This window comes from Flavobacterium psychrotrophum (assembly GCF_003403075.1).
GTDB classification, from domain to species: domain Bacteria; phylum Bacteroidota; class Bacteroidia; order Flavobacteriales; family Flavobacteriaceae; genus Flavobacterium; species Flavobacterium psychrotrophum.
In genome coordinates, this window is record NZ_CP031557.1 from 2,305,927 (window position 1) to 2,421,269 (window position 115,343).

The window sequence follows — 115,343 nt, forward strand, 5'->3', positions numbered from 1 at the left end:
CTGACCATCGGCCTTGAGTACAGTTTTGTCGGCAGATAGTTTTATTTTGGCAGTCGCACCAGCACTTTTTAATAGTTTGGGGCCTAACTCCTTACCATTAAGTACTCCTACTGCTTTTAACTCTCCGGGCTGGTAAGAAAGCGTAAATACAGCTTTAAATTCTTCAGCTCTTGTAGTTGATTTTTCGCCTACCAGTTTACCATCACGGTAAAGCCTTACAGATGGGTAGTTAGAATACACCTCTACTTCTATATTCTTACCTTCATGCCCCGGCCAGTTCCAGCTTTCCCATGTAGGCCAGACAGACCATAATGTTTCTTTAATTTCGCCATAATATTTATTAGGTTCCTTAACTGCCAGGTGCGTCATCTTTTTATTGCTATAAAGTATTTCTCTGTAGTAAGAAATTGGCTTGCGCCATCCTATTAAATCAATATCTCCACAATAAGCTCCATGCCAAGGGTATAGATCGCGTTCATAATGTTCTCCTTTAACATCGCCATCATAATAGTACCGTCCTATTCCTGACTCTCCTAGATAATCCATAGCGGTCCAGACAAAATCTCCAATGATATATGAATGATCATTTACACCTTTCCAGTTTTTAAATGCATCCCTTGGATACGATTCTGTTTGTAACATTACACGCGTGGGCACTCTTTCATGATCTGATTCTGCCTTATGTATCATATAATTGTAACCTCCTATATCGTGCATTTCAAACAAAGGATCAAATATGTCCCAATCATTATCCCACGACGCCAGCGCCGATGTAACTGGTCTGGTAGGATCAAGTTTACGTATTAATGTTGCCTGTTTATGTGCCGATCTAACAGCATCAAGAGTTTTACGTTCTATAATTTCGTTACCTATACTCCATATGATTATCGAAGGATGGTTGCGGTCGCGCAGTACTAATGCTTCAGTATCTTTACTCCACCACTTATCAAAATATAAAGAATAATCGTATGTGTTTTTTTTCTCTTTCCATCCGTCAAAAGTTTCATCTATAACTAATAATCCAATTGAATCGCATGCGTGTAAAAATACTTCTGATGGTGGATTATGGCTTGTTCTGACAGCATTAAAACCGGCAGCTTTTAATAATTCAACTTTTTTAATTTCGGCACGGTCATATGCAGCGGCACCAAGAGGGCCATTATCATGATGCACACAACCTCCGTTAAGATGTATGTGCTTATCATTTAAAACAAAACCTTTTTCTGCACTGTATGCTATCTTACGAATTCCAAATGGTAATGGATACTCATCCTGTATAATGTCATTTTGTATAACACTTATTTCTGCGCGGTACATATCCGGATTTTCTGGCGACCATAAATCAGGTGTTTTAACAACTACTTCAAGAACTGCTTGTTTAGTTGAGTTTGAATTAATTGTTACAGGAACACGGGCACTGCCTGTTTTTTTATTTTTCTTGTCAAAAAGAGATACAGCAACTAATACGTTTTGAACTGTATTATTTTCATTTTGTACATTAACTGCTACCTTTACCGTTGCCTGTTTTGCGCTTACCTGGGGTGTTGTTATTGCAGCCCCCCATTGCTCAATATGTACAAGATTAGTTTCTGTTAACCAAACGTGCCTGTATATACCAGAACCGCTATACCAGCGGCAATTTTTTTGTTGCGAATTGTCTACTTTAACGGCAATATTATTTTTTCCTGCTTTTAAGTAAGGACTTATATCATAAAAGAAAGATGAATACCCATAAGGACGAATACCTAATGATGTGCCATTTACAAATACCTCAGCATTCATGTAAACGCCTTCAAAATAGATCGTGAATTTTTTATTCTTAAAATCATTATTTATATCAAAATCCTTTCTGTACCAGCCAATACCTGCAGGCAGGTATCCTCCATCATTACCCATTGGGTTTTTTGGATCAAAATTCCCCTCAATGCTCCAGTCGTGTGGCAGGTCGAGTTTGCGCCATGCAGCATCGTTATAATCCTGTTTTCCGGCTTCCGGATAGTCTCCTAGTTTAAATTTCCAGTCGTAATCAAACTTTATGGTTCTTTCAGGTGTTTTGTTTTGGGCATGTATCAACCCACACAATAGTGTAAAGGTTAATAGTAAAAGGCGTTTAATTGTAGTCATTGTGTAAAAATATAATAAATAAGAACGGATACAACTTAATTATAAGTTGTATCCGTATTAATAATGTTTAATAACCGGGATTTTGCACCAGTAACGAATTTCTGTTAATCTCATCCAGGAGAATGGGCATAAAATAGGTTTTATTGTTCGCGTTCCACTTCCTGTTTTGCACGTCAATTACGTTATATCTTGTTGGGCCACCGTTAAAAGGATGCCTGATATCTATACCGCCTACATTTTTAATAACCTCCGGAGCAATCATCCACCTTCTGATATCAAAATATCGGTGCTGTTCCCAGGCCAGTTCTATTTTTCTCTCATTACGATAACGCGCTTTTAAATCAGCTCCTGTTACGCTAGCTGCAATAGCAGGCATTCCTGCCCTGCCACGAATCATATTTAAATATGTTCTTGCCTCATCATACTGACCCAGTTCTATACAAGCCTCGGCATAATTTAAAAGTACTTCGGCATATCTTATTTGTCGCCATGGGTATTTTTGCCTTTCGTACTGATGATTAATTGCGGGATCTATAAATTTACGTATATAATAACCTGTGTAAGAACCATTCCAGTCTTCAATAGGCCCCTGGCGGGTATCAAGTCCGGCACGGTAAGTTCCGTCGGCATTTTCATAATACCCGGTTTGCACAATGCCTGCAGGATCTGAAGCAATAATATCATCCGGCCTTTGTCTCCAGTGGGCACCATCATAGAGTGTGTTTGCATAAAAGCGCGGATCCCTGTTTTGATAAGGTGCCGCAGCCTGGGCAGGATTAGCCCAGCTAAAACTACTGCCGTCTGCCATTTCATAAGAATCTATAAATTGTTGCGTAGGTGTATTACCTCCCCAACCATGGTAGCCATTAGGCCCGTTAAACAAGCCCGGGCTGGGAGATGCCCATCCATTGTCATTTACATTATCGTAGTACGAATAAAAAATATCTTCGTTAGTACCATGATTTAGAAATATACTCACATAGTTATTTATGGCCTGCTCTCCAGGTGCCTGCGCAGTACCACCATGAAGGCTATAGCCGTTCATATCAATAACTGCTTTCGCAGCATCTTTTGCCGCCTGCCAGCGTACAGTCCTGTCGCCTCCCATATAACTTAGTAACTCCGGTTTACTATACCCACTGGCCCATGATGCCTGAGAGTTAAATAAATCGCTGGCAGCATAAAGCAGTACTCTCGATTTAAGCGCCATGGCTGCACCTTTACTGGCACGTGCCTTATCTCCGGATTCCGGTAAGAGTGCAGCTGCCTGGTCCAGGTTTTCTACAATAAAGTTTACCGTTTCTTCCAGAGTATTGCGCTGTATAAGCATATCATCAGTAGGTTGATAAGCCGTATCTATTACAGGAACACCGCCATACAGGCTCATAAGCCAATAGTAGTAGTACCCACGCAAAAAGTATACTTCACCTTTCATGCGTTCAACTTCTGCGCCGCTAAGGCCATATAAATCTATGTTCTTAAGAAACACATTACAGTTTCTAACATTTTTATATAAAGACCACCATGATAACCGGTTGTAAGAACCAGAAAAATGGGTAAATACGCCCAGGTAACTGTTACTTATGTCGCCATTTATAACAGCTTGCGTTTCCCATCCCCAAACATCCATTGCCTCGTCTGATATTGAGGCAAACATTTCTGCATTAAAGCCATAGTGCATGCCTTCATATATGCCATTTACATAGTTCTTTACCAGAGCCTGGTCTGACCATACCGCGGCATCCGAATATCTGTCGAGGGGTTTAACATCAAGAAAATCATCGCTACACCCAGTGGTAAACGCCATTGCTATAAGACCAAATAGTAGTATTCGTTTTTTCATTTGCTTTTGTTTAGAAGGTTACATTAATTCCAAAGTTTATAACTTTGCTTTGTGGATAATTATAACCTGAACCATTATTGTTTTCAGGATTTTCAGGATCAAAATCTTTCATATCAGGGCTATAGGTAAATAAGTTGAAACCGCTTACATACATCCTGAAATTTTGTACTGCAAATTTTTGTGTAAAAGAAACCGGTAATGTATAACCCAGTTCTAACGTTTTTAAACGTATGTAATCTGTTTTACGCAACCAATATGTGTTTCGCTGGCTTACCCAATATTCATTTGTACGATTGTAAGTGCGCGGGTTGGTAGTGCTTGGATTTTCTTCTGTCCATCTTCCGTCATAAAATCGTTGTAAGTAGTTACCAAAATCTCCCGACTCCGTTGTCTGGTAAAATACGCCTCCGGCTGCACCCTGAAATAGTAAACTTAAATCAAAACCTTTATAGGCTGCATTAAGATTAAGCCCTCCTGTAAATCGTGGCGCTCCTGTTTTTTCGCTTCTCGTACGGTCTTTTCCGTCAATAACTCCATCGCCATTAACATCTTCAAAAATAATGTCTCCGGGCCTGGCTCCAGACCAGTGCGCTGAATTGTCTATCTCCTGCTGGTTTTGGTATATACCTACGGCATTATAATACAGTGCAGATCCATAAGGGAAACCCGTGGTTTGCTGATAATCTGGCGCTCCGGGAGACTCATCCCAATACAATATTTTGTTTTTAGCATACGTTCCGTTTACACTAACACTATATGTAAAATCATTTACAGCACCGTTATAGCCCAGGTTAAACTCCATACCCCTGTTTACAAACCTGCCTATGTTTTCGGCTGGTAATGATAAGCCCGCAGTATTGGGTACAGAGGCATTTCGTGTCCATAAAATTTCGTTACGCTTGTTGTTAAAATACTCCGCGGTGAAAAATAATTTCCCTTCAAGAAATTGTAAATCTAAAGCAAGGTTGCGCTGAATTGCCTTTTCCCAGGTTACACCTGTATTAGGTACAACACCTTCGTAAAGCGTTTGATTGCGCACATTGCCCTGTCCGTTAATATGTGCTAAACCACCAAGGGTGTAAGAAGCTAAATATTGATATGGTGCTATAAGGTCATTACCGGTTTGCCCGGCAGATGCCCTTAACTTAGCAAAGTTGATGAATGGCACATTTTTTTTCCAGAAATTTTCTTCAGAAATTACGTATCCAAGAGATACACCGGGAAAGAAACCAAACCTGCTTCCTTGCTCAAAAATATAAGATCCCTGATACCTCCACACAAATTCTGCAAGGTATTTATCTTTATATGCGTAATTTACCCTTCCAAAATAATTAAGCCTTGCATTTTCAAAAGCAGAGCCGTTATTATTTATTTCTGCCTGCCCACCGGCAAACATCTGGTCTATAGCTGTTGATTGAAAGTATCTCCTGAAAGCGCTGAAATTATCCCCCTTACCTGTTATCCTTTCTACACCGGCAAGTACATTTACAGCATGGTCTGTTGCAAAAGTGTTCGTATAATCAATTACACCCCTTGTTAGAATGTTCTGATTATCTTCCATATACTCATTTAATCTGGCATCATCATATCCTTTTTTTCCTTCAACTAATAGCGGCTGGCCATTGGCGTCCAGAGTGCTGCCGTCCCACGAGTACAAATACCACGGGGTTCTCCATGTTTTATTAAACCTGAAGCTTTTATCAATAGATGCGTTAGCTTTTATAGTAAGCCCATTAATTCCCGGGATTTTAAAATCGATTCCGAAATCAGAGTTCAGTATATATCTTTTATCACGGTCATAACCGGTTGCATCACTGGCTATAACAACCGGATTGTTACCAAACTCTATATCGGGTCCGGGCTTTCCGTTAGGCCAATAAGCAGGCATGTTTGGTTTTCCGCGCATTAAAAAGGTAAAAATATCACCGGCAGATCGTGTACCATACTGCCTGTCTTCCATACGCCCGGATATGTTAGAATATACTTTTATGTAATCATTCAGGGTTATATCAAGATTAGAACGCAACGCGTATTCATCATATCTTGATGCGCTTTTTTTATAAAATCCATCCTGTTCTTTTTTTGATATACTTAAAAAATATCGGGTATTTTCGCTGCCTCCCTCTATAGAGACATTAGTATAAGTTTGTTCTGACCATGGTTTAAGCGTTTCTTTAAACCAATTTGTATTAGGGTGCGTCCATGGGTTTGATCCATCACTAAACATTTGAATGTCCTCATCTGTATACCTTGAAGGATTACCGGAATAAGCATCAATTTCATTTAGCATAGTGGCATACTGTGCAGCATTTGCCATTTTAGGTAACGATGTGGGGCGTGCATACCCCTGGTTATGAGATAATCGTACTGTAGGTTTACCACTTTTACCACGCTTGGTAGTTATCAAAATTACACCGTTTGCTGCCTGCGCTCCATAAATAGCCGCAGAAGCATCTTTAAGTACAGATATAGTCTCAATGGTACTGGGATCAATCCTGTCTAACGATCGTCCCGGTACACCATCTACAACAACTAGTGGAGAAGAATCGCCAAAAGTATTTACTCCGCGTATCCTAAGTGTTGCACCATCATACCCGGGCTCGCCACCCTGAGATGTTGCAAAGACACCAGGCAGGCGCCCCGCTATGCTCTGGCTTACATTTGTAGTTGGCGATTTAAGTATTTCAGATCCCTTTACCACACTTACCGCACCTGTTAAAGTTGCCTTTTTTTGTGTTCCGTAGCCCACTACAACAACCTCTTCGAGCTGGCTTATATCTTCTTCGAGCGATATATTGAATATTGTAGTGTCTTTTACAGAAATTTCCTGAGATTTAAAGCCCATGTAAGAAATTACCAATATAGCATCTGTAGGTGCTACTATTGAAAACTTACCATTTTCATCGGCATTTGCCGCTATCAGGGTTCCCTTAACAAGGATAGAAGCCCCAATTAATGGCATATTATCAGTCTTAGAAACAATTGTTCCTGTAATTGGCTCCTGAAAATAAGCTTTAGATTCGATAGTTGTTGCTGAATATACTTTTAAAGGAATATTGCTTAAAAGCACTATAAGTAAGAAGACGTTCTTACGATTTCCTCTAAAGATAAATTTGTAAAATTTATTCATGTAATTATGCGTTATGTTAAATTGTTTTCTCAACGGGATACTTAAAGTTTCTCCCTCACACTTCCGTAGGATGTACCACGTAATTTGGTTGCTTCTTGTGTCTATTCTTATAATTAATATTTTTTTGTTACTCTAATTTTGATACACTATCAGGCATTATATTTATTGTTATTGTAGCAGGTTTTAGTGAAAACATAGCCTGCGGTTTTAACTAAAATTCCGCAGGCATGTGTGTAAAAAAATATCAACCAAATTTTACTTTCTCCATAGGCACTTATATATATAATTAGTATTATTTGCGATTTCAATTCCTTAAAAGTGCCATGCTATAGTCCTTTTAAAAAGGCAACTTTTAATATTTTTTTAATTGGGCTACATGAATTAGCCCAACACTACAACGTTATAGATTGGTGCAAATTAATTGAAGATTTGAGGTTGTGGCAGGGGGTAAAATTTAAATAATAGGGGGATATTATTTACGAAACTTAAAATAACAGACGTATTTACTGGGATAAAGAGCATTTAAGTGTAAAACAGACACATTTAATTTGAGGTTGTGGTAAGTTTAGGATATTTGTTAAATAAAAAAGTCTGCCGGCATAGTTGCCGGCAGACTTCATTATAAACTATCATTTTTGATATTAAATATTCTGGTCTTTTATAATCTTTAAATCTTTATTAAAAGAGCTTCTGTACTTTTTTATATATACAGATGGCGTCATTCCAAAAAGTGCTACAAATTGCTGCCTGAAATATTTTTGGTCTTCGAGGCCCACACGGGTGCTTGCCTGGGCTATGGTAATATTAGATTCGGTAAGCATTAAGTAAGCGGCCCTTCTTAAACGTACTGCACGTATAAAGGCATTTAAAGACTGCCCTGAAATCATGTTTATTTTATCATAAAGCATACGATAACTTAAACCCATTAGTTTAGAAAACTCCTGAGCTGTAAAATCATTATTCTCTATGTTTTTTTCAATAATCTCGATACAATCCTGAAGGAATTTTTGATATTCAAGCGGAACTTTAAGCTTATTTTCCTGTAATGTTATATTGTTAAGAAAATATGCCCTTAAATCGTCTCTTCTTTTTATTAAGCGTGCGGCCTTAGCCAGTAAAATGTCACTATCAAACGGTTTGGTAATATAATCATCTGCTCCTTCAATAATACCTTCAACCTGAGTTTGGTTATTAGTAGTTCCTGTTAGCAAAATTATAGGGATGTGGCTTAGCTCCTTATCATTTTTAACTGCCTTGCAAAGTTCCAGCCCCGAAAGGCCATCCATTTGAATATCCGATATTATAAGGTCTGGCAATTGTTTGCGAGCAATTTCTAAGCCATCTTCACCATTCATGGCGCTATATAAAATATACCTGTTAGAGAAAAGTTGTTTAAGGTAATCTAATAGTTCTGTATCATCATCAATTAATAACACAGACTTTTTATCACTTAACAGCATTGATTCTGATTGTGGGTTGTCATTAACATCTTCAAGATCAATATCTGATTTATTTTCTAACTCATGAGGCATAAGTTCAATTAAAAGCTCAGACATTTTGTTAGGACCCGGGTGGGTAATAACTTCATTATCGACTTGTATAGATTTATTAAGTAATACAGTAAAGGTTGTACCCTTGTTTGCTATACTGCTAAATACAACATTACCCTTGTGTTGTTCCACAAAATACTTTACTACATACAGCCCCACGCCAAAGCCTGTACCCATTGTAGAAAAACGGTCTCTCCTAAATTTATCAAACACAAAAGGTTTTTCACTCTCGGTTATACCTACACCGGTATCTTTAACATTAATTAGTACCTTATCGTCTGATTCTTCCAGAGATAATGTGACTGCCCCATCCTTTGGCGTATATTTAATAGCATTTGAAACTAAATTAAATATTACGATTTCTATTTTTTCGTAGTCAGCATATATCTCTATATTATTTTCGGAGTTTGTGAAGTGATAGTTAAGCCTTTTTTCTTTTGCTAAATTTACAAAACATAAAAACACTTCGTTAAGCAGTATGTTTATGCTAAATTTAGATAGTTTAGGTTCGTAAGCATCACTTTCAGCTTTTTTAAATAACAAAAGCTGGTCTACCAGGCTTAGTAGCCTTTTAGCATTCCTGTAGGCTACATGCATCTCTGACGATAAACTGTCATCATTTTTGATTACAGCATTTTTAAGTAATATTTTTTTTAGAGGATTTACAATTAAAGACAAGGGAGTTCTAAATTCATGAGTAATATATGTAAACATAGCGCGTTGCCTTTCAGAAAGTTCTTTTTCTCGGTCGCGCTCCATATTTGCTTTGTTAATCTTTAATTTTATTTGGTGCCTGTTCTTACTGTATCTTATATAGCCTGTAATTATGCCTGCTCCAACAAATATATATATTAAATATGCCCACCATGTTCTATACCAAGGTGGTAAAATTTTAATTTCTATTAAATCGTATGCTTTATCCCAGCCTCCTCTAAGGTTAGTGCCTTTTACACTAAAAATGTAATCGCCTTCCGGAAGTTTAGTATAATTTGCTGTTTTTGATTTGCCGGAATAATACCAGCTTTTATCTCTGCCTTTAATTTGATAAGCATAACTAATTTTATCTCCATCGTTATAATCTAATGTTAAAAACTCAAGTGAAAATGTATTATACTCATAAGGTAGTGTTACCTGTTTTGTTTTGAATTTATTTGATGACACAGCAATTTCATCAAAATTTTCGACAGGCTTATTATTAATTTTAAAGCCCGATAGTACTATAGGTTTATTTTTATGCGCATCTTTAATATCGTTAGGATAAAATATATTAAATCCGCTTAACCCACCAAAAACAAACTCGCCACTAGACAGCTTTAACGACGCATTGTAACTAAACTGGCTGCTTTGAAGTCCGTCACGTATAGAAAAATTCCTGAAATGTTCACGTTTTGAATTAAACTGCGATAGCCCGTTAAATGTACTCATCCATAACGTACCCTGATCATCTTCTAAAATTCTGAGTATGGTGTTGCTTGGCAAACCATCCTTAAGAGTAAAACGCTTGTATTTTCCATTTTCAGGATTAAATTTTAATAATCCGCCCTCTTGTATTCCAATCCATAATTGCTTGTCTCTATCTTCATAGATACAACGAATAATGTATCCAATATTATAAATCTTATGCTTGTTTAACTTTACATCAATTTCAATAAGTTCAGTATAATTTCCGCCCCACAATTTGCCATTGGATGCAGATGTTATGCTTTGTAAATTTGCGATTGCTTTATTATAAACTTCAAACTTTTGAAGTTGTTGATTAAACAAGTATAGATAACCTGTGTTAGTAGCACATGCCCATATATTTAAAAACTTATCTTGATATACGCACCAAACGTTTTCTTCGTTACGCCCGGTATCCTCGTTATAACACGAAAAGCGCTCTGCATTTTTATGGCCAGCCTTAATTCTGCCAACACCTCCGCCCCATGTAGAAAACCAAATATTGTTATTGCTGTCTTTAATTAAACTGGTTATGCAATTGCTAAAAATCTTTTTAAAATCGGTTTGCTCAGTGTTATATAAGGTATAAGAATTATTTTTTCGGTTCCAAACCCGTAATCCTCCACCATCTGTACCTATCCAAAGGTTCTTATCATTGTCTTCACAAAACGAGAATATAAAGTCTTGTTCGGGTTTTTCCTTATCATTATCGTAACGAATAGTTTTAAAATCCTGAGTAATATTACCTTCCATCATTATCCCTCCCCGCAGTGTGGCATACCATTTGTTTCCTGACGAATCTTCAAATATATCCCATACTACATTACTCATCATATTTTTTGGATTTCCACCAGGATAATATGGATAAACAGCGTTGTTTTTCAATTCATAAATTCCATGTTTACCGCCGTCTGTTGCTAAAAGTATACGTTCATTCTTATCTTTCATTATGTTAGATATGGTAACTTTACTTTTAAAATAATTCTGCGATAATTTTTTGATTTTAGTATCAAATAAAAAAAGTCCATTATCAGTACCTAACAACAATTGTCCGTCTTTAAAACTTTGCAGGCACTTTACTTCCATACTGCATTTATATACTAATTGCAGTTTATTTGTTGCAATGTTCAATTTACAAATGCCATAATCCCTTACATATATGTACCTGTTGCCATTAGTAATTTCAGAAATAGCACTAACATTGTAAGACTCTTTTTTGCTATTGCCAAGCGGTATTATAGAACCTGTAAATGACCCGTTTTTAAAGAGAATTAAACCGTGCATTTGTGTAGCAACCAGTACAGACTTACCTGAAGATTCTATTTGATGAGTAACATTATTAAGAAGCTGTAACCCGCCTCTGTTCAAAAAATGAACTGATTTAAATTTTAGCTTGTTTTTGTTAAAAACACTAACACCTTTAGGACCTCCGGCCCAAATGTAACCATTACTGTCACTGGCAACACAATAGACTGTACTACTGGCTAATGAGTTGTGAGGTTGCAGAGAATTATTGTAAACAGTAAAAGAATAGCCATCATACATATTTAATCCGTCAAACGTACCAAACCACATAAATCCATCTTTGTCTTCACATATATTGGTAACAAGGTTGTTTGACAGCCCATTAAAAATGTTCAAAACCTGAACGGGCTGATTTTGAGAAAATGCAGAAAAATATATAAATAGTGAAAATAAACTTAAACCAAATTTTCTATTGAAAAAAAACATCATACAAAATATTTGTATTTATAATTATAAATAACACAAATTTATAACTAAAAAACTACAAACCTGTTATTTTCAGATTACATATAAAAATCTGCATGCAGCTGTAGTTTAAACTTATTTCTTGTTGAATTTTATTGTAATAATCCTGTCGGTCGCAAACTGAGGGCTTATGTTCAGGGCATAGGCATAGCACTATATTACTGTATTTTAATAAGTAGCCCCGGAAAAAAAATCCCCGGGGCACTATTTGCTATTTTACATCTTCTATTGCTGCGCCATAGTTAATGTGCAGCACATTGCCATTAGCAAGTACCAGAGCCGGCACCGATTTAACCCCGACAGCTTTAGCATCAGAAATCTTTGAGGTGTCATTTCCAAGATGAATAACTTCTACATTTTCTGAAGGGATTAAGGTAAGGATATCCTCTTCTGCACTAACACATACAGGACAGCCTGCATGATAAAAAATTGCTTTCGCCATGATTATTTAATTTAATTGTTTTTACGTTTTAAAAATAATTCCAAACTGTACGCATATACCGGTACAGAATTTAAAATAGTAACTAGTCCAGCCCTGCGGGATGAAATACCCTGCCCAGGATAGCTTCTAACTCAGTCAATTCAACAAGTGCCAGTGGCTGCAGAGGGCTTCTAAGGCCTCCGCCTTCCCTCCCAAGTATATTCAGGCCGGCCTTGATTGCCCTTGGCAGTCCTTTAGCTACAATGAACTGCAGCAACTCAACCTGCTGGTAGAACAGTTTTCGTGCGTTATCCATATTATTATCCTGAACGGCATCATACAGGGCAAGGTTAAGGCCGGGAATCAGGTTAGGTGCAGCTGTACACCATCCGGTGGCGCCCGCTGCAAGGGCAGCAAGAGCCAAAGGGTTGGAGCCATTGTAAAAAGCCACATCCTCTCCTATTTCCCTACGCAGGGTATGCATACGCTGTATGTCTCCCGTGCTCTCCTTGATCATTGTTACATTCGGAATTTCCAAGAGCCGCTTTAGTAATGCGGGAGACATATCAATACCGCCCGTGGCAGGGTTATTATAAGCCATAATTGGTATTCCTACAGTAGAGGCCACACGGTCATAATGTTTTACAATTTCATCATCGGTAAGCTTCCAATAGCTCATTGGCAGTATCATTATCGCATCTGCGCCTGCTTTTTCTGCAAAACGGGCGTGGTAAATGGTTTTCTCTGTGGTAAGATTAGAAACCCCTATAAGAGTGGGAATACGCCCGGCAACCTGCCCTATAGCCGCTTCGGTTACCGCCTCTTTTTCCGCGTCTGATAAATAGGGTAAGACTCCGGTACTGCCTAAGGGTGCAATGCCGTGGCTTCCTGACGTAACCAGTGCCTCTACCTGTTCTTTAAACAACTTAATATTTACTTTCTCATTTTCATCGAAAGGCGTAATGGGATAAGCGATGACGCCTTTTAAGGGTACTTTTTTCATGATTATAATTATTATTAGGCTTTAGGCTCGTTTGCCTGTTAATTAAGAATCCCTTCCCTCTTCCTCCCGCAGTGCAACGCCAAGGTTTTGAAGTTGTGGCGCGTTTTCACAGGCAAGGTATTTTGCATTTTCACTGTCACTAAGGTTTTGGTGCCTGTGCCATGCCCATGACGGGATGTATACAGCATCACCTGCTTGCCATTCTATTCGCTCATCTTCAATTTCCGTCCAGCCCTTTCCTTCAATCACATACAGTACTGTCTCATAAGTGTGTCGGTGTCGATTAGTCATTTGCCCAGGTAATAAACCACCAATGGTCATACTGACGTTTTTGCTTGGGAGGTCTACGAAAAATACAGGATGTTTCCTTTCGGTAGAGAATTGATTGTGTACACCTGCATTTTCCACATTTTTATGTATCATATGTGTGGGTTTTACATATGTGGGCCTTGCAAAAGTTTGGTGAAAGTCCTTTGAACTGAATTGTTTTTGTTCATCCTTTTGCGCTATCGCTTTTTTTGTATCTACTGTACCGGTTTCTGCCATAATTTCAAAAAATTAAATTTTGTGTTTTATTACAGTACAAAAGTATTGTAACTTTGGACTACACAAAAGATACAGTTTTTATAAAAACAGATAGTCCAGATGTTAAGAGCTTGGAAATTAGAATTTGAGATAGATGCAAAGTCCGGTAAGGCTATATACCTGCAAATAGCCGATGCTGTGATTAGAGACATACAAACAGGCCGATTAAAACCTGGAGAGGCATTGCCTGGGAGTCGAAATCTGGCGCAATTACTTAAAGTTAACCGTAATACGGTTATTGAGGCCCTAAATGTACTTTTGCTTGAAGGATGGCTAGTTTCGAGAGAACGGTCGGGCACTTTTGTATCTGATGAGCTCCCAAAGGCCGGTGCTAAAGATAACAGGCCGCAGGACACATACAAAAGTGCTGAACATACAAAAGTATATCGTATAAAGTTTGATGACGGGCATCCCGACACCGGAATTGCACCTATTACAGAACTGGCAAGGGCATACCGACAGATATTTAATCAAAAAGGAAAATGGCGAATGATGGGTTATAGCAGCGAACTGGGTAACCGCGATTTTAGGGAGGCAGTCGCCCAAATGCTTAGCCACCAAAGGGCAATGCAGGTAAACTATAAAAACATATGCATAACACGGGGTAGCCAAATGGCAATGTATCTTACCGCCCAAACCCTTATAGACGAAGGAGACTGCGTAATTGTTGAAAATCCGGGATATCAGCCTGCATGGGAAGCTTTGCAGCATGCCGGCGCAAAATTACTGCCTGCCGCCGTAGACAAAGAGGGTATAGTACTGACAGACATACTTACCTATCTCAACTCAAATGTAATAAAAGCAGTATACGTAACGCCTCACAGGCAATATCCTACAACAGTATCACTAAGCCTGAGAAGAAGGCTGGAGCTGGTTGCACTGTCAAATAAATATGGCTTTACAATAATTGAGGATGACTATGATAATGAATTTCATTTTGGATACCGCCCTATTTTGCCATTAGCCAGCTTTGCTGAACTGGATAATTATGTGTATATAGGTACCATGAGCAAAGTTGTGGCTCCCGCCTTGCGTATTGGCTTTCTTGTAAGCAGTAATCCTGCATTTATTGAAAGAGTTGCAGGACTACGCAGAATTATAGATGTGCAGGGAGATAACATAATGGAACAGGCAGTTTTACAGCTGATTAAAGACGGTACGATAAAAAAACATATAAAGAAAGCCACGGCACACTACAGGGTCAAAAGAGACAATGTTGCCATTTTGCTTAACAAACATCTTGGGCAGTACGTAGATTACACTATACCAGACGGTGGCCTGGCATTCTGGGTTGTACCTAAAACCGCCGTAAACTGGGAAGAACTCACAGAAAACCTGAAAGGACATGGCATAAAAATAATTTCGCCAACAATTTATGGCTTTAATCAGCAAGCCTTTGGGTTGCGGTTGGGTTATGGGTCACTCCCGGAATCTGAACTTGAAGAAGCTTTAATGAAAATGGCTAAATATTTTGAGAAAACATAAGATAAAAACCCTGACCACATCAAAGCCAGGGTTTTAAAAAATATACTTTTTAATTATTTTTGTGCAGGGCTGCTGCGTTGTTCTGGAACTGTATCATTCTACTTTAAAATACTCTCCTGACTACAAATAGCTAAGTTTTAGCAGTTCCGCTTTCAATTACAATAATTTTCTGATAAGTAAGGTTCAGAAAGTCCATTCTTTGCCTGCTTAACTATGATACCTGCTACAGTAAGCATATTTAAAATTTCTATTAGTTTAAGCGATACCGTAAGGCTATTATAAAGAGCAAAAGCCTGTTTTTTTAATTCGGCTATGATTTCTGTTACGTGCGATTCCGGCAGGCCTTCCAGATAAAATTTCTGAAGCGTTTCCTGTAATTTCTTCTTCAGTATACTAATTTGGTTCTCATGTAACTTGCCGGGAATTATACCGTACTTGTTTATATATCCATTAGTACACAGGCAAGTACCATCTATACTGTTACAAACGGCTTGTGCTGCCTGGTGCGCATATACAACAGCTTCTAACAAAGAGTTAGATGCCAGCCTGTTTTTGCCATGAAGCCCGGTACGGGCACATTCGCCAATGGCATATAAACCGTTTACTGAGCTTTGTGCGTTTTTATTTACCACAATACCACCACACTGGTAATGGGCTACCGGTGTAATAGGTAACAAATCTGTAAAAGGATCAAGCTTAATACTCTTACAATAAGCAAGTATAGCAGGAAAATGTACCGCAAAAGTTTCTTTATCTAAATGGCGGCAATCCAGGAAAACACAATTTTTCCCGCTTTTGCGAAACTCCTCTCCAATTGCTCCTGATACAATGTCGCGTGTGGCAAGCTCACCCCTTGAGTCTGTTTGAAAAAGAAAACGTTTACCCTCATGGTTTACTATATGCGCCCCATATCCGCGCAAGGCCTCTGTAAGTAAAAAGCTTGGGTTTTTACCTGGTTCATACAACGCTGTAGGATGAAACTGTATGTATTGCATATCGGCTATTTCTGCACCTGCCCTGTAAGCAATAGCTATACCATCGGCAGTAGCAATAGCAGGGTTAGTAGTGTGTTTAAATAATTGTCCGCATCCGCCGGTACTCAGCACAAGTGTTCTAAAACGTGTATAATGTATCCTGTTATCAGGAGTAAAGTAAAAAGCGCCTACACAGGTTTTGTTTTCTACCACAAGATCTATAACCGTATGTTTTTCGAGTATCGTAATGTTACTTAATGACATGACCGTTGCGAGTAGCGCTCGCTCTACCTCTTCTCCCGTAGTGTCGCCATGATGCAATATTCTCTTGTGCGAATGTCCGCCTTCAAGGGCAAGGTCATATCCTTTATTAACGGTGTCAAAATGTACGCCCAGGCCTATAAGTTCATAAAGCCTTTCAGGAGCCTGTTCTACTACCATCCTTACCACTTCTTTATCACTGCAACCTCCACCGGCTCTAATAGTATCATCTATGTGCTGTTCAAAACTGTCTTCAAGGGTGTTTAATACAGCAGCTATACCTCCCTGGGCAAACTGTGTGTTAGAAACTTCAGCAAAATCTTTTGTCATTATGGTTATAGATAGATCTTTGCGTTTCATAGCCGTTTTAATGGCAAAAAATAATCCGGCTATGCCTGTGCCTACTACTAATATATCTGTTTTTAACATGATTATTTTATTTTAAGAAAGTTCGAGCATACGCTGTATTGGTTTTAAGGCCTCAAGCCTTAATGGCTCGTTAATAGTTATTTCCGGATAACCATTTTTAATACACCGGTACAGCTTTTCCAGCGTATTTAGTTTCATAAAGGCACACTCGCTACATGCGCAGGCATTGTCTTCATAAGACGGTGCGGGTATGAGTGTTTTGCCCTTCGCGGCTTCGGCTAACTGGTACAATATTCCTGCCTCTGTAGCTACAATAAACGTTTCGGCATTACTTTTCACTATATAATCTAACATTCCTGATGTAGATCCTATATAGTGTGCCACTTGCAATATCTGCGCTTCAGATTCAGGATGCGCTACAATTTTAGCACCGGGATATTCCTTGTAAAGAGCAATAAGCTTATCAAATGAAAAGGCTTCGTGAACTACACAGGAACCATCCCATAGTATAAGATTGCGTCCTGTAGTTTTTTTTAGGTAATTGCCCAGGTTCCTGTCTGGCGCAAATAAAATAGGCTCATCTCCAGGAAAAGATTCAATGATCTTTTTTGCGTTAGATGAAGTACAAACCACATCGCTAAGTGTCTTGATACTGGCAGAACAGTTTATATAAGTAACAACTTTATGTCCTGGATACTGATCTTTCCATTTTTTAAAATCGCTGGCATTGCAACCATCAGCAAGCGAACATCCGGCGTTCATATCCGGCAATACAACCTTTTTTTCTGGATTAAGAATTTTAGCCGTTTCTGCCATAAAGTGTACTCCGGCAAAAACAATCATCTCGGCATCGGTTGTAGCGGCTTTTTTAGACAGTTCCAGGCTATCGCCTACAAAATCTGCAATATCCTGTATGTCTTTCTCCTGATAATAATGTGCAAGTATTACAGCTTTCTTTTCTTTTTTGAGCTGTAAAATCTCATCTATAAGGGCTTGTTTATTCATGTCTTGTAAGTAAGCCTTTTCATTGTGGTTTACTTTCGTAAACTTAGTACCTGTTTACTTACTTTTTCATGATATAAATCATATCATTACTCATATTTTACACTTTCAAAATACTGTATAACAAATATTTGACTTTAAAAAAACTACTCATCATATTTTTTATATCATATGATAATAGTCATGCTTTCCGCAAATTATCAGACATAATTTTACTCTGTAATCAGGAGAATTTTAAGCTATTCAGCTCTCTGATAAATATCATTTTTTACAGAAAAACGCCGGTATAATTTTACCGATGTAAACAGGATCAGAACACCGGTTACAATACAAAATTCGCACACAATTATTTAATAAATACCAATTAGTTATGACACCCAAAACAATGAAAACAACTTTTCCTTACAAGCTGGGGAGTGAGTTGCATATTAAAAAGCGCTTGCCTGCAATACTACAGAAAACTAAAAATTAACCTTTTATAAAAACACCATGAAAATTAATTCAATCACTCAATGCATTAGCTTACTGTTACTATTATTTGTTGTAACAACAGCCAGTGCCCAGGAAACACTTACTATAGAACCTAAACCAACACTAAAAATATCAGGCACGTCGTCTCTTCATGACTGGGAGATGATATCTAACACCGCTACCGGAAAGCTGGTTGCTGTAATGGATGGAGCCAAAATAGAAAAGATTAACTCCCTGATTATTGAAATGCCTGCCGAATCTATTAAAAGCGGAAAAAGCGGTATGGATAAAAATGCTTACAAAGCACTTAATACAAGCCAATACAAAACGGTAAAGTTTGAACTAAAACTGGCTACCAAAACAACAACCGGATGGACGCTTAAAGGAAACTTTACTATAGCCGGAGTTACAAAAGAGGCAAACATTGCTGTAAAAGAAACAGCTACAGCAGGTAAAAATACCCTGAGCGGCGATTATAGCTTTAAGCTTACCGATTATAAAATTACACCGCCTACAGCACTTTTGGGTACCGTTAAAACAGGAGACGCTGTAAAAATTTCTTTTGTAATAAACTTCAAATAAACACTTTGGCAATTTAAAATATAAGCCTTATGAGAACTAAATTCTTCTTATTCATTTTCGTAATGATAGCAACGCTGGGTTATGCACAGGAGCAAGCCTATAAAATGAACAATTTTTATATACAAAATAAAGATGCCAGGAACAGCTTTGAGCCTAAAAAGGATACAGCTACAACTTTTGATAAAGTACGTGTAAACGTAGGTGGTGCATTTGCACTGCAATTTCAGGCCGTTACACACGAAAATACTGCTACACCCGTTATGGTAAATGATGTTAATACAAACCAATTGTATGACATAGGAAATAACTTTAATCTTGCAACAGCAAACCTCGATCTTAATGTAGCCTTATACGATGGTGTTAACCTGCACTTAAGAACTTTCCTTTCATCACGCCACCACAACGAAACCTATGTAAAAGGTGGGTACTTGCAAATTGATAAACTGGACTTTATTAAGAAAGACTTTTTAAAGGATGTAATGAAGTATGCATCAATAAAAATAGGCCATAACGAAATAAACTACGGAGATGCACATTTTAGAAGAAGCGACAACGCCAGTACATTAATGAACCCGTTTGTGGGCAACTGGCTTATGGATGCTTATGCAACAATGGTTTTTGCAGAAGTATACTACCAGAGAGATGGCTGGCTGGCTATGGCAGGTGTTACAAACGGCCGACTTAACCAAACTGCTAACGGAGGTACAAGCCCATCTATATATGGTAAAGTAGGTTTTGACAAACAAATTACAGATAGCTTTAGATTTCGCCTTACAGGATCTGCTTACAATGCTGCAGAAACAAAAAGGACAGATTTTTATGATGGCGACAGGGCCGGGTCCAGATATTACTTTGTAATGGAAAACACAGCAGCCACATCTTCTGCAAATTTCAGGTCGGGTCAGGTTGTTCCGGGCTTTACTAACAAGCTTACTTCATTTATGGTTAACCCGTTTATTAAATATCAGGGACTTGAACTTTTTGGGGTGTATGAAAATGCAAGCGGAAGAAGCCTGGCAGAAACAGACAGGAGAACATATCAGCAGTATGCCGCTGAGCTGCTATACCGTTTTGGTAAAGATGAAAACCTTTATTTGGGTGGCCGTTATAATGGTGTTTCTGGCAAAACAGCTGCCGGAGAAGATATTGATGTTACACGTTTTAATATTGGCGGTGGCTGGTTTATGACAAAAAACATACTTGTAAAAGTAGAATATGTAAACCAAAAATATGACGGTTTTGCACCAACAAACATTCTTAACGGCGGTAAATTTAATGGCTTTGTTGCAGAGGCTGCAATAGCTTTCTAAAATCAATTCATCATGTGGAAGTATATCTGTATCATGCTAATGGGGTTGGTAACGTTTCCTGAAAACCCGGCAGAAAGCATTATTGTAGTAAGGCAGGCCTTTACCATTGAAGGCGATACTTCTGTAGGCGATTTTTCCTGTACATATGAGCTGGATCAAAGAGATACTGTAAAAATAAACGGGCTGCTTGCAGAAAATACCACGGTACAATACATCATACCTTCATCTGCTTTTGAATGTCATAATTTTTTACTGAATCGCGACTTTAAAAAAACAATAAAGGCTAAAGAATATAAAGATATAAGAGTTGGTATATCAGGTTTCAGAAAAAGCGGCAACCACTATGTGTGTAATCTAAGGCTGCGGCTTGCAGGTAAAGAAAAACTTTATGAAGATACAGTATTAAAAACTACAAGAGATGATTTAAACGGATCGTTAACCGTAAAATTTCCTGAGTTTGACCTTACTCCTCCCAAAAAACTTGGAGGGCTGGTAAAAGTAAAAGAGGATATTAAAATATCAATAGCACTTACTGTATTACAGTAAAGTAAATAGTATAGGTTAGTCATTTTATGTAAGAGGTTGCTTAAACAAATAAGCAGCCTCTTTGCTTTAGTAGAATTAGTCATTTTTGAATATCTTTCCGGTGCAATTTAAATTTAATGACAATTTACATATTACCAACTCTCCTGGAAACCATTTTCTAAAGCTTTAGCATATTCATCGCCATTAAATACATATAAGTCAGGCGATTTATGAGCACCTCCTTTACGTTTTTCATCAAGCTTTTTTAGTATGTTATATCGCTTCATTTTACGATAAAAGTTTCCTCTGTTAAGTTCTTTATCTAAAATAACTTCATACAGTTTTTGCAATTCCGGCAGGGTAAACTTTTCAGGCAACAGGTTATAGCCTATGGGCTTGTAATTAAGGTCGCGCCTTAGCTGCAAGAGTGCTTCATTATATATTTCGCCGTGATCCATAGTAAATCCGGGCAATGCCTGTATATCGTGCCATGCACAGGCATCAGAAAACATATCAATTTTTGGATCAAGTGTAGTAAAGTCTATCAGGGCATAGTAGCCAATAGATATAAAGCGGTCTGCCTGCCACAGCCCTTTAGGATAATTGTCGAAAAAACCTTCTGACCTCCCCGTTTTACCAAAAGTTTTAAACTGGTTCAGGTAAACATCGGTAGCGCCTGTGCGCCTAAATAGTATATTTTTGGCAGCTTCTATTATATCTTCGTTCTTATCAACATAGCCACCGGGTAGTGCCCAGGTATTTTCACCTTCAAAACGGGTGAGCAGCACCTTAAGACAATCGTTATGAAAGCCAAATACCACACAATCAATAGAAATATGCGCCAGGTATTTTTCTTTATAGATTGCAGAGCTTGTTTGAAGTTTATCGCTAAAACTGCCTGACATAATCTTTTTTTCCAAAAATACAGCTATGATTTTTTTTCTGCAAATTTTAGTATTTTTTTAATGTTTTATTATGAAGCATTAATTTTAATCTTAAGCCCAGAAAATACTGCTACTTCCTAATAAATGAATGGTTTAAAATAATAGGCCTCTATGTTAATTTACCCCTACAACGTTGTAAAATTTTTATGCTTCATTTGGAAACATTAAAAAAATGTTATAATATTGCTTCATGTAGAAGCATAAAAACACTAGCTTCTCGAAAACGATGTAAGAAGTGTATATTAAACATATAACTATAAACAACAACATAACTAAACAACAAAAGAAAAGCTATAATACAGCCTGCGCAATTGTATTGATGGTACGCTCTTAAATACTCACAACAATATTTATAATTCAAAAGGTTAGGAAACCCAAACTCCTGACCCGGAATTCTTATACCCAAACCTAAATAATTAATACAAATGAAAAACAACTACTTTAAACTCCTTGCAGGTGGCTTTTTTTTAATGGCAGCCGCCGGCGTAAGCGCACAGGAGGAAAAGAAACTTACCGTTCAGGATTCGGTTGCCCTGAGCCAAAAAATCAAATCAGATAACGGCGGCGACCGTAATGTGATGCTAAACGCATCGAGCAATTCAGGCCCCAGAGATGTAAACATCGGGTTACCGGCCTCTGTAGGTGGTATAACCATTTTAGAGAACGACCTGCCGGTAGTGTACTTTTTTTGGCCGGAACTCCCTAACAAAACCTGGAGGCAAAGCGTAAGCCTTAAAAATACAGGGCTTTTAAAAATGGAAGACCTGGCAAGCAATATGGGCGATCTTGGCTTTGCGGTAAACTCTTATACACAAAACGGTACTAAAGATTTCCACGCAAAAGGTAACCTTCAGGGCAGCCACTTTGGATGGCTACAGGGCGATGTAAACGTATCTGGGCCAATAACTAAAAATGGCTGGACGTATTCAATAGGAGCATTCTTAAACTTCGACCCATCTACTTACGATGTTGGCTTTAACAAATATGAAGACCAGACCAAAATTTACAGGGCGGGTGTAACCAAGTATTTTAAAGACGATAAAGGAGAGTTTAATGTATTTTATAAATATGCCGATTCTTATGTAAACACTAACTATGCAGTTTTTCAGTACGGACCAAACGGCAAGACATCTGAAATTCCCGGTTTTGAGATAGGCAACAGCTCTTACTATGTAAGGGATGGCAAAATGAGGTTTAAAGATGCTGTTACAGGCGACTATTACTGGGGAGAATTTGATGGAAAAGATAACAGGAACCGCAGCCATACAGTCGATGTTTTTGGTAACTACAAACTAAACAACGGTTGGAACTTTAAATATACCACACGTTTGCACCTTGCAAAATCATCATTACTATACAGCATTCCTCTAAGTATTTTCCAGGCATCGGCTACAGATGGTTATACCATAGCAGGTACCGGCCAGGCTTATGAGGGTAATGTGGGTACACAGCTTGCCATGAACAGCCCGAGCATTCCTACTACTTCTATAATGGGGCGTTTCTCTTTAAACAAGCAAATAAAGAACCACGACCTTAGCATAGGTGTTTTAGAGCAATACTATAATGTAGATAAATACCACTCTAACCGTTCGCTATTTTTCCAGACGGTAGAAGACCAGCCACAGCGCCTTATAGGCCCGGGTACAGATGAGTATGGTTTTTACGGTTATAACTCCAGCGCAGAATATTTTGATGGTTCAGAGAACAAGCTTTCTGTTTACGGTACAGACAACTGGAAGGTATCTGAAAGGTTTAACCTTAAAGCAGGACTTATGCTAAGAAGCCAGCTGCTAAACGGAAGCTATAGCCAGACCGCACGTACCGAAGGATTTACCATGCAGGATGCTGTGCTTACTAACATTAAAGACAGCTATTTTCACGTAGCGGGTAATCTTAACCTTAACTATAACATTACTAAAAACTTTGGTGCCTTGGCAAACTTCCTGTATACCGAAGAAAACGGGCGTTTAGAGAGTTTCTCGACAGCTATAGCGCCAAGTGTGGTTAAGAGCAGAAGCCCGCTTGCTGGTTTAGGGATATTCTGGAATACAAAGTACTTCAGCCTTGTATCTCAGGGTACATATCTTAAGAAGAATAATTACCTGACGCGTTTTAATCTTGTAAACCCCGAAGATGATACCGAAACACAACAGGCTACGGTTTTCTATGACATACAAACCCTGGGCTGGACTACCGATATGATGGTTACTCCATTTAAAGGCTTTAATCTTCATTACCTGATTACACTACAAGATCCGGTATATAAAAACTTTACGTTTTCAGCCTTTGGTAACAACTACGATTATAACAACAAAACCGTACTGGAAATTTCTAATGTACTAATGGAAATAGACCCAAGCTACTCTGTTGAAAAATGGAAGTTCTGGGCAAGTTTCAGGTATTTCAGCAAGCAGTACGCTAACATTACAAACGCACTGTACTTTGCGCCAAGGTGGGAAAACTTTGGAGGTATAAACTACCAGTACAATAAAAACTTAGGCTTTGGTGCCACAGTGGTAAACTTCCTGAACCAAACCGGTGCAAAAGGAACCATAAACGGTGCTGAGCTTATTAGCGATGCAAGCCCATATTACGGGCAGTTGCTTACAGGGTCTTACATAAGGCCATTTACAGTACAGTTGTCAGTAAACTTTAATTTCTAAGATTATAAAAAGCAGGCTGTGCTGTGTGCAGCCTGCTTAAAATGTTTAAATTATGAAATACAAACATATATTTTCTGCACTGCTACTGGGCTGCTCACTAGCTGCCACAGCGCAAAATACTACAGATGCAGGTATAAAGCCACGCATGCGCGTAATACTGGACAATGACTATGCCGGCGACCCCGATGGCTTGTTCCAACTCGTACATCATGTACTGTCGCCATCGGTAGAAATAAGGGGCATAATAGGTTCGCATCTTCGCCCCGGAGATGGTTTTGACAACTCAAACGAAACGGCTACCCACGCTGTAGATAATGTTAGAGAGGTACTGAGCCTTTTAAAACTACAACAAAAGTTTACCGTATATCAGGGCAGTAATGCACCGCTAAAGGATAATAAAACCGCTATAGCATCTGACGGGGCTAAAGCTATTGTACAGGAAGCCATGCGTACCGATGTAAACACTCCTCTGTATATAGTATGCGGCGGCGGACTTACCGAAATAGCAAGCGCCTATCTCATTGAACCCAAGATTGCCGATAAAATTATACTGGTTTGGATTGGTGGTACAGAATATACAGATATCGCCACTCCCCCACCGGGCTATACCTCTATGGAGTACAACACGGGTATAGATGTAGCTGCGGTAAAGGTAATTTTTAACCAAAGTAACATTACACTTTGGCAGGTGCCCCGCAATGCCTACCGCGAAACATTGATGTCGTATTCTGAATTACTTACCAAAGTAAAGCCACACGGAAAAATAGGCGCATACTTAACCAGGAAAATAGACCACGTTAGAGAAATGACCAACAAGTATAAAATCTACACGGGCGAAACTTACATTATGGGCGATTCACCATTAGTGCTGCTTACTGCTTTGCAGTCATCTTTTGAAGCAGACCCTTCTTCGAGCTTTTATTCTGTTAAGCAGGCTCCTAAAGTAAACGATGCAGGTTTGTATGAGGTACATAATAACGGCAGGAACATACGTGTATACCACCATCTTGATAACCGATTGATGTTTGAAGATTTCTATGCGAAGCTTCAAATCTTAAACAAAAAGTAATAGCATGAAAAAATCAGTAATTACAGGCCTGTATCTGGCTTTTGCCCTGCAAATAGCTACCGCACAGCAAACCGATGTAAAAACCGTAAAGTCTAAATCAGGCACCATGTTGGGTTACAGCGCTACAAGCGGTATAAAAATACTTACCATAAAAGGTGAAAAATTTAAAGACCTCAACAAAAACGGTAAGCTCGATAAGTATGAAGACTGGCGCCTGCCGGCAGAGGAACGTGCAAAAGACCTGGCGTCGCAAATGACGGTAGCGCAAATTGCAGGGCTTATGCTTTACAGCCAGCACCAAAAGCTGCCAAGCAATTCTGAAGGTTTCGGGGCAGGAACATACAATGGCAAGCCATTTTCTGAAAGCGGTATGCAGGCGTACGAACTAAGCGACCAACAAAAGCAATTTCTTAAAGATGATAACCTGCGCCATGTACTGCTAACGGCTTTAGAGTCGCCGGAGGTGGCCGCAAAATGGAACAATAATGCACAGGCATTTGTAGAAGGTCTGGGCATGGGCATACCTGCAAACAATAGTTCAGACCCAAGAAATACAGCTACAGTAACCTCTGAGTTTAATGCGGGCGCAGGCGGTACTATTTCGCTTTGGCCGGATGGGCTGGCACTGGGTGCTACTTTTGATCCTGAACTAGTAAAACAATTTGGGCGTATAGCTGCGCAGGAGTACCGTGCACTGGGTATAGCTACGGCACTATCGCCACAGGTAGATTTGGGTACAGAGCCACGATGGTACCGTATAGGGTATGTATTTAGCGAATCGCCTCAGTTAGTTACTGATATGGGCAAAGCATATATAGAGGGTTTCCAGACATCTGATAAGGCTACAGAAATTAAAAATGGCTGGGGTTACAGCAGCGTTAATGCCATGGTAAAGCACTGGCCGGGCGGAGGACCCGAAGAAGGTGGCCGCGATGGGCACTGGGCTATGGGCAAGTATGCCGTGTATCCGGGTAATAATTTTGCCAGCCATACCAAGCCTTTCCTCGAAGGCGCATTTAAGCTTGATGGCGGCACTAAGTCGGCTTCGGCGGTAATGCCCTACTATACAATTAGTTTTGACCGAGATTCTAAATACAAAGAAAATGTAGGTAACGGTTTCAGTAAATATATGATTACTGAACTGCTTCGTGATACCTATGGTTACGACGGTGTTGTATGTACCGACTGGCTTATTACGGCTGACGAAGGTAAGACCCCGGGAACATTTGCCGGTAAGCCCTGGGGTACAGAAGCACTTAACATAGCAGAGCGCCACTACAAAGTGCTTATGGCGGGTGTAGACCAGTTTGGGGGCAATAACGACAAAGGCCCTGTTCTAGAAGCGTACCAAATGGGTGTTAAGGAGCATGGCGAAAAGTACATGCGTCAGCGTTTTGAGCGCAGTGCTGTGCGCCTTCTAAAAAACATATTCCGCACAGGATTATTTGAAAATCCATACCTGGATGTAGAAAAAACCAAAGCAACAGTAGGTAAACCCGAGTTTATGAAAGCCGGTTACGATGCCCAGGTAAAATCAGTTGTGCTGTTAAAAAACAAACAACAGGCACTTCCTGTTAAGGAAAAGAAAACAGTGTACATCCCTAAAATATACACTCCGGTTAAGACGGACTGGTGGGGCATTGCCACCCCGGCGACGTTTGATTATCCTGTAGATATTAACCTGGTTAAAAAATACTACAACGTAACCGAAGACGCTACAAAAGCAGATTTTGCTATTGTGTTTGTAAAGAACCCGCAAAGCAAAGAAGGTGGCTATAGCGAAGCAGAGCGTGCACAGGGTGGTAATGGCTATGTACCAATTTCTCTTCAGTATGGTACTTATACCGCTAATACAGCCCGCGAGCACAGCATAGCAGCAGGCGACCCCGTGGTAGACCCTACGATTAAAAACCGTAGCTACAAAGGTAAAACTACTACATCGTCTAACATTATGGATTTGAGAACCATTGAAGACACCAAGATGCTTATGGGCGATAAGCCGGTTATTGTATCGGTTACTGCCGATAAGCCTATGATATTCGCGGAGTTTGAAAAACAGGTAGATGGTATTGTACTAAACTTTGGCGTATCTACCCAGGCGGTACTCGATATTATTTCGGGCAAGGCAGCACCATCAGGCTTATTGCCGCTGCAAATGCCAGCCAATATGGAAACGGTTGAAGCACAAAAAGAAGACGTTCCGTTTGACATGGAACCACATACAGACAGTGAAGGTAACAAATATGATTTTGGCTTTGGCCTTAACTGGAAGGGAGTAATAAAAGACAGCAGGACTGCTAAGTATAATAATAGTAAATAATTTAAAAATGAAAAAAAACATATTATCAGTAAAAACACTGGCCGTTGTTGTGTTGTTTTCGATACAATATGCCAATGCCCAAAAGAAAGCACCGCAATTAGGAAAAGCATCATTGGATGAGGTGATAAATGCGATGACTCCCGAGGAAAAAGCAACCCTTTTAGTAGGCCCGGGTATGCCTGGTTATGCAGGACTTGTGCCTCTTGAGGGCGAACCTGATGTACGCGTTTTAGGCCAGGCAGGCGGCACAAGAGCCATACCGCGCCTGGGAATACCTGAAACTGTAGTTGCCGATGGCCCAGCCGGGCTTCGTATTCAGCCAAAGCGTAAAAACAATCCAAATACCTTTTATGCTACGGCGTTCCCTGTAGGTACATTGCTGGCCTCTACCTGGAATCCTGAACTTATAGAAGCTGTAGGTAAAGCAATGGGCGAAGAAGTAAAAGAATATGGTGTAGACGTGCTGCTTGCTCCTGCACTGAACATTCATCGTAACCCGTTAAATGGCCGTAACTTTGAATATTATTCTGAAGACCCGCTTGTAGCCGGTAAGATAGCTTCGGCCTATATCAAAGGCATACAGGCAAACGGTGTAGGTACTTCTATTAAGCATTTTTCCGCTAACAACCAGGAAACAAACCGACTTACCATTAACGCACATATTAGCGAGCGTGCCATGCGCGAAATTTACCTGCGCGGTTTTGAAATTGCTATTAAAGAGTCATCTCCCTGGACAGTAATGTCGTCTTATAACAAGGTAGACGGCATTTATACTTCTGCCAGTAAAGACCTGCTTACAACAGTGCTTAGAGACGAGTGGGGCTATAAAGGTTATGTAATGACTGACTGGTTTGGAGGTTACCCGGGCTTTGAAAACATTTTGAAAGACGGTGTGGTTAGCGATGTAACAGCTCAGGTAAATGCGGGTAACGACCTGCTTATGCCCGGTATGGAGCCTCAGTATAATGCACTTGTAGCTGCCATTAAAAACGGTAAGGCAGATAAAACAGCTGTTAATGCCAGCCTGAAGCGCATTTTAAGTTATGTATTGCAATCGCCTACATTCAAAAAATACAAATACAGTAACAAGCCCGACCTGAAAGCGCATGCCCAGGTAACACGTACAGCGGGCGCTGAGGGTATGGTGTTGCTTAAAAATGAGTCGAACGTGCTTCCGTACACAAATACTACAGGAACATTAGCGGTGTTTGGAGATACATCATACAATTTTATTGCAGGCGGTACCGGTAGTGGCGATGTAAATGAAGCTTACTCTGTTTCGCTTATAGAAGGCCTTACAAACGCCGGCTATAAAATAGACAACGACCTTAAAACAGCTTATACACCATTTGTTGAAGCTGTTGTAGCTAAAGAAATGAAGCGCCGAGAAGAAAACGGCGGGCTACTGGCTGTGCCGCAACGCCTGCCCGAAATGCCATTGGATAAAAATATGGTCGCGCAAAAAGCAAAATCAGATGCAGCTGCTGTTATAACAATTGGCAGGGCATCTGGAGAGAATGAAGACCGCCATATAGACAACGATTTTTACCTTGGCCAGGATGAAATAAAAATGATAAATACTGTTGCCGATGCTTTTCATGCCGAGGGCAAAAAGGTAATTGTAATATTGAATATTGGTGGGGTTATTGAAACGTACAGCTGGAAAGACAAGGTAGATGCCATACTACTTGCATGGCAGGCTGGCCAGGAAGGCGGTAACGCTGTTGCCGATGTTCTTAACGGTAAAGTGAATCCTTCGGGCAAACTTACCATGACATTCCCTGTTTCGTATAATGATCATGCTTCTGCATCTAACTGGCTGGGCGCACCTGCAAACAACCCTACCGATGTATATTACAGAGAAGGCATTTATGTGGGTTACCGTTACTTCAATACTTTTGACGTAAAACCATCGTATGATTTTGGTTACGGCAGTTCTTACACTACGTTTGAATACAGCAACCTTAACCTAAGCAACACTTCATTCACTAATGAAATTAAAGTTACGGTTACCGTTAAAAATACAGGTAAAACAGCAGGTAAAGAAGTAGCACAGCTATACCTTGCCGCACCGGCTAAACTTACCGACAAGCCTACTGAAGAACTTAAGGGCTTTGCCAAAACCAAAACACTAAAACCGGGAGAATCTGAAACACTTAGCTTTACGCTTAAAGCAAAAGACCTTGCTTCTTTTATAGACGCGCAAAGTGCATGGGTAGCTGAAAAAGGTACTTATACTGTAAAATTAGGTGCATCGTCTAAAGATATAAAACTGAAAAAGGAGTTTACGGTAAGCAGCGATATTACTGCAGAAAAAGTACACGATACCTTTAAAACTGAAGACAGTTTTAAAGACCTTGAAAATAAATAATTTCGGGGCTATTATGCCCTTGAAACTATGTTGATTTTTTTATAATATTCCTGTTGGAGATAAATTTGTTGTGATACTGAACTACAGTTGCAACCATCATCTTCAACAGGATTTTTGTTTTTCATACCTTTAGAGAAGTTAAAGCCCGAAGCCCTTTTACTACATTAAAAATTCCTTTAGAAACCTAAAAAAATATTTTATAGCTATAATTTTAAAGTTTTTGAAAGCACACGAATCATCTCATTTTTCAACCAAACATTTCAAGCCATTTTTAAAAGGGCTGAAATTTGAGCATTGAAACAATTTGAATGAAAATTGACACACTCCTATAGAAATACATCAAATGATAAAAGGCTACTTTAGCAAAGGAAATGAGATTTTAAACAAAAACAGCATGAAATTTAAACAGGTAGCTTTATTTATTTTAACAATACTTTCATTAAAAACAGTAAGCGCCCAAGGTGCTAAAACCTTTAAGACATCTTATTACGAGGGAGAAAACTTTACCAGTAAATCATCTGATTGTACAGTTGGCACATCAAATTTTCCATATGTTGGGTCTGGTTATCTTGATATGGGAGGAAAAGGCTCTTATGCCGAATGGAATAATATATATAGTGCAACAGCAGGAGATTATACATTATTAATTAAATATGCGAATGCAGGTGGAACGAATCGCCCTTGCAAATTAACCGTAAATGGTAAGGCATTAAAAGACTTAGAGTTTCCATCACGTTTTGATGACTGGAACTATTACTGGATTGACAGAGTTACTGTGCATCTTAATGCAGGGAATAATATTATACGACTTGTAGCCAACACCTCAAATGGTGGTCCTAATATAGACAATATAGCTCTTTCAAGCGATGATGGGCTTTGCAGTCCAACAGGAACTAAATATAATGTAAAAAATTATGGAGCAAAAGGTGACGGAAAAACAAACGATACAAAAGCCATACAGGCAGCTATAGACGCTTGTTCTAATGGCGGTTCTGTAATTGTGTCAAACGGAACATATATGTCCGGTCAAATAAGGTTAAAATCAAATATGACCTTATGGATTGACCGTACCGCAATACTGAAAGGCATACAGGATAATTCGCTATACCCAGCCATAGCGCGGCATGCGGATAATGCTAATGTATGGTTACCCGACGTTCTTGGCGGCGGCGGTTGGGAACTCAAGGAAGCCTTTGTATATGCAGAGGGAGTAAACAACCTAACAATTGCAGGTGGTGGTATAATTGATGGTAATGGAGATTGTACTATATGGGATCATACCAAAGATGAAATACTGCGACCAATGGCATTATATGTTGCTTACTCCAACAATGTAAGGGTTGCGAATATAGACATTAAGAACAGTGCCATGTGGGACTTTGTTATTTTAGAATGTGATGACGTAATAGTAGACGGAATCAACATTAACACGTCTGCATACGGCGTTAATAAAGATGGTATTGATATTTGTGATTCTCATGAAGTAAGCATTACCAATAGTACTATTTTATGCCAGGACGATGCGATTTGTCCTAAAAGCGGTTCGGCAAAAGGTGTAAATAATATGACTATTAAAAATGTTACTATAAATGGTACCACAGGCAATAAAATAAAATTCGGCACTTTAACTTATGGCGCTTTTACGAACTGTTTACTTCAGGATATAGCCATTAATGGATCTGGGAGAGGTGGTTTATGCGCCATTTCACTACAAGGACTGGATGGTGCCGACTTTTCGAATATTACCTTCGATAAGATAAATTTGAAGACCTCAGCAAACGCTTTTTTCTTACTACATGCAGCCGGAAAACGGGGTCATAGGCCTGCGGGAGCTTCGGCAAAAACCGGCAGCATAAGCGATATAACATTTTCTAATTTAGATTTCAGAAATATTAGTGACAATATAGGCAGTTGTATCAGCGGTATTAATTTGGACGGAACTGTTTATAAAGTGAAGGATGTTACCTTTAATAATGTAAAGGTTGACTCGTTTAAAGGTGGTGCAACTTCTATCCCCAAACGCCCGGTGAATATAAAGGAAACTATCCCGAATACAGTGTTTTTGGCATGCTTCCGGCATGGGGATATTACATTAGATATGCAACGGATATTAATTTTACAAATTGCAGCCAGACAGTAGCACCGGCAGATAAAAGGCAGGCGATAGTTAGAGAAGAATAATTTTTCAAAATTGGAAATTATGATGAGAGAGATATCCACCCAAAGCTCTTATATTTTTGGCGTCTACTTTTTGATATGAACTCCAAGAAATCTACCTGCACCATTGTAGACTGCTTTTAATATCAGGGCCAATCAATACGCTTTGGAAACACCATGTCTCTAAGACCAAAAAATTCCTGCTGACAAGGATTAACTTTACATTGAGGATGGTAAAAAAAAATTAATGATCACATCCTACCCAAATCCTTATGCCTGATCCATTGGCACAATTTCCTGGGCATATCTTTTTTTAAGTTCAGTAATGAAAAACGTCGGTGAAATACCCGCATATTTACTAAAAGCAGTAGTAAAATGCTGCGTGGTACTAAAACCGGCTTCCTCTGCCAACGCTTTATTCGTGTAATTTCTGTATTTCCCTTCTGTCTTTACTAACTCAATAATATAATCTATCTTGAGGTCATTAATATAATATACGAACTTTTTACCGCGGTATGCAGCTATTACCTTCGAAAGATACTTTGGATTCGTTCCAATAGAATCCGCCAGCTTGCCAACGGTAAGATCGCTTTGCAAATATTTATGCTGTGATTCAAATTTTACCAAACCATTTAGGATGTACTCCACAACTTCAGGCTTTATGATAAGTGTTGCCAGTTCTTCTTTCAAAGGTAATGGCTCTTGCTCCTCGGCACCGCTGGGAGCCTGATCAAATAACGCCTCAAAACGGATTTTATAGTGGTGACGGATTTTAAAATAACGATAGGCCAGGTACAGCAGGCTCGTAAAAAGCACTGCTACAATAAAAATAAAAAAATACTCATGAGTTTTTCTTTCGGAAAGTTGCCCCTCCAGGGAGTCCTTGGCTTTTAACAATAGTGCCGTGTCATAATCCCGGTATATCTTTTTTGATAGGTCAATATAGTCGCTGTGTAAGAGGCTGTCCGCTTTCAAAAGCTGGTTAACATAGTAAAGCTCTCCACGGATATTGTTTTGCGCCCTGCTATTTTTAATGAGCAATTCATAACCCTCACGCAAGTCCGGACGTAAATACCCCTTACTTTTAAAAAGCTGGTCGACTTTGCGGAAATAATTCATCGCGGTATCTTCCTTGCCTAACGCCAGGTAATTTTTTCCAAGATAGAAATAAGCAACCGATTCATTAGCAAAGTCATGTTCATTACAGATTGCAGCTAACGTATTTTTAATTTTCACAATGGCTTTGGAATAGTCCCTTAGAAAATAAAGGTTGATACCCTGTGAAAGCTTGAACAAGGCATCCATATCCGGTACCTCCAGGCGGGCACTTTCCTGTAACGCATATTCATTAGTAGCACTGCAAAGAACATAATCGCCCATCCTGTTATAGCACAGCCCTAAAGAATGCAGACAGCTTAAATAAGCTAAGGTATTTTCATCCTTAAAGTATGCAATACATTCCTTATAAAGATTAATGGCATCGCTATAATAACCAAGATAATACTTAATACTTGCTATATTATACTTCACTTTATTCTTTAAATAAGCATCGTTACTTTTTGCCAGGTATTTGTTAGCTATCAAATAATGGTCAAGGGCTTTGCTATGCCGCTTTTGCGAAAAGTAGACAATACCTTTGGTTAGGTAGGCCGACCCTAACAGATTATTGTCTTTAGAGCGCTCTGCCACGCCAATCATACTGTCAGCATACGTGAGCCTTAGATTATTCGGAGAAGCATGCAGGTAGTTTTTATATCCATTTAAGATCTCGCCATAATTTCTTTCCTTTTTAGCCTTTTGTAAATACGCATCCAAAAATGGAATAGCGCGCGCATCTTTACCAAATTCTTCAATCTTTTCATCAAGTTTGCTATAAGGCTGTAATAGTAGTGCATCATTTACAGCCGGCATCCGCTGCGACCTGGCTGTAACAACAGCCAGTAAGATAAACAGTAAGAGATATTTTTTCAAAAGATTTTGTATTACAGGTATGGTTAATTACATGCTAAAGTATCTATTTTTCCGATATTAACATCAATGATTTTCACCAATTAATAATAATATGACACAACAAAAAAAGCACCCATAAACAATTAACTATCAACAAACTGAACAAACAAAAAGTAGTGTAAAATTCCGGAATTACGCATACCGAATTCGGGAATTACACACCAATGCATTTGCTGTATAAGTTTTGTGCTTATAGATTTGTGTATGAATTCAGGCAGCAGTCAGAACTGTTGTTCATCAACCCGGGCGAAATGAAACTGAACCAATCCTTTCAGTAATTAAAACATTTTGCAACATGATTAAAAATACTTTGGGGCTGGCAGTTCTGGCCCTATGCATGTTTTCATGCAGCCCTGACACAACCGAGATAAGTAATGAAACGCAAACTAAGGGTATTTCGAAACTGCTAAAAACAGAAATTAACCCCGAAAACCCTGCCAATCCGTACGACAGTACAGGCAAAGTCTACTACCAGTTATTATTAGAGATGAACTATGGTTCGGCATGGTCTAACATCCACGACGTAGTATCTGCTGTAGAATCGCACGCACTATTAAATGATGAATTTAAAATCCTGGCAGGCAAAAGTTACTTCGCTATATCACAGGGTCAGGAAGAATTTATAGCAGGAGTCGATAGCAACGTTGTACTGGGTAATCCTCAGCTCTCGGTTGTTGCCAGGGAACATTTGAGATTCCTGTTTTCAAAATTTTCAGCACCAGATTATACGCAGCAAGAATTTGATCTCTTTTGCAATTCCCTCAAAGGTTTCGAGCATAACGTATTGCTGGATGTAAAGTTAAACAGTTACGATAAAAAAGTTGTCTTAACCACGGCAACCATAGCGCGCTATGCCGCCGCCCGCGATAAAGGAAAAGGTAAGGATAAGGACTGGCGGCTGTCAACAAACAATATTGTAGCGGCAGCAGTGGGTGCCATGGAAAGCGAAGCCAAGGCGGTTACTATGGCAATGGCTGAAGGTATCTATAATGCAGGAGGAATTTGATATGGTAACCTGGATATACCAAAGGGAACTATTGATCAAATTTGCATTTGGGAGCATAGTGCTTATTCTCGACATTCTGGGCATCTACTGTATCGTAGGCCTCAACGCATATGATGTAGCCGTTAAATACCTGGCCAACGGGATGGAACACCTCGAAACACTGCAACTATCGTTAGGAATATTATTCCTGGTAATGATGGCGAACTTAGCATTTGTAAGTACCTATCTGATGAAGCTCTATTTTAAATCATGATCCGGCACCTAACCAATCTAAAAAACCAAACCGTCCAAACTGACGGGTTCGGCGCAGCGAAATATACAATTAAAAGTATTGAGGATGGCGTGTTCAGCCAGGAAGTATTTTCAATTATGCTGGTCGTTGCAGGTCAGTTGAGGTTAAAAGTTCACGGGGCGGAGTATCATCTCTCGACAGGGCATTTACTATACCTACCTGCAGGTTCTCACGGGCAAATATTCCGGTCCGTGTCATGCCTGGTTATTTATAACTATTCCTTTACAGAGCAATATTGTCGGGAGAACATATTTGATACGGAAAAGGCCTTGCTATTTGAACATCAGATTCGTGACTATGCAAAATTGCTGCAACTCAACACAAGGACTTACGCACGCTTTGAAGCGCTATACAGCCTGCTTTGTGAAACGCGATCTTATACAGACAACACTTTTAAAGACGATAATAAAAAACTCTACTTTAACCTGGTTATTTGTGAATTTACGGGGGTTTTTATGGAAGGAAACCAATATAATGCCAGGGAAGTCTCTAAAAACAAAAGAATGTTAGGCAGGTTCTTACACCTGGTAAAGGAAAATGTCAGGCGGCAGCACAGTGTGCAATTTTATGCTGAGGCGCTCTTTGTTTCTCCAGGGCACCTCACTAAAATTGTAAAGCAGGCAGGAAGTAAAACCGTAAAGCAATTTATAGAAGAAGCCCTTGTTGCAGAGGCAAAGAAACTGCTAAATACGCAAGACTTGTCCTTATTGTTTATAACCGAAGAACTTCGATTTAGTACTGTCTCGGTATTTTGTAAGTTTTTTAAAAAACATACGAAGATAACACCAACGGCATTTCGTAATTCAAGGGCTCATTTATCACATCAATAGATTAACAATTAATATAGACTTTTGTTTTACAATGAATTATGACGGTTTTTGCACATTTTTGGCAGGAATTTGATAACGGTCGTACCTTTTAAAAAAGGTAAGTTTGATACATCCTGAGCAATACATCAGATTGGCTTATATGGCTATTGGATAAAAGGTTCAGGTAAAGTACCAATCATTTAATTTCAATCAATATCTATTTATGAAAAATTTTACTTTATTAAAAAAGAGTATGCCGGGCAGGATTGCCTTTGCCATACTCATGTTAACAGGAGCCCTTACATGGGCGCAAACGGTAACCGTGCCTTCGGGCTGCACCGTGGTAGTGGCAGGTACAGGTGGTACATTAGGTGCAAGCGGCACAGTGGGTGATGGCGGTGTAGTTATCATGGCTGACCCAGGCGGGGGCGGTATTTTCACTTTTAATCCACCTTCAGGCGTAACTTCGGCTAACTGGTTTCTGAATGGTGACCTTTCAAATTCTACGGCTTCACCATTTTACAATGCGCCTACGCAACCAAGTGCAGGGCTGACAGCCAATATTATAACTTATAATAAAAACTTTCGTTCAGCTTCTTCAGAAGGCCTAAACCCTAGCTGGGCTCGCAGTAAAGGTCAGGTTAGAGTAAGCTATAGCGTTCCTGGCTGCGGCTCTTCAATAGCTTTTGAAATTTATAAAACCTTTGGTAATATTCCGGCAATAGTAGGCCCAACCTGCCTTGAGCCCAATAAGACCTATACCTATTCAATAGATCAAGTAGCCAGTGATAATGCTAATGATAACATTGGATTTGACAAATACTATTGGAGTGGATTACCTGTTGGAGCTATTAATTCATATTTTTCAGCTGATAATAGTTCTATTACATTTACTACACCGGCATCCTTTCCACCTTTTACACTAAAATGTTGCGTAGGTAGATATAATACCAGTTCAAATGTTGATGGAGGAAATGGGCCTATACCTAGTGGAAGTGTTACCTATACAACGTGTACAACAGCCCCGGTTTATTTAGGGCCAACCGCACCGGCCTATACTACTGCACCACCAACTTGCCATCCCACAGGTGCCTCATTATTCACTATCGTATATCCTAATCCTACTTCAGGCATCTATACCTGGACCGCTCCAAATACCGGTTGGGTAATTAGCAGCAGCAGCACCGCTACAACTACTACAATAACCGTAGCTACTCCAAATAACAACCCCGGCGGGCTTGTACTTACCATTACCGGAACGCCGTGTAATAGTACAGTTACTATTCCGTACCAGGTAAATCGCAGTTTAACAGGATCAATAATTATACCTGGAACAACATCACCCGGAAGCATTTGTATGTTAGCCGGAAGCTCTAACAATCAATTTAACCTGGGCGCTGCCTCGGCAAACTCCACAGTTTGGACACTTAGCTCTACGCCAGCAGGTGCAACAGGCGTATCCCTTAGTAGTGTTGCAGGGCAACCTAGCAGTACGGTTGCTGTAAACATTGCATCAAATGCGACAATTAATGCTACCTATACATTAACAGCTACCGCCAGTACTTCTCCGGCATGTAATGCCACCAGTGCAACGTATACTTTTAATGTGAGGCCATTAACCCCCACAATTACCGGAACAGCCTGTGTGGTTAAAGGCGCTTTGACACCTCGAACCTATACTTGTACTGCAAGCAATGGTGCAAGCTACAACTGGGTATTCCCAAGCGGTTGGACAGCAGGCAGCTTTACAACTACTACAAACTCTATTACTGTAACCCCGGCTAGTGCTACAGCAGTATTAAATGGTAATGCAACCGTTACGGCAACAGGTTTAAGTGGGTGCAACAGTGCTACTTCTGCTCCTTTCGCAATAAACTATTCGCCGGTTGCCCCTATTTTAGGTGCTACCACGTGTATGAATGTTGGCGCAACGACAGCTTCTGTGGCAATCTCAAACGCTCAAACTTTCGGTAATTATACCGTTACAAGTTCTCCTGTAGGAATAACTTCATCAGGGGTAATTACATCAGGAAGCTTAGCGTTGACTATCCCTCCAACATTGGCAGCCGGTACTTACAGCATTACTGTATTTCATAATGCAGTTGGTGCTTGTGGCAGCGCATCTACTGTACTTTCAAATATAACCGTAGGAGCAAGCGGTGCTGCATGGGCAACTGGTTTTCCTAGTTATGACCCAACTGTAGGGGGAAGTGACGTATATAGAGTAAATGCACAACCAGCGGGAACTACCTATCAATGGTATAGTGGTCCATCAGTTTATACCAGCATCGCTACACTTACACTGATCCCTTCTCCCGGGTCAAATCCTTATGCTTCATTTAGCCCTAGTGGTAATCAAATGACACTTTATGGTGATACGGCATTAACAAATCCTCAAGTGTATTGTGTAGTAATTCCACCAAGTGGCTGCAGAACTATAATTAGCGCACCTAAAGGAGCACACGGTACATCATCAAGACTTGCAAATCCTAATGCGAAAAATCTAAGTAAAGGAGAAGGCGTAATTATATATCCTAATCCTAATGATGGAAACTTCTATATTCAAGTAGACAATGTTAAAGAAAAGGCTAATGCCAGATTAACAGACATGACAGGTAAAGTGTTAGCTACTTACATACTGAATAAAGGCGAAAATAAAATTGAAAATAAAAATCTTGCTGCCGGAACTTATAATATTATTTTACAAATTGACGGTAAAACAGAAAACCGGCAATTGATTGTGAAGTAAAATATTTGAATAAAATTAAATGGGAAGTTTTGGCCTTACTGGTCAAAACTTCCTTATTTTTATTTATTAAATTACCCAAACCACCAAACCAATGAAAAAATTATTTTTCTTCTTTTTTTTAGCATGGATTACCGCCAATGCCCAAAAGGAACTTTGGGGCGTTTCGGAATATACTAATTTTTCAGATGTACAGGGAAATATTATAAAATTTGACATGAACGGTGAGAATGCAATCACAATGCACCATTTTAATTACCCTACCGGCAAATTACCGCGAAGCAAGCTGTTTTTAGCCAGCAATGGCAAACTCTACGGCACAGCTGCTTTTGGTGGCATTGGAAGTACAACCAGTACTAATGAACAAGATGGGTATGGTATACTTTATGAATATGATTTAACATTTGATACCTATAAAGTCGTTCATTATTTCAATTTACCACCTACGCCAAATGGAAATAGTGCTACTAATCCTTTTACCAGTGTAATTGAGCCTGTTGTGGGTAAATTATATGGTGGTGCAGCTAATCGTTTTTATGTATATGACATTGCTACTCAAACGGTCTCTTTTCTTAGTCATAATTATTCATTTGAAGCCATGGGGCCAATTAACGATTTGATAAAAGCGTCTGACGGCTTCTTATATGCTGTTTCCAATCAGGCTTTTCCCTGCACAAGCCCGGCTCCCAACCAATCTAATCAAGGTTCCATATTAAAAGTAAATACCAGCAACAATACGGTTCAAAAAGTTGCTTATTTTAACTGTGATGGCTCAACGGGAATTGGAGGTAAAAGTATGACAGAAGCCTTACCTAATAAAATATTTTTCTTAAGTAGCGGAGGTTACATATTTTTTCCTGATGAAGGGTATGCATTACCTGCCGGTACAATAATTGAGTTTGACATGCTTACCAATACGCTTACTCCTAAGATAACATTCGATTTTTTCAGTTCTTTAGGCTATGAACCATCGGGATTCGCCCTTTTTAATGGATATTTATATGGCGTTTGTGCCGGAGGTGGCGATACTTATAAGAATGGTTACACATCAGGCATTTTTAACAAAACAGGGACTGTTTTTAAGTATAATCCCAATGATAATACAATTGTGAAGTTAGCAGATTTAGATCTTAACAGATTTGGTCCATCGAATATAATGGCATCAAGTGATGGCCATTTAGCCGGAAATCTTAGTAATTCTGGTGTATTTAAGTATAATGTGGATGATAACAGCTTACAATTTTCTGATCTTAATACCTACAGTGATCCGGGGAATCAGTTTTACACCCGAAACCTGATCGAAATTTGCCGCAAGCCTTCCTACAACTATGTCGAAAATGATAGCTATACAATATGCGAAGGAGAATCGTTTACTTTTGACATCCATAACACTAATGCTACAGGATATATCTGGAAAAGAGATGATCAAGTACTGGCCCCCCAAACAACAGCCATACTCAGCCTAAGCGGCCTTGCAATCGGGGATAGCGGCGATTATACCTGCGAGATGCTGAATGAATGTGGGACAACTGTTTCTATGCCCATCCATCTAACGGTAGAAGCCTGCATGGGGCTGGATGAGGAAATAGGCTATAAAAATGCCATATCTCTTTATCCCAATCCGGCACAAAGTTCCATCAATATCAAGTTACCCCAAAGTATTAAAGCATTAATTACCGGTATCAGCATTGTCAATATGCTGGGGCAGGAAGTATACCTAAGCAATCAACAAACGGCCGGAATCGATATAACTTCCTTAAGTGTGGGTATATACATTGTAAAAATCAAGACCCAAAAAGGAAGCTGGGAAGGGAAGTTTATCAAGCAGTAACAGCACCTCCCTCCTTCCCCTACCCGCGTGTATTCCCTTTATCAGTAAAGATAACGTTGAATTGAGATTGCGGCAATCCGGCCAAATAGTGTACCTTTGGCAATCATTTTAAATTTAAGCACCATGAACGAACTAAACGAAAAGATCAGCGCAGGTATCGAAGCATTCCAGAAAGAATCAGAAGCCTTCGCTCAAGGCAACAAAGCGGCAGGCGCTCGTGCCCGTAAAGCTACCCTGGAACTGGAGAAATTATTTAAGGAGTATCGTAAATCATCTATCGAGGAAGGAAAGAAATAATCCTTTTGAAAGCCCTTTGATTCGATCACTTCCATAGCTTCCAATACTCCAATAAAAGTTAATTAATGCTGTATTTGCTTATCCAATGACGCTTTATGATATGATAGAGTCCACCTCAAAACCCTCTTGAACACGAGGTACAAATGAGGTACAAAAACCGGCAAAAAATCATAACAAAGCTAAAGTTACAGGAAACAAAAACCCAGTTAAAACGCTATTTTATAACATTTTAACTAGGTTTCTTTGTTTTGTCTTGTGATATTTTGCGTCCTCTATTTACCGATACAGAAATTAGCAAAAATATTACCTAACAATTCATCATTAGTAACCTGACCGGTAATTTCACCAAAATAATATAGTGCCTGGCGGATATCAATCGCAATTAGGTCGGCAGGAACACCCGAGGTTAAACCAAAAGTCACTTTCTGTATTTCTTCAAGAGCTTTTATCAATGCATCATAATGGCGGCTGTTAGTTACAATCGTTTCATTATTATGGAGTGCCCCGGTATTTACAAAAGAAAGTAATTTGTCTTTTAAGCGTTCTACACCTGCATTTTCTTTGGCAGATATAAGCATTACATCCTCAATATCAGTCAGTATATTTTCACTTTGTTCAGCAGTAAGCTTATCGGCTTTGTTTGCTATAATAATTAACGGCTTAAGCGGAAACTGATTTTTTATCTTCCCTATCTCATTTTTGAGACGGGCTATTTCGCCATCTGTTGCTGAAAGCTGGTAACTATCTACCAGATAAACCACTACCTGCGCCTGGTTTATCTTTTCAAAAGTTTTCTTTATGCCAATGCTCTCTACAACATCTTCTGTCTCTCTAATACCCGCAGTATCAATAAACCTAAAACCTATTCCGCTTATAACAAGCTCATCTTCAATAGTATCTCTTGTAGTACCGGCAATGTCGCTTACAATAGCACGTTCTTCATTTAATAACGCATTTAGAAGCGTACTTTTACCCACATTAGGCTCGCCTACAATCGCAACCGGAATACCATTTTTAATAACGTTACCCACAGCAAATGAATCGATAAGACGCTTTAGCACAAACTCAATTCGGTTTAGCAATTCAAAAAACTGGGTACGATCTGCAAACTCTACATCTTCTTCAGCAAAATCAAGTTCAAGTTCTATTAGCGAAGCAAAATTAAGCAGCTCTTCTCTTAACCGTGCAATCTCATTACTAAAGCCCCCGCGCATCTGCTGCATAGCCACCTGATGACTTGCCTCGTTATCGCTGGCTATTAAATCGGCCACAGCCTCTGCCTGGCTAAGGTCTAACTTACCATTAATAAATGCACGCAGCGTAAACTCGCCAGCCTGGGCCATTTTAGCACCCTTACGAAGCAATAGCTGAATAATTTGCTGCTGTATGTAAGCCGACCCATGACAGGAAATCTCTACCACATTTTCACCAGTATAAGAATTTGGCCCTTTAAATATTGATAGCAATACCTGGTCATATACTTTTCCTTCATCTTCTACATACCCAAGGTGTAGTGTATGCGATTTTTGCTTTGTAATGTCTTTGCCCGATGCACTGCGAAAAACATTTGCTGCAAGGCTTAAAGCATTAGCACCGCTTAGGCGTATAACAGCTATAGCACCAGAGCCCGGAGCAGTAGCAAGTGCCACAATTGTATCCTGAAAAACCATAATTAAAGTCTGTAATATTACCGCAAAGATACGTTTTTTAAGCATGCCTTAATGCTCTCTTCTTTAGCTGTACAAAGGTTATCTAACTGTTAATATGTGTATAAATAGTAAGAAAATGCCGAGAAAAATGCTATCTTTATAAAAGTAAAACCAATGCAATTTAACCATGAAACGCATACTTTTTCCAACAGATTTTAGCGAGGCCGCAAAAAGTGCTTTTGTGTATGCCCTGAATTTTGCAGATGCTCTAGACGCAGAAATTATCATTCTTCACGTTTATGACCTGCCAATAGTAGATATGCCTCCAATGCCCGAAACTACACAAGAAGTTTTTGATATTGTAGAGATGCACCAGTTTGAAAGCTTTAGGGAAGAATTACCTGAATTGCATAAAATTGCAGAGCATCATAATCTTGGCCATATAAAAATGAGGAACGTATTATTGTATGGGGACCTGGTGTATAACATTAACAAAGTATGCGAAGATGAACAGGCTGAAATGATTGTAATGGGAACAAAAGGTGCTACTGGCCTTAAAGAAACTTTTTTAGGAAGTACTACAGCGAGCGTTATTGCAAATACCAAAGTACCGGTACTGGGTATACCTGCCGATGCCAAATATGCGCCGGTAAAAAGTATAGCTTTTACAACACAATATAGAGACAGGGATAATGATGCCATGCTAAGGACAATAGAAATCAGCAAAATATTTAATGCAAAACTTTTATGTCTTTACATTAAAAACGACGACGATCCGGAAGATATTGAGGAAAGAATAAATGAGTGGAAAATATATTACCGTGATGAAAATATTGATTTCTTCAATATAAGCGGAGACCATATAGAACAGACCATACTGGATTTTATAGATAATCAAAAAGCCAATTTACTGGTAATGCGCACGCACAAACGTGGATTTTTTGAAAGTCTTTTCCACCGAAGCCTTACCAAGAAAATGGCTTATCATACAAATGTACCGTTATTAATATATCACGAATAATAAAATGTAGCCCGCACCTTAAATGCGGGGCTACATTTTAATAAAAATAATTTGGTAGTAAAAAAATGACATTTATCGGGTATTATTTTATTTAGAATTAATAAAAATAATTTGTTTAAGACACTATCCTTTTTTAAATTTGCGCAATTCTATTTAGAATTATTCTAACTACTGGGAAATGCACATTTTAAAATATAAACCGATACTGTTTTTTTCATTCCTTACATGTTCATTATATGCACAGGAAACTCCAAAAACAAGTATTGATACTACAAAACTTAGCGAAGTTGTAATTACCGGCCAGTTTGAGCCGCAATCTCTTAAAAAATCTGTTTTTAATGTAAGAGTAATTAAGCGTGAAGATATTGAACGCAGAGCCGCTAATAATCTTGCAGACGTACTAAATCAATACCTTAACATTACTGTACGCCCCAGTGGCACAGACGGACGATCTACAGTATCGATGTTTGGGCTTGACGGACAGTATTTTAAAATATTAATGGATAATGTACCCATTGTAAGCGATTCAGGACTGGGTAATAATATAGACCTTACACAAATAAACCTTGATGATGTAGAGCGTATAGAAATTATAGAAGGCTCTATGGGCGTTACACATGGCGCAAACGCAGTTACCGGTATTCTTAATATTATAACCAAAAAAGGCAGTAAAAAGAGGTATGAGGTTTCTGCAACAGTACAGGAAGAAACTGTGGGTAATGAGTATGCTATTTTTAATAAGGGCAGGCACATACAGGCCTTTAAGGCTTCTTATAATATTAACAACAACTTATATGTATCTGTAGGAGCTAACAGGAACGATTTTGCAGGTTTTTTTGATAACAAGAGAGGAAAAAATTATAGTGTTAACGATAGCCTTAGAGGGTATAGCTGGCTGCCTAAGCAACAAATAATTACTAATGCTTTAGTTAGTTATACAAAAGGTACATTCAGGGCATTTTATAAGTTTGATTATTTTAATGAGAATGTAGATTATTACAATTCTATTGTAATACCTATTGACAATTATCCTTTTGAACCTACTTATTACAGCAGGGACATTAGGTATAAAACAAACCGTAATTTTCATCTCCTTAACGCATCCGGTCATCTGTTTTCGCAACTGGCCTATACGGTATCTGCATCGTACCAAAAGCAGAAACGCGACCAGGAACGTTTTAATTACTACATTCTTTCTTCGCAGGAAAAAGAAAACAACACCATTACCTACCTTTCCAGAGAAGTATTATACTCTACAGGAAGCGTAAGTAATTTTTTTAAAGACAAGCGCTACGACCTGCAACTGGGTTATGAAGCAGTAACCGAAAAAGGCTTTGCATCTCCGGCTTCAGGAACTTTCAGGGATGAAGAACAAGTGGGTGGTGTAAACAGAACACTGGGCAATTATGACTTTTATGCTTCTGCAGAAATAAAGTGTACTGACCGTTTTTCACTTCGCCCGGGCTATCGCCATTCTTTTCAGTCTGTATTTGAAGACCAAAATGCAATGTCGCTTGGTGCACGTTACCTTTTTGGAAAAGGACTGGAAGCAAGGGCATCTGTAGGGAAATCATACCGTACGCCAAATTTTGACGAATTGTACAGTTACTTTGTAGACTCAAACCACAATGTACAGGGTAATGAAAACCTTACTCCTGAAAGCAGCCTTTCTTATGAAGGGAGTATTAAAAAAGAAACCTTTTTTAGTTCAGGCCTTAAGTTAAACAATAACCTTATTGCCAGCTACATTGAAGTAGATGACAGAATAAGCCTTATACTAACCAGTGTTACTCCATCATTTGCCTACCGCTATATGAATGTAGACAAATATAAAATTGTAAACGTTGCAACTTCGCATCAGTTGGCATATAAAAATTTTGAAGCAGCTGCCGGACTATCTTTAGTAGGTGTTTCTCAGTTATTAGATGCAGGTGCACTAGATTCTATTTCTAACAGCGATTTTCTTTATGTATTAAATGGTAATGCCAGCGTGGGTTATAACGTTCCTAAATGGAATACTTTATTCTCGCTATATTACAAATACACCGGCCGCGAGCAGCTTTATCAGCAAAATACAGATGTAAGTAATAATATTACCTATAGCAAAGCAATAATAGACGGTTACAGCATGCTAGACGCTTCAGTTAAAACATCGTTTCTTGAAAAAAAACTGGACCTTACCTTTGGCGCCCGAAACCTGTTGAATATGAAAAACATCAATTCTACAGCAGGCGGCAGCGTGGGTGGTGTACACGGCGGTGGTAGCGGTAATATGCTATTAGCTTATGGTACTTCATTTTTTGCAAAACTTACATATAATATAAATTTCAATTAATACAATCAAATATCCATGAAAAAGTTTTTCCTTTTTTTACTTGGCTTTGTGTTACTTGCTTTTACAGCATGTAACAATGACGATGATAGTAATAACACACCCATAAGTGTTTCGTTCGCAAATCCATCACAAAACATTCCTGAAGGCGCAACTACGGTTCAGATACTTTTTTCTAATGCAGCTTCGGGTGCAGGTAGTGTTACGCTAAGCCTTAATCCTAATGCTGTTTCATACGGAACAGACTTTACCACACTACCGGCTTCTTCTAACAATGTAATAGTTGTACCGTTTGAAGCAGGTGCAAAATTTGCCAGCTTTACCTTCAATAAGATAATAGAAGGTGTTCAGGGTGAACCACAAAGAGTAATTTTTACGATTACTGATGTTTCTTTAAATGCAACGATTGCAGGAAACAAAACAACACAGCTTAACTTTAGCGAAACGGCATCTCTTGGTACTGCACTTGCTGCACTTACAGGTGGTGCTACACAGCCTAACCAGGTATATGTAGACCTTAGCAGCGGTGGCCTTGCTACTGTGCCACGTGTATCCTGGGATCTTGGTTTTTATGGCGGAGACGAATTCCGTATCGTTCTTAACAGCTCACTTAAAATGGCTGCAAAAGCACTTAATACTACAGATATTGACTTAGTTGCTTCAGAAGACAGCAGCCTGAATATTGGACAGGGCCAGGGTAACCTTGCCTATATAGATAATCCGGTAGGTAATATTGATGGTACTGCTATAGCAGCTGTATCTGATAATGATGCAAACAACAAAGTATATCTTGTAAATTTAGGTAATGGCCCGGCTGCTACACAACCCGCTGTAGGATCTGAAGGGTCTGCCGGTGGTGCACACAGAGGCTGGAAAAAAATAAGGATACTAAAAAGTGGCAGCGACTACAAACTGCAGTATGCCGATATTAATGCTACCACACACCAGGAAGTTACTATTACAAAAAACAACGCATACAACTTTACCTTCTTTAGTTTTACAACAAACAATACTGTAAATGTAGAGCCGCAAAAAGTAAGCTGGGATATTAACTTTACCACATTTACTAATGTAGTTGGCCCTACTACTCCATACTATTTTGCAGATTTTATTGTAACCAATACTAAAGGTGGCGCACACTCTTACCAGGTTCTAAATTCAGCAACTGTAAACTACGATAACTTTACATTAGCTAATGTAAACGAAAGCCTGTTGACAGAAGACCAGCGTAACATTGGCTCTAACTGGAGAACTACAACAGCAAACCCGGATGCAGAAGTGCCTACATCTGCATTCTCATTATTTACAAACCGTTTTTATGTGATAAAAGATCCTGCAGGAAACGTATATAAACTAAAATTAACAGGTGCTACAAGCGAATCTGGCGAAAGGGGTTACCCTAAATTCCAGTATGCACTACTGCAATAAGACTTTATGTAACTTAGTAAGTTAGTTTTTTTTCTCGATCCCGGCCGGTTATGTGTGTACCTGCCGGGATCTTTTTATATTTTAAGATTGTAATATTTATGGACAAGTTTATTAAAATTCTTTTCACACAAAAAATTTCAGACCTGGAGTTTGAGACAGAGTCAATATGGTGCCAACACCTACACGACAATAAATTTTTGATTGATACCATTTGTAGCTAAAAACATTGCATTTGGAGACATTATTTTAGCTGAATTTGATAAAGATGATAACCAATATCATTTTGAAGATTTCAATACTAACTCTGGAAATACAACTGTACGAATATTTGTGTATGATGATAATATAATTGAAGAGACAAGAAAATGGTTACACATAAAATCATGTGAATCTGAAGTACTATTAGTCCGGAATATAATTGCTGTAAATATTCCTAAGAATATTTTGTATGGCCCTATAAAGCTTTTTCTTGATCAGGGAGAAAGAGAAAATAAGTGGACATATGAAGAATCTTGCCTGGAACATAGCTACTAATCTCAGAAAATATTATAAAACAAAAGCACCTCTTTCGGGGTGCTTTGTTTTATTTAATCAAGGCTAAGTGTTATCTGCCCATCATCCTCTAATGTTATTGGGGCATCATCGCTTAGGTCAAGCTCCCCTCTTACTTCAATTTCTTCAGGTTCCGGTTCCGGCTCATCATAAGGTAAGGGTTCTAACAGGCTTATTTGTTTTATTTTATCAGCTGTTAACTGGTTACCAAGAGCTTTAATACCTTTTACAGCTATAAACTGCTCCAGGTCTACTGTTTGTGTTTCTTTTTGTACACCTTTTATTTTGGGAAATACAACCTCTGCAACCGGCCTGTAATCAGTACTCACAATTTCGAGTACCGACTTTTCGTGTTCGGTTATAAAAGTTTCTTCCTTATTTTCATTTTCTACTAAAAAGCGTTTTACATAGTAACGCTCTTTTTCGCCATCATAATAAATGGCCGAAATAGGCTTTTTAGGATTCCATTTCTCCAGCACTATCATGCCCTCATCAAAGTGCGTAGTGAGTTCAGGAATAATAGTTTTTAGCTTTCCGTTTTGGTTTACAATAAGCAGCCTGTCATTCGGGCGGAATTCACCCAACAGCTCTCCCCTTGCATCTACATTAAGCCTGTGCACGGTATCATCAAACCATATCCTGCGTGGCTTAAGGGTAGAAATACCTTTTTCTTTAAGCTCAATTTTCTTGATAGGATATTTAGAAACCGTATTACCACGCGATGCCCTGCCTTTAATGGCAATAGCGGCAAAATCAAGGTCGTATTTAAGTTTCTTAACGCTGCCAACCTGGCGCAGCAGTATTGTAACTACTTCTGCCTCACCATTAGGGTTATCAGAAAAATAAAGCACCATAGAATCTTTTGTACCCGCAGAAAGGTCGTACGGCTTATCTCGCGTAACACCTGACACGTTAAAGCGTTTTACATAGCTCGATCCGTTTTTACCATCGCGGTAAATCATGTTATAAATAGTACGCTTGTCATTCCTGTCAAATACTGCTACATGTATAATGTCTTTACCTACAAAGGTTTTTACATCTACCTTGGTAATAATCATGCTGCCATCGCGAAGAAATACAATAACATCATCAATATCAGAACACTCTGCAACATACTCATCCTTTTTAAGGCCGGTACCTACAAAGCCTTCCTCACGGTTTACATAAAGTTTGGTATTACGCAATACCACTTTTGTAGCCTCAATATTATCAAAGCTGCGTAACTCTGTTTTACGCTCACGACCTTTACCATAACGGTCTTTAAGGCTTTGGAAATAATTTACGGTAAAATCAATAATATTAGCAAGGTGGTGCTTAATCTGCTCTATCTCTCCCTCCAGCGCTTCTATCTTTTCCTGCGCTTTATCAATATCAAATTTAGAAATACGCTTAATGCGGATTTCGGTAAGACGCACTATGTCATCTTCTGTAACAGCTCTTCTCAGGTGGGTAACAAAAGGTTTAAGCCCCTCGTCTATCGCACGGATAACGCCCTCCCAGGTTTCCTCCTCTTCAATGGCGCGGTAAATCCTGTTTTCAATAAATATACGTTCCAGCGACTGAAAGTGCCAGCTCTCTTCAAGCTCGTTAAGCTGTATTTCAAGTTCACGTTTAAGTAAATCTACCGTACGATGGGTAGAGATACGCAGCATTTCGCTTACGCCTACAAAATAAGGTTTATGGTCTTCGATAACACAGCCAAGTGGCGCTACAGATGTTTCGCAGGCCGTAAAGGCAAACAGCGCATCTATAGTTTTATCTGGCGATACGCCCGGCGGAAGATGGATGAGTATCTCTACATCGGCTGCCGTATTATCTTCAATTTTCTTAACTTTTATCTTACCCTTTTCGTTGGCTTTAAGAATGCTGTCTATTAAACTACCGGTATTAGTACTAAACGGTATCTGTGTAATAACCAGCGTACTTTTGTCTAACTGAGATATCTTAGCACGCACACGCACACGGCCACCGCGCATACCGTCGTTATAATTAGATACATCTGCAATACCGGCCGTAGGAAAATCAGGATATATGGTAAACGGCTTATTTTTTAAGATTTTTATTGAAGCATCTATAAGCTCGTTAAAGTTATGCGGAAGCACCTTGGTACTTAAGCCCACAGCAATACCTTCTGCCCCCTGTGCTAACAGCAACGGGAATTTTACCGGAAGGTTAACCGGTTCGTTACGCCTGCCATCATAACTTGACTGCCATGGCGTAATTTTAGGGTTATATAATACCTCCAGGGCAAACTTACTAAGGCGCGCCTCTATATAACGCGATGCCGCAGCACCATCGCCGGTAAGTATGTTACCCCAGTTACCCTGTGTGTCTATAAGTAAATCTTTTTGGCCTATCTGTACCATGGCATCGCCTATACTCGCGTCGCCGTGTGGGTGGTACTGCATGGTATGCCCTACCACGTTAGCCACCTTGTTATAACGGCCGTCATCAAGCTCTTTAAGCGAGTGCATAATACGGCGCTGCACGGGCTTAAATCCGTCTTCAATAGCGGGTACAGCACGTTCCAGGATTACATAAGAAGCGTAATCCAGAAACCAGTCCTTATACATGCCGGTTACCTTAGTAATGGTATCCTGGTTATCAGGGTCTTCTTTTCTGTCGTAAAAATGTCCGCCGTCTAAAGGCTCTAAATTTTCTTCTTCACTCATTTATAAAAAATGATTTTAAAACTCCGAATAATGGGTTATTCCTGCCGATTTAAACAGGCGTTCTAAACTATCTGCCTTAGCCTTGCAAAAGCCGTATGGCAATGCAACATTAGCCGACAAACGGTAATCTATACAACTCAGGCAAATCTCCATATAAGCAAATACCTTAGCTTTATTATTATAAAACACAAGCCGGTGAGCCGGGTAATAACAATCTGCTTTTAAATGCTCTTTACAACTATCTGTATAAAGAATATCAAATAACTCAGTTACCTGTTCTTTATTCAACTGTATCTTTTCAATTATTTTTTCATCCGCAATAGCAAGCCTGCCATTTGCAATCTTATAATTATCCGGATTCTCTGTATCTTCCTGTGTAAAGGCATAAGATATGACTTCTACTTTTGAGGCACTATTAAAAGGATATGTTTCCTGCAAAAGCTTCCCTTCTGAGGCTTTCTTACAACCAACAGATAAAAAAACAAGTAAAATCAGGATAAAACATCTCATTCTGTTATGCAAATACAGCTTTCTACAAATCTATTAAAAAAACTTTGAAATCCATAATATTGTAACGTGTGCCCTTCTATAAATACTGAATAAAAAACATAAAAAAATCCCGAACTTTCGTCCGGGATCGTACAGGAAAATAAAACAACATTTATTCTGCATATTTATTAATAAGGCGTACCATAAGGTTGTTTAAAAATTCTACCTCATATTCGCCTACCGATGGCTCCAGATGCTGGTTGCCCACGCCGCTGTCATTAGTTATAAACACATAAGAACCGTTTGTAACAATAGAAAAGAAACGCATTAAAAACTCGGTTTCCTTATTAATGCCACTGGCTGTAACAGGAATAACCTTGATGCCTTTTTCAGCAGCCTTAAGTATTGACTTATGTATATCACTAATTACCTGTGGATCATAATGAGGTGGCGCATCGAGCATTAAAAAAAGAATCCTTGTTTTAGCATTCGACGACCATTGCAGCTCATTAACGCCTTTATCCAGCGCGGTATGTACTGCTTCAGGAAAGTCGCCTCCACCATCAGCACTCTGTTCTTTTATAAAATTAAGCGTGGTAGAAACATTATCTGTAAAGTTAGAAACACGCGTTACATAATTATCGCCTTCATCTCTGTAAAATAAAGACGATGTAGCAACAGATGCCTGTGGGTTATCGGTTTTAACCCTGCTTATAACATCATACAACTCAGTTTTTAAATATTCTAACTCATCGCCCATAGAACCTGTGGCATCTACTACAAAGGCAACTTCTACCCTGTTATCTACACCCGAAAGCTGAGTCAGGGTTACCTCATTAACACCTTCAGAAAAATATTTTACATCGTTTACAACAACACCGCCGTTATTAATATTCAGGGTAATTCCTTCAATCGCATTAGCCTGATTAATACTAAAGAGGTTTTGCCAAAGTTCAGCTTTACCTTTATTATCAGTACGCACAGCATATACTACATCTTGCCCCTTTTGCAACACTACCGGTACATTTATTGCCGGGACTCCACCGGGACCAGTAACATGCACAGATATTCTTGAAGTTGTGTAGAACGACCAGTATGTTTCCATACTACCATATTCCTGCCCTTGTTTAAGGTTTTTCCAGAAATCCCAATTATCAAGGTCATTCCATTCGCCGGCAGTTATAACACCCGGCTCATTTTGACCGGGCTCCTGTCCGTTACCCGGAAGCGCTCCTTCGCTTGATGGCCCTCCGTCGCCGGAAAATCCATCACCATCGCCACTACACCCTACAAGGCTAAACATCATTACAATAAACAGGATAGAAATCTTTTTCATAGATTTTAATTGTTTGGTTTCTATAAAGATACAAAACCGGCAAAAGGTTGCGTTGGAGTGCTGAAAAACCCTTTTAACAAAAACCACGGGTTTAAAATCATCTTCAATAATTTCATCGCCAAAGCATAGCCTCGTTGTATTTTATTGGATCTTAAAATTGCAGTTTTTCAACAAAAAAACTACTTCTATAAGTATATTAAAAAAGGTGTTGAATACGAAAATACGGTTACTCTAACTTTGGAAATAATTGGGAAATTTTTATTGCTAACAGCGCTATTATAGCATAGGGAACCAAAAGAATGTACAAACTTATGTTATTAGTTAAATAAGAAGTACCATAATACAATCCCGGCAACAGGTAACTTATGATTATTACTAAGGCAAAAAACCGTATTGAAACAGCCAGCAATTGCCTTTTATTTATATCCTGATGCGATAGTCTTAGCAATCTCAATAACCAGTCAGGATTAAGCAGTATAGCAGCAATAACTGTTATCTCTACAAGGTGCTTAAGGTATTCTTTCGGGTTATCAAGCAGGATATAAAAGTATGAATTGACATGATTGATGATAACATAGAAGCCTAAGATTTTCATCAATAACTTTATAACGCTGTATAATGTTGTATGTGAAAAATTAATTTTTACAGGATATTTATTTACCATATAATATAAGCTACCAAGTATAAAAAATTCAGCAACGCTAAGTATGATATACGTATTAAACTTATCCGGTACCGCTACATAATAATTTGAAGGGTATACAAAATAAGCGATAAACGATATGGCGTTTGACACTACCGAAGATAAAAGCAAAGCTTTTACAAAGGCATTTGCAAAAACATCCATACTTAAGTCATGCGATTGTTGTGCAGCGTCATGATGCAGTATACCTAAAACGCGGCTGTAAAACCATGGTGCGGTAACGAATAGCAGGTATAGTATAATGCAAATTATAGAAAAAAATACTATCGTGTAATCCTGCCTAAAACCTGAATTTAAAAAAATCACATTAAAAGGCAACGGCAACAGCAACAACCCTGGCAATGGCAAAATCATTAAGTGAATCAGTGGAATGGAAAATCTTATAGTTTTAATTTGTAATGGTTTTAGTAAAAGTAGCACTGTTAGCAACACTAATGCAATAGCTGCAAAAAGAACGACGTGTTTCATCTCAGTTCCTGCACTAAAACCTTGTATAATAGATAAATATATATCCATCGCGCGTAAAAATTCGCGTAAGCAAAGTATTGAGATGCCAGTATGGAGTATGAGTTTGTTTGTAATGTTTTTTTCCATAGAAGATTAAGGTTGAAAGGCATACCCATCAAATGTAAGGAAACTCAGTAAAATAAAAAAATCCCAAACATTTCTGTTTGGGATTTGATATTTAGATTGCAACCCCTCGCGGAATGCGCAATTTATATATTTATTAAGCAAGGGCAGCCTTAACCTGGTCTGCTGCTTCCTGAAACTGCACTGCAGAAAGGATAGGCATACCAGAGTTATCGATAAGCTCTTTTGCAATATCAGCGTTAGTACCCTGAAGACGTACAATGATAGGCACTTTAATAGCGTCGCCCATGTTTTGGTACGCATCTACAACACCTTGTGCTACACGGTCGCAACGAACGATACCACCAAAGATGTTGATAAGGATAGCTTTAACGTTAGGATCTTTAAGGATGATACGGAAAGCCGTTTCTACCCTCTTAGCATCTGCAGTACCACCCACATCAAGGAAGTTAGCCGGCTCAAAGCCTGCATATTTAATAAGGTCCATAGTTGCCATAGCAAGTCCTGCACCGTTTACCATACAGCCTACAGTACCATCAAGGTCTACATAGTTAAGGCCAACTTCTTTAGCTTCAACTTCTATAGGGTTCTCCTCAAGTACGTCGCGCATTTCTGCATATTTCTTCTGGCGGTAAAGTGCGTTGTCGTCAAGTACAACTTTAGCATCTACAGCAAGTATTTTATTGTCTGATGTTTTAAGAACCGGGTTGATCTCAAACATAGAAGCATCACTTGTAATATAAGCTTTGTAAAGAGAACCTATAAAGGCAACCATTTCTTTGTGTGCGTTACCGCTAAGGCCAAGGTTAAAAGCAATTCTTCTTGCCTGGAAGCCCTGAAGGCCTACAGCCGGGTCTACCTCTTCTGTAAAAATACGATCCGGAGTGTGCTCTGCAACTTCTTCGATATCCATACCACCTTCGGTAGAATACATGATCATGTTACGGCCGGCACCCCTGTTTAGAAGTACAGATACATAAAATTCTGAAGTTTCACTTTCTCCCGGGTAGTAAACATCCTCAGCAATAAGTACTTTATGTACCCTTTTACCTGCAGGAGGTGTTTGTGGAGTTACAAGGTCCATACCAATAATTTGTCCGGCAATTTCCTCTACCTGTTGCAGGTTTTTAGCAAGCTTTACGCCACCACCTTTACCGCGGCCTCCGGCATGTACCTGTGCTTTAACAACATACCAACTTGTACCTGTTTCAGCAGTAAGCTCTTTAGCCGCAGCAACAGCTTCAGCGGGGCTGTTTGCTACAATACCGCGCTGCACGCGTACACCGTGGCTGGCAAGTATTTCTTTTCCCTGATATTCGTGTAAATTCATATTAAATGCGTTTATCTTATTTAAAGTGCAACAAAAATAGTAAATAACATCAAACCGCCGAAAGTAATTTTAAACTTTTTCCTGCTAAAAACTATAGTTTACAAACAGCAATTTTTTTTGGGCCGGTACGCAACCTTTTTTAAACTTTTCCGTCTAAAATATATAACCCACTGTAATAAGAATGTTTTTTAGCCTTTACCAATTGCCATAATTATGACCACAAATTTGTATGCACATCATAATATTTACACCAATTTATAATACCTATATTCAATAGGTTATATACTTTAAAATAATAATTAGATATATATTAACGTTTTAACATAATGTTTTACCAATTTTATTTGTACATTGATAACAATAAAATCTGACTGGTAAACATAATCAAACTAATTCAATACAAGCATTTTATGAAAAACTTTACCAAATTATGTTGTGCCATTATTGCGGTTCTCATTGTAGGCTGCGGTAGTGATGATGACGAAAGCCCGTATTTAAGCAAAAAAAGTAACGTTTCTGCTTAAACACCTGCTCCTTACTTTAAAACCCAACTTCAAAGTATATAAGCCCTGTATTTACAGGGCTTTTTTTGTTATTGCATATGCCTGTAATCAAATGTATTATCATTGTAAATGGTTAAAAGGAAATTAAAATTCACTCTTTTAACACTCCTTTTCTCTACTTTTGACCTGTAAACCAATAAATACGTATGAATAAATTTTTACTTACAGTGGCCGCACTTATTTGCGGTATTACTATGCAGGCGCAGTTTGGCGTAAAGGGAGGATTAAATTTTTCAAACTTCCGAGGAGATGCGTCTGATGATTTTAATGTAGTTACCAACTGGCACCTTGGTGTAGTTTATGAAAGTGAAATTACAAACTTTTTGAGTGTACAACCCGAACTACTATATAGCGTGATGGGTGCCGAAATTAATGACAATAAAGTAAAGCTGGGCTATTTTAGTGTACCGGTTATGCTTAAGATATACCCTACCGAAGGATTTAATATTCAGCTGGGGCCACAATTTGGGATGCTGATTAATGAAAGTGATAACTTTAAGAGCTTTGAAAGTAATACATTCGACTTTGGGCTTGCCGCCGGGCTTGAGTTCTTTCTGACAAACAACCTGTTTATACAGGCAAGATACTATAGCGGAAGCAAAAAGGTATCTGATAACGTAGATATTAAAAATACAGCCGTAACGGCCTCTATAGGATTAATGTTCTAATTATTTAACCAACACTTAAAAAAAATGAAAAAGATCTTTTTAGCAGCAGCAATGCTTTTGGGCGTCATGACAACACAGGCGCAGGGTATTGATTTTGGTATCAAAGCAGGTGCCAACTTCGCAAATTTTAACGGTAACGACGTAGATACCGAAGGCATAACAAGCTGGCATGCCGGTGCAGTGCTTGAACTTAACATCGTACCTACATTCTCTGTACAGGCTGAGGCGCTTTACTCTTCAATTGGAGCTAAGGTAAAAGGTGGAGATGATATTAACCTTGATTATGTTAGTGTACCGGTACTGGCTAAGTTTTATATACTGCCAGAGAAAGTAAGTATTGTAGCTGGTCCACAATTCTCATTTCTTACTAAGGATACAGAAGATCTTAAAGCTAAAAGTACTGATATAGGGCTTGCCGGTGGTCTTGAAGCAAAAATTATAGCAGGGCTTTTTGTACAGGCACGTTATGTAATTGGCCTTACTAAAGTAGCCGATGGTGCTTATGCCAGCGATGCTAAGAACGGAGTGTTCCAACTGTCTGTTGGGTACAACATATTCTAAAAAATTAAAAATATTCTAAAAACCGGTTGGCTTTAGTTAGTCTAACCGGTTTTTTTATTTTGATACTTGTTAAATTTTTCATTATACCACATACATTCAGTAAGGCTAATGCCTATTTTTACTTTTATAATACAAACACTAAATGAAGATCATTATTATTAACGGCCCTAACCTTAACCTGCTGGGTAAAAGAGAACCGGAAGTATATGGCGGCCGCAGCTTTGAAGACTATTTTGCCGAATTACAGCAAAAATTTCCGGGTGTAAAACTGTCGTACTATCAAAGCAATATTGAGGGCGAAATTATTACTAAAATACAGGACACCGGTTTTGACCACGATGGCATCATACTAAATGCCGGTGCTTATACACATACCTCTATCGGCATAGCCGATGCCGTAAAAGCAGTAACCACACCGGTTATTGAAGTACACATATCAAATACGTTTTCTCGCGAAAGCTTTAGGCACCAGTCTTACCTATCGCCTGTTTGTGCGGGGGTTATTATTGGATTTGGACTAAAAAGCTATGAGTTAGCTTTACAATCATTTATATACGAAACATGAAAAAAATAGCCGCTATAATAATTTTCCTGGTTACCCTGCCTGCCCTGGCACAGGTGCGTGGTACCGTTACCGATAAGGCCGGCAAACCCGTTCCCTTTGTATCGATAGCGGTAGAAGGTACATATAGCGGCACATCATCTAACGAAGATGGGCAATATACCCTTAGCCTCAATAAAAAAGGGAAATTCACATTTATATTCAGGAGCATTGGCTTTAAGACCAAAGAAGTAAGCCAAAGCATTACAAGCTTTCCGCATATGCTGAATATTACCTTAGAAGATGAAAGTTACCAACTTAACGAGGTAGTTATTGGTAATAAAAAAGTAAGTGCAGACAGCCTTATTGCATTCGCTATTAAAAACAGGAAGATTAACGCTGCAAGGACAGCTGCTTTTGAAGCCGATTTTTATAGCCGTGGTACAGTACGCCTGCATAATGTTCCGCAAAAAGTGCTGGGGCAAAGCATAGGCGACCTGGGCGCATCTATAGATACCAGTGGCAACGGCATTATTTACCTAAGCGAAACGGTAAGCAAAATAGAGTACCGGGCACCGGATAAGCTAAACGAAACCGTAATTGCAAGCCGTGTAAGTGGGGAGGATAACGATTTTAGTTACAACAATGCCGATGCGGCACAATTTGATTTTTACCAAAACTATCTGCCCTTTCAGGTAAATGTGGTTTCTCCGCTAGCTAATGATGCCTTTGCCTATTATAAGTACAATCTGGAAAGCACTTTTAGCGATACCGGCGGGCAAATAATCAATAAAATAAAAGTAACACCAAAAACAGATACCGAAGCCACGATGGATGGCTACCTGTATCTTGTAGATAAAACAGCCGAAATTTATGCCACAGATCTTTCTGTAAAAGGCAGCACCATAAAACAGCCATTGCTTAACAGTCTTACCATAAAACAAAACTTTGGCTACAACAGGCAAGAGCACTTGTGGAGTAAAAATGTACAGCTTATAACTTTTGACCTTAGCCTGCTGGGCGTTCATGCCGAAGGTACTTTTAGCTATGTGTATAGCAATTATAACTTTAAGCCCACTTTTACAGATAAAAGCCTTACAGCAGAAATTCAGTATTTTGAGCCCGACAGCAATAAAAAAACTGCTGCATACTGGAATGGTATACGCCCTATACCCCTTACCCCTGCTGAGCGCAACGACTACATTGTAAAAGACCGCCTTGAAACCCTGCGCCAGACAAAAGCATATACAGATAGTACTGACCGCGAGCGCAACCGCTTTAAGTGGACATCGGTACCCGTAGGTTATAATTATTATAATACGGCAGAACAATGGCAGTTTAGCTACACCGGCATCATCCGCAGGTTGGCATTTAATACTGTACAGGCCTATTGGCTGGGGCCAGGATTTGAGTTTACAAAGTTTCATGATGAGTATAATAAGACGTATACTAAAATAGGTACCGACTTAAACTATGGTTTTGCAGAACAGCGCTTTAGGATGACTGGCCATATAGAGCATAAATTCAATAATTTCAGTAAACGGAAAATTACCCTTAGCGGTGGTAGCAGCATAGAGCAATACAACCCTGAAAAACCAATCAATAAGATTGTGAACAGTATAAGCACCCTGTTCTTTAGGGATAATTACATGAAGCTGTATGACAATGCTTTCGCGAGGATTAATTATGAAGAAGAGGTTACAAACGGACTGTTTCTGTATGGGAGTGTAGAGTACACGCGCCGCCATGCCCTGCGAAACAATACCAATTTTAGTACATTAAAAGATATATATCACGACTATACATCAAACAACCCATTGTTGCCGTTTGATTATGACACGCCTGCTTTTTTAAAGCACAACATGATGAAGGCATCGGTTATGGCGCGCATAAGCTTTGGTCAAACCTACCGCACCCGTCCTGATGGCCGCGAAACCATTACTAATGATAAGTATCCGCTTTTATATTTAAAATATGAAAAAGGATTTGCGTCAAGCATTAAAGATTATGAGTTTAACCATGTATCTGCACGTGTATTATATGATCTTACCATAGGCAATGCCGGTACACTGGGTACAGCGTTCAGGGCTGGTAAGTTTTTTGATAGTGGCAGTGTAGCCTTCCCGGACTGGAAACATTTTAATGGTAACGAAACCCACGTGGGCCGTTCAGAACGTTATCTTAATGTTTTTAACCTCCTGCCCTATTATACCCACAGTACAAACGACCAGTATTTTGAAGCCCATATGGAGCATCATTTTAATGGCTATCTTACTAACTCAGTACCGTTATTCAACAAGCTTCAATATTACCTTGTAGCCGGGGCGCACTACCTTGCCACACCACAAAACAATCCGTATATGGAATTTACCATAGGGTTAGACAATGTAGGCTGGGGTAAGTTCAGGCTACTGCGCTTTGACTATGTACGCTCTTACGAAGGGGGCTTTAGGGGCGATGGTGTTGTATTTGGCTTAACTTTTATAGATTTCCTGGAGTAGGTAATTTAATGCGTTTGCACTAAGCATTCTATGGGTTTCATACTACAATAAAGCTAAATAAGCTTATATTCGCAAGTAGAAACCAGTAACCGCATGAAACAAAAATCTCTTTTTTTATTACTATTTATTGCACTATTACTTACGTCCTGTATGTCTATGGCACTAAGGTCTGTGGGTGCTTACCGGGAGCATAATTCGGTATCCTTTTTTAGTAACGGAAATAAAACGGTTGCTTATATCCCTATGGTTCATGTGGGCAAAAAAGAGTTTTATGCCGATACAAAAAGCAAGGTAGATTCATTACAACGCAATGGCTACATTGTTTTTATGGAAAGCGTGCGTGTTAAAGATTCACTCACAGCTCCTCAAAAAGACACACTGCGCCGAAAAATACGCTACCTGCTGGGTGTAGACCTTAACCGTAACGGTTACCTGGATTCTGTAAACGGTACCTTTATGGGTCGTAAATTTAAAAACAAAGAAGGCCTTACCAACCAGCCCAAATATCATAAAATGGGTGTAGATACCATTAAAGGACGGATTGAAGATGTACCAATGAATGTTTTGCTTAAAGCATATGAAGACCAATATGGCAAAATTGCACTTAGCAATTGCGACTTCGAAACCTCATTTGACCAAAAATATTCATGCCCGAGGCAGGTTAATAACTGGATGAAAGAATTTGTACTGGGCTACCGTAACAGGTACCTTGCTGCTGCCATTATAGATGAAAATAACCAAAAAATAGCCGTAATGTATGGTGCCATGCACTATGGCGGGCTGTTAGAAGAACTCACAAAAACAGACAGTACCTGGACCGAAAGAAAAGACCTGTACCGTAAGCAGTAACTATGCACAAACATTTTATAATATATAAGCCCTGGGGGTTCCTGAGCCAGTTTATTTACAACCTTAAACGCAATAAGAAATTACTGGGCGAATTGCATGATTTTCCTGAAGGCACTATGGCCATAGGCCGCCTGGACGAAGACAGCGAGGGATTGCTGCTGCTTACTACAGATGGCATGATGAGCGAAATTGTGCGGGGCAAAAATGTAGAAAAAGAGTACTATGCCCAGGTAGACGGTATTATAACGCCCGATGCGGTTGAACAGTTACAAAATGGTGTAAAAATAGGCTTTAAGGGTACTAAATATATTACTGCACCGTGCAAAGCATTTATACTAGATGCCACTCCTGCACTGCCGGAGCGATCGCGCAGGGTACGCGATGGCCACCGGCCTACCAGCTGGGTTAGCATTACAGTTACAGAGGGCAAATTCAGGCAGGTGCGCAAAATGGCTTCGGCTGTGGGTTTTCCTGTACTAAGGCTGGTACGCGTTCGTGTCGGCAATATACATTTACACGATTTACAACCGGGAGAGGTTAGAGAGGTAACCGTGTTTGACATTTAAAAGGCGCTAATATATTAGTTTTGAGTTAAAACCCTAAACCCGGAAGAGCCTAAAAACGTACAATGCATACTTAATATTGTAAGATTTTTTAGCAAAATTTTAAACATCCCCTACGGTAATTTCGAGTATTTTTAGCAGTAATGAACAAGAAGAATACCAAGCTAAAAAAATACCTGAGAAAAGGACTGAAGATACTGCTCTGGACGGTAGGCTCCGTTATTGCGTTATTCCTGCTAATAGTACTGCTGTTACAGGTGCCCTATGTACAAAACTTTGTAAAAGACAAAGCCGTTACCTATCTTGAAAAAAAGATTGGCACCGATGTAAAAATTGGCCGTATAGAAATTGGCCTGCCTAAAACCGTAATCATAGAAGATGTTTATTTTGAAAGCCAACAGCATGATACGCTGCTTGCCGGAGAAAAACTTGCGGTAGACATAAGCCTGTTTAAACTGCTGAGTAGTGAGGTAGAAATAAACAGCATCTCCCTTACAGGAATTAACGGCCGTGTTGCCCGTAATAAACAAGGTGTTTTTAATTTTGATTATATTATAAAAGCATTTGATAGCGGCAAGCCAAAAGATACTACCGGCACGCCCATGAAATTCTCTATCAATAAGGTAAATCTTGACCGCGTTAAGGTAAAGTATGACGACGACATTACTGGCAATTACCTAACGGCGGGCATAAAGCATTTTGATACGCGATTTAAAGATTTTGACCTTGATAACCTGGCGTTTAACATCCCTAAAATAAACCTTGATGGTGTAACCGTACGTTTTAAGCAAAGTATGGTTGATGAAATAGCACAAACCACTCAAAAAGCTGCTGAAGAAGCCAGTAAACAACCTGACCTTTCTTTAAAACTGGGCGAAATAAACCTTACCAATGTAGATGTAGGCTATGATAATGAAGGCAGCAGCCTGGACACCGGCCTGAAACTTAAAAGACTGTTTGCTAAAGTAAACGAAGTAAACCTGAAAACCCAACTTATCGACCTTGATAACCTTGAAATAGAAAATCTTAAAGGCGGATTAGCTTTTGGCAAAGCCGAAAAACAGGCACAGGAAGAACTTCCAAAAGAAAGTACTGCGGTGCAAAAAGCCCAATGGAAATTTAAGCTGAATAATACTGATATTAAAGATGTTGCTTTTAAATTTGATGACCAAAATGCAGCCCCTGTTACTAAAGGAATCGACTTTAAACACCTTGATATTACTAACCTTAACCTTAAGGCAAAAGACTTTAGCTATGGCCCTGATGCTATTTCTGGTACTATAGAGCGCTTTACGGTTAAAGATAAGAGCGGTGTTGATATTCAGGAACTACGTACCGAATTTTTATACGGTACACGTGGTGCAGAACTTAAAGGCCTGTATCTTGAAACACCACAAACATTACTAAAAGACCATATTGCCGTTGCTTACCCATCTTTAGAAGCAGTGCAAAAAGACATCGCCTCGCTTAGTGTAGATGCTAATTTAGATAACAGCCAGATAGGTTTTAAAGATGTGTTGCTTTTTGCTCCGCAGCTTGCCAATACTGCGCCGTTTAAAGGCAACCCTAATAGTAGCCTGTTCATTAACAGTAATGTAAAAGGCCAGCTTGCAGACCTGTACATTGGTAACCTCGAAGTGCGTGGTATAGGCCGTACCGTAATTGCCGCGAGCGGCCGTATCAAAGGGCTGCCTGATGTAAAAACCGCTAATTTTGACCTGAATATTAAAGACTTTAAGTCTACCGCTAAAGATATAAACAGCCTTTTACCGGCAGGCACATTGCCAGCAAATATTCAGCTGCCTGCAAATATTGCCGTTAAAGGCACGTTTAAAGGCGGCATTAATAATTTTGCAACTAATCTTACCCTGGGCAGCAGCTTTGGTAATGCAAAAGTAAAAGCCACGTTTGACCAAAGGCGTAAAGGTGCAGAAAAATATGATGCTGATGTAGATATTGCCAACTTTGATGTGGGCAGCCTTATAAAAAATGATTCCATTGGGCGCATTACCATCAAGGCAAAAGTAAAAGGCTCGGGGCTTGATCCGCAAACGGCAAATGCATCATTAAAAGGAACAGTTATTAAAGCCGAATATAACAGCTACACCTACCGCGACCTGTTTATAGACGGTTCTATAAATAACGGCACGTTTAAGGCAATTGCTAACATGAACGACCCTAATCTTGATTTTGACCTGGATGCCTCGGGTGGATTTAAAGGGAAATATCCGAAAGGAAAAGTGCACCTCAATATTGATATTGCCGATCTTGACAAGTTAAACCTGCATGCGGGGCCATTAAAACTGCGTGGCAATGTAGACGCTGATATTGACGATGCCAATCCTGATAACCTTAACGGGCGCATAGCAATTCATAACTTTTTATTTGCCAATGCAGAAGAACAATTTGCGATGGACTCTATTAATATAGCAGCGGTAACCACACCCGATACTACCAATATTACTGTGGTATCGCAGTTTATAAAAGCCCGTGCAAAAGGCCATTACAAAATAAGCCAGTTGCCGGCAGCGATTAAAAACACCATTTCTAAATACTATGAAATTCCGGGGCAAAAGGTTGAAAAGCCTGAAGACCCGCAACAAATAGCATTCTTCCTTAATATTGATAATGATCCTATTATTACTAAACTGGTTCCCCAAATTACCCGCCTGGAGCCTATAAAAATTAAAGGGGCTTACAACAGCGCTACAGACAGCCTTGTAGTAAACGGGCTTATTCCGCGTGTCGTATTTGGCAGCAATACCATTTCTGGCGGAGCGTTAAACATTACTACACGAGATACTGCCCTTGTGTACAGTGTACAGGTTGAGGGGCTTGAAAACAGTTCGTTTAAACTGGGGCAAACCAGCATTACCGGAGATGTAAAAGATAATACACTAAACTACAGGCTGGAAATAGACGACCAGAAAAAGAAGCAGCAATATATGCTGGCGGGTAACCTTAAACAGGTTGACGGAAATACAGAAATTGCACTTAACCCAAATGGGCTAATGCTTAATTATGATGAGTGGGCTATTGCACAGGATAACCTTATCCGTTTTGGGCAACAGGGCATTTATGCCAATAACTTTGAGCTGAGTAACGATGGTGGTTCTATAAAAATACAATCGGAGTCAGAAACCGCTAATGCGCCGCTAAATGTAACGCTGAATAACTTCCAGATTGAAACGCTTACCAATGCCGTTCAGAAAGATGAAGTAAAAATTAAAGGAATCATAAATGGCGATGCAAAAGTGCGCGACCTTGCCAATACCCCGGTATTTGAATCGCATCTTGACATTACAGACCTTGCCGTAGCAAAAGATACCGTGGGCAATGTAAAAATTTATGTAGACAACGCGACAGCTAATACCTTTAAAGCCGACGTAGCTATTACAGGCAACGGTAACCAGGTAAACCTTAAAGGCAACTACAATACTACATCGAGCAGTTTTGATATGAACCTTGATATGCAAAAACTGAACATGGCAAGCATACAGGCGCTTAGCTTTGGTGCCTTGAAAGACAGCGACGGTTACCTTTCAGGGAAATTTGATGTTACAGGCACAGCTACAGATCCTAACATACTGGGAGACCTGAAATTTAACGATGTAAGTTTCCGGGTTACGCAGCTTAACTCGCTGTATAAAGGTGTAAATAATAACATCCGCTTTACCGATGCCGGTATAGAGATGAACAACTTTAAAATAGAAGACGAAAAAAACAACATCCTTACGATAGATGGTAACATAGCCACTACAGATTATCGTGCCTTTGGTTTTAACATGACCGTAAAGGCTGAGAACTTCAGGGCAATAAACAGTAAGGCAAAGGATAATGATTTTTATTATGGCGACCTGTACCTTGATGCTGACCTTAGCATAAAAGGAACAATGACCGCACCTATAGTAGATGGCGACCTTAAAATAAACGAAGACACTAAGTTTACCGTAGTGCTGCCACAACAGGATCCTTCAATCGCAGACCGCGAAGGCGTGGTAGAGTTTGTAGACGAAGATAATATAGAAATGATGCAGCGCCTCAAAATTGAGGAAGCCGTAAATAAAACCGGATTTGAGGGGATGGATGTTTCTGTAAATATCGAGATCGTTAAAGAAGCTACCTTAAACCTCATTATAGATAAAGGTAATGGCGACTTCCTGGAGCTTAAAGGCGAGGCCCAGCTTACAGGCGGTATAGACCCATCGGGTAAGACCACCCTTACCGGACGATATGAGTTTACAGAAGGTGCTTACCAAATGTCGTTTAACTTTATAAAAAGGAAATTCGATATAAAATCGGGCAGCTCAATAATCTGGACCGGCGAGCCTACAGCGGCAAATATTGATATTACTGCTGTATACACAACAGAGACAGCGCCTATAGACCTTGTAAGTAATGAGATAAGCGGCAGGACATCTGTAAATACCTTTAAACAGCGTATCCCTTTTGATACCGAGCTTAAAATTGGTGGCGAGTTGCTAAAGCCCGAACTGTCTTTTGATATTGTGATTCCGGAAGGTAATCATGGTGTATCGAGCGAAGTAATAAATACTACAGAGTCTAAGCTAGCCCAGATACGCCAGGAACCATCAGAAATGAATAAGCAGGTATTTGCCCTATTGTTATTAAACAGGTTTATTGGCGATAACCCTTTTTCAAGCGAAGCCGGAGGAACCAGTGCAGAGTCGCTTGCCCGCCAGAGTGTAAGTAAGATACTTTCGCAACAGCTTAATAATATTGCGGCAAATCTTGTAAGTGGTGTAGAACTTAATTTTGACCTTGAATCTACTGATGATTATACTACGGGTACACAGGCTAACCGAACTGATCTTAATGTGGGTGTATCTAAAAACCTGTTTAACGACCGCCTAAAGGTTACTGTAGGTAGTAGCTTTGGACTTGAAGGCCCGCAGCAGGCCAATGAGGAAACAACAAACATTGCAGGAGACGTTTCGCTTGACTACCAGCTAACACAGGATGGCCGATATATGGTGCGTGCTTATCGCAAAAATGAATATCAGGTGGCACTGCAAGGGCAGATTGTTGAAACCGGGGTTTCATTTGTTATAACAATGGATTATAATAAATTCCGTGAACTTTTTCATCGTACACAAGAGGAAAGAGAAATGAGGAAGCAGGAAAACGAACGCAAAGCACGAGCCCGCCAGGAAAAAAGGAACAAGAAAGCTAAAGCCGCAGAAAAAGAAGTACAGGACAAATTACAGCCAAACAGCACTAATGATGAAGATAAATAAATTTATATACCTACTATTTTTAATCCTCTTTGCTTACGGCTGTAGTAATACCAAGTACCTGCCCGAAGGCGATATGCTATATGTGGGCGGCAAGGTAACGGTTAAAGATACAGTGATGACTAAAAAGCAGCGCAAGGTATTAGAGAAAGAGCTACAGCCCTTGCTGCGCCCTAAACCTAACAGTAATTTTTTAGGATTGCGCTTTAAGCTATATATGTATAACCTTGCCGGCGAACCTAAAAAAGAAAGCGGCCTGCGCCATTGGATGCGTACAAAACTGGGCGAACCACCTGTACTGTTTAGCCAGGTAGACCTTGATTATAATGCTGACATTTTACAAAACTATAGTGAGAATAAAGGTTTTTTCAAGACCCGCACTTCGGCAGATTCGGTTTCAAAAAGTCGACGTGCTACGGCATTGTATACAGTTACTACCAATAAGCAGTTTAAGATACGTAACGTAACTTTCCCTGATACGGCAGGATCAAAACTGGAAAAAGATATTGCCCGCACGGCACGCCGCAGCCTTTTAAAAACAGGCGACCCTTATGACCTTGCTACCATCAAGGCAGAGCGCGACCGTATAGATAACCGTCTTAAAAACAGGGGGTATTATTACTTTAATGCCGATTATATATTGGCTCGTGTAGATAGTACTGCCGGTAATTACCAGGTAGATATAAAACTTATAGTTAAGGATGAAACACCAGAAAAAGCACGGCAGGTATACAAAATAAACGATATCATTATTTTTCCTAACCACTCTCTTACAAATAATCAGGACAGTATCCGTGTGGCTAAAGGTGCTGTAGAAAAGTATAAAGATTTTACGATCATAGATTCGGCGCACACCTTTCGCCCCATTATTTACGATAAGACGTTGTTTTTCCATAAAGGAGATACATACAGCAGGCGCGACCATAACCTGTCGCTTAACAGGCTGGTAAACCTGGGCACGTTTAAGTTTGTAAAGAATGAGTTTCATCCATCGGCTTCAGACTCGGTTAAGAATATGCTCGATGTATACTATTACTTTACACCCCTGCCTAAAAAATCAATACGTATAGAAACTACAGGTAAGACCAACTCTGCTAACTATAATGGTGCAGAAGTTACCGTAAACTGGAGTAACCGCAATACATTTAGAGCCGCAGAATTATTAAACATTGCCGTAAACGGTGGTATGGATGTACAGGTAGCCGGTCAAAACAAAGGGTATAATGTGTACCATATAGGTGGAGAAACCAGTCTGGTGTGGCCCCGTTTTATAACACCAATTAAGGTAAAAGACAGCAGTGCCTTTGTACCACGTACCAAGGCATCATTAAGTTATGACTATCAAAAGAGGATGAAACTTTATGCGCTTAATACCTTTAGGGCGCAGTTTGGTTACTTATGGAAAGATAACGTGCGTACAGAGCACCAGCTTTATGTATCAGACATTACCTATGTAAACCCGGCTAATGTAACAGCAGAGTACCAGCGATTGATAATAGGAGAAAATGGCACCCCAGAAAACCCCGAAAATCCATCATTACAGCGAGTTATAGACAAGCAGCTTATTTTTGGCCCTACCTATTCGTTTAATTATACGAATACCATGCAAAAAAATAAAAAGCATACCATTTATTACAAAGGCTCGCTGGAGCTTGCAGGTACTATAGCAGGTTTAGCAACAGGGGCTAAAGCAAGCGACCAGAAAACAGTACTACAAGTGCCGTTTAGTCAGTTTGTAAAAACCGAGCAGGATTTTAGGCACTATCTTAAGCTGGGAGAAAATTCGCAGTTGGCAAGCCGTGTTATTGTAGGTGTAGGATATCCTTATGGTAACTCTACTGCATTGCCCTACATCAGGCAGTTTTTTATAGGCGGAACTAACAGTATCAGGGCATTTCGTGCCAGGAGCCTTGGCCCCGGGTCTTACGATTACAGAACCCAAAATGAAGGTAACACAAACCAAAGCAGCTTTTTGCCTGACCAGAGTGGCGACCTAAAACTGGAACTGAATACAGAATATCGTGCACAATTGTATAAATTTATTCATGGTGCCGTGTTTGTAGATGCCGGTAACATCTGGCTTTGGAACAAAGACGACAGCCGCCCCGGTGCTGAATTTAGCAGTAAATTTGCCAGCGAAATAGCCGTGGGTACAGGAGCCGGTTTACGTTTAGACCTTTCGTTTATTGTATTGAGGCTGGACCTTGCCTTTCCGTTGCGCAAACCATGGCTACCGGAAAACAACCGTTGGGTGTTAGATGAAATCAACTTTGGCAGCGGCTCGTGGAGAAAAGATAACCTGGTATTTAACCTGGCTATAGGGTATCCTTTTTAAAGCATCAATATTTAATAGAGCATAAAAAAACCGGAGCAATTAAAGTTGCTCCGGTTTTTTTTATGAATTAGAACTCATCTTGACTTTTTTCAATTGGCTGCAAACTGGTCTTTTCGCTCCATATTTTGCCTGTTTATTACTCCGTAGCGCTGCTATGCAGTGCAAAAAAGTCAAAGTCTGAATCAAAAATCCCTATTTTTCGCTTCAATCAAAAAAGTCAAGACGAGTTCTTAGTTTAGCGGCTTACTTGCCTCCGGTAGTTGCCTGTTTCGTTTTTCAGGACGGATTATCATACGCAGTGGCTGATCCATTGAGAAATAAGAAACCATCCAGTTCCAGAACGTTACAAACCTGTTGCGATACGTAAGCAATGACAGTAAGTGAATAAACAGCCACATCATCCAGGCCAGTAATCCCTTAAAGTGCATTTTAGGTTTTGGCAGGTCTACTACGGCCTTATTTTTACCTATGATTGCCATAGACCCTTTGTCCTTATATTTAAACGGTACAAGGGCTTCGTTCTTAACCAACTTTTTAAAATTGTTTGCAAGGTGCTTGCCCTGCTGTATGGCTACCTGTGCTACCTGTGGGTGCCCCTGCGGAAAAGCCACATCAGTATCCTGATAACAGGTATCACCAATAGAATATATGTTAGTGGTATTAATTACCTTGTTGTGCGCATCTACTATCATACGCTTTGCACGGCCATAGCTTTCCTGCGGTATGCCATCAAAAGCACGGCACGCTACACCGGCAGCCCATATAAGATTTTTAGACTGTATGGTTTCTCCATTACTAAGGTGTACGGTATCATTTACAAAATCAGTAACACGGGCATTGAGCTTTACAATAACACCCAGCTTGGTAAGGGCGTCATAAGTATCTTTCTGGCTCGCTTTGCTCATGGGTGCAAGCAGCGCATCGCCACCATCTACAAGGTACACATTACTTACACTGGTAGCCAGTTCAGGATATTCTTTGCGCAGCACGCCTTTACGCATTTCGGCAAACATACCGGATACCTCAACACCTGTAGGGCCGCCACCGGCAACAACAATGTTCATATACTTGCGGCGCTCGCGGCTGTTTTTATGCAGGGTAGCTTTCTCCATACGCTGTAAAAGCTTGTTACGCATTTCGAGCGCATCATTTAGCGTTTTCATCGGGATGGAATTTTTCTTTACGTTTTCCATACCAAAGTAATTGGTTTCAGCACCCGTTGCAAACACAAGCGCATCATATTCAAGCTCGCCGTTATGCAGTACAGCAATATTTTCATTGGGCTTAACCATCATAAACTCGCCCATGCGGAAGGTAACATTATCTTTTCCCCTAAAATATTTCCTGAAAGGATAGCTGATACTGGAAGGCTCAAGATAAGCGGTGGCTACCTGGTAAATAAGTGGCGGAAAAAAATTATAATTGTTTTTATCGACCAGCGTTATCTCAAAATTCTTGTTATCTGAGAGCTCATTTGCCAGGTTTAGTCCGGCAAAGCCCCCTCCTATTATTACTATTTTCATTGGAAATGTGGGTGTTAGAAACTTCTTCTTTTTAGCTTAAAAAGCCTGTATAAAGTTAAGATTTTGCCTGTTAATACACAAAGTAAATAACCTTGTGTTAAGGAAATTTGTGAAATAATTGGGTTTTGGTATAGCCAATTGTTAATCAGGAAAAAAAGCACCCTAAAAATTATGCACGCATTATATAGATTTGTTAATATTGTAGGTATTGCCTGTAGCAATATTTATTTTTATCCTTACATAAAAAACGCAACGCCATAACATGAAGAATATATTTAGGAAAGCTACTATAAAAAACAGCATAACTGTGCTAAAAGATACCTTTAACGGCTTTATGGCCGATAAGGGGCTTAAACTTAGTGCATCGCTTTCTTATTACACGCTGTTTTCGCTTGCACCGCTACTGCTGCTTATTATTTCGCTTGCCAGTTTTTTTTATGGCCGCGATGCTACAGAAGGGCGTATTTTTTTTGAGATACGCGACCTTATAGGCAGCGATGCCGCCAAGCAAATACAGCAGGTTATTAAAAACCTTGAATTATCGGGTAAAACAACCTTGTCTTTAATAATTGGTATATTTACCCTGATACTGGGTGCCACAACCGTTTTTGGAGAAATTCAGGATTCTATAAACATGATATGGAAGGTAAAGGCCAAACCTAAAAAAGGGTGGTTAAAGCTTATAAAAGACAGGCTGCGCAGCGGGTCTATCATTATAGGCCTTGGGTTTTTGCTTATAGTATCTTTAATTGCCAATGGTGCCATTGTAGCCCTTAACGACATCCTTAAGCGCTGGTTCCCTGATTTTACACTTGTAATATTCAATATCATCAACCTTGCCATTAGCTTCCTTGTTATCACGATATTATTTGGCGTAATATTTAAGGTACTACCCGATGCAAAAATTAAATGGAAGGATGTAAAAGCGGGAGCCTTTTTCACGGCGTGCCTGTTTTTGTTAGGCAGGTACTTAATTGGTATTTATATAACCACTACCGGAGCCGGTTCTCCCTATGGCGCGGCAGGATCTATAATTGTAATATTGTTATGGATTTACTATACCGCTGCCATTATGTATTTTGGTGCAGAGTTTACCCGTGCCTTTGCCATATTTAAAGGCAGGCGCATACAACCGGCAGACTACGCCGTATATGTAGAGCAACGCGAAATGGAAAAGGAAAACGGGACTATTACGCAGCAGCCTGTAGCCACAGCTGTAATCGAAGACACCAGCCATCCAAAAGATACTAACGCTTAAGGGCAAATACATTATAAAATAAGCCACGAATTGCACAAATTCTCACAAACTAATTAGTGATTAATCGTGCAATTTGTGACAAAAAACTTAACTAAGCGCAATGATGTATTTGCATTAACTAACGCTTAAGTGCGATGCGGGTTTTGCGAAGCTGGCGTTCCATCTTATCCTTAATTTTTTGGTGGTATAAAAAGTACCCGCCTATTGCCCCAACAAGACTGCCCAGGACAATATCTGTAAAACGAGCCACTACAAGCTCATTCGGCCTGCCCGAGAGGCTGCTGCCAAACTCAGCAAGCAACAAAGTAAGGCTGGTTATAAATATAACTGCGTAGCCATAGTTACGGGTAATAAACATTTCTACAACAAACTGCATTAGGGCTATGCCCAGACAGATACCCCAAACGGGCAATTTTAAAGACAGTAAAACATAAGCAAGCCCGAGCCCCAAAAATGTGCCGATGATGCGTTGTAAACTGCGCTGCCAAATATGTTTAGCCGATACACCCTGCATTACCGCCAGGCACGATACCGGTACCCAATACGGATTCTCGAGCTGGAATAATTTGGCTACTGCCAATGAAACACCTATGGTAATCCCAAAAATGGCTGATTCTGCCGTACCGCTAATCAGGTTCTTTTGTACAATTATTGTTTCCTGCGCATCAGGGTTTTTAGTGCGTACCATAAAACCATAGATAAACGCAAGCAGGCAGGCACTAATACATCCCATTGTGGCAAGCCCGGTTTTAAGTGGAATTTGTTCTAAATTAAATGGCATGCAAATGCCTACTGCAGCAAGCATTATAAAAAAGAAATTGCCGGGAGGTTTTAGTTTAAAATATCGTGTTACCCAGTGTACGGCAAAAGTAAAACCGCCCAGATAAACACTCGCCACTATAGGGTTAAAGCTAAACAGCAATCCTGAAAAGAATGAAATGAGCAGCCCAAATGCGCACGCCATAAGAGTAATCATCCGGCGGGTAAATGATGCCTCTGGCAGGTATAAAATTACCAGTCCCGCAATACTCGCTACAGAACCTGCCAGAACATTGCCTGCAAAATAGCCAATGAATAACGGTGTGCTAACACATAATGATGCCAGTAAAGGAATGTGCCACCCGCGGGAGGATGGTTTGAGGGCATAAAGTTCGCGGATTTCCTGCAATAATTTCATACTGCAAAATTATGCCAATTATTAATATAATTCAGTCTAAATAATTTATCACGCAAAGGCGCCAAGACGCAAAGCTATATACTAAACTAGGTTTCAATACAGCGACTGTTAAGTCGCAAAGCTTTGCGACTTAACAGTCGCTTCGTGGGTAGCTGTGCGTAACCCAGCTTTGCGTCTTCGCGCCTTTGCGTGACATAAAATAGTAGAAAAAATCAGGCTACGATATATTCATAAATGGTATTACTATATCTCTTAAAAACAAAAAACTTCCATAAAGGAAGTTTTTCGTCATTCATATTCAGGTTTCAGGTCTATTATACATTCAGCCTGCCTTCTACCCCACCGTCATCTACGCCGCCTACAAGGGCGCCAATAGCTATTTTAAGCAATGATATCATCTTACCATTTTTGGTATCCCAGTAATAGGCATCCTGTGGGGTTACTTTAATAACCGTAGCGTTAGGGTCGTTCTTGCCTTCTTCAAACCATGTTTTAGCCATGGGTGTCCATATATCCTCTACACGAGAGCTGTCTGTATAAATAACTGCCGTACCAAATACTGATAGGAAATGGGCATCTGCATTCTTGGCAAAAATAAGCTGCACCTCGTTATCGTGGCTTATTTCAAAATTTTTGTTGCTGTCCTTAGAGCTCAGGAACCAAAGGTTCCCCTGGTCGTCAACCTCCTGCACACCCATGGGGCGTGTAGGTACCGGCCTTACCGAAAGTTCTGTACAAAACATACACATTTTTATATCTTCGGCCATTTCCTTTATTTTGGCAATGGCCTCACTGCTGAAAAGATCTTTTTGAGTTCCCATAATAATTGTTTTAAAGTTGGTGGAAATTATACATCAGTACGTTCAGATACCCAGTCTACCGCATGCTGATAGTCTGATTTGGGATAACCGCGAAATTCGCCGGGCATTACTTTACTAAATACACCCGTAAATTTCTGTACTCCTTCTGAGTCGGTTATAATGGCAGCCCTGTTCCACTTAGTTAAGTTTTGAACTCCCAGCAGCGCATCCTGAAGCCAGGCACCCGCAGTAAAATCTTTTGGAACATCATCTTCAAGATACAGAAGGTAGTTCAGCTTGCCGGTTTTATCTACCAAGTCGGCTACGGTTTCTTTCACGATCTCAAAATCGTCTTTCGTTACTTCGCCTGCTGCCCGAAAGGCAACCATATTATTAGGTACATCGTTTATCTGCGTTATCATGATGTTGTGGTTTTTAATTCGTATACTTCAAAGTTAGCCCTAACATGCTTAGACGTATGTTATTGGCTTCATAAAGCATACCCAACAAAATGATAAATTTCAGAGAGTGAGATTTTAAAGCATGAATATTAAATACTTGATAGTGTCAAATATTCCCACGTTAAAATCTCTATATTTTTAACAAATAGGTACATAGCTTGCCTTGAGCTAAAAGAACAGATAGAAAATAAATTTTACACATAGCTATGTGAAGCGTAGCTTTGCCTTATGTAAACTTACAAGACTACTATACCCATCTATCTATGTGGTTAATTGTTTTGGTATCCGGTAAATGGCAAATCACAGTTGCTTCTGCATCAGGTAATCTTCCATAACATAACCATTACCAATGTCTATATTATCGTCGCCCATATTCTCAAAGCCCGATTTAATATAAAAGTTTAGTGCCGGGTTAAAACGGTTTACGTTAAGGACCAGCTTGTCGTTTGTATGAAGTCGGGCGGCATTTTCTACAACGGTTAAAAGTGCACGGCCTGCACCCTTGCCATGAGTTTCAGGTAACACATACAGTTTATGCAGCTTAGTAGTTTCAGATAGGTAATTAATTTCATAAGCGGCAAAACCCATAGGTATTCCTTCTTCCTCAATAATTAAAAACTCATGCCCTTTTATGGCTATCTGCTCTTCTATAGCTTTATGGCTGTACATCATATCAAGCATATAATCCAGTTGCTCTGTGGTAAGGATTTTACTATATGTTGCATCCCAGGTTATAAGGGCTATTTTATGTATAATTTCGTAGTCTTGTAGCGTGGCTTTTCTTATTTCCATTACTTTTTAGTTGCAAAAACCCAGTAATTTCTGGTATTTTATTATTTGGTAAAGGTAAAAAAAATTATTGGCACAGATATTGGTTATACCTAATCAAACCACTAAGAAAAACGTTTTATCTGGCAACTAACTTTACACTGATCATGAAAACGAAATTTATAAATACAGTCCTTTTTGCCTTTATTTCATTAGGCAATTTATTTGCCCAGGATGTTACAACCGTCAGGGCAAACAACAGCGACATCAGCGATAATTTAGATCTTCAGGCCGTAGCTTCTATATTTGGCGACTCCCGCGATCTTGAAGATTTTGAACGCAGGCTGAATGATCCCGATACTCAAATATCTAATCTTGACCTTAACGGAGACAACCGTGTAGACTACCTTAGGGTTGTAGAGCTCACACAAAACAATGTGCATGTAATAGTACTACAGGCAGTACTTGGTGTAGATAACTTTCAGGATGTAGCAACTATAGAAATAGAAAGAGACCGCCACAACAATGTGAGTGTACAGGTGGTAGGCGATGTGTATATGTATGGCCCTAACTATATTTATGAGCCTGTATATGTAACAAGGCCGGCACTTTTTGGGTTGTTTTGGGTTAATACCTATCGCCCTTATTACTCACCGTGGTATTGGGGCTACTACCCTACCTACTATAATTACTGGGAACCATACCCGGTATACAGGTACCGTAACCACGTGCACGTACATATAAACAACAGAAACACCTACAATTACAATACCGGTGGACGTAGCAGGCGTGCAGCAAACCTTTATGCACCCCGCAGAAGTAACTACTATGAAAAGCAAAACCCGGGCAGGTCGTTTACTAACAGGAACCAAAATGTAGCTAACAGGCACGAACTGGAACAAAGCAGGTCTAATAGCGGTACACGTGGCGGAAGCCGTGGTACGGTAAGCAATGGGTCAAGAAGTAACGAAGGGCTTAACAACAGCCGCGGTACCAGAGATGTAAATACAAAACCTACCCGAAGCAGTTTTAGCAACAGCAGCAATACTGATACTCCGTCCAGGGCTACAACAAGGCCGTCAAGAAGCTTTGATAACGGAAATGCCCGTAACAACACTAGCATAAGGACGAGCACAGAACCATCAAGGTCTGTAAATACACCTGTTAGAACAGTTAATGAACCTACAAGGTCATTAAATAATGCTCCGGTAAGAACAAGCACAGAACCTGCCAGGCAATATAGCGCACCGGTAAGGCAACAAAGCACAGAACCGGCAAGACAATATAGTGCTCCTGTAAGGCAGCAAAGTGCACCGCAGCAAATACAAACGCCAAGGCAAAGCGCTCCTGTACAGATGCAAAGCACACCGCGCCAAAGTGCACCGGCCCAAATGCAAAACGCACCGGCAACACGCCAAAGCACCCCATCTATGTCACCACGCGGTGGCGGCAATAATGGCGGAGGTGGCTCACGCAGGGGTTAATAAAACAAGGAGTTAGTTTAGTTTAGTTAGTATATTTTATTTTTAAGAGGAAACAGGGTAGCAAAGTGAGGGCTGCCCTGTTTTTTTTATAGCAGTGATTTTTAAACTATGCGGTGGCTGTTTATGGCTAATACCCACTCTTTACGTCCGCAAACGGTACAGGTACCTTCTGTAGGTTCCAGCCGCTGGGTATTGGCACAAAAGGTACACGCATATACCCCTGACTTTGGGATTACCGTATTTTTTAATGCAAAAAGCTGAGGGCGTATGGGCAGGCCATACTTTACATCTTCGTCCCGGTAAAAAAATACACTTATGGCACCATTGGTTTCCATATAGGCATTGCGCACCTGGCCTAAATGCTCAATAGACTTCAGCCGTAACTCTGCAAAAAACTCGTCCTGCGCAAGATCTTCCCGCTGAAAACTGACTATAGAAAACTGCCCATCTTCTATAATGCACTTGGCAGTACCCTCCATAAAATTTTCGAACCATTTGCTTTTGCCTAATAGCCAGGTAACCGACCTGTACATCATCAAAATAATGCAAAAAACCATGATTGCCGGTATCAGGCCTACGTCTTCATAAAACATAGGGTCGCCCGCAGCAGAGCCTAACGATATTATAATTACCACCTCAAAGACCGAGAGTTGTTTTACACCACGCTTACCGGTAAATTTCAGGGTAACCAGTACCACTACAAACATTATTATGGTACGAAACGCTACCTCTGCCAAAAAACTTATGGGCAGGTCATTAAACAAAAGGCGGTTCCACTCGAATATCTTTTTCATTTTAATGAGAATTGTTTTACTAAGTTAGAACGGCTAAGTGGTAGATTAACAAACATTAGCACAACTTTAATATGGCATTACAATCCTGCCCTGCTGTGGTGCGGTAACTTTACATGAATCAAAATTATTAATTGTAAAAAATCAAGATCATGAGCAAGAAAGTAGCCATACTGGCAACCCACGGATTTGAAGAAAGCGAACTGAAATCGCCAAAAGAATATATTGAGCAACAAGGCTGGACCGCTGAGATCATAAGCCCTGAGGCTGGTACCATTAAATCATGGGCGGATAAAAACTGGGGACCTGAATATAAGGTAGACAAAACATTAAACGAAGTTTCGGCTTCAGATTATAATGCACTGGTACTGCCGGGTGGTGTTATTAACCCCGATAAGCTGCGTACTAACGAAGATGCCCTTAAATTTGTAAAAGACTTTTTTGACCAAAAGAAACCTGTAGCAGCCATTTGCCACGGGCCATGGACACTTATTAATGCAGGTGTCATAGAGGGGCGCAAAGTAACATCGGTTAAATCTATAAGCCAGGATCTTATAAATGCTGGCGCCCAATGGAGCGATAAAGAGGTGGTTACAGACCAGGGACTTGTTACCAGCCGCACCCCTGAAGACCTACCGGCATTTAACAAAAAACTGGTAGAGGAAATTAACGAAGGTAAACACCAGTTACAGCATAGTTAAAAACAGTATTATGTAAGGCTGTGCCTTACTATTTGAAAAGCCTTTATGCCATTGTGCATAAAGGCTTTCTTTATTACCTTTACAGTACACAAAACCTAAAAGTCAAATGAAAAAATTACTTTTATTGCCAATTATATTACTGGCAGTAAGCGCTTCGGCACAACTTACCCCCGTTGCATACAACGAAGGCGGCCAAAAACTAAACGGATTTTCTGCCGTTCCTGCAAAACCCCTAAACCAAAAACCGGGCATACTTATACTGCCGGCATGGCTGGGCATTAACGACCATACTAAAGATGTAGCCGGAAAACTCTCAAAAGCAGGCTACCATGCGTTTATTGCTGACATTTACGGAGAAGGCAAATATCCTGCAAACACTAAAGAAGCCGGAGAACAGGCAGGTTACTATAAAACTAATTACCAGGCATATGTAAAGCGCATTTCGGCAGCACTGGAACAACTCATAAAATCTGGTGCTGACGCTAACAACATTGTTGTTATAGGCTATTGCTTTGGCGGAACCGGAGCTCTTGAAGCTGCACGTGCCGGCCTTAATATTAAAGGCGCAGTAACTTTTCACGGCGGTTTAGGCAAAGATGCTTCCCGCAATAACGGCGAAATAAAGCCTCGCATACTGGTGCTGCATGGTGCTGACGATCCTTATGTGCCGCAAAAAGATATTGACGGTTTTATTAAGGAAATGAAGGATGGCAAGGCCGACTGGCAAATGAACTACTACAGTGGCGCAGTACATGCCTTTACTGAGAAAGAAGCCGGCAACGACAACAGCAAAGGTGCCGCTTATAATGAGAAAGCAGATAAGCGCTCATGGAAAGCTTTTAAGGCGTATCTTGACGAATTGTTTCCGCGCAAATAAGTTTTTTCTTTAAATTTTTAATAGATTTAGGCTCTGGATTCAGAGCCTAATTTTTTAAACTAAACATTTACCAATACCATTATATGAAAAAAATAGGAATACTTTCTCTGTCATTACTGCTTGTAGCCTGTAGTGTAGCGAAAAACAGCCCAAAAGATCCCGCTAAGGCAGACGTGGCAAAATACATGAACACCATTACGCAGAACGATCTTAAAAAGCATTTGTATATTGTAGCCAGCGACTCTATGCAGGGACGTGATACAGGTACAGAAGGCCAGAAAAAAGCAGGGCGTTACCTTATTAGCCAATACACGGCAAACGGTATTTCTTATCCAAAAGCTGCCGATGGCTGGTACCAGAAAGTACCGTCAGAATTTATGTCGAAAGCGTTTAGTGCTACTAAGCTTAACGATTCTGAAAACATCTGGGCATTTATTGAAGGTACCGAGAAGCCTGATGAAATACTGGTAATTTCTGCTCATTATGACCACGTGGGTACAAAGAATGGCGAAGTATACAACGGAGCTGATGATGATGGTAGCGGAACTGTTTCGCTTCTTGAAATTGCACAGGCATTTATACAAGCCAAGAAAGACGGTTATGGCCCTAAACGTTCTATATTGTTTTTGCACGTAACGGGAGAAGAGCACGGCCTGCACGGATCGCGCTACTACAGCGAGCATCCGCTGTATCCTGTGGCTAACACCATTGCCGACCTTAATATTGATATGATAGGCCGCCGCGACGAAGCCCATAAAGACAATGGCAACTATGTATATGTTATAGGATCTGACCGTTTAAGTACAGACCTGCATAACATTAATGAGGCTGCTAATAAGAAGTATACAAACCTTAACCTGGACTATACCTTTAACGACCGTAATGACCCAAACCAGTTCTACTTTAGGAGCGACCACTATAACTTTGCAAAGAAAGGTATCCCTATTATCTTCTACTTTAATGGTGTACACGATGACTATCATCAACCGGGCGACAAGCCAGAAAAAATAGAATATGACCTGCTTGCTAAACGTGCACAGCTGGCGTTTGTTACAGCTTGGCAACTGGCAAACGGAGACAACCGCCCACGCGTAGACAAAGACGGTAGATAATAAAGATTTTTATTATACTAAAAAAGCTCAGGCAATGCCTGAGCTTTTTGTTTTTACTTTGATATGGTATCTGTTTGAATCCGCGATTGTGAAGTATAAACGTTCAATTACCTGAAAGTATCGTTAATAAGCTAATAAGTCTTTCAATTCTGTTTCAAAACGCCCTTTAGGTAGGTACTGGTCTTCTAATGCCTTTGTAAATGGTATAGCGCTTTCAAGGCTGGCAACGCGTTTTACGGGGCCGTCGAGATATTCAAAACACTGCTCCATGATCATGGATGAAATATCGCTGGCAATACCGCCAAAGAGGCTGTCTTCCTGCAGAATGACAGCTTTACCTGTCTTTTTAACTGATGCAAAAATAGCTTCGGTATCTAATGGCTGCAAGGTACGAAGGTCGAGCAGGTCGGCTTTGATATCCGGGTTTTTATCTAAAGTCTCCAATGCCCAGTGTACTGCTGCACCAAATGAGATTATTGTAACGTCTTCTCCCTCCCGTAGAAGTGAAGCCTTACCAAATGGCAATGTATAGTAGTTTTTAGGAACATCCTGGTACGAACTGCGATAGAGGGCTTTGTGTTCAAAGAACATCACCGGGTTAGGGTCGTTTATGGCAGTCGCCAAAAGCCCCTTGGCATCATACGGGAATGCAGGGTACACCACTTTAAGCCCCGGTGTTTTAGTAAACCACGCCTCATTTGTCTGGCTGTGGAACGGTCCCGCCTGCACGCCCGCACCACACGGCATACGCACTACAACATCGGCGTTTTCCTGCCAGCGGTAGTGTACTTTAGCTAAATAATTCACGATTGGGTTAAAGCCCGTCGACACGAAATCTGCAAACTGCATTTCGATAACCGACTTATAACCGTTGATGGAAAGCCCCATGCCCGCCGACACAATGGCCGACTCACAAATGGGCGTATTGCGCACCCTGTCCTTACCAAAACGCTTTACAAAACCGTCGGTAATTTTAAAGGCACCACCATATTCGGCAATGTCCTGCCCCATAATAACCAGGTTATCATGGCGCTCCATACTCTGTGCCAACCCTTGGGATATCGCATCTATCAGGCGGATATTTTCAGTTTCTGAACCGGGTTTAACATCTTCAAAACCATACGGTTTGTAAACATCATTTAATTCTTCGCTCAAATCAGCTTCAATAGCCGGCTCTGCCGAAGCACGCTGGTAATGTTCGTCTATTTCGGCCTTAAGTTCGGCGCGTACTATATCGTCATGGTCTTCTGTAAGTATGCCTTCGGCTTTAAGATATTTGCGGTAATTTTCTACCGGGTCTTTTACCGCCCAGGCATCCATCAATTCCTGCGGAACATATTTAGTACCACTCGCCTCTTCGTGCCCGCGCATCCTAAAGGTCTTAAACTCTAACAATACCGGGCGTGGATTTTCTCTCATCGATGCCACTATAGCATCTAACTGTGTATAGACTTCCAAGATATTGTTACCGTCTATAATATGGGCTTCCATACCGTAGCCTATGCCCTTATCGGCAAGGTTGGTACAGCGGTATTGCTCGTTAGTTGGCGTACTAAGTCCGTAGCCATTGTTCTCGATTATAAACAGCACCGGCAGTTCCCACACGGCGGCAATGTTAAGCGCCTCATGAAAATCGCCCTCGCTGGTAGCTCCCTCACCTGTAAATACAGCGGTAACTTTACCGTTTTCTTTAAGGTTATTAGCAAGTGCTATACCGTCGGCCACACCTAATTGCGGACCAAGGTGCGAGATCATACCAATGATTTTATATTCCTGCGTACCAAAGTGAAACGATCGGTCGCGGCCTTTAGTAAAACCATTCGCCTTGCCCTGCCACTGGCTAAAAAGCCTGTATAGTGGTATGTCGCGCCCGGTAAACACGCCCAGGTTACGGTGCATAGGCAGGATGTATTCGTCTGGTTGCAGCACAGCGGTAACACCTACTGATATGGCCTCCTGCCCTATGCCACTAAACCATTTTGATACTTTGCCCTGGCGGATAAGGATGAGCATCTTCTCCTCGATTAACCTGGGTTTTATTAATTTTTTATATAAATCAAGTAATTGTTCATTACTCAGTTGTTTTCTGTCGAAATTCATGAGGTTTTTTGAATTATCTATATTTTATCAAAAGTAATAAAATAACAATTCGCAAAGATGGTGTTAAGAAAAAATAATTCAGAATAAGGAAACCCGTAATTTTTGTAGGAAAAAATGTTCTATTTTTACAGATAAAACTTACGAATTATGTATAAGAAATTTCCAGAAGAAGTTATTGTTCAACTTAAAAATTACGTTTACAGACTAATTGACCCAAGAAATAATGAAACATTTTATGTTGGAAGAGGTGTTGGAAATAGAATTTTTCAACATGCAGCCGGAGCTTTAAAATTAGTTGAAGAAACAAATGAAGATGAAATTAGCTTAAAGTTAAGTCGAATACTGGAAATCCACAAAGAAGGATTGGAGGTTATACACATGGTACATCGACATGGATTAGATCAAAATTCAGCAGTCGATGTTGAAGCAGCATTGATAGATATCTATACTGAGGCAACAAATATTAATTCCGGATCAGGATTGGAATTCGGTCTGTCGAGTACAGATGAAATAATAATTAGATATGCTGCAGAAACTGCAGAATTAAACCATGAAGTCGTAATGATTACTATTAATAAAACCGCTAACAACCTTAGTATTTATGATGCCGTAAGATTTGCATGGAAGATTGATGTAGAAAGAGCAAATAAAGCGAAATATATTCTAGCAGTTGATAAAGGGATAATTAGGGGAGTATATATTGCTAAAGAGTGGAAACTTGCTAGAAAACAATATTTCCCAAATTTCACGAACCATACTAATAGTCGTTATGGTTTTCACGGAGATGAAGCTGATGATGATATCAAAAAAATGTATATAGGAAAAAGAATTCCTGATGAATTCAGAAAAAGAGGAGCTGCCTATCCTATAAAATATAATTTTAAAAAGTAATAACATTACGGGTATTGCCCAGATAGCGTGGATTTGTAATCCGTGCTTATTATTACCCAACTTTACAGGCACGGATTACAAATCCGCGCCATCAACAACCGTGACTATATAGCTAAACAATAACCCCAGATCGCGCGGATTTGTAATCCGTGCTTATTATTACCCAACTTTACAGGTACGGATTAAAAATCCGCACCATCAATAATGGCGACCATATAGCCAAACAACAAACCAAATTTCCCTACCTTAGCTCAAAACAAAAACACACCATGCCACACAACCTAATCCACACCGCCTATACCGCCTTTAACAGCCGCGATATAGACACTGCCCTAACCACTATGCACCACGATGTGCGCTGGCCAAAAGCCTTTGAAGGCGACTTTGTAACCGGGCACGACGAAATACGCGAATACTGGACACGCCAGTGGAGCGAGATTAACCCAAAGGTAGACCCTGTAAACATTACCGAATTGCCCGATGGCCGTTTAGACGTTGAAGTGCAACAGGTAGTAAAAGACCTAAGCGGCACCATACTTTTTGACGGTACGGTTAAGCATATTTATACTATTACAGACGGACTGATACAGGCTATGGAAATTGGGTAGTAAAAAGTCCGAGCATATACTATTATCATCTACAATTGAAAGCAGATGTTTTGTCTAAGCTTTCATCATACGTGCTGCCATATAAACCCAGAGTGTAAGGCTTTATTTGGGTATTTTCAAACATTGATTTCTTACACTCTTTGCGGCACATTGAGCCATAAATAAATTCTAAGTATTTTAAACCAACCGGTTAACAGAAAATACGTAATAATTTATCAATCTATTAGCTATTTGGGCTCTCTAAACTTTTAGCCTTTTCAAATAAAATCCTTACATTTACTATGCCTGCATTACATTAACCATAATTAATGCCGCATATTTTTACAGGCAACACAAAAATATTTTTAATTTAATATGCGTGCATACTATTTTTTTTTGTATATTTGAAACACAAAGTCCCATGAAAGAGAAAACAATAGACTATATATTAAGGGCAACCTGGCAGGCCGTATCGCGAATGTACAATGAAGAAGCGGCTAAATACGGCGCAAGCATGTCGGTAGGGTTTGCTCTTTTAAGCATCGATAAAGAGAACGGCATACCCAGTACAGCACTGGGTCCGCAAATGGGTATGGAGCCTACGAGCCTTACCCGCACGCTAAAAAGCATGGAAGAAAAAGGCCTGATAATCCGGAAGAAAAATCCGGTAGACGGCCGTGGTGTACTAATACATCTTACAAAACTGGGCAAGGAAAAGCGCGACCTTAGTAAAGACCGCGTACTCACCTTTAACGAGGCCATTAAAGAGCATATACCCCAGGAAAAACTGGACGCTTTTATAGAGGTTGCCGAAAAGATTAATGAGCTGATTGCCGAACGCCAGATTTACAACAATGACAACGACAGCAAGTAGTAATACGGCTGCAAAAAATAAACTATAAACCACAAACTTCGAACAATAAAAAATGAAACGCATTATTAAAAAGGCAGCCGTAGTAGGCTCCGGCGTTATGGGTAGCGCCATTGCCGCCCATTTTGCCAATATTGGCGTAGAAGTGCTACTATTAGACATCCCGCCAAGGGAACTGACAGAAGCAGAACAAAAAAAAGGGCTTACGCTGGAGAGTAAAGCGGTACGTAACCGTATTGTAAACGACCATTTAGCAAACTCCCTAAAAAGCAAACCCTCCCCTATTTACCACCAAAAGTTTGCTTCGCGCATTTCTACCGGAAATACCGAAGACGACCTGCACAAAATAGCCGATGTTGACTGGGTTATTGAGGTAGTAGTAGAAAGGCTTGACATTAAGCAAAAGGTATTTGAACAAATTGAAAAATACCGAAAACCCGGAACGCTGATTACATCAAATACGTCGGGTATCCCTATTAAATTTATGAGCGAAGGCCGCAGCGAAGATTTCCAGAAACATTTTTGCGGCACACACTTCTTCAACCCTCCACGATATTTAAAACTTTTCGAAATCATTCCGGGACCACAAACTTCGACCGAAGTACTGGCCTTCCTGAATAATTATGGCGAGCAGTACCTGGGTAAAACCACGGTAGTAGCTAAAGATACCCCTGCCTTTATTGGTAACCGCATAGGTATTTATGGCATCATGAGCCTTTTCCACCAAGTTAAGGAAATGGGCTTTACCGTAGAGGAGATTGATAAACTTACCGGCCCTGTTATTGGCAGGCCTAAGAGTGCCACCTTCCGTACGGTAGATGTGGTAGGATTAGACACACTGGTACACGTTGCTAACGGTATCTATGAAAACTGCCCTGACGACGAGGTTCATGAACTGTTTAAGGTGCCGGATTTCATCAACAAAATGATGGAAAACAAATGGCTGGGTAGCAAATCTGGTCAGGGTTTCTACAAAAAGGTAGATAAGGATATCCTTTCGCTTGATTTAGATACATTAGAATACCGCGCGCCTAAAAAAGCGTCTTTTGCTACGCTTGAGCTTACTAAAACCATTGATAAGCCCATCAACCGCTTTAAGGTACTGGTAGGCGGTCAGGACAAGGCTGGCGAGTTTTACCGCAAAAATTTTGCAGGTACTTTTGCTTATGTAAGCCACCGCGTGCCAGAAATTACCGATGACCTTTATAAGATAGACGATGCCATGAAGGCCGGCTTTGGCTGGGAGAATGGCCCGTTTGAAATATGGGATGCCGTAGGTGTAGAAAAAGGTATTGAACTGGTGAAAGCCGAAGGGCTGGAACCGGCTGCATGGGTAACTGATATGCTTGCAGCAGGCATTAAAAGCTTCTATACCATTAAAGATGGTGCTACTTATTTTTACGATATAGCATCGAAATCACATAAAAAAGTGCCTGGCCAGGATGCGTTCATTATCCTGAACAACATTCGCGAGAGTAAAAAAATATGGAGCAACAGCGGTGCCATTATCCAGGACCTGGGCGACGGCATCATCAACCTGGAGTTCCAGTCTAAAATGAATACCATAGGCGGCGATGTGCTTCAGGGCATTAACAAAGCCATAGACCTTGCCGAAAAAGAATACGACGGCCTTGTAATAGGCAATCAGGCGGCTAATTTCTCAGTAGGTGCTAACATTGGCATGATCTTTATGATGGCGGTAGAGCAGGAATATGATGAGCTTAATATGGCCATTAAGCTGTTCCAGGACACCATGATGAGGGTACGCTATTCATCTATCCCTGTTGTGGTTGCGCCACATGGCATGACACTGGGCGGTGGCTGCGAAATGAGCATGCACGCCGATAAGGTTGTGGCTGCGGCCGAAACCTATATCGGGTTGGTTGAATTTGGCGTTGGGGTTATTCCCGGCGGCGGTGGCTCTAAAGAGATGGCATTGCGTGCATCTGACACCTTCCATAAAAACGATGTAGAACTGAATGTACTACAGGAATACTTCCTGACTATTGGTACTGCTAAAGTATCAACATCGGCTTACGAAGCGTATGACCTTGGCATACTACAAAAAGGGAAAGACGTGGTTGTAGTAAACAAAGACAGACAGTTGGCCGAAGCCAAAAAGCACGCTAAACTATTGGCAGAAGCAGGCTACACCCAACCTGTAAAACGCAAAGACGTTAAGGTACTGGGCAAGCAGGCACTGGGTATGTTCCTTGTTGGGACGGACAGTATGGAAGCAGGTAACTACATCAGCGAACACGATAAAAAGATTGCCAACAAACTGGCCTACGTTATGGCAGGCGGCGATCTAAGTGAAGCAACTCTTGTTACTGAGCAGTATCTGTTAGACCTTGAACGTGAAGCATTTTTATCGCTTACGGGAGAACGTAAAACTCTTGAAAGAATACAGTATATGTTAACGAAAGGTAAACCGCTAAGAAATTAGTATCAAGAATTAAGTATTAAGTACAAAGACAGGCACACCTTATGCACCAGTTTGAAAAATTGAAAATTTGGCAAAAAGGAATGGATATAGCAGAAAAAGTCTACAAGATTTCAGCAGAACTTCCATATGATGAAAGGTTTAACCTGATATCGCAAATAAAGAGATGCGCTGTATCAATTCCCTCAAATATTGCCGAGGGTTCAGGTAGAAATTCTAAAAAAGAGTTTGTACAGTTTTTAGGTATTGCAAATGGCTCGTCTTTTGAACTTATTACACAATTGATGCTATTACAACGATTAAATTTAATTCAGGAAGAACGGATAAAGCAGTTAATTACTGATATAGTTGAAGTTTGCAACATGAATTTTGCTTTGCAACGCAGCCTCAGTCAACCTGCTATTCAATCTTAATACTTAATTCTTGATACTTAATACAATTATGAAAACTGCATATATAGTAAAAGCATACAGGACTGCCGTGGGCAAAGCGCCAAAAGGTGTGTTCCGTTTTAAAAGGCCCGACGAGTTGGCCGCAGAAACCATACAGTTCATGCTTAATGAGCTGCCGGAGTTTGACAAAACCCGTATAGACGACGTGATGGTGGGTAACGCCATGCCGGAGGCCGAACAGGGACTAAACTTTGCGCGCCTTATATCTCTTATGGGGCTTAAGGTAGATGATGTTCCGGGTGTTACGGTAAACCGTTACTGCGCTTCGGGTATCGAAACCATTGCTATGGCTACCGCCAAAATACAAAGTGGTATGGCGCATTGCATCATTGCCGGTGGTGCAGAGAGCATGAGCTATATCCCTATGGGAGGCTACAAGCCCGTACCGGATTATCAGGCAGCCAAGGCAGGCCACGAAGACTATTACTGGGGTATGGGCCTTACCGCAGAAGCTGTTGCAAAGCAGTTTAACGTAAGCCGTGCCGACCAGGATGAGTTTGCCTACCAGTCGCACCAAAAAGCCCTTAAAGCACAGGCTGAAGGCAAATTTGACCGCCAGATAGTTCCCATTACGGTTGATGAAGTATATGTAGACGCAAACGGCAAAAAAGCCAACCGCAGCTATACCGTTACCAAAGACGAAGGCCCGCGTGCCGATACATCGGTAGAGGCATTAGGTAAACTACGTCCGGTTTTTGCAGCCGATGGCAGCGTTACCGCAGGTACATCATCTCAAATGAGCGATGGTGCTGCTTTTGTACTGGTAATGAGTGAGGATATGGTGAAAGAACTTAAACTTGAGCCTATTGCCCGTCTGGTAAGTTACGCAGCCGCAGGTGTAGAACCGCGTATTATGGGTATTGGCCCGGTTAAAGCCATCCCGAAAGCGGTTAAACAAGCAGGTCTTGAATTAGAAGACATTCAGCTTATAGAACTTAACGAAGCCTTTGCTTCTCAGTCACTTGCCGTGATTCGTGAGCTGGGCATCAATAAAGATATTGTGAATGTTAATGGTGGTGCCATCGCTCTTGGCCACCCACTGGGCTGTACCGGAGCTAAACTTTCGGTTCAGTTGTTTGACGAAGCCAAACGCCGTGGTAGTAAGTACGGTATGGTAACGATGTGTGTAGGTACCGGGCAGGGAGCTGCGGGAGTATTTGAGATTTTTTAAGAAGACGACAGATAAAAGATGATAGATAATAGACGCCTATGAGTGAATTTAAACGGCACAACTTCAAAAAAATGAAGATATGGCAGTTAGGTATGGATATAGCAAAAACTATATTAAATCTTACCGATACGTTTCCTGCACATGAGAAGTTCGGACTTAAAAGCCAGATGGATAGGTGCTCTATTTCTATTCCATCGAATATAGCTGAAGGTTCAAGCCGTACGAATAAATCTTTTAAGCATTTTATAGACATCGCATTAGGTTCATCTTTTGAGCTTCAAACTCAATTGTTACTTGCCTGTCACAGACAATATTTTTCAAATGAAGTAACACAAAACATTGAAAATAAAATAGAAGAATTTCAACGGATGACTATGGCTTTTCAAAATACTCTTGATACCGAATAAGGTCTTTCATCTATTATCTATCATCTAAGGGTCTCTAAAAAATTTATAATTCATCATTTAAAATAAAAAATAAAGTCATGGCTGATACATTGGAAAAACAACTAGCCCGTGGTGGACAGTTCCTCGTTACAGAAACTAAAAGTGAGGACATTTTTACTCCTGAAGATTTTTCGGAGGAGCAACTGATGATGCGCGACTCGGTTAAAGAGTTCATAGACCGTGAGATATGGCCTAATAAAGACCGTTTTGAGAAGAAGGATTATGCCTTTACCGAAGAAAGCATGCGCAAAGCCGGAGAGCTTGGCTTTCTGGGTGTGGCTGTGCCCGAGGAGTATGGCGGACTGGGTATGGGCTTTGTAAGCACCATGCTGGTTTGCGATTACATCAGTGGGGCAACAGGCTCTTTTTCAACGGCTTTTGGTGCACATACCGGTATTGGTACTATGCCAATTACGCTTTACGGAACTGAAGAACAAAAACTTAAATACGTACCAAAACTTGCTTCGGGTGAGTGGTTTGGTGCCTACTGCCTTACTGAGCCGGGCGCAGGATCTGACGCTAACTCAGGGAAAACCAAAGCAGTACTAAGCGAAGACGGTACACATTATAAAATTACCGGGCAAAAAATGTGGATCTCAAATGCAGGTTTCTGCAGTGTGTTCATTGTATTTGCACGTATCGAAGACGACAAAAATATTACAGGCTTTATCGTTGAAAATGAACCCTCCAACGGTATAACACTTGGCGAGGAAGAGCACAAACTGGGCATCCGTGCCTCCTCTACCCGCCAGGTGTTTTTTAACGAAACTAAAGTACCTGTTGCCAATATGCTGAGCGAGCGTGGCAATGGTTTTAAAATAGCCATGAACGCCCTTAACGTAGGCCGTATAAAGCTTGCTGCTGCTTGTCTTGACGCGCAACGCCGCACCATTACCGGAGCTACTAAATATGCCACTGAGCGTGTACAGTTTAAAACCCCGATAGCCAGTTTTGGCGCCATCCGTGCTAAGCTTGCCGAAATGGCAACTAACTGTTATGCAGGTGAAAGTGCCGCTTACCGTGCTGCAAAAAACATCGAAGACCGTATTAGTGCCCGCGTAGCGAATGGCGAGAGCCACCAGGATGCCGAGCTTAAAGGTGTCGAGGAATTTGCCATTGAGTGTTCTATCCTTAAAGTAGCTGTAAGTGAGGATGTTCAGGGTTGTACAGACGAAGGTATCCAGATCTTTGGCGGTATGGGCTTTAGCGAAGATACCCCAATGGAAAGTGCCTGGAGGGATGCGCGCATTGCCCGTATTTATGAGGGAACCAATGAGATAAATCGCATGTTATCAGTAGGTATGCTTATCAAAAAAGCTATGAAAGGTCACGTTGATCTACTGGGCCCGGCCATGAAAGTAGCCGAAGAATTAATGGGCATACCATCATTCGACACACCCGATTACAGTGAGCTTTTTGCTGAAGAGAAGGAAATGATCGTGAAGCTTAAAAAAGCGTTCCTGATGGTAGCCGGAAGCGCCGTACAAAAATATGGCCCTGCCCTTGACGAACACCAGCAATTACTGATGGCGGCGTCTGATATCCTGATTGAAATTTATATGGCAGAGTCTACCATACTGCGTACAGAGAAACTTGCCAAAAACAAAGGTGCTGAGGCAGTTAAAGAACAAATAGCCATGGCACAACTGTACCTGTACCATGCGGTGGACCTTGTAAACACTAAAGGTAAAGAAGGTATTGCCTCTTTTGCCGAAGGCGACGAGCAGCGCATGATGCTGATGGGCCTTAAGCGTTTTACAAAATATAATAACTTACCAAATGTAGTTGCACTTCGTGAAACTATTGCATCAAAAATTGTGGCAGAAAATGCCTATCCATTTTAATATGTTTTGTTTTTAAGTTAAGTAGCCGCCCTGTTGATAACTTTCTTACAGGGCGGCTTTTTTATGCCTTTTTGTAAAGCACTATACATGATTTTCCACATTCTGTGTTTTTATTTCGCGTTTTTTTTCGAAGTGAGGCATTTCTGAAAAATCGACATTTTGATATTCAAACAATTAGACTTTTAGGCTGGCTGAAAATTGAAACTTAAAAAAATACTGCTAATTTACTATCCTGAAAGAACAGCTTCAGTACACTGCAATGCTCCCCTCCCACTCATTTCTCAAAAAAATTGAAACATGATTTTCGTCATGTTTTATGAAAAGCCAGCCTTATAATTTTGCCCGCAAAATTTTAGGGTATGACAAAAAATAATCTGATTGAACTTATGGCTCCGGCAGGCGACTTTGAGTCGTTGCAGGCGGCATTGGATAACGGCGCCGATTCGGTCTATTTTGGCGTGGAGCAACTCAACATGCGCGCACGTGCATCTATGAATTTTACGCTGGACGACCTTGTGGAAATTTCACGCCGTTGCAGCGAAAAAAATGTACGTAGTTACCTTACACTCAATACCATAATTTATGACCATGACCTCTCACTGATCAAAACGCTTTTAGACGCGGCAAAAGCGGCAGGCATTACTGCTGTTATTGCTATGGATCAGGCTGTTATTGCCTACGCACGGCAAATAAATTTTGAGGTACATATAAGCACCCAGATAAACGTTACCAACATAGAAACGGTAAAGTTTTATGCCCTTTTTGCCGACACCATTGTACTAAGCAGGGAGCTGAGCCTAAGCCAGGTAAAAAAAATAACTACCCAAATAGCTAAAGATGATGTACGGGGTCCGTCGGGTAATCTTGTAGAGATTGAAATCTTTGGGCATGGGGCGCTGTGCATGGCAGTTTCGGGCAAATGTTACCTGAGCCTGCATTCGCATAACTCATCGGCAAACCGTGGCGCGTGTAAGCAAAACTGCCGCAAAAAATATACAGTAACCGACCAGGAAAGTGGTTTTGAGATAGAGATTGACAACGAATACATGATGTCGCCAAAAGACCTGTGTACGCTCGATTTTCTGGACCAGATTATAGACTGTGGCGTAAAAGTATTAAAGCTGGAAGGCCGTGGCCGCGCCCCTGAATATGTTGCAACCGTTGTAAAGTGCTACCGCGAAGCTATTGATGCAGTGGCGTCAGGCACCTTTACAAAAGAAAAGGTTAATGTGTGGATGCAAACCCTTAGTACCGTGTACAACAGGGGCTTTTGGAGTGGTTATTACCTTGGGCAAAAACTGGGCGAATGGAGTACCGCAAATGGCAGTATGGCCACGCAAAGAAAGGTTTACATTGGCAAAGGCAGGCACTTTTTCCCGAAGGCAAATATTGGCGAATTTGTTATTGAAGCTTATGATGTTACAGTGGGCGATAAGATATTAATAACCGGCCCTACTACCGGGGCACAGGAAACTACCGTTAGCAGCCTTATGGCAAATGATACGGTTACAGAGCGTGCCACTAAAGGAGACAACATTACGCTGCCTCTGGATTTCAGGATACGCCCCGGAGATAAGCTGTACAAGCTGGTAAGAACTGAATATGCTAGCAACTGATGCTTACCATAACCCTGCAACGCGCCAAGTGCATTGGCTGTAACTACTGTGCAGACCTGGCTCCCGAAAAGTTTGTGATGAGCCGGAAAGATGGCAAATCGGTACTGCTGCATTCTGTAGAAAAGAAAGGTTTTTTTACCCTGAAAGAGGCTGATATGACGCAAACAGCATCTTGCGAAAATGCCGCTAAGGCCTGCCCGGTAAAAATTATAACCATCCGATTTTAAACGCTTATATTTCGCACAAGTAGTTTATAAATTTTATACATCAAAAACCTGTATTAGGAAGAGCATGAAGCTTTGTATGTTCTCAGTATGTCATTAAACTTATAATAAACGAAAATACATAATAGCCTGAATATTTTTTTCTCGCAAAGGCATAAAGCCGCAAAGCTTTGCGGCTTTGCGCCTTAGCGAGAAATATTTAAAACAAAAAAACGCCGTTACGGTTATTAAAACCGAACGGCGTTCTCATAGTTGCCAAAGTGGCTGATGAATTAAAGTGGCCTTCTCCTGCCGCTAATCAGGTTAAACAAGATCATAATGACTGCAACCACAAGCAGCAGGTGGATAAGGCTTCCGGCTACATGAAAAGCAAAGCTTCCCATTGCCCAGCCAATTATCAGTAGTATGGCAATTATATACAGTAAACTTCTCATAGCGTTTATATTTTAGGTTATAGATAAGGTTATTCAGGTTTATTATTTGGCAGCATCTACCTTAGCCTGAAGCGTTTTTGCCTGGTCAAGGTGGCTTCTAAGGTTAGGCAGCATTTTTGCGGCCCATGCCTTGATATCCGGGTCTTTAGCGTTTTCAGCTGCTTTTTCTATCTTGCTTATTGCTTTCTCATGGCCGTCTACCATAGCATCGGCATACGCTTTATCAAAGTCATGCCCTGTTTTATCATTAAGGCTTTTAAAGTCATCGTTACCATCTTCAGTAAGTGTTTGCGGTATCGTAATACTTTTAGCAGCAGCAGCAGCTTTCAGCTCATCAAAAGATTTTGCATGCATCTCTGCCATCATTTTACCAAAAGCTTTAGTTTCTGCATGAACACCTTTAGTTTGTGCCAGTTTACCAAGCTCAATCTCCTTAAGGTCTGTGTCAGCAGCAAATACCAGGTATTCAGAATCGTCTTCCAGACTGTCTTTAGCTGTATCGTCAAACGTTTGTTCGTTGGCTTCTTCAGCGGCTTCTTTACTGTCTTCTGCTTTAGGTTCCTGCTTGCACGAAGTTGCTCCTAATGAAAGGGTAACTACAGCGGCTCCAAGAAACAGTTTGCTAAATAATGAGGTCTTTTTCATGATAGGTTATTTTTGTGTTTTTGTATAATGCTAAATTACTTTGTTAAAATACACCGTGCTGTTAGCAATATCACAATAAGTGTTAGGGTAATGCTAAATGTTTTCAAATCAGGCATACGCATTTTGTAGCTGTATCTTCCGGCAAAAAGATTACCTTTGCAAAAAACATGAAATGAATAACAACGATGTATTTAAAAAGCTGCGCGTGGCGCTGCAACTGCGCGACGACCAGATCGTAGAAATCCTTGAGCTTGTAGACTTCCGTATTTCTAAGGCAGAGCTTGGGGCTTTCTTTCGCAATACAGACCACCCTAACTATATGGAGTGTGGCGACCAGGTATTACGCAATTTTTTAAATGCACTTATCATTCACCTGCGCGGTACTAAAGAAGCGCCTAAAAATCCGCAGGACGTTATTAATACTAATAGAGAAGCCGTAAAAACTGCGCCGAGGCTTCAGGATGCCGATAACGCACCTCGTGCAAGTAAAGCCCCTGCAAAAAAGCCTGCACCTAAAAAGCAAAAAGGCCCTTTTGCCAAACCTAAAAAACCAGAACCTGTAGTTGAAAGGGTAAAATTCAACAACGGTAAAAATAAAAAAGGATAAGCGCAAGCTTATCCTTTTTGGTTATTATAATAAATACATTTAGTGCGTTGACACCACTTTTAAGCCAATAATAGAAGCTATTAGTGTGCTAATAAAAAACATGCGTAAAAACGTGGCGGGTTCTTTAAAAACAAAGATACCTACCAATACTGTACCCACTGCCCCTATTCCTGTCCATACTGCATAAGCGGTACCTAAAGGAAGTGTTTGCGTAGCTTTTAGCAAAAGTCCCATACTTAAAAAAAGGCATGCTATAAAGCCGGTGTACCAAAGGTATGATTCTGTTCCTGTTGTTTCTTTTCCTTTACCCAGGCAAAGTGTAAACCCTACTTCAAAAAGCCCGCCAATAATCAATAGTATCCAATTCATAATTTTGTTCTGTTTTATGAGGCAAAGCTATGGATTGCCATTGGGAACAAATTTTGCAAATGGTAAAAAATATGGTTATTTTATCTCTGCCCTAATACGGCTAAGGCTTGCCTGTGTAATACCGAGATATGATGCAATATGTCCTAATTGTACACGTTGTATAAGGTGGGGATACATGGTAATTATTTCATTATAGCGTTCTAAAGCCGTACGAAATTGCCTGCTTATAAGCCTTTCTTCCACTTTGAGCAATTCAACTTCGGCAAACTTCCTGCCCCAGTTTGCAATGTGAATGTCCTGATAATACAATTTCCTGATGCTTTCAACTTCCATCCTATATAACTCACAGTCCTCTAAAAGCTCTATACTCTCATATCCTTTTTCGTCGGCAACAAAGCTTTTCATTGATATTACTGTATCGCCTTCTTTGCCAAACCAAAATGTTACCTGGTTATCTCCCCTCTCAGAATATGCCCTAACGATACCTGACTTTATAAAATAAATAGACTTCTCTACGGTATCTGCATGTATAATAACGTGCCCTTTGGGTAAGGAAACTTCATGCAGGTGCTCCTTTAAAGCCTGTTTAGAAGCAGGCGGAATCAAGTAGATGCCATCAAGAATTTCATCAAAGTCCATTGTGTTTGCATATTTGGTATACTGCAAAACTAAAACAAAAAAGCCGGACATTACTGTCCGGCTTATATAAGATGCTATTGACTATACTTAGTCTTTTACAAATTTTTGTACATACTTGTTGTCTGTAGTTTGTATCTCTACAAAATAAACACCGGCCTCTAATATCCTCACGTCAATTTTATTGTCTGCGAAGTTAGTAACCGATATTGTTTTACCAAAAAGGTCAACAATTTTAACTGCTTTAATTACCTCATCTGTTTTTATGTTAAGCACTGTAGTTGCAGGGCTTGGATAAATGACAAGGTTATTTTTTACAATTGGGTTTTTAATGCTTAGTGTGCTAATGGTTACACATTCGCTTACTGCATTACAACCATTAAACTCAATCATTACAGCATACTGTCCGTTTGCGGTAGCAGTATAGCTTTGATCTGTAGCTCCTTCTATTACTGCATTTCCGTTAGCACAATCTACCCACTGGTAAGTAGCACCTTGCTGGATTGCTGTAATGGTCTCTGCGTTTAAAGATGTAGTTGCATCAAGTGTATTTACCTCTATGGTAAGCGTAGCTGTAGCAGCACACTGGTTTGCATCCGGTGTAAAGGTATACGTCGTAGTCGCTGTGTTATTAAGCTCAGGCGACCATGTACCTGTTATACCATTAGTAGATGTTACAGGCAGTGCTTCAAGCGTAGCGCCTGAACATACAGGATCTACCACAGCAAACTCTGGTGTCGTAGCAGGAGTAACCTCTATGGTAAGCGTAGCTGTAGCAGCACACTGGTTTGCATCTGGTGTAAAGGTATAAGTAGTCGTAGCTGTATTATTCAGCTCCGGAGACCATGTACCTGTAACACCGTTTACAGACGTTGTAGGCAATGCAGCAAGTACAGTACCAGAACATATAGCATCTACAGTTGTAAATACCGGTTCTACAACAGGGTTAACCACTATGGTTAATGTAACGGTATCTGCACAGTTACTCTCTGGTGTAAAGGTATAGGTAGTGGTTGCTGTATTATTAAGCGCCGGAGACCATGTACCAGTAATACCATTTGTAGATGTTGTAGGTAATGCTGCAAGTGTAGCACCTGAACATATTGGTGCAACTGCTGCAAATGTTGGTGTTCCTACAGGGTTAACTGTAATAGTTAACGTAGCTGTAGTAGCACACTGGCCTGTTGCAGGTGTAAAGGTATAGGTAGTAGTCGCTGTGTTGTTAAGCGCCGGAGACCATGTACCCGTAACTCCATTTGTAGATGTTGTAGGCAACGCTGCAAGTGTAGCACCAGAACATATAGGAGCAACAACAGCAAATGCAGGAACTGTAGCAGGTGTAACTTCTATAGTAAGTGTAACTGTAGTAGCACACTGGCCTGTTGCAGGTGTAAAGGTATAGGTAGTAGTCGCTGTATTGTTAAGCGCCGGAGACCATGTACCCGTAACTCCGTTTGTAGACGTTGTTGGCAACGCTGCAAGTGTAGTACCAGAGCATATAGGAGCAACAACAGCAAATGCAGGAACTACTACAGGGTTAACTGTAATGGTTAGCGTAGTTGTAGCAGCACACTGGCCTGTTGCAGGTGTAAAGGTATAAGTAGTAGTCGCTGTATTATTAAGCGCAGGAGACCATGTACCTGTAACACCGTTTGTAGACGTTGTTGGCAACGCTGCAAGTGTAGCACCAGAACATATAGGAGCAACTGCTGCAAATGCAGGAACTACTATTGGGTTAACCGTAATAGTTAACGTAGCTGTAGTAGCGCACTGTCCTGTTGCAGGCGTAAAGGTATAGGTAGTAGTCGCGGTGTTATTAAGCGCCGGAGACCATGTACCTGTAACACCATTTGTAGATGTTGTTGGCAACGCAGCAAGTGTAGCACCAGAACATATTGGGGCAACGACAGCAAATGCAGGAACTGTAGGCGCGTTAACAGTAATGGTTAACGTAGCCGTAGCAGCACATTGTCCTGCCGATGGCGTAAAGGTATAGGTAGTAGTCGCTGTGTTATTAAGTGCCGGAGACCATGTACCTGTAACACCGTTTGTAGATGTTGTTGGTAATGCAACAAGTGTAGCACCAGAACATATAGGAGCAACAGCTGTAAATGTTGGCGCTACTATCGGGTTAACCGTAATGGTTAGCGTAGTTGTTACCGCACACTGCCCTGTTGCAGGTGTAAAGGTATAGGTAGTAGTCGCTGTATTATTAAGCGCAGGAGACCAAGTACCCGTAACACCGTTTGTAGACGTTGTTGGTAATGCTGCAAGTGTAGCACCAGAACATATAGGAGCAACAACAGCAAATGCAGGAACTACTATTGGGTTAACCGTAATAGTTAACGTAGCTGTAGTAGCACACTGGCCTGTTGCAGGTGTAAAGGTGTAGGTAGTAGTAGCTGTATTATTTAGCGCCGGAGACCATGTACCTGTAACACCGTTTGTAGATGTTGTAGGTAACGCTGCAAGTGTAGCACCAGAACATATTGGTGCAACTGCTGCAAATGCAGGTACTGTTGGTGCATTAACCGTAATGGTTAGTGTAGCCGTAGTAGCGCACTGTCCTGTTGCAGGCGTAAAGGTATAGGTTGTAGTCGCTGTATTATTAAGCGCAGGAGACCATGTACCTGTAACACCGTTTGTAGATGTTGTAGGCAATGCCGCAAGCGTAGTACCAGAACATATAGGCGCAACTGCTGCAAATGCAGGAACTGTACCCGGTGTAATAGTAACGTTTACGTTTACTCTTGGGCTTTCGCAGCCATTTACGGTTTGCGTTGCATAGTATGTACCGGTAGCTAGTGTAGCTGTAGCTGCCAGGGCAGTTCCGCCTGTAGCGTTAGCATACCATTTAACAGCAGTACCTGTAGCAACAAGGTTAGCTACTGTAGCGCTTCCGCAGAAGATTTGTGCAGCCGCCGTTGGAGCAAGAGGGCCGGCCGGAGCAGCATTAACTGTTACAGTTGCTGTAGACGTACATCCTCCTGCACTCTTAACAGTTACCTGGTACGTACCCGGAAGTACATTTGATAATACCGCTGAATCCTGGAAGTTTGTTCCGTCGATGCTATAAGTAAATCCTGTAGGTGCTGTAACAGTTACAGTACCCAGAGGTGCAGCACAAGTAGGCTGCGTAACCGAAACTACCGGAGTAGCCGGAACTTGCGGCGCTGCGTTAATTGTAACCGGAGTTACAGCAGATATACATCCCGCTGCATTTTTAACCGTTACACTATAAGTACCTGCTACAACTGTAGCAAAAATAGCAGATGCCTGATAAGCCGTACCATTAATACTGTATGTTAATCCTGTACCTAATGGTGCAGTAACCACAATATTTCCGGTAGATGTAGTACAATCAGGCTGTGTAACTGTAACAAGAGGCGTAGCCGGTACTTCTACAGCAGCGTTGATAGTAACCGAAGTTACAGCCGATGTACATCCCGCAGCATTTTTAGCCGTTACGTTATAAGTACCTGCTGCAAGTGCAGTAAAGGTAGACGATGCCTGGTAGGTTGTACCATTAACACTAAAGGTTAATCCGCTACCTGTTGGCGATGTTACTACAATTGTTCCTGTAGCAACCGCACAAGACGGCTGTGTAGTTGTTACTACCGGAGCAGTTGGCGTTGCAGGAGCAGCGTTTATAGTAACCGAAGTTACAGCCGAGATACATCCTGCAGCATTTTTAGCCGTTACATTATAAGTACCTGCTGCAAGAGCAGTAAATGTAGACGATGTCTGATAATTTGTCCCATCAACACTGAACGTTAATCCTGTACCTGTTGGTGCAGTAACTACAATAGTACCTGTAGCAACTGAACAAGTAGGTTGTGTAGTTGTTACAACCGGTGTTTCAGGTGTTGCAGGAGCTGCGTTTATTGTAACCGAAGTTACGGCCGATGTACATCCCGCAGCGTTTTTAGCAGTTACATTATAAGTACCTGCTGCAAGTGCAGTAAATGTAGCTGATGCCTGATAGATTGTACCATTAACACTAAAGGTTAATCCGGTACCTGTTGGCGATGTTACTACAATTGTTCCTGTAGCAACCGCACAAGATGGCTGAGTAATTGTTACTACCGGAGCCGTAGGCGTTGCAGGAGCAGCGTTGATTGTAACCGAAGTTACAACCGAGATACATCCCGCTGCGTTTTTAGCGGTTACACTGTAAGTACCTGCTGCAAGGCTGCCAAATGTAGCCGATGCCTGATACGTTGTACCATTAACACTATAAGTAAGTCCTGTACCTGTTGGTGCAGTAACTGCAATAGTACCTGTAGCAACTGCACAAGTAGGTTGTGTAGTTGTTACAACCGGAGTTGATGGAGTTGCAGGTGCAGCATTGATAGTAACCGAAGTTACGGCAGAGATACATCCCGCAGCATTTTTAGCCGTTACATTATAAGTACCTGCTGCAAGTGCAGTAAAGGTAGCTGATGCCTGATAGGCCGTACCATTAACACTATAAGTAAGTCCTGTACCTGTTGGCGATGTTACTACAATTGTTCCTGTAGCAACCGCACAAGATGGCTGAGTAATTGTTACTACCGGAGCCGTTGGCGTTGCAGGAGCAGCGTTGATTGTAACCGAAGTTACAGCCGATGTACATCCTGTAGCATTCTTAGCAGTTACACTGTAAGTACCTGCTGCAAGGTTTCCAAATGTAGCCGATGCCTGATACGTAGTACCATTTACACTATAAGTAAGTCCTGTACCTGTTGGTGCAGTAACTACAATAGTACCTGTAGCAACTGAACAAGTAGGTTGTGTAGTTGTTACAACCGGTGTTGCAGGTGTTGCAGGGGCAGCATTGATGGTAACCGAAGCAGCCCATGATATACATCCTGCCGAGTTTTTAGCAGTTACGCTATAAGTACCTACCGCAACATTGCTAAATGTATTTGATGTTTGGTAAGTAGTACCATTAATACTAAAAGTTAAATCTGTACCTGTTGGCGTGTTAACAACCATAGATCCTGTGCTCACAGCACATGTTGGCTGTGTAGCTGTAACTGTTGGCCTTGCCGGTGCAGATGGTGCAGGATTAACTATAGCTGAATTTATTGTAGATATACAGCCTGCTGCATTTTTAGCAGTAACACTATATGTTCCCGGCCCAACATTTGCAAAAGTAGCCGATGCCTGGTAGGTAGTACCGTTAATGCTATAGGTAAGTCCTGTACCTGTTGGTGCAGTAACTACAATAGTTCCTGTAGCAGATGCACAGTTTGGCTGTGTAATTGTTACAACCGGAGTCTGAGGAGCAGCATTAACCGTTACCGTAACCGGAACCCTTGCACTCTCGCAATTGTTAACTGTTTGGGTAGCGTAATATGTTCCTGATGATGTTATGGCTGTAGTAGCTGCAAGAGCTGATCCGCCATTTGCTGTATTATACCATTTTATGTTACTACCTGTAGCAACAAGGTTAGCAACTGTAGCGCTTCCGCAGAAGTTTTGAGCCGCAGCTGTAGGTAATGCCGTTGCATTAACAGTTATAGAAACCGCATTTCTTGCACTTTCGCAACCATTTACAGTTTGAGATACAAAGTATGTGCCCGTAGTAACCGCTGCTGTTGGAGCAAGAGCAGTTCCGCCTGTAAATACGTTATACCATTTAATGTTAGTACCTGTAGCAACAAGGTTAGCCACTGTGGCGCTTCCACAAAGTAAAAGGTCTGAAGCGTTAGGTATTTGCGTTGTAGTAATTGTTACATAAGCCTGTGCTTTATTACTTTCACAACCGTTTAGTGTTTGTGTTACAAAATAAGTACCTGTAACAAGAAGCGTGTTAGATGGTAGTGGGTTGCCATTATCATCGTTATACCATTTAAGAGCAGTACCTGTAGCAACAAGGTTAGCCACGGTAGCGCCATTACATAAGGTTTGGTTTGTAACAGTAGCATATTGTGTACGGTTTACTGTTACCGCAACCGCTGTACGGCTACTCTCACAACCGTTAACAGTTTGCGATACATAGTAAGTACGGGTTGTTAGGTCTGTAAACGGATCAAGAGCAGAACCTCCTGTAGCAGCAAGATACCATTTTAGATTAGTACCTGTAGCAACAATATCTATTAATGAATTATCTCCACAAAATGTTTGTGCAGATGCCGTAGGCGCTATAGTAGATCCTAATGTTACAACCACCGCAGTACGTGGGCTCTCGCAACCACTAACGGTTTGCGATGCGTAGTAAGTACGTGCTGTAAGGGCTGTAGTTGCAACAAGCGCTGTTCCGCCCGTAGTTGCTGTATACCATTTTATGTTAGTACCATTAGCAACAAGGTTAGCTACTGTAGCACTACCACAAAAGTTTTGTGTAGCAGCAGCTGTAGGAGCGTTTGTAGATGAACCTATGATTATATAAGCCTGAGCTTTGTTACTCTCACAACCATTTACGGTTTGTGTTACATAATAAGTACCTGTAGCAAGAAGCGTATTAGCTGGTAATGGGTTACCATTATCATCATTATACCATTTAATAGCAGTACCAGTAGCTACAAGGTTAGCCACGGTAGCACCACTACAAAGGGTTTGGTTTGTAGTATTCGCATACTCTGTACGATTTGCAGTTATTGCAACTGCTCTACGGGTACTTTCGCATCCGTTAACCGTTTGCGACACATAGTAAGTACGGGTAGTTAATTCAGTATAAGGGTCAAGGTAAGAACCTCCGTTAGCATCAAGATACCACTTAAGGTTACTACCGTTAGCTACAATATCTATTATGTATTTATCTCCACAAAATGTTTGGGCAACTGCTGTAGGAGCTGCTACCGCAGATCCGCTAACCGTTACATAAATTACATTCCTGGCACTTTCGCAGCCATTGATTGTTTGTGTTGGGAAATAATATCCTGTAACAAGTGGCGTGGTTGGTGCAAGCGGGCTTCCGCCAAAGTCAACATTATACCATTTGATGTTAGTACCTGTAGCTACAAGGTTAGCTACAGTACCGCTTCCGCAAATCTGTACATCTGATGATTCCGGCATTACAGTATTATTTACCGTCACTAAAATTCCGGCACGGCTACTCTCACAACCGTTTACCGTTTGCGTTGCATAGTAAACACCAGAAACTAATGCTGTATTTGATGTTACAGCAGTTCCGCCTGTTGCAGCGCGATACCATCTGATATTGACGCCGCTTGCTACAAGATTAGCAACTGTTGCACTACCACAAAAACTTTGTGCAGAAACTACAGGTGCAACTGTAGCAGATCCGCTTACGGTTACATATACTACATTTCTCTGGCTTTCGCAGCCATTAATTGTTTGTGTTGCAAAATAGTATCCTGTAACAAGTGGCGTGGTCGAAGCAAGTGGGCTTCCTCCAAAGTCAACATTATACCATTTAATGTTAGTACCGGTAGCTACAAGGTTAGCTACAGTACCACCTCCACAAATCTGAAGATCAGATGCGGTAGGAACTGCCACAGCATTTACTATTACGGTAACCGATGTACGGCTACTCTCACAATTGTTTACCGTTTGAGATACATAATAGGTACCTGTGCTTACTGCTGCATTTGACGTTAAAGCCGTAGAAGCCGTAGCTGACGCATACCATTTTAAGTTAATACCACTTGCAACAAGGTTTGCTACTGTAGTAGTACCACAAAAGTTTTGCGCAGTAGCTATAGGAGCAACGGTGTTGCACGAACTACACCTGATATATCTTGACCTGTTAACATTTTCATTACCGCAATTTCCATTAGCATGAATAAAATAACGGATGTTACCAGATACGTTGCCAGAACTCCATGTTACCGGTCCTGTTCCTGAAGCGTATACAATGTTACCCGCAGCATTAGTAATGGTAATAAAGTCTGTAGCAACAGAAGTGCTAAATACATATTGCCTTCCGGCAGTAACGTTTACATAACTAAGTTCTCCGGCATAGGCATTTGTAACAATAGTTTCGTTAGCGCCTGTGCATGAAGGGGTAAAAGCAGTATCGGGATAAACACCGTAACTTGCAGAATTACATATTAGCGAAGGGTTTGTAGTAAAACTTCCGCCTGCAATCCAGGGTCCCACCTGGGTATCACAAACCGACCTTACAAATATGTAATATGTTGTACTTGGTGGTAAATCATTTATTATTACTCCCGCAGATGTAAGGATACCACCTTCTTCGGTAGCATCGTCATAAGGAAGCCTGCTGTTGTAGCTAAGCTCGTACTGATAGCCCAAAGGTGCTGGTGAACCTGTTGCCCACCTGACTGTAGCCGAACTTGAAGTAATGTCGCTAAACGTAAAATTTGATGGTGAGCCACAGTTAACTGAAGCACACTGTACAAACCTGGTTCTTGACACAGCTGCTGTACCACAAGATAAACCAGTATGCGTATAGAAACGCACAGTACCATTATACGTGCCTGAGCTCCAAACAAGTGGTGTATAACCAGAGGCAATTGTTACACCGTTAGCGTTTGTTATGGTCAAAAGATCTGTAGTTACACTACTGGTAAAAGTATATCTCTTGTTTGCCGTAATATTAACACCACTATATTCGCCCGCATAACCACTTGTTGTAATGCTCTCAGGCGAACCTGTGCACTGGGGTGTATAAGGGTTTGAAGGAAACTGCCCATAAGTTCCGGCAGTACAGCCCGTAGCAGGGCTTGTTGTAAACTCAAGCGCAGCCCATGGGCTGTTACCGTTGCTACAAATAGTCCTTACCCATACATAGTAACGGGTAGACTCTGTAAAACCGGTTGATGTGCTTGAATTTGTAGTTGTTGTAATTGTACCATTTGGGTAAGTATCATCAGGAGATAGGCCGTTTAGCTCAGTAAAAACTAACTGATATCCCTGAACGTTACCTCCAACTGGGTTCCATGTAAACGTAGCTGAATGCGGGCCAACATTGGTCGCGCTAAAGTTGAATGGTGTACTACATCCTCCCGCACTCGATGTAATGTACCTGGTACGGCTTACGTTTTCGGTTCCGCAAGACGAGTTTGTGTTAAGGTAATAGTTTATATTACCATTGTAGTTGCTGTTTGTCCAGCTAAGAGGCGTAAAACCTGAAGCAAGTACAGTACCCGTAGGAGTAGCTATGGTAATGTAATCTGCTCTTGAGCTCGAAAAAACATACGATCTTCCGGCAGCAACAGCCACTACCGAAAACTCTCCTGCGTAAGCAGAGGCGGTAATGGTTTCTAAACTCCCGGTATCAGTTGGTATGTATACACCGCTGGGATATTGACCATACTGCGCCGTAGTACATGCCGCAGGTTGTGCCGCCGGAGTTGCCGTCCGGTTTGCTAAAGATGCTGACGGATCTGGCGGAATGGCCTTAAAAAGACCTGAACCACTAATCCTACTGGGGCCATTGTTATGGCGTTCTAAATTTTGGGCACTCGCGAGTACCCCAAAAAAGAGAAGTAATAGAAGTAACTTTTGTTTCATATATGGTAGTTAATTATTCAAAAAAAATAATTCCACCCATAAAAACCAGACACAATTTCTCCCTGACAAGCGCAGGCAGTTATGCCTGCATATAAAATGCAACATAGTATTTAAGGAAAACTAATGCTATCCGGTATAAACCATTGGTCGTTATGGTTGGCTTACGCAAAGAAACAATTAGTAAATCATTTTTCAATACACAACAATGGGTATTTTTTAACAAAATTTTATACATTTAACAAAATTAACAATTAACCATAAAACATATCATAATATTAATTTTCGACTAACATTAACTAAATATTACTTATTATTATTGCGAAATAAACAAAGTTTATATCATATCTACCTACAATTATCGACCTGGTAATCTTATTATTTTACACTTTTCAACAAAATATTAAAATTTCAATTAATCAATAATCATCACATTGTGTAAAAATTTACAACTTTTTATAACATATCTGAGTAATCAAAAAAGGGCTGCCGGAATCCCGGCAGCCCATCTCACATCAATTAAAACACCATTATTGCCAGCCACCGCCAAGGGCTTTATAAAGCCTGACTTCGGCTGAAAACTGGTTTCTTTTTACTGCTGCCAGCTCAAGCTCGCTTTGCAACACGTTGCTCTGTGCGGTAATAACCTCCAGATATGTAGCCAGGCCACTTGCAAAAAGCTTATCGGCATTGCCTACTCCTCTTTGCAGGTTGGCTACACGTTCTGTTGCAAAAGTGCGCTCTTCTTTCAGCTTTTCTATTTCTGCCAGTGCATCAGACACCTCTCCTACTGCTACTAAAACCTGCTGCCTGAATGAGATAACCGCTTTTTCACGGTCTATTTTAGCTACTTCATATTGTGTTTTTAACCTCCTGCCCTGTAGCAATGGCTGCGTTAAACTACCTGCTACCAAACCGAATAAAGAGGCAGGCATATTAAACCAGTTGTCTGATTTAAAAGAGTTAACACCACCATTAGCTGTAATGTTAAGCGCCGGATACATAAATGCTTTTGCAATACCCACACGGGCATTTGCAGCATTAAGTTCATATTCCTGGGCTTTTACATCGGGCCTGTGGCTTAGTATGTTAGTGGGTACTCCTGTAGGCAGGCTGTCATGCAGCTGTGCAGTATCAAGCGTACCTCCTTTAGAAATTTCGGCAGGCATGGCACCTGTAAGCAGGCTAAGTGCATTTTCCTGAAGTATGGTTTCTTTTTCAAGTTGCGGCACTATTTGTGCAGCCCTTAAGCGCTGTGCCTCTGCCTGCTCTACCGCAAGATGGGTTACCTGACCCGCATCAAACTGGCGTGTAACCATGTTTACGGTATTTTCGCTAAGGTCACGATTCTTTTTAGCAACACTAAGCTGCGCATCAAGCATAAGCAGGTTATAATACCCCTGTGCCACAGCACTTACAAGGTTTGCCTGTATGGCTTTTTTGGCTTCCTCTGTTTTTAAGTATGTAGCAAGTGCTTCTTTTTTACGGCTGCTTATTTTACCCCAGATATCTGCTTCCCATGATAAGGTAGCCCCGGCATTATAATCTTCAATATGACTGGTATTCAAAAAATTATTAAGGCTTATACCGTTAAGGCTGTTTTGAGACGGTATGCTGGTGTTGGCCGTAACCGCAGCGTTAAACTGCGGTATCTGCCCCCATTTCGACTGTCTTAGCAACTGCCTTGACGCTTCGATATTCTTTATACCTATCTGTAAATCGTTGTTACCTTTAATAGCGCGGTTTATAAGTTCCTGCAACTGCGGATCTGTAAAAAACTTGTTCCACGGCATATCAGCAACCGTTGCCGTATCTTTAGAAAAAGCGTTTCTATAGGCTTCCGGCAGTCCATCCTGCGGTGCAGGTACATCTTTAGAGACCTTACAGCCCGAAAGTACCAGCACCAGCAACATTGTTATATATATACTATATGTTTTCATTACAATTACTTAATTAGTTCTAAGCCGTTATCTGCATGAACAGGCTCTTCTTCTTTTCGCGATACTTTTTCCTGAAGGTACTGGAACACGATGAACAATACCGGAATGATAAACAAACCTAATATTACACCTGATATCATACCACCTGCTGCACCTATACTAATAGAGTGGTTACCCTGCGCTGATGGCCCGGTAGCTCTCATCATTGGTACAAGGCCCACAACAAATGCAAGTGATGTCATGATGATAGGGCGAAGCCTAAGCTTGGCTGCTTCCAGCGATGATGCCAGTAGCGATTTGCCTGCCTTGCGCCGCTGTACAGCAAACTCTACAATAAGGATGGCGTTTTTAGCAAGAAGCCCGATAAGCATTACCAGTGCTACCTGTACATAAATGTTATTTGAAATACCTGTAAGGCCAATGGCTGCAAATACCCCGAAGATACCTGTTGGGATAGATAATATTACCGCAAACGGCAGTATATAGCTCTCATACTGTGCCGCAAGCAGGAAGTAGATAAAGATAAGGCTCAGGCCAAAGATCACGGCAGATTGACCACCCGATGTTATCTCTTCCCTTGTCATACCAGAGAACTCATAAGAGTAACCCGATGGCAGCGATTTTGCCGCAACTTCTTCTACCGCCCTAATAGCATCACCAGAACTGTAACCCGGTTTTTGTATGGCGTTTATACCCATAGAGTTAAACAGGTTGTAGCGCGATGCATTTTCAGGGCCATAAACACGTACCAGTTTTACCAGTGTGTTTACAGGCACCATTTCGCCAAGTTTGTTTTTTACAAACACCGCATCAAGCGACTCCGGTGTGGCACGGTTACCTTTATCGGCCTGAACCATAACACGGTAGTATTTACCAAATCGGTTAAAGTCAGATACCTGTGCACTACCGTAATAAGCCTGCACCGTTTGCATAAGGTCTTTTACACTTACGCCAAGTTGTTCTGCCTTTACATCATCAACCTCCATTTCAAACTGAGGATAATCTGCACGGAACGATGTAAATGCCACGGCTATTTCCGGGCGCTGCATCAATTCACCAATAAACTTGTTACCTACTTCGCTAAACTTGCCCAGTGAGCCACCGGTCTTATCCTGAAGCACCATATCAAGGCCATCCACGTTACTAAAGCCGGGAACGGTTGGGAACGTAAATACAAAGAAGTTAGCACCTTTAACAGCGCCAAGTTTTTGGCGTGCCTGGTCCATAATGGCATTAATATCTTTTACTTCTCCCCTCTCTTTCGATTCTTTAAGAAGGATAAATGCAACCCCAAATGATGGGCTTGATGACTGGGTGATTACATTAAATCCGGATAGTCCCATCAGGGTACGCTGAGATTCAAGTGTTTTTAAAGCTGCCTGTGCTTCTTCCATGGCCTGGCTGGTACGGTCTAACGATGTGCCCGCAGGCATAGAAAGTGATACGGCGATAAAGCCCTGGTCTTCACTTGGTATAAAGCCCGATGGTGTGGTTCTTACCATCCATACGGTAGCTGCAATTACTACTGCAAGGCCTGCAAGGCTGCCCCAACGGTAGCGTATTAAAAAGCGTAAGCTGCCTACATAACGGTTGGTTATCTTATCGAAACCGGAGTTAAAGCCTGTAAAAAAACGCTCTTTAAGGTTTGGTGTTTTGCCATCTGCTTTTTTAGGAGCATGCTGTTTAAGGAATAGCGCGGCAAGCGCCGGACTAAGCGTTAGTGCATTGATAGCAGAAATTACAATGGCTATGGCAAGCGTAAAGGCAAACTGCCTATAAAACACCCCTGTAGAACCCTGCATGAAACCTACCGGAAGGAACACAGCCGACATTACCAGTGTAATAGAGATAATGGCTCCTGTAATTTCGCTCATGGCAGATGTTGTAGCTGCCTTTGGCGGCAGGTGCCGGTGTTCCATCTTGGCATGCACGGCCTCGACAACCACAATGGCATCATCGACAACAATACCAATGGCAAGTACCAATGCAAACAGTGTAAGAAGGTTGATAGAGAAACCAAATACCGACATGAAGAAGAACGTACCCAATAGTGCCACCGGAACGGCAATAGCTGGGATTAGTGTAGAGCGGAAATCCTGAAGGAACAGGAACACTACTATGAATACCAGTATAAACGCCTCAATAAGGGTAGATTTTACCTGGTCTATAGAGGCATCAAGCATTACCTTAGTATTATATAGTATAAGGTGCTTTACCCCTTTAGGGAAATCTTTAGATGCTTTGGTAAGCAGTTTGTCTACCGCTATCTGAATATCATTTGCATTAGAGCCCGGCAGCTGCATAACTGCAATGTTTACGCCCGGCTTGCCGTTTACACGGGTAAAGTTACCGTAGCTGTAGGCGCCAAATTCTACACGGGCTACATCTTTAAGGCGCAGCATAGACCCATCTGGGTTAGTACGCACAATAATGTTGCCATAATCTGTAGGCTTGTTTAGCTTACCCTTATATTTTATTACGTATTCAAATGACTGTGTACTGTTCTCACCAAACTTACCGGGAGCTGCCTCAAGGTTCTTGTCCTGTATGGCCGCCATAACTTCCTGCGGGCTGATGTTGTAAGAGGCCATCTGACCCGGATTTAGCCATACCCTCATTGAGTAGTCTTTATTACCTCCAAAAATGATGGATTGCCCTACACCGGGAATCCTCTTAATCTCTGGGATAATGTTTATCTGGGCATAGTTAGCCAAAAATGTCTGGTCGTACTGCGACTCGTCTTCAGAGTACAGATCGGCCACCATAATAAGGCTGTTTTGCTGCTTGGCAGTAGTTACACCCGCCTGTATTACTTCGGCAGGAAGCTGGCTGGTAGCCTGCGCCACACGGTTTTGTACGTTTACCGCAGCCTGGTCTGGGTTAGTGCCAAGTTTAAAATATACGCTGATAACCAGCGATCCGTCGTTACTGGCAGTAGAGGTCATGTAACTCATGTTCTCTACCCCGTTTATTGATTCTTCCAGCGAAGGCGCTACCGACCGCAGTACGGTTTCGGCATTAGCACCGGGATACACCGCAGTAACCTGTACTGCCGGTGGTGCGATATCCGGAAACTGTGTTAAGGGCAGCGATGTAAGGCCTATTACCCCTAAAATAGCCAAAAGGATACTTATGACCGTAGCCAAAACCGGCCGGCCTATAAATTTTTGAAACATGTTTAATTGATGTTAAAGAGTTAGTTGTAAATTACTTAACGGCAACTTCAGGTGTTATTTTTTCAGGTACGATAACCGCACCATCCTGCAGGCTTTCAAAGCCTTTATACACAATTCTGTCACCGGCTTTAAGGCCGTCTTTAATAAGGTAATCAGTGCCCGATTTGCCCAGTACATTTACAGGTATCTTGGTAATTTTGTTGTCTTTGTCTACAGTATATACAAATATTTTATCCTGTATTTCTGCCGTAGCAGCCTGCGGAATAAGTACTGCGTTAGCAAACGGCAGGCCTATTTTTACCTTACCTGTATTACCTGAACGCAACAGCCCTTTAGCATTAGGGAAACTTGCCCTTAGCGTAATGGCACCGGTAGATTTGTCGAACTGGCCGTCTACCATATCTACTTTACCTTTTTGCTCATACTCGCTGTTGTTAGAAAGTACCAGTGCAAGTGGCGGTAGTTTCTTAATTTTATCCGCCAGGGTATTTCCTTCATATTTATCACGGAAAGCCATAAAATCAGACTCACTTAGTGAGAAGTAAGCATGAACCTCAGCAATGTCAGACAGTGTGGTAAGTGGTAGCGGATCTGCGGCAGATACAAGGCTGCCCTGTTTTTTAGGCAAACGGGTAATGTAGCCGCTAACAGGTGCTGTAACTAAAGTATAACCAAGGTTTATCTTAGCCGAAGCTACCGCTGCCTGTGCCTGCCTATTATTGGCTTCTGCTATTTTAAGCGATGCTTTAGCCGATTTAAGCTGGTATTCAGATATTACTTTACCCTCTACCAGTGGCGAAAGTTTTTCAACTTCAAGCTTAGCGTTGATAACAGCAGCTTCAGAAGCATTTAGTGTACCTGTAGCGTTGTTAAGCGCCTCGCGGTAGCGGCTGTCCTGTATCTTGAATATAGGCTGGCCAGCTGCTACATAAGCACCTTCGTCTACAAATATTTTTTCAAGGTAGCCATCTACCTGTGGGCGTATCTCTACATCGGTACGGCCCTCAAGCGTTACCGGATATTCCTGCCAGGTAAAAGCATCGTGCTGTGTTACAGCATATACAGGCAGTGATGGAGCCTGTGCAGCCTGTGGTGCGGCGGTTTCGCCTTTACAGCCGTATAATAGTACAAGGGCTGCTAAAGCTATAGCGTGTATTATGATAGTTTGCTTCATAACGAAATTAAATTATTTAAGGGTGTTAAGTGAGTTTGTAAAAATTTTTACAGAAAATTGATGGTGAATTAATACGTCTAAAAACGTTTAACAGTGTTAAGTGAGTGAGTTAAAAAAAAGAGCCGAAGCACATGAATAAAAGGTTATTAAAATATTTAACGGTGTTAAGTAAAAGGTTTTAAAAAAATGCCTGTTAAAAGCATACTGTAAAATTGGTATTAAATTATTTAATGGTGTTAACTGGTGTGTTAAAAAAAAGCACTACTCTTTTACAAGCGTGCGGATAATGCCGGTAATAGCATCCTTTAATATCTGCGTGTTCATATCTGCATTTAGCCCGTCGCCTATCATGTTTATTGATATAAGGCCATGAATTACAGAAAAGAAAGTGAAATACTTTTGCACAATTACTTCATCTTCCGGGTCATCCTTACCCATCAGCAGCGCTATCTGTGCACTAATAAGATCATAAGGGCAATCGCTCTCTGGTGTACCCTGGTTGCAACAGGTCATCTCTACACCATACATCAACTGGTACATTTCCTTATTTGTATGGGCAAAGTTCCAGTAGGCCATCCACATACCTTCAAGCTTGGCTTCCGGCGAAATGTCTTTGACGTTTACTTCTTCAAGATCTTTTGACAGCAACAGGAAACCTTTACAGGTAAGCTGTTGCAGTATGGCCTCTTTATTAGAAAAATATTCGTAAATTATAGGGGCGGTATATTCTATCTTATCGGCTATCTTACGCATGCTAAGCCCCTGCCAGCCTTCCTGCTTCACGATCTCACGTGCAGCCTTAAGGATGTTAGCCTTAGTCTCTTCTTTTTGCCTGATTATACGTTCTTTACTTCCCATGTTGTTAGGTATTTAAATTACTTAACACCGTTAGGCAAATTTACAGTAATTAAATTCATTAAAAAAAATATTGAGTATAATTTTTTCTTATTGTACCATAAGATAAGATTATACATGGTATACAGCACATTAGTTTAGCCAATGCGCAAGCCGTTATCTACCTTAAAATCAGGAGATAAAAGCACTACATCACCGTCCTGCCCTACTGCGCCAAGTACTAAACATTCGCTCATAAAATTAGCAATCTGTTTTTTAGGAAAGTTAACAACCGCAATTATCTGCCTGTTAACCAGTGCCTCTTTAGTGTAACGCTTAGTTATTTGCGCAGACGTTTTGAGCATTCCCAACTGTTCGCCAAAATCTATCGTAAGCTGAAAGGCAGGTTTGCGTGCATTGGGGAAATCATTAACCTCAATAATAGTACCCACCCGCATTTCTGTCTTTTCAAATTCTTCCCAGGTAAGCATACTTAATTATTTTTTTTGGCATTTATCAGTTGCCATTGGTCATTAAGGTATTTTACCTTGTTAACTTCCTTAATAATGTCTGCACGCTCATCTTCATAATATTCAGATGTCTTGTCTGTTTCAGCATCAAGGTCGGCTGCACGCTCCAGTATGTTTAGCATAACGGGCTTAAGCTTTTCCTGTACAAACTGCGGCATATCGCTAAATAAAGTTTCAAGTTCCTGTTTCAGCATCTATTTTTTATCTAAATTTTTAAAATATCTTTTTATCGTCTTTTTGTAGGCACGGGTAAGTTTCTTCTTAACCTGCTCATTGTTAAAATCTTTACCCACATTAAGGCCGTATAATGAAATCCTGGCCCTTTGTTTATCGTCAGAATACGAGTAAAGATAAAACTTTAAATTTCGCAATGTATCATTACCGGCGGTAAATTCTTTAATAATATACATATTAGCAAAGTGCTTGCGGGATGCCCTGAACTCACCTTCCAGCGTATCTCTCCACTGCGCCGTGCGTGCCTTTTTCCAGTCATCATAAGACAGGTTTTTCTCAAGAAGGCCATGTTTTTGCTGTGATATATATACTTCTTTATCATGTATGCGGGTAGGCGTCCCTACTGTGTCTAAAGTTGGTTCTAAACCTTCTCTTTTTAAAAGGTAAAGCATTTCAGCGGGGCTATGATTTACATCAAAATAAACACCATTAAAGCTAATATTACCTGTTTCAGGCCTGTAGCTTTCAAGGTACCGCTGCGGCATAGATGTAGCCATGAGCACTAAAGCACAAGGCACTGCTAAAACTGCCGGATGCAGTTTTGGGTTTTTCATCTTTAAAAAAAGTACTGCCTTATAATCTTTAATAATTAAATACGCTAATGGTAAAATCAGCAGGCAAAACAGGTCGGTATAATCAACAACACGGCCCAGGTGCAGGCTAAAAGTTTGGTTTAACATATTGGTAAATGGTTGCGAAACAGGGAGTTTCCAGAGGATGAACAACACCGCACTCAGGGCTACTGTACTGGTTTTTAATTTAGGGAAAAGATAAGCCAGAAACAGAGGCAGCACTATTAGCCCAGCAAGATCTGAAAGTTTACCTGTAACTGCATTACCGTACAGGCCTTTAAAAATGTGGTCATTCAATGCCAGTAAAAACAACGACATTACAAAGGCGTAATTGAATATATAGCTGTTGTTACGATTTCCCATAATTTATAATTTAAAATATTACCCCAGCCACCCTTCGCGGTCCAGGCTGCGGTATTGTATGGCTTCACTAATATGTTGCGGTGTAATGGCATCGCTTGTGGCAAGGTCGGCAATGGTGCGGCTCACCTTTAGTATCCTGTCATAGGCACGGGCAGAAAGATTTAGGCGCTCCATAGCAGTTTTAAGCAGTTGCAGCGAAGCATCGTCCAGCTTACAGTATTCTCGTATTTGGCGGCTGCTCATCTGGGCATTATAATGTACGTTTTCAAACTCTTCAAAACGGCGGGTTTGTATTTCGCGGGCAGCGGTAACACGTGCACGGATGTCTACACTGCTTTCGGCTTTTTGGTTGTCGCTTAGTTTTTCAAACGGCACGGGTGTAACTTCGATATGGATATCTATCCTGTCAAGCAACGGGCCCGATATTTTGCTCATATAACGCTGCATTTCATGTGGTGATGAACTAACCGGCGCATCAGGGTCATTAAAGTAACCTCCCGGGCTGGGGTTCATGCTTGCTACAAGCATAAAGCTTGACGGATAAGTTATGGTAAATTTAGCACGGCTTATGGTTACCTCGCGGTCTTCCAGCGGCTGGCGCATTACCTCAAGCACTTCGCGCTTAAACTCCGGTAATTCATCCAGAAAAAGCACGCCGTTATGCGACATAGAAATTTCTCCGGGCTGCGGAAAACTTCCTCCCCCTACAAGTGCTACATTACTAATGGTGTGGTGCGGGCTGCGGAAAGGCCGCTGGTTCATAAGCCCTACATTTTTCAGCTTTCCTGCTACGCTGTGTATTTTGGTGGTTTCTAAGGCTTCGCGCAACGTCATGGGTGGCAGTATACTGGGCAGGCGTTTTGCAAGCATAGTTTTACCGGCTCCCGGAGGGCCTATCAGTATTACGTTATGCCCTCCGGCAGCAGCTATTTCCATACAGCGTTTTATAGATTCCTGACCTTTAACATCGGCAAAATCAAACTCTGGGAAATCGAGCGTTTTATAAAATTCCTCGCGGGTATTTACTATAGTAGGCTGTAGTGTACCGCGCCCCTCAAAAAAGTCGATAATTTCGGTTACATTTTCAAGTCCATAGCAATCAAGCCCCGCTACTATGGCAGCTTCCTTTACGTTTTGCTTCGGCAGAAAAAACCCTTTAAAGCCCTCTTCTTTCGCCTTTATGGCAATGGGCAGCACGCCCCTTATGGGCTGGAGCGAACCATCAAGCGAAAGCTCTCCCATTATAATATACTTGTCTACCTCATCGGTCTTTATCTGCCCAGAGGCAGCAAGTATGCCTACGGCAAGGGTAAGGTCGTATGCCGAGCCTTCTTTACGCACATCGGCCGGAGCCATATTAATGGTTATCTTTTTGCCGGGCAGGCTGTAGCCGTTGTTCTTAAGTGCTGCGGCTATGCGGTAGCTGCTTTCTTTAACGGCGTTATCAGGAAGGCCCACCAGGTGGTAGCCTATACCTTTATCAATATTAACCTCTACGGTTATGGTTGCA

Annotated in this window: 80 protein-coding genes (2 of these 80 only partly in view); 43 read left to right on the plus strand and 37 right to left on the minus strand. The window is 40.7% G+C overall.

Annotated elements, in window-relative coordinates:
• The 7 genes from DYH63_RS10065 to DYH63_RS10095 form a co-directional block, all read right to left on the minus strand.
• Nucleotides 1–2,124, minus strand: the 5' portion of a protein-coding gene (locus tag DYH63_RS10065; protein ID WP_116788677.1) for a glycoside hydrolase family 2 TIM barrel-domain containing protein. 279 nt of this gene lie to the left of the window's left edge; the window shows 2,124 of its 2,403 coding nt (coding positions 1–2,124); its start codon is at nucleotides 2,122–2,124; its stop codon lies beyond the left edge, outside the window.
• A gap of 67 nt (nucleotides 2,125–2,191) precedes the next feature.
• Nucleotides 2,192–3,967 (minus strand): RagB/SusD family nutrient uptake outer membrane protein, encoded by a 1,776-nt coding sequence (locus DYH63_RS10070; RefSeq protein ID WP_116788678.1) that lies wholly within the window; start codon nucleotides 3,965–3,967, stop codon nucleotides 2,192–2,194.
• 10 nt (nucleotides 3,968–3,977) lie between these two features.
• On the minus strand, nucleotides 3,978–7,097 hold the full coding sequence (locus tag DYH63_RS10075; protein WP_116788679.1) for a SusC/RagA family TonB-linked outer membrane protein: 3,120 nt from the start codon (nucleotides 7,095–7,097) through the stop codon (nucleotides 3,978–3,980).
• Nucleotides 7,098–7,738: 641 nt separating this feature from the next.
• A complete protein-coding gene (locus DYH63_RS10080) occupies nucleotides 7,739–11,728 on the minus strand; it encodes a two-component regulator propeller domain-containing protein (protein ID WP_240409095.1) in 3,990 nt (1,329 codons plus the stop codon).
• A gap of 340 nt (nucleotides 11,729–12,068) precedes the next feature.
• The gene (locus DYH63_RS10085; RefSeq protein WP_116788681.1) at nucleotides 12,069–12,299 is read right to left on the minus strand and encodes a thioredoxin domain-containing protein; all 231 of its coding nucleotides are present in this window, start codon (nucleotides 12,297–12,299) and stop codon (nucleotides 12,069–12,071) included.
• Nucleotides 12,300–12,381: 82 nt separating this feature from the next.
• Nucleotides 12,382–13,281 carry a dihydrodipicolinate synthase family protein gene (locus tag DYH63_RS10090; RefSeq protein ID WP_116788682.1) on the minus strand — a complete coding sequence of 300 codons (900 nt, stop codon included), beginning with the start codon at nucleotides 13,279–13,281 and terminating at the stop codon, nucleotides 12,382–12,384.
• Between the two features lie 42 nt (nucleotides 13,282–13,323).
• A complete protein-coding gene (locus DYH63_RS10095; protein WP_116788683.1) occupies nucleotides 13,324–13,827 on the minus strand; it encodes a cupin domain-containing protein in 504 nt (167 codons plus the stop codon).
• A gap of 99 nt (nucleotides 13,828–13,926) precedes the next feature.
• Between DYH63_RS10095 and pdxR the strand changes: the two genes are divergently transcribed.
• On the plus strand, nucleotides 13,927–15,351 hold the full coding sequence (gene pdxR, locus DYH63_RS10100) for a MocR-like pyridoxine biosynthesis transcription factor PdxR (protein ID WP_116788684.1): 1,425 nt from the start codon (nucleotides 13,927–13,929) through the stop codon (nucleotides 15,349–15,351).
• Nucleotides 15,352–15,503: 152 nt separating this feature from the next.
• On the opposite strand, the gene nadB is transcribed toward pdxR, so the two are convergent.
• Together nadB and nadA are read right to left on the minus strand one after the other, a co-directional pair.
• A complete protein-coding gene (gene nadB / locus DYH63_RS10105) occupies nucleotides 15,504–17,015 on the minus strand; it encodes an L-aspartate oxidase (RefSeq protein ID WP_116788685.1) in 1,512 nt (503 codons plus the stop codon).
• 12 nt (nucleotides 17,016–17,027) lie between these two features.
• Entirely contained in the window at nucleotides 17,028–17,960 is a 933-nt protein-coding gene (gene nadA, locus DYH63_RS10110) for a quinolinate synthase NadA (RefSeq protein WP_116788686.1), read from the minus strand.
• Nucleotides 17,961–18,446: 486 nt separating this feature from the next.
• On the opposite strand from nadA, the gene DYH63_RS10115 reads away from it, so the two are divergent.
• The 3 genes from DYH63_RS10115 to DYH63_RS10125 are packed head-to-tail and all read left to right on the plus strand — an operon-like array spanning nucleotide 18,447 to nucleotide 20,866.
• Nucleotides 18,447–19,010 carry a YceI family protein gene (locus DYH63_RS10115; RefSeq protein ID WP_116788687.1) on the plus strand — a complete coding sequence of 188 codons (564 nt, stop codon included), beginning with the start codon at nucleotides 18,447–18,449 and terminating at the stop codon, nucleotides 19,008–19,010.
• A 29-nt stretch (nucleotides 19,011–19,039) separates the two neighbouring features.
• Nucleotides 19,040–20,320: a hypothetical protein gene (locus tag DYH63_RS10120; protein ID WP_116788688.1), complete on the plus strand. Its 1,281-nt coding sequence runs from the start codon at nucleotides 19,040–19,042 to the stop codon at nucleotides 20,318–20,320.
• 12 nt (nucleotides 20,321–20,332) lie between these two features.
• On the plus strand, nucleotides 20,333–20,866 hold the full coding sequence (locus tag DYH63_RS10125) for a hypothetical protein (RefSeq protein WP_162926985.1): 534 nt from the start codon (nucleotides 20,333–20,335) through the stop codon (nucleotides 20,864–20,866).
• A 131-nt stretch (nucleotides 20,867–20,997) separates the two neighbouring features.
• On the opposite strand, the gene DYH63_RS10130 is transcribed toward DYH63_RS10125, so the two are convergent.
• Complete coding sequence (locus DYH63_RS10130; protein ID WP_240409096.1) at nucleotides 20,998–21,765, minus strand: NUDIX hydrolase; 768 nt, start codon at nucleotides 21,763–21,765, stop codon at nucleotides 20,998–21,000.
• Nucleotides 21,766–22,214: 449 nt separating this feature from the next.
• Between DYH63_RS10130 and DYH63_RS10135 the strand changes: the two genes are divergently transcribed.
• The 5 genes from DYH63_RS10135 to DYH63_RS10155 all read left to right on the plus strand — a co-directional run bounded on the left by DYH63_RS10135 (nucleotide 22,215) and on the right by DYH63_RS10155 (nucleotide 32,352).
• A complete protein-coding gene (locus DYH63_RS10135; protein ID WP_116788690.1) occupies nucleotides 22,215–24,452 on the plus strand; it encodes a TonB-dependent receptor in 2,238 nt (745 codons plus the stop codon).
• 52 nt (nucleotides 24,453–24,504) lie between these two features.
• Nucleotides 24,505–25,521, plus strand: a complete 1,017-nt coding sequence (locus DYH63_RS10140) for a nucleoside hydrolase (RefSeq protein WP_116788691.1) — start codon at nucleotides 24,505–24,507, stop codon at nucleotides 25,519–25,521.
• Between the two features lie 4 nt (nucleotides 25,522–25,525).
• A complete protein-coding gene (locus DYH63_RS10145) occupies nucleotides 25,526–27,841 on the plus strand; it encodes a glycoside hydrolase family 3 protein (protein WP_116788692.1) in 2,316 nt (771 codons plus the stop codon).
• A gap of 7 nt (nucleotides 27,842–27,848) precedes the next feature.
• Nucleotides 27,849–30,212, plus strand: coding sequence for a beta-glucosidase family protein (locus DYH63_RS10150; protein ID WP_116788693.1), 2,364 nt, complete (start codon nucleotides 27,849–27,851; stop codon nucleotides 30,210–30,212).
• Between the two features lie 394 nt (nucleotides 30,213–30,606).
• A complete protein-coding gene (locus DYH63_RS10155; protein WP_162926986.1) occupies nucleotides 30,607–32,352 on the plus strand; it encodes a glycosyl hydrolase family 28 protein in 1,746 nt (581 codons plus the stop codon).
• A gap of 287 nt (nucleotides 32,353–32,639) precedes the next feature.
• Here the strand turns inward: DYH63_RS10155 and DYH63_RS10160 are convergent, their stop codons facing one another.
• Entirely contained in the window at nucleotides 32,640–34,340 is a 1,701-nt protein-coding gene (locus DYH63_RS10160; RefSeq protein ID WP_162926987.1) for a helix-turn-helix domain-containing protein, read from the minus strand.
• A gap of 334 nt (nucleotides 34,341–34,674) precedes the next feature.
• Between DYH63_RS10160 and DYH63_RS10165 the strand changes: the two genes are divergently transcribed.
• From DYH63_RS10165 to DYH63_RS10190, 6 genes are all read left to right on the plus strand, one after another.
• On the plus strand, nucleotides 34,675–35,385 hold the full coding sequence (locus DYH63_RS10165; protein ID WP_116788696.1) for a hypothetical protein: 711 nt from the start codon (nucleotides 34,675–34,677) through the stop codon (nucleotides 35,383–35,385).
• Nucleotides 35,369–35,638, plus strand: a complete 270-nt coding sequence (locus tag DYH63_RS10170) for a hypothetical protein (RefSeq protein ID WP_162926988.1) — start codon at nucleotides 35,369–35,371, stop codon at nucleotides 35,636–35,638. The genes DYH63_RS10165 and DYH63_RS10170 overlap by 17 nt, the downstream gene beginning before the upstream one ends.
• Nucleotides 35,635–36,507, plus strand: a complete 873-nt coding sequence (locus DYH63_RS10175; protein WP_116788698.1) for an AraC family transcriptional regulator — start codon at nucleotides 35,635–35,637, stop codon at nucleotides 36,505–36,507. The genes DYH63_RS10170 and DYH63_RS10175 overlap by 4 nt, the downstream gene beginning before the upstream one ends.
• A 202-nt stretch (nucleotides 36,508–36,709) precedes the next feature.
• Nucleotides 36,710–39,235, plus strand: coding sequence for a T9SS type A sorting domain-containing protein (locus DYH63_RS10180; RefSeq protein ID WP_116788699.1), 2,526 nt, complete (start codon nucleotides 36,710–36,712; stop codon nucleotides 39,233–39,235).
• 91 nt (nucleotides 39,236–39,326) lie between these two features.
• Complete coding sequence (locus tag DYH63_RS10185; RefSeq protein WP_116788700.1) at nucleotides 39,327–41,063, plus strand: T9SS type A sorting domain-containing protein; 1,737 nt, start codon at nucleotides 39,327–39,329, stop codon at nucleotides 41,061–41,063.
• Nucleotides 41,064–41,186: 123 nt separating this feature from the next.
• Nucleotides 41,187–41,360, plus strand: a complete 174-nt coding sequence (locus DYH63_RS10190; RefSeq protein WP_116788701.1) for a BF3379 family histone-like protein — start codon at nucleotides 41,187–41,189, stop codon at nucleotides 41,358–41,360.
• 272 nt (nucleotides 41,361–41,632) lie between these two features.
• On the opposite strand, the gene mnmE is transcribed toward DYH63_RS10190, so the two are convergent.
• On the minus strand, nucleotides 41,633–43,030 hold the full coding sequence (gene mnmE, locus DYH63_RS10195) for a tRNA uridine-5-carboxymethylaminomethyl(34) synthesis GTPase MnmE (protein WP_116790801.1): 1,398 nt from the start codon (nucleotides 43,028–43,030) through the stop codon (nucleotides 41,633–41,635).
• Nucleotides 43,031–43,196: 166 nt separating this feature from the next.
• Between mnmE and DYH63_RS10200 the strand changes: the two genes are divergently transcribed.
• The 4 genes from DYH63_RS10200 to DYH63_RS10215 all read left to right on the plus strand — a co-directional run bounded on the left by DYH63_RS10200 (nucleotide 43,197) and on the right by DYH63_RS10215 (nucleotide 48,324).
• Nucleotides 43,197–44,030, plus strand: coding sequence for a universal stress protein (locus tag DYH63_RS10200; RefSeq protein ID WP_116788702.1), 834 nt, complete (start codon nucleotides 43,197–43,199; stop codon nucleotides 44,028–44,030).
• Nucleotides 44,031–44,208: 178 nt separating this feature from the next.
• Nucleotides 44,209–46,365 carry a TonB-dependent receptor plug domain-containing protein gene (locus tag DYH63_RS10205; RefSeq protein ID WP_116788703.1) on the plus strand — a complete coding sequence of 719 codons (2,157 nt, stop codon included), beginning with the start codon at nucleotides 44,209–44,211 and terminating at the stop codon, nucleotides 46,363–46,365.
• 15 nt (nucleotides 46,366–46,380) lie between these two features.
• Entirely contained in the window at nucleotides 46,381–47,790 is a 1,410-nt protein-coding gene (locus DYH63_RS10210) for an HmuY family protein (protein ID WP_116788704.1), read from the plus strand.
• Nucleotides 47,791–47,991: 201 nt separating this feature from the next.
• Nucleotides 47,992–48,324, plus strand: a complete 333-nt coding sequence (locus tag DYH63_RS10215) for a DUF4265 domain-containing protein (RefSeq protein ID WP_116788705.1) — start codon at nucleotides 47,992–47,994, stop codon at nucleotides 48,322–48,324.
• Between the two features lie 53 nt (nucleotides 48,325–48,377).
• On the opposite strand, the gene DYH63_RS10220 is transcribed toward DYH63_RS10215, so the two are convergent.
• The 5 genes from DYH63_RS10220 to sucC form a co-directional block, all read right to left on the minus strand.
• The gene (locus DYH63_RS10220; RefSeq protein ID WP_116788706.1) at nucleotides 48,378–51,014 is read right to left on the minus strand and encodes a DNA gyrase/topoisomerase IV subunit A; all 2,637 of its coding nucleotides are present in this window, start codon (nucleotides 51,012–51,014) and stop codon (nucleotides 48,378–48,380) included.
• 15 nt (nucleotides 51,015–51,029) lie between these two features.
• Nucleotides 51,030–51,524 carry a hypothetical protein gene (locus DYH63_RS10225; RefSeq protein ID WP_116788707.1) on the minus strand — a complete coding sequence of 165 codons (495 nt, stop codon included), beginning with the start codon at nucleotides 51,522–51,524 and terminating at the stop codon, nucleotides 51,030–51,032.
• A gap of 151 nt (nucleotides 51,525–51,675) precedes the next feature.
• A complete protein-coding gene (locus DYH63_RS10230) occupies nucleotides 51,676–52,839 on the minus strand; it encodes a vWA domain-containing protein (RefSeq protein WP_116788708.1) in 1,164 nt (387 codons plus the stop codon).
• A gap of 226 nt (nucleotides 52,840–53,065) precedes the next feature.
• Nucleotides 53,066–53,848, minus strand: coding sequence for a hypothetical protein (locus DYH63_RS10235; protein WP_162926989.1), 783 nt, complete (start codon nucleotides 53,846–53,848; stop codon nucleotides 53,066–53,068).
• Nucleotides 53,849–54,269: 421 nt separating this feature from the next.
• Complete coding sequence (sucC, locus tag DYH63_RS10240) at nucleotides 54,270–55,463, minus strand: ADP-forming succinate--CoA ligase subunit beta (RefSeq protein ID WP_116788710.1); 1,194 nt, start codon at nucleotides 55,461–55,463, stop codon at nucleotides 54,270–54,272.
• 709 nt (nucleotides 55,464–56,172) lie between these two features.
• Between sucC and DYH63_RS10245 the strand changes: the two genes are divergently transcribed.
• The 8 genes from DYH63_RS10245 to tamL all read left to right on the plus strand — a co-directional run bounded on the left by DYH63_RS10245 (nucleotide 56,173) and on the right by tamL (nucleotide 69,299).
• Nucleotides 56,173–56,694, plus strand: coding sequence for a porin family protein (locus DYH63_RS10245; RefSeq protein WP_116788711.1), 522 nt, complete (start codon nucleotides 56,173–56,175; stop codon nucleotides 56,692–56,694).
• A 24-nt stretch (nucleotides 56,695–56,718) separates the two neighbouring features.
• Nucleotides 56,719–57,255, plus strand: a complete 537-nt coding sequence (locus DYH63_RS10250) for a porin family protein (protein WP_116788712.1) — start codon at nucleotides 56,719–56,721, stop codon at nucleotides 57,253–57,255.
• A 142-nt stretch (nucleotides 57,256–57,397) separates the two neighbouring features.
• Nucleotides 57,398–57,820: a type II 3-dehydroquinate dehydratase gene (gene aroQ, locus DYH63_RS10255; RefSeq protein WP_116788713.1), complete on the plus strand. Its 423-nt coding sequence runs from the start codon at nucleotides 57,398–57,400 to the stop codon at nucleotides 57,818–57,820.
• On the plus strand, nucleotides 57,817–60,297 hold the full coding sequence (locus DYH63_RS10260; RefSeq protein ID WP_116788714.1) for a DUF5686 and carboxypeptidase regulatory-like domain-containing protein: 2,481 nt from the start codon (nucleotides 57,817–57,819) through the stop codon (nucleotides 60,295–60,297). The genes aroQ and DYH63_RS10260 overlap by 4 nt, the downstream gene beginning before the upstream one ends.
• A 93-nt stretch (nucleotides 60,298–60,390) precedes the next feature.
• Complete coding sequence (locus tag DYH63_RS10265) at nucleotides 60,391–61,146, plus strand: hypothetical protein (RefSeq protein WP_162926990.1); 756 nt, start codon at nucleotides 60,391–60,393, stop codon at nucleotides 61,144–61,146.
• A 2-nt stretch (nucleotides 61,147–61,148) separates the two neighbouring features.
• The gene (locus DYH63_RS10270) at nucleotides 61,149–61,712 is read left to right on the plus strand and encodes a pseudouridine synthase (protein ID WP_116788716.1); all 564 of its coding nucleotides are present in this window, start codon (nucleotides 61,149–61,151) and stop codon (nucleotides 61,710–61,712) included.
• A gap of 140 nt (nucleotides 61,713–61,852) precedes the next feature.
• Nucleotides 61,853–66,967, plus strand: coding sequence for a translocation/assembly module TamB domain-containing protein (locus DYH63_RS10275; RefSeq protein ID WP_116788717.1), 5,115 nt, complete (start codon nucleotides 61,853–61,855; stop codon nucleotides 66,965–66,967).
• Complete coding sequence (tamL, locus tag DYH63_RS10280; RefSeq protein ID WP_205528320.1) at nucleotides 66,954–69,299, plus strand: translocation and assembly module lipoprotein TamL; 2,346 nt, start codon at nucleotides 66,954–66,956, stop codon at nucleotides 69,297–69,299. Before DYH63_RS10275 ends, tamL begins: the two co-directional genes overlap by 14 nt.
• 230 nt (nucleotides 69,300–69,529) lie before the next feature.
• Here the strand turns inward: tamL and DYH63_RS10285 are convergent, their stop codons facing one another.
• Nucleotides 69,530–70,822 carry an NAD(P)/FAD-dependent oxidoreductase gene (locus DYH63_RS10285; protein WP_116788719.1) on the minus strand — a complete coding sequence of 431 codons (1,293 nt, stop codon included), beginning with the start codon at nucleotides 70,820–70,822 and terminating at the stop codon, nucleotides 69,530–69,532.
• Nucleotides 70,823–71,084: 262 nt separating this feature from the next.
• On the opposite strand from DYH63_RS10285, the gene DYH63_RS10290 reads away from it, so the two are divergent.
• Nucleotides 71,085–72,080: a YihY/virulence factor BrkB family protein gene (locus DYH63_RS10290; protein WP_116788720.1), complete on the plus strand. Its 996-nt coding sequence runs from the start codon at nucleotides 71,085–71,087 to the stop codon at nucleotides 72,078–72,080.
• A 118-nt stretch (nucleotides 72,081–72,198) separates the two neighbouring features.
• Here the strand turns inward: DYH63_RS10290 and DYH63_RS10295 are convergent, their stop codons facing one another.
• The 4 genes from DYH63_RS10295 to DYH63_RS10310 form a co-directional block, all read right to left on the minus strand.
• Entirely contained in the window at nucleotides 72,199–73,257 is a 1,059-nt protein-coding gene (locus tag DYH63_RS10295; protein ID WP_116788721.1) for an FUSC family protein, read from the minus strand.
• A gap of 314 nt (nucleotides 73,258–73,571) precedes the next feature.
• Nucleotides 73,572–74,078 (minus strand): pyridoxamine 5'-phosphate oxidase family protein, encoded by a 507-nt coding sequence (locus DYH63_RS10300; protein WP_116788722.1) that lies wholly within the window; start codon nucleotides 74,076–74,078, stop codon nucleotides 73,572–73,574.
• A gap of 26 nt (nucleotides 74,079–74,104) precedes the next feature.
• Nucleotides 74,105–74,479: a SpoIIAA family protein gene (locus tag DYH63_RS10305; protein ID WP_116788723.1), complete on the minus strand. Its 375-nt coding sequence runs from the start codon at nucleotides 74,477–74,479 to the stop codon at nucleotides 74,105–74,107.
• 339 nt (nucleotides 74,480–74,818) lie between these two features.
• The gene (locus DYH63_RS10310) at nucleotides 74,819–75,310 is read right to left on the minus strand and encodes a GNAT family N-acetyltransferase (protein ID WP_116788724.1); all 492 of its coding nucleotides are present in this window, start codon (nucleotides 75,308–75,310) and stop codon (nucleotides 74,819–74,821) included.
• A 143-nt stretch (nucleotides 75,311–75,453) separates the two neighbouring features.
• Here DYH63_RS10310 and DYH63_RS10315 point away from each other — a divergent pair, with 143 nt between their 5' ends.
• The gene (locus DYH63_RS10315) at nucleotides 75,454–76,770 is read left to right on the plus strand and encodes a ribosomal eL19 family protein (protein ID WP_116788725.1); all 1,317 of its coding nucleotides are present in this window, start codon (nucleotides 75,454–75,456) and stop codon (nucleotides 76,768–76,770) included.
• A 101-nt stretch (nucleotides 76,771–76,871) separates the two neighbouring features.
• On the opposite strand, the gene DYH63_RS10320 is transcribed toward DYH63_RS10315, so the two are convergent.
• Nucleotides 76,872–77,564, minus strand: a complete 693-nt coding sequence (locus tag DYH63_RS10320) for a DUF421 domain-containing protein (RefSeq protein ID WP_116788726.1) — start codon at nucleotides 77,562–77,564, stop codon at nucleotides 76,872–76,874.
• Between the two features lie 149 nt (nucleotides 77,565–77,713).
• Here DYH63_RS10320 and DYH63_RS10325 point away from each other — a divergent pair, with 149 nt between their 5' ends.
• The 3 genes from DYH63_RS10325 (at nucleotide 77,714) to DYH63_RS10335 (ending at nucleotide 80,251) form a co-directional block, all read left to right on the plus strand.
• On the plus strand, nucleotides 77,714–78,262 hold the full coding sequence (locus DYH63_RS10325) for a type 1 glutamine amidotransferase domain-containing protein (protein ID WP_116788727.1): 549 nt from the start codon (nucleotides 77,714–77,716) through the stop codon (nucleotides 78,260–78,262).
• Between the two features lie 106 nt (nucleotides 78,263–78,368).
• Nucleotides 78,369–79,139, plus strand: coding sequence for a dienelactone hydrolase family protein (locus DYH63_RS10330; protein WP_116788728.1), 771 nt, complete (start codon nucleotides 78,369–78,371; stop codon nucleotides 79,137–79,139).
• An 83-nt stretch (nucleotides 79,140–79,222) separates the two neighbouring features.
• Complete coding sequence (locus tag DYH63_RS10335) at nucleotides 79,223–80,251, plus strand: M28 family metallopeptidase (RefSeq protein WP_116788729.1); 1,029 nt, start codon at nucleotides 79,223–79,225, stop codon at nucleotides 80,249–80,251.
• Nucleotides 80,252–80,374: 123 nt separating this feature from the next.
• On the opposite strand, the gene DYH63_RS10340 is transcribed toward DYH63_RS10335, so the two are convergent.
• The gene (locus DYH63_RS10340) at nucleotides 80,375–82,351 is read right to left on the minus strand and encodes an alpha-ketoacid dehydrogenase subunit alpha/beta (RefSeq protein ID WP_116788730.1); all 1,977 of its coding nucleotides are present in this window, start codon (nucleotides 82,349–82,351) and stop codon (nucleotides 80,375–80,377) included.
• A gap of 147 nt (nucleotides 82,352–82,498) precedes the next feature.
• Between DYH63_RS10340 and DYH63_RS10345 the strand changes: the two genes are divergently transcribed.
• From DYH63_RS10345 to DYH63_RS10390, 10 genes are all read left to right on the plus strand, one after another.
• Complete coding sequence (locus DYH63_RS10345) at nucleotides 82,499–83,242, plus strand: LEM-3-like GIY-YIG domain-containing protein (RefSeq protein WP_205528310.1); 744 nt, start codon at nucleotides 82,499–82,501, stop codon at nucleotides 83,240–83,242.
• A gap of 149 nt (nucleotides 83,243–83,391) precedes the next feature.
• The gene (locus tag DYH63_RS10350) at nucleotides 83,392–83,850 is read left to right on the plus strand and encodes a nuclear transport factor 2 family protein (protein WP_240409097.1); all 459 of its coding nucleotides are present in this window, start codon (nucleotides 83,392–83,394) and stop codon (nucleotides 83,848–83,850) included.
• A 400-nt stretch (nucleotides 83,851–84,250) separates the two neighbouring features.
• Nucleotides 84,251–84,703: a MarR family winged helix-turn-helix transcriptional regulator gene (locus DYH63_RS10355; protein WP_116788732.1), complete on the plus strand. Its 453-nt coding sequence runs from the start codon at nucleotides 84,251–84,253 to the stop codon at nucleotides 84,701–84,703.
• A gap of 52 nt (nucleotides 84,704–84,755) precedes the next feature.
• The gene (locus DYH63_RS10360; protein WP_116788733.1) at nucleotides 84,756–87,146 is read left to right on the plus strand and encodes a 3-hydroxyacyl-CoA dehydrogenase/enoyl-CoA hydratase family protein; all 2,391 of its coding nucleotides are present in this window, start codon (nucleotides 84,756–84,758) and stop codon (nucleotides 87,144–87,146) included.
• Nucleotides 87,147–87,187: 41 nt separating this feature from the next.
• Nucleotides 87,188–87,556: a four helix bundle protein gene (locus DYH63_RS10365; protein WP_116788734.1), complete on the plus strand. Its 369-nt coding sequence runs from the start codon at nucleotides 87,188–87,190 to the stop codon at nucleotides 87,554–87,556.
• 28 nt (nucleotides 87,557–87,584) lie between these two features.
• Entirely contained in the window at nucleotides 87,585–88,766 is a 1,182-nt protein-coding gene (locus tag DYH63_RS10370; protein WP_116788735.1) for an acetyl-CoA C-acyltransferase, read from the plus strand.
• A 38-nt stretch (nucleotides 88,767–88,804) separates the two neighbouring features.
• Nucleotides 88,805–89,173 (plus strand): four helix bundle protein, encoded by a 369-nt coding sequence (locus DYH63_RS10375; protein ID WP_116788736.1) that lies wholly within the window; start codon nucleotides 88,805–88,807, stop codon nucleotides 89,171–89,173.
• 77 nt (nucleotides 89,174–89,250) lie between these two features.
• Nucleotides 89,251–91,056, plus strand: coding sequence for an acyl-CoA dehydrogenase FadE (locus DYH63_RS10380; protein WP_116788737.1), 1,806 nt, complete (start codon nucleotides 89,251–89,253; stop codon nucleotides 91,054–91,056).
• Between the two features lie 359 nt (nucleotides 91,057–91,415).
• Nucleotides 91,416–92,672: a U32 family peptidase gene (locus DYH63_RS10385; protein WP_116788738.1), complete on the plus strand. Its 1,257-nt coding sequence runs from the start codon at nucleotides 91,416–91,418 to the stop codon at nucleotides 92,670–92,672.
• Nucleotides 92,672–92,899, plus strand: coding sequence for a ferredoxin (locus DYH63_RS10390; RefSeq protein ID WP_116788739.1), 228 nt, complete (start codon nucleotides 92,672–92,674; stop codon nucleotides 92,897–92,899). Before DYH63_RS10385 ends, DYH63_RS10390 begins: the two co-directional genes overlap by 1 nt.
• Before the next feature lie 269 nt (nucleotides 92,900–93,168).
• On the opposite strand, the gene DYH63_RS10395 is transcribed toward DYH63_RS10390, so the two are convergent.
• Both DYH63_RS10395 and DYH63_RS10400 read right to left on the minus strand, forming a co-directional pair.
• Entirely contained in the window at nucleotides 93,169–93,330 is a 162-nt protein-coding gene (locus DYH63_RS10395; protein WP_116788740.1) for a lmo0937 family membrane protein, read from the minus strand.
• Between the two features lie 42 nt (nucleotides 93,331–93,372).
• Nucleotides 93,373–93,975, minus strand: a complete 603-nt coding sequence (locus tag DYH63_RS10400; protein ID WP_116788741.1) for a DUF4142 domain-containing protein — start codon at nucleotides 93,973–93,975, stop codon at nucleotides 93,373–93,375.
• Between the two features lie 172 nt (nucleotides 93,976–94,147).
• Between DYH63_RS10400 and DYH63_RS10405 the strand changes: the two genes are divergently transcribed.
• Nucleotides 94,148–94,582: a DUF1456 family protein gene (locus DYH63_RS10405; protein ID WP_116788742.1), complete on the plus strand. Its 435-nt coding sequence runs from the start codon at nucleotides 94,148–94,150 to the stop codon at nucleotides 94,580–94,582.
• A 39-nt stretch (nucleotides 94,583–94,621) separates the two neighbouring features.
• On the opposite strand, the gene DYH63_RS10410 is transcribed toward DYH63_RS10405, so the two are convergent.
• The 11 genes from DYH63_RS10410 to DYH63_RS10460 form a co-directional block, all read right to left on the minus strand.
• Nucleotides 94,622–94,951 carry a DMT family transporter gene (locus DYH63_RS10410; RefSeq protein WP_116788743.1) on the minus strand — a complete coding sequence of 110 codons (330 nt, stop codon included), beginning with the start codon at nucleotides 94,949–94,951 and terminating at the stop codon, nucleotides 94,622–94,624.
• A 75-nt stretch (nucleotides 94,952–95,026) separates the two neighbouring features.
• A complete protein-coding gene (locus DYH63_RS10415; RefSeq protein WP_116788744.1) occupies nucleotides 95,027–95,590 on the minus strand; it encodes a Crp/Fnr family transcriptional regulator in 564 nt (187 codons plus the stop codon).
• 87 nt (nucleotides 95,591–95,677) lie between these two features.
• On the minus strand, nucleotides 95,678–105,013 hold the full coding sequence (locus tag DYH63_RS10420; protein ID WP_116788745.1) for a T9SS type A sorting domain-containing protein: 9,336 nt from the start codon (nucleotides 105,011–105,013) through the stop codon (nucleotides 95,678–95,680).
• Nucleotides 105,014–105,540: 527 nt separating this feature from the next.
• On the minus strand, nucleotides 105,541–106,950 hold the full coding sequence (locus tag DYH63_RS10425) for a TolC family protein (RefSeq protein ID WP_116788746.1): 1,410 nt from the start codon (nucleotides 106,948–106,950) through the stop codon (nucleotides 105,541–105,543).
• A gap of 5 nt (nucleotides 106,951–106,955) precedes the next feature.
• On the minus strand, nucleotides 106,956–110,126 hold the full coding sequence (locus tag DYH63_RS10430) for an efflux RND transporter permease subunit (protein WP_116788747.1): 3,171 nt from the start codon (nucleotides 110,124–110,126) through the stop codon (nucleotides 106,956–106,958).
• A gap of 31 nt (nucleotides 110,127–110,157) precedes the next feature.
• The gene (locus DYH63_RS10435; protein WP_116788748.1) at nucleotides 110,158–111,300 is read right to left on the minus strand and encodes an efflux RND transporter periplasmic adaptor subunit; all 1,143 of its coding nucleotides are present in this window, start codon (nucleotides 111,298–111,300) and stop codon (nucleotides 110,158–110,160) included.
• Between the two features lie 261 nt (nucleotides 111,301–111,561).
• Entirely contained in the window at nucleotides 111,562–112,158 is a 597-nt protein-coding gene (locus tag DYH63_RS10440) for a TetR/AcrR family transcriptional regulator (RefSeq protein WP_116788749.1), read from the minus strand.
• A gap of 134 nt (nucleotides 112,159–112,292) precedes the next feature.
• Nucleotides 112,293–112,625 (minus strand): tRNA-binding protein, encoded by a 333-nt coding sequence (locus DYH63_RS10445; protein ID WP_116788750.1) that lies wholly within the window; start codon nucleotides 112,623–112,625, stop codon nucleotides 112,293–112,295.
• A gap of 2 nt (nucleotides 112,626–112,627) precedes the next feature.
• A complete protein-coding gene (locus DYH63_RS10450; RefSeq protein WP_116788751.1) occupies nucleotides 112,628–112,858 on the minus strand; it encodes a hypothetical protein in 231 nt (76 codons plus the stop codon).
• A complete protein-coding gene (locus tag DYH63_RS10455) occupies nucleotides 112,859–113,833 on the minus strand; it encodes a hypothetical protein (protein ID WP_162926991.1) in 975 nt (324 codons plus the stop codon). It lies immediately after the preceding gene.
• Between the two features lie 18 nt (nucleotides 113,834–113,851).
• Nucleotides 113,852–115,343 carry the 3' portion of a YifB family Mg chelatase-like AAA ATPase gene (locus DYH63_RS10460; protein ID WP_116790803.1) on the minus strand. Its footprint extends 44 nt past the window's final position, so the window shows 1,492 of its 1,536 coding nt (coding positions 45–1,536); the start codon falls outside the window, past its right edge — the gene reads right to left on this strand; it ends in the stop codon at nucleotides 113,852–113,854.

What these genes read in the sequence shown, in the direction of transcription:
- DYH63_RS10070 (WP_116788678.1), bottom strand. Translation starts at nt 3,967, where the DNA reads ATGAAAAAACGAATACTACTATTTGGTCTTATAGCAATGGCGTTTACC.
- DYH63_RS10075 (WP_116788679.1), bottom strand. Translation starts at nt 7,097, where the DNA reads ATGAATAAATTTTACAAATTTATCTTTAGAGGAAATCGTAAGAACGTC.
- DYH63_RS10085 (WP_116788681.1), bottom strand. Translation starts at nt 12,299, where the DNA reads ATGGCGAAAGCAATTTTTTATCATGCAGGCTGTCCTGTATGTGTTAGT.
- DYH63_RS10090 (WP_116788682.1), bottom strand. Translation starts at nt 13,281, where the DNA reads ATGAAAAAAGTACCCTTAAAAGGCGTCATCGCTTATCCCATTACGCCT.
- DYH63_RS10095 (WP_116788683.1), bottom strand. Translation starts at nt 13,827, where the DNA reads ATGGCAGAAACCGGTACAGTAGATACAAAAAAAGCGATAGCGCAAAAG.
- pdxR (WP_116788684.1), top strand. Translation starts at nt 13,927, where the DNA reads ATGTTAAGAGCTTGGAAATTAGAATTTGAGATAGATGCAAAGTCCGGT.
- nadB (WP_116788685.1), bottom strand. Translation starts at nt 17,015, where the DNA reads ATGTTAAAAACAGATATATTAGTAGTAGGCACAGGCATAGCCGGATTA.
- nadA (WP_116788686.1), bottom strand. Translation starts at nt 17,960, where the DNA reads ATGAATAAACAAGCCCTTATAGATGAGATTTTACAGCTCAAAAAAGAA.
- DYH63_RS10115 (WP_116788687.1), top strand. Translation starts at nt 18,447, where the DNA reads ATGAAAATTAATTCAATCACTCAATGCATTAGCTTACTGTTACTATTA.
- DYH63_RS10120 (WP_116788688.1), top strand. Translation starts at nt 19,040, where the DNA reads ATGAGAACTAAATTCTTCTTATTCATTTTCGTAATGATAGCAACGCTG.
- DYH63_RS10125 (WP_162926985.1), top strand. Translation starts at nt 20,333, where the DNA reads ATGTGGAAGTATATCTGTATCATGCTAATGGGGTTGGTAACGTTTCCT.
- DYH63_RS10135 (WP_116788690.1), top strand. Translation starts at nt 22,215, where the DNA reads ATGAAAAACAACTACTTTAAACTCCTTGCAGGTGGCTTTTTTTTAATG.
- DYH63_RS10140 (WP_116788691.1), top strand. Translation starts at nt 24,505, where the DNA reads ATGAAATACAAACATATATTTTCTGCACTGCTACTGGGCTGCTCACTA.
- DYH63_RS10145 (WP_116788692.1), top strand. Translation starts at nt 25,526, where the DNA reads ATGAAAAAATCAGTAATTACAGGCCTGTATCTGGCTTTTGCCCTGCAA.
- DYH63_RS10150 (WP_116788693.1), top strand. Translation starts at nt 27,849, where the DNA reads ATGAAAAAAAACATATTATCAGTAAAAACACTGGCCGTTGTTGTGTTG.
- DYH63_RS10155 (WP_162926986.1), top strand. Translation starts at nt 30,607, where the DNA reads ATGAAATTTAAACAGGTAGCTTTATTTATTTTAACAATACTTTCATTA.
- DYH63_RS10165 (WP_116788696.1), top strand. Translation starts at nt 34,675, where the DNA reads ATGATTAAAAATACTTTGGGGCTGGCAGTTCTGGCCCTATGCATGTTT.
- DYH63_RS10170 (WP_162926988.1), top strand. Translation starts at nt 35,369, where the DNA reads ATGCAGGAGGAATTTGATATGGTAACCTGGATATACCAAAGGGAACTA.
- DYH63_RS10175 (WP_116788698.1), top strand. Translation starts at nt 35,635, where the DNA reads ATGATCCGGCACCTAACCAATCTAAAAAACCAAACCGTCCAAACTGAC.
- DYH63_RS10180 (WP_116788699.1), top strand. Translation starts at nt 36,710, where the DNA reads ATGAAAAATTTTACTTTATTAAAAAAGAGTATGCCGGGCAGGATTGCC.
- DYH63_RS10185 (WP_116788700.1), top strand. Translation starts at nt 39,327, where the DNA reads ATGAAAAAATTATTTTTCTTCTTTTTTTTAGCATGGATTACCGCCAAT.
- DYH63_RS10190 (WP_116788701.1), top strand. Translation starts at nt 41,187, where the DNA reads ATGAACGAACTAAACGAAAAGATCAGCGCAGGTATCGAAGCATTCCAG.
- mnmE (WP_116790801.1), bottom strand. Translation starts at nt 43,030, where the DNA reads ATGGTTTTTCAGGATACAATTGTGGCACTTGCTACTGCTCCGGGCTCT.
- DYH63_RS10200 (WP_116788702.1), top strand. Translation starts at nt 43,197, where the DNA reads ATGAAACGCATACTTTTTCCAACAGATTTTAGCGAGGCCGCAAAAAGT.
- DYH63_RS10205 (WP_116788703.1), top strand. Translation starts at nt 44,209, where the DNA reads ATGCACATTTTAAAATATAAACCGATACTGTTTTTTTCATTCCTTACA.
- DYH63_RS10210 (WP_116788704.1), top strand. Translation starts at nt 46,381, where the DNA reads ATGAAAAAGTTTTTCCTTTTTTTACTTGGCTTTGTGTTACTTGCTTTT.
- DYH63_RS10220 (WP_116788706.1), bottom strand. Translation starts at nt 51,014, where the DNA reads ATGAGTGAAGAAGAAAATTTAGAGCCTTTAGACGGCGGACATTTTTAC.
- DYH63_RS10225 (WP_116788707.1), bottom strand. Translation starts at nt 51,524, where the DNA reads ATGAGATGTTTTATCCTGATTTTACTTGTTTTTTTATCTGTTGGTTGT.
- DYH63_RS10230 (WP_116788708.1), bottom strand. Translation starts at nt 52,839, where the DNA reads ATGAAAAAGATTTCTATCCTGTTTATTGTAATGATGTTTAGCCTTGTA.
- sucC (WP_116788710.1), bottom strand. Translation starts at nt 55,463, where the DNA reads ATGAATTTACACGAATATCAGGGAAAAGAAATACTTGCCAGCCACGGT.
- DYH63_RS10245 (WP_116788711.1), top strand. Translation starts at nt 56,173, where the DNA reads ATGAATAAATTTTTACTTACAGTGGCCGCACTTATTTGCGGTATTACT.
- DYH63_RS10250 (WP_116788712.1), top strand. Translation starts at nt 56,719, where the DNA reads ATGAAAAAGATCTTTTTAGCAGCAGCAATGCTTTTGGGCGTCATGACA.
- aroQ (WP_116788713.1), top strand. Translation starts at nt 57,398, where the DNA reads ATGAAGATCATTATTATTAACGGCCCTAACCTTAACCTGCTGGGTAAA.
- DYH63_RS10260 (WP_116788714.1), top strand. Translation starts at nt 57,817, where the DNA reads ATGAAAAAAATAGCCGCTATAATAATTTTCCTGGTTACCCTGCCTGCC.
- DYH63_RS10265 (WP_162926990.1), top strand. Translation starts at nt 60,391, where the DNA reads ATGAAACAAAAATCTCTTTTTTTATTACTATTTATTGCACTATTACTT.
- DYH63_RS10270 (WP_116788716.1), top strand. Translation starts at nt 61,149, where the DNA reads ATGCACAAACATTTTATAATATATAAGCCCTGGGGGTTCCTGAGCCAG.
- DYH63_RS10275 (WP_116788717.1), top strand. Translation starts at nt 61,853, where the DNA reads ATGAACAAGAAGAATACCAAGCTAAAAAAATACCTGAGAAAAGGACTG.
- tamL (WP_205528320.1), top strand. Translation starts at nt 66,954, where the DNA reads ATGAAGATAAATAAATTTATATACCTACTATTTTTAATCCTCTTTGCT.
- DYH63_RS10285 (WP_116788719.1), bottom strand. Translation starts at nt 70,822, where the DNA reads ATGAAAATAGTAATAATAGGAGGGGGCTTTGCCGGACTAAACCTGGCA.
- DYH63_RS10290 (WP_116788720.1), top strand. Translation starts at nt 71,085, where the DNA reads ATGAAGAATATATTTAGGAAAGCTACTATAAAAAACAGCATAACTGTG.
- DYH63_RS10295 (WP_116788721.1), bottom strand. Translation starts at nt 73,257, where the DNA reads ATGAAATTATTGCAGGAAATCCGCGAACTTTATGCCCTCAAACCATCC.
- DYH63_RS10300 (WP_116788722.1), bottom strand. Translation starts at nt 74,078, where the DNA reads ATGGGAACTCAAAAAGATCTTTTCAGCAGTGAGGCCATTGCCAAAATA.
- DYH63_RS10305 (WP_116788723.1), bottom strand. Translation starts at nt 74,479, where the DNA reads ATGATAACGCAGATAAACGATGTACCTAATAATATGGTTGCCTTTCGG.
- DYH63_RS10310 (WP_116788724.1), bottom strand. Translation starts at nt 75,310, where the DNA reads ATGGAAATAAGAAAAGCCACGCTACAAGACTACGAAATTATACATAAA.
- DYH63_RS10315 (WP_116788725.1), top strand. Translation starts at nt 75,454, where the DNA reads ATGAAAACGAAATTTATAAATACAGTCCTTTTTGCCTTTATTTCATTA.
- DYH63_RS10320 (WP_116788726.1), bottom strand. Translation starts at nt 77,564, where the DNA reads ATGAAAAAGATATTCGAGTGGAACCGCCTTTTGTTTAATGACCTGCCC.
- DYH63_RS10325 (WP_116788727.1), top strand. Translation starts at nt 77,714, where the DNA reads ATGAGCAAGAAAGTAGCCATACTGGCAACCCACGGATTTGAAGAAAGC.
- DYH63_RS10330 (WP_116788728.1), top strand. Translation starts at nt 78,369, where the DNA reads ATGAAAAAATTACTTTTATTGCCAATTATATTACTGGCAGTAAGCGCT.
- DYH63_RS10335 (WP_116788729.1), top strand. Translation starts at nt 79,223, where the DNA reads ATGAAAAAAATAGGAATACTTTCTCTGTCATTACTGCTTGTAGCCTGT.
- DYH63_RS10340 (WP_116788730.1), bottom strand. Translation starts at nt 82,351, where the DNA reads ATGAATTTCGACAGAAAACAACTGAGTAATGAACAATTACTTGATTTA.
- DYH63_RS10345 (WP_205528310.1), top strand. Translation starts at nt 82,499, where the DNA reads ATGTATAAGAAATTTCCAGAAGAAGTTATTGTTCAACTTAAAAATTAC.
- DYH63_RS10355 (WP_116788732.1), top strand. Translation starts at nt 84,251, where the DNA reads ATGAAAGAGAAAACAATAGACTATATATTAAGGGCAACCTGGCAGGCC.
- DYH63_RS10360 (WP_116788733.1), top strand. Translation starts at nt 84,756, where the DNA reads ATGAAACGCATTATTAAAAAGGCAGCCGTAGTAGGCTCCGGCGTTATG.
- DYH63_RS10365 (WP_116788734.1), top strand. Translation starts at nt 87,188, where the DNA reads ATGCACCAGTTTGAAAAATTGAAAATTTGGCAAAAAGGAATGGATATA.
- DYH63_RS10370 (WP_116788735.1), top strand. Translation starts at nt 87,585, where the DNA reads ATGAAAACTGCATATATAGTAAAAGCATACAGGACTGCCGTGGGCAAA.
- DYH63_RS10375 (WP_116788736.1), top strand. Translation starts at nt 88,805, where the DNA reads ATGAGTGAATTTAAACGGCACAACTTCAAAAAAATGAAGATATGGCAG.
- DYH63_RS10380 (WP_116788737.1), top strand. Translation starts at nt 89,251, where the DNA reads ATGGCTGATACATTGGAAAAACAACTAGCCCGTGGTGGACAGTTCCTC.
- DYH63_RS10385 (WP_116788738.1), top strand. Translation starts at nt 91,416, where the DNA reads ATGACAAAAAATAATCTGATTGAACTTATGGCTCCGGCAGGCGACTTT.
- DYH63_RS10390 (WP_116788739.1), top strand. Translation starts at nt 92,672, where the DNA reads ATGCTTACCATAACCCTGCAACGCGCCAAGTGCATTGGCTGTAACTAC.
- DYH63_RS10395 (WP_116788740.1), bottom strand. Translation starts at nt 93,330, where the DNA reads ATGAGAAGTTTACTGTATATAATTGCCATACTACTGATAATTGGCTGG.
- DYH63_RS10400 (WP_116788741.1), bottom strand. Translation starts at nt 93,975, where the DNA reads ATGAAAAAGACCTCATTATTTAGCAAACTGTTTCTTGGAGCCGCTGTA.
- DYH63_RS10405 (WP_116788742.1), top strand. Translation starts at nt 94,148, where the DNA reads ATGAATAACAACGATGTATTTAAAAAGCTGCGCGTGGCGCTGCAACTG.
- DYH63_RS10410 (WP_116788743.1), bottom strand. Translation starts at nt 94,951, where the DNA reads ATGAATTGGATACTATTGATTATTGGCGGGCTTTTTGAAGTAGGGTTT.
- DYH63_RS10415 (WP_116788744.1), bottom strand. Translation starts at nt 95,590, where the DNA reads ATGGACTTTGATGAAATTCTTGATGGCATCTACTTGATTCCGCCTGCT.
- DYH63_RS10420 (WP_116788745.1), bottom strand. Translation starts at nt 105,013, where the DNA reads ATGAAACAAAAGTTACTTCTATTACTTCTCTTTTTTGGGGTACTCGCG.
- DYH63_RS10425 (WP_116788746.1), bottom strand. Translation starts at nt 106,950, where the DNA reads ATGAAAACATATAGTATATATATAACAATGTTGCTGGTGCTGGTACTT.
- DYH63_RS10430 (WP_116788747.1), bottom strand. Translation starts at nt 110,126, where the DNA reads ATGTTTCAAAAATTTATAGGCCGGCCGGTTTTGGCTACGGTCATAAGT.
- DYH63_RS10435 (WP_116788748.1), bottom strand. Translation starts at nt 111,300, where the DNA reads ATGAAGCAAACTATCATAATACACGCTATAGCTTTAGCAGCCCTTGTA.
- DYH63_RS10440 (WP_116788749.1), bottom strand. Translation starts at nt 112,158, where the DNA reads ATGGGAAGTAAAGAACGTATAATCAGGCAAAAAGAAGAGACTAAGGCT.
- DYH63_RS10445 (WP_116788750.1), bottom strand. Translation starts at nt 112,625, where the DNA reads ATGCTTACCTGGGAAGAATTTGAAAAGACAGAAATGCGGGTGGGTACT.
- DYH63_RS10450 (WP_116788751.1), bottom strand. Translation starts at nt 112,858, where the DNA reads ATGCTGAAACAGGAACTTGAAACTTTATTTAGCGATATGCCGCAGTTT.
- DYH63_RS10455 (WP_162926991.1), bottom strand. Translation starts at nt 113,833, where the DNA reads ATGGGAAATCGTAACAACAGCTATATATTCAATTACGCCTTTGTAATG.